Annotated in this window: 98 protein-coding genes, 2 tRNA genes and 3 pseudogenes; 51 read left to right on the top strand and 52 right to left on the bottom strand. The window is 61.2% G+C overall.

What is annotated here, in order from left to right:
- From DCO57_RS23330 to DCO57_RS16705, 6 genes are all read right to left on the bottom strand, one after another.
- The coding region (locus DCO57_RS23330; protein WP_133192694.1) for a hypothetical protein at positions 1–223 on the bottom strand (223 nt) is incomplete at its 3' end.
- A gap of 352 nt (positions 224–575) precedes the next feature.
- Positions 576–1,262 (bottom strand): aspartate/glutamate racemase family protein, encoded by a 687-nt coding sequence (locus DCO57_RS16725; protein ID WP_116700056.1) that lies wholly within the window; start codon positions 1,260–1,262, stop codon positions 576–578.
- 11 nt (positions 1,263–1,273) lie between these two features.
- Positions 1,274–2,113 carry an ABC transporter permease gene (locus tag DCO57_RS16720; protein WP_116700040.1) on the bottom strand — a complete coding sequence of 280 codons (840 nt, stop codon included), beginning with the start codon at positions 2,111–2,113 and terminating at the stop codon, positions 1,274–1,276.
- Between the two features lie 3 nt (positions 2,114–2,116).
- Complete coding sequence (locus tag DCO57_RS16715; protein ID WP_116700039.1) at positions 2,117–2,995, bottom strand: ABC transporter permease; 879 nt, start codon at positions 2,993–2,995, stop codon at positions 2,117–2,119.
- Between the two features lie 83 nt (positions 2,996–3,078).
- Entirely contained in the window at positions 3,079–4,371 is a 1,293-nt protein-coding gene (locus tag DCO57_RS16710) for an extracellular solute-binding protein (protein WP_116700038.1), read from the bottom strand.
- 66 nt (positions 4,372–4,437) lie between these two features.
- Positions 4,438–5,430: an ABC transporter ATP-binding protein gene (locus tag DCO57_RS16705; protein ID WP_116700037.1), complete on the bottom strand. Its 993-nt coding sequence runs from the start codon at positions 5,428–5,430 to the stop codon at positions 4,438–4,440.
- A 279-nt stretch (positions 5,431–5,709) separates the two neighbouring features.
- Here DCO57_RS16705 and DCO57_RS16700 point away from each other — a divergent pair, with 279 nt between their 5' ends.
- A complete protein-coding gene (locus tag DCO57_RS16700; protein WP_116700036.1) occupies positions 5,710–6,429 on the top strand; it encodes a GntR family transcriptional regulator in 720 nt (239 codons plus the stop codon).
- Positions 6,430–6,562: 133 nt separating this feature from the next.
- Here DCO57_RS16700 and DCO57_RS16695 read toward each other — a convergent pair.
- The 6 genes and pseudogenes from DCO57_RS16695 to DCO57_RS16675 form a co-directional block, all read right to left on the bottom strand.
- Positions 6,563–7,096, bottom strand: a pseudogene (locus DCO57_RS16695) (IS6 family transposase); the annotation flags it as partial.
- Positions 7,097–7,155: 59 nt separating this feature from the next.
- Positions 7,156–7,620: pseudogene (locus DCO57_RS16690) on the bottom strand (DDE-type integrase/transposase/recombinase); the annotation flags it as partial.
- Positions 7,621–7,943: 323 nt separating this feature from the next.
- The gene (locus DCO57_RS16685) at positions 7,944–8,666 is read right to left on the bottom strand and encodes a ThuA domain-containing protein (protein ID WP_116700034.1); all 723 of its coding nucleotides are present in this window, start codon (positions 8,664–8,666) and stop codon (positions 7,944–7,946) included.
- Positions 8,663–9,538 (bottom strand): NAD(P)-dependent oxidoreductase, encoded by an 876-nt coding sequence (locus tag DCO57_RS16680; RefSeq protein WP_116700033.1) that lies wholly within the window; start codon positions 9,536–9,538, stop codon positions 8,663–8,665. Before DCO57_RS16680 ends, DCO57_RS16685 begins: the two co-directional genes overlap by 4 nt.
- Positions 9,538–9,684: a hypothetical protein gene (locus tag DCO57_RS23570; protein ID WP_165814761.1), complete on the bottom strand. Its 147-nt coding sequence runs from the start codon at positions 9,682–9,684 to the stop codon at positions 9,538–9,540. The genes DCO57_RS16680 and DCO57_RS23570 overlap by 1 nt, the downstream gene beginning before the upstream one ends.
- Positions 9,669–10,009: pseudogene (locus DCO57_RS16675) on the bottom strand (transposase); the annotation flags it as partial. The gene DCO57_RS23570 and the pseudogene DCO57_RS16675, both read right to left, overlap by 16 nt.
- Before the next feature lie 228 nt (positions 10,010–10,237).
- Between DCO57_RS16675 and DCO57_RS16670 the strand changes: the two are divergent.
- The gene (locus DCO57_RS16670) at positions 10,238–11,155 is read left to right on the top strand and encodes an ROK family protein (protein ID WP_116700032.1); all 918 of its coding nucleotides are present in this window, start codon (positions 10,238–10,240) and stop codon (positions 11,153–11,155) included.
- A complete protein-coding gene (locus tag DCO57_RS16665; RefSeq protein ID WP_116700031.1) occupies positions 11,152–11,895 on the top strand; it encodes a copper homeostasis protein CutC in 744 nt (247 codons plus the stop codon). Before DCO57_RS16670 ends, DCO57_RS16665 begins: the two co-directional genes overlap by 4 nt.
- On the opposite strand, the gene nagA is transcribed toward DCO57_RS16665, so the two are convergent.
- The 4 genes from nagA to DCO57_RS16645 are packed head-to-tail and all read right to left on the bottom strand — an operon-like array spanning position 11,884 to position 15,775.
- Positions 11,884–13,056, bottom strand: coding sequence for an N-acetylglucosamine-6-phosphate deacetylase (gene nagA / locus DCO57_RS16660; protein ID WP_116700030.1), 1,173 nt, complete (start codon positions 13,054–13,056; stop codon positions 11,884–11,886). The two genes, DCO57_RS16665 and nagA, sit on opposite strands and share 12 nt — an antisense overlap.
- On the bottom strand, positions 13,053–14,081 hold the full coding sequence (locus DCO57_RS16655; protein WP_116700029.1) for an SIS domain-containing protein: 1,029 nt from the start codon (positions 14,079–14,081) through the stop codon (positions 13,053–13,055). Before DCO57_RS16655 ends, nagA begins: the two co-directional genes overlap by 4 nt.
- 48 nt (positions 14,082–14,129) lie before the next feature.
- A complete protein-coding gene (locus tag DCO57_RS16650; RefSeq protein ID WP_116700028.1) occupies positions 14,130–14,888 on the bottom strand; it encodes a GntR family transcriptional regulator in 759 nt (252 codons plus the stop codon).
- A complete protein-coding gene (locus DCO57_RS16645; RefSeq protein WP_116700027.1) occupies positions 14,885–15,775 on the bottom strand; it encodes a BadF/BadG/BcrA/BcrD ATPase family protein in 891 nt (296 codons plus the stop codon). The genes DCO57_RS16650 and DCO57_RS16645 overlap by 4 nt, the downstream gene beginning before the upstream one ends.
- Positions 15,776–15,930: 155 nt before the next feature.
- Here DCO57_RS16645 and DCO57_RS16640 point away from each other — a divergent pair, with 155 nt between their 5' ends.
- From DCO57_RS16640 to DCO57_RS16610, 7 genes are all read left to right on the top strand, one after another.
- On the top strand, positions 15,931–16,818 hold the full coding sequence (locus tag DCO57_RS16640) for an N-acetylmuramic acid 6-phosphate etherase (RefSeq protein ID WP_116700026.1): 888 nt from the start codon (positions 15,931–15,933) through the stop codon (positions 16,816–16,818).
- Between the two features lie 51 nt (positions 16,819–16,869).
- The gene (locus DCO57_RS16635; RefSeq protein ID WP_116700025.1) at positions 16,870–18,123 is read left to right on the top strand and encodes an ABC transporter substrate-binding protein; all 1,254 of its coding nucleotides are present in this window, start codon (positions 16,870–16,872) and stop codon (positions 18,121–18,123) included.
- An 83-nt stretch (positions 18,124–18,206) separates the two neighbouring features.
- The gene (locus DCO57_RS16630) at positions 18,207–19,121 is read left to right on the top strand and encodes a sugar ABC transporter permease (RefSeq protein ID WP_116700024.1); all 915 of its coding nucleotides are present in this window, start codon (positions 18,207–18,209) and stop codon (positions 19,119–19,121) included.
- Positions 19,122–19,130: 9 nt separating this feature from the next.
- Positions 19,131–19,970, top strand: coding sequence for a carbohydrate ABC transporter permease (locus DCO57_RS16625; RefSeq protein WP_116700023.1), 840 nt, complete (start codon positions 19,131–19,133; stop codon positions 19,968–19,970).
- A complete protein-coding gene (locus DCO57_RS16620; RefSeq protein WP_116700022.1) occupies positions 19,967–21,004 on the top strand; it encodes a Gfo/Idh/MocA family oxidoreductase in 1,038 nt (345 codons plus the stop codon). Before DCO57_RS16625 ends, DCO57_RS16620 begins: the two co-directional genes overlap by 4 nt.
- Entirely contained in the window at positions 21,001–21,999 is a 999-nt protein-coding gene (locus DCO57_RS16615; RefSeq protein ID WP_116700021.1) for an ABC transporter ATP-binding protein, read from the top strand. The genes DCO57_RS16620 and DCO57_RS16615 overlap by 4 nt, the downstream gene beginning before the upstream one ends.
- A gap of 352 nt (positions 22,000–22,351) precedes the next feature.
- Positions 22,352–22,978, top strand: a complete 627-nt coding sequence (locus DCO57_RS16610; protein WP_116700020.1) for a YdeI/OmpD-associated family protein — start codon at positions 22,352–22,354, stop codon at positions 22,976–22,978.
- A gap of 159 nt (positions 22,979–23,137) precedes the next feature.
- Here the strand turns inward: DCO57_RS16610 and DCO57_RS16605 are convergent, their stop codons facing one another.
- The 4 genes from DCO57_RS16605 to DCO57_RS16590 form a co-directional block, all read right to left on the bottom strand.
- Positions 23,138–24,349, bottom strand: coding sequence for an aminotransferase class III-fold pyridoxal phosphate-dependent enzyme (locus tag DCO57_RS16605; RefSeq protein ID WP_116700019.1), 1,212 nt, complete (start codon positions 24,347–24,349; stop codon positions 23,138–23,140).
- Positions 24,346–26,424: an iron ABC transporter permease gene (locus DCO57_RS16600; protein ID WP_116700018.1), complete on the bottom strand. Its 2,079-nt coding sequence runs from the start codon at positions 26,422–26,424 to the stop codon at positions 24,346–24,348. The genes DCO57_RS16605 and DCO57_RS16600 overlap by 4 nt, the downstream gene beginning before the upstream one ends.
- Positions 26,421–27,512, bottom strand: a complete 1,092-nt coding sequence (locus tag DCO57_RS16595; protein WP_116700017.1) for an ABC transporter ATP-binding protein — start codon at positions 27,510–27,512, stop codon at positions 26,421–26,423. The genes DCO57_RS16600 and DCO57_RS16595 overlap by 4 nt, the downstream gene beginning before the upstream one ends.
- A 64-nt stretch (positions 27,513–27,576) precedes the next feature.
- Entirely contained in the window at positions 27,577–28,551 is a 975-nt protein-coding gene (locus DCO57_RS16590; RefSeq protein ID WP_116700016.1) for an extracellular solute-binding protein, read from the bottom strand.
- Positions 28,552–28,684: 133 nt separating this feature from the next.
- Here DCO57_RS16590 and DCO57_RS16585 point away from each other — a divergent pair, with 133 nt between their 5' ends.
- Positions 28,685–29,572 carry a LysR substrate-binding domain-containing protein gene (locus DCO57_RS16585; RefSeq protein ID WP_165814765.1) on the top strand — a complete coding sequence of 296 codons (888 nt, stop codon included), beginning with the start codon at positions 28,685–28,687 and terminating at the stop codon, positions 29,570–29,572.
- A 9-nt stretch (positions 29,573–29,581) separates the two neighbouring features.
- Here DCO57_RS16585 and DCO57_RS16580 read toward each other — a convergent pair whose 3' ends face one another.
- Positions 29,582–30,340: an IS5 family transposase gene (locus DCO57_RS16580; RefSeq protein WP_116700014.1), complete on the bottom strand. Its 759-nt coding sequence runs from the start codon at positions 30,338–30,340 to the stop codon at positions 29,582–29,584.
- 254 nt (positions 30,341–30,594) lie between these two features.
- On the opposite strand from DCO57_RS16580, the gene DCO57_RS16575 reads away from it, so the two are divergent.
- Positions 30,595–34,089 carry an AAA domain-containing protein gene (locus tag DCO57_RS16575; protein ID WP_116700055.1) on the top strand — a complete coding sequence of 1,165 codons (3,495 nt, stop codon included), beginning with the start codon at positions 30,595–30,597 and terminating at the stop codon, positions 34,087–34,089.
- Between the two features lie 203 nt (positions 34,090–34,292).
- On the opposite strand, the gene DCO57_RS16570 is transcribed toward DCO57_RS16575, so the two are convergent.
- Positions 34,293–34,367 (bottom strand) — tRNA-Thr (locus DCO57_RS16570).
- 436 nt (positions 34,368–34,803) lie between these two features.
- On the opposite strand from DCO57_RS16570, the gene DCO57_RS16560 reads away from it, so the two are divergent.
- The 11 genes from DCO57_RS16560 (at position 34,804) to DCO57_RS16510 (ending at position 43,345) form a co-directional block, all read left to right on the top strand.
- Positions 34,804–34,983, top strand: a complete 180-nt coding sequence (locus DCO57_RS16560) for a hypothetical protein (protein WP_116700012.1) — start codon at positions 34,804–34,806, stop codon at positions 34,981–34,983.
- A gap of 257 nt (positions 34,984–35,240) precedes the next feature.
- Entirely contained in the window at positions 35,241–36,530 is a 1,290-nt protein-coding gene (gene murA, locus DCO57_RS16555) for a UDP-N-acetylglucosamine 1-carboxyvinyltransferase (RefSeq protein ID WP_116700054.1), read from the top strand.
- Positions 36,531–36,709: 179 nt separating this feature from the next.
- Positions 36,710–37,147: a DUF2948 family protein gene (locus DCO57_RS16550; protein WP_116700011.1), complete on the top strand. Its 438-nt coding sequence runs from the start codon at positions 36,710–36,712 to the stop codon at positions 37,145–37,147.
- A gap of 36 nt (positions 37,148–37,183) precedes the next feature.
- Positions 37,184–38,491: a histidinol dehydrogenase gene (hisD, locus tag DCO57_RS16545; RefSeq protein WP_208977994.1), complete on the top strand. Its 1,308-nt coding sequence runs from the start codon at positions 37,184–37,186 to the stop codon at positions 38,489–38,491.
- A 27-nt stretch (positions 38,492–38,518) separates the two neighbouring features.
- Positions 38,519–39,022, top strand: coding sequence for a UPF0262 family protein (locus DCO57_RS16540; RefSeq protein WP_116700009.1), 504 nt, complete (start codon positions 38,519–38,521; stop codon positions 39,020–39,022).
- Positions 39,023–39,027: 5 nt separating this feature from the next.
- Positions 39,028–39,480 (top strand): protein-tyrosine-phosphatase, encoded by a 453-nt coding sequence (locus DCO57_RS16535; protein WP_116700008.1) that lies wholly within the window; start codon positions 39,028–39,030, stop codon positions 39,478–39,480.
- Positions 39,481–39,736: 256 nt separating this feature from the next.
- Entirely contained in the window at positions 39,737–39,955 is a 219-nt protein-coding gene (gene infA / locus DCO57_RS16530) for a translation initiation factor IF-1 (RefSeq protein WP_068413114.1), read from the top strand.
- A gap of 41 nt (positions 39,956–39,996) precedes the next feature.
- Complete coding sequence (locus DCO57_RS16525) at positions 39,997–40,623, top strand: Maf-like protein (RefSeq protein WP_116700007.1); 627 nt, start codon at positions 39,997–39,999, stop codon at positions 40,621–40,623.
- A 40-nt stretch (positions 40,624–40,663) separates the two neighbouring features.
- Complete coding sequence (gene yacG, locus DCO57_RS16520; protein ID WP_116700006.1) at positions 40,664–40,864, top strand: DNA gyrase inhibitor YacG; 201 nt, start codon at positions 40,664–40,666, stop codon at positions 40,862–40,864.
- Between the two features lie 300 nt (positions 40,865–41,164).
- The gene (locus DCO57_RS16515) at positions 41,165–42,760 is read left to right on the top strand and encodes a bifunctional metallophosphatase/5'-nucleotidase (protein ID WP_116700053.1); all 1,596 of its coding nucleotides are present in this window, start codon (positions 41,165–41,167) and stop codon (positions 42,758–42,760) included.
- Positions 42,761–43,269: 509 nt separating this feature from the next.
- Positions 43,270–43,345 (top strand) — tRNA-Phe (locus DCO57_RS16510).
- Between the two features lie 184 nt (positions 43,346–43,529).
- Here the strand turns inward: DCO57_RS16510 and DCO57_RS16505 are convergent.
- Complete coding sequence (locus DCO57_RS16505; protein WP_116700005.1) at positions 43,530–45,290, bottom strand: thiamine pyrophosphate-requiring protein; 1,761 nt, start codon at positions 45,288–45,290, stop codon at positions 43,530–43,532.
- Positions 45,291–45,400: 110 nt separating this feature from the next.
- Here DCO57_RS16505 and DCO57_RS16500 point away from each other — a divergent pair, with 110 nt between their 5' ends.
- A complete protein-coding gene (locus DCO57_RS16500) occupies positions 45,401–46,162 on the top strand; it encodes an IclR family transcriptional regulator (RefSeq protein ID WP_116700004.1) in 762 nt (253 codons plus the stop codon).
- A gap of 46 nt (positions 46,163–46,208) precedes the next feature.
- On the opposite strand, the gene goxB is transcribed toward DCO57_RS16500, so the two are convergent.
- The 3 genes from goxB to DCO57_RS16485 all read right to left on the bottom strand — a co-directional run bounded on the left by goxB (position 46,209) and on the right by DCO57_RS16485 (position 50,953).
- On the bottom strand, positions 46,209–47,312 hold the full coding sequence (gene goxB, locus DCO57_RS16495; RefSeq protein WP_116700003.1) for a glycine oxidase maturase GoxB: 1,104 nt from the start codon (positions 47,310–47,312) through the stop codon (positions 46,209–46,211).
- 2 nt (positions 47,313–47,314) lie between these two features.
- Positions 47,315–49,342 carry a CTQ-dependent glycine oxidase GoxA gene (gene goxA / locus DCO57_RS16490; RefSeq protein WP_205756185.1) on the bottom strand — a complete coding sequence of 676 codons (2,028 nt, stop codon included), beginning with the start codon at positions 49,340–49,342 and terminating at the stop codon, positions 47,315–47,317.
- Positions 49,343–49,498: 156 nt separating this feature from the next.
- On the bottom strand, positions 49,499–50,953 hold the full coding sequence (locus DCO57_RS16485; RefSeq protein ID WP_205756184.1) for a DASS family sodium-coupled anion symporter: 1,455 nt from the start codon (positions 50,951–50,953) through the stop codon (positions 49,499–49,501).
- A 458-nt stretch (positions 50,954–51,411) separates the two neighbouring features.
- On the opposite strand from DCO57_RS16485, the gene DCO57_RS16475 reads away from it, so the two are divergent.
- Together DCO57_RS16475 and DCO57_RS16470 are read left to right on the top strand one after the other, a co-directional pair.
- Entirely contained in the window at positions 51,412–52,335 is a 924-nt protein-coding gene (locus tag DCO57_RS16475; RefSeq protein ID WP_116700050.1) for a Gfo/Idh/MocA family oxidoreductase, read from the top strand.
- Between the two features lie 26 nt (positions 52,336–52,361).
- The gene (locus tag DCO57_RS16470) at positions 52,362–53,870 is read left to right on the top strand and encodes an aldehyde dehydrogenase (NADP(+)) (RefSeq protein ID WP_116700001.1); all 1,509 of its coding nucleotides are present in this window, start codon (positions 52,362–52,364) and stop codon (positions 53,868–53,870) included.
- Between the two features lie 254 nt (positions 53,871–54,124).
- Here the strand turns inward: DCO57_RS16470 and DCO57_RS16465 are convergent, their stop codons facing one another.
- From DCO57_RS16465 to DCO57_RS16445, 5 genes are all read right to left on the bottom strand, one after another.
- Complete coding sequence (locus DCO57_RS16465; protein ID WP_116700000.1) at positions 54,125–55,285, bottom strand: Gfo/Idh/MocA family oxidoreductase; 1,161 nt, start codon at positions 55,283–55,285, stop codon at positions 54,125–54,127.
- 167 nt (positions 55,286–55,452) lie between these two features.
- A complete protein-coding gene (locus DCO57_RS16460) occupies positions 55,453–56,508 on the bottom strand; it encodes a sugar phosphate isomerase/epimerase (RefSeq protein WP_116699999.1) in 1,056 nt (351 codons plus the stop codon).
- A gap of 176 nt (positions 56,509–56,684) precedes the next feature.
- Positions 56,685–57,641 carry a substrate-binding domain-containing protein gene (locus tag DCO57_RS16455; protein WP_116699998.1) on the bottom strand — a complete coding sequence of 319 codons (957 nt, stop codon included), beginning with the start codon at positions 57,639–57,641 and terminating at the stop codon, positions 56,685–56,687.
- A 102-nt stretch (positions 57,642–57,743) separates the two neighbouring features.
- Positions 57,744–58,766, bottom strand: a complete 1,023-nt coding sequence (locus tag DCO57_RS16450; protein WP_116699997.1) for an ABC transporter permease — start codon at positions 58,764–58,766, stop codon at positions 57,744–57,746.
- 2 nt (positions 58,767–58,768) lie between these two features.
- A complete protein-coding gene (locus DCO57_RS16445) occupies positions 58,769–60,292 on the bottom strand; it encodes a sugar ABC transporter ATP-binding protein (RefSeq protein WP_116699996.1) in 1,524 nt (507 codons plus the stop codon).
- A gap of 260 nt (positions 60,293–60,552) precedes the next feature.
- Between DCO57_RS16445 and DCO57_RS16440 the strand changes: the two genes are divergently transcribed.
- A complete protein-coding gene (locus DCO57_RS16440) occupies positions 60,553–61,587 on the top strand; it encodes a LacI family DNA-binding transcriptional regulator (RefSeq protein ID WP_116699995.1) in 1,035 nt (344 codons plus the stop codon).
- A gap of 25 nt (positions 61,588–61,612) precedes the next feature.
- On the opposite strand, the gene DCO57_RS16435 is transcribed toward DCO57_RS16440, so the two are convergent.
- The 6 genes from DCO57_RS16435 to DCO57_RS16410 form a co-directional block, all read right to left on the bottom strand.
- Positions 61,613–62,728: an isocitrate/isopropylmalate family dehydrogenase gene (locus DCO57_RS16435; protein ID WP_116700049.1), complete on the bottom strand. Its 1,116-nt coding sequence runs from the start codon at positions 62,726–62,728 to the stop codon at positions 61,613–61,615.
- A 37-nt stretch (positions 62,729–62,765) separates the two neighbouring features.
- A complete protein-coding gene (locus DCO57_RS16430; protein WP_116699994.1) occupies positions 62,766–63,563 on the bottom strand; it encodes an N-acyl homoserine lactonase family protein in 798 nt (265 codons plus the stop codon).
- Positions 63,560–63,850 (bottom strand): putative quinol monooxygenase, encoded by a 291-nt coding sequence (locus DCO57_RS16425; RefSeq protein ID WP_116699993.1) that lies wholly within the window; start codon positions 63,848–63,850, stop codon positions 63,560–63,562. Before DCO57_RS16425 ends, DCO57_RS16430 begins: the two co-directional genes overlap by 4 nt.
- A gap of 113 nt (positions 63,851–63,963) precedes the next feature.
- Positions 63,964–65,247, bottom strand: a complete 1,284-nt coding sequence (locus DCO57_RS16420) for a TRAP transporter large permease (protein ID WP_116699992.1) — start codon at positions 65,245–65,247, stop codon at positions 63,964–63,966.
- Positions 65,244–65,774 (bottom strand): TRAP transporter small permease, encoded by a 531-nt coding sequence (locus DCO57_RS16415; protein WP_116699991.1) that lies wholly within the window; start codon positions 65,772–65,774, stop codon positions 65,244–65,246. The genes DCO57_RS16420 and DCO57_RS16415 overlap by 4 nt, the downstream gene beginning before the upstream one ends.
- 85 nt (positions 65,775–65,859) lie before the next feature.
- Positions 65,860–66,873: a TRAP transporter substrate-binding protein gene (locus DCO57_RS16410; RefSeq protein WP_116699990.1), complete on the bottom strand. Its 1,014-nt coding sequence runs from the start codon at positions 66,871–66,873 to the stop codon at positions 65,860–65,862.
- A 189-nt stretch (positions 66,874–67,062) separates the two neighbouring features.
- Between DCO57_RS16410 and DCO57_RS16405 the strand changes: the two genes are divergently transcribed.
- Entirely contained in the window at positions 67,063–68,100 is a 1,038-nt protein-coding gene (locus tag DCO57_RS16405) for a Gfo/Idh/MocA family oxidoreductase (protein WP_116700047.1), read from the top strand.
- Positions 68,093–68,767 carry a GntR family transcriptional regulator gene (locus tag DCO57_RS16400; protein WP_116700048.1) on the top strand — a complete coding sequence of 225 codons (675 nt, stop codon included), beginning with the start codon at positions 68,093–68,095 and terminating at the stop codon, positions 68,765–68,767. Before DCO57_RS16405 ends, DCO57_RS16400 begins: the two co-directional genes overlap by 8 nt.
- A gap of 27 nt (positions 68,768–68,794) precedes the next feature.
- Here the strand turns inward: DCO57_RS16400 and DCO57_RS16395 are convergent, their stop codons facing one another.
- Positions 68,795–69,349, bottom strand: coding sequence for a DUF2585 domain-containing protein (locus DCO57_RS16395; RefSeq protein WP_116699989.1), 555 nt, complete (start codon positions 69,347–69,349; stop codon positions 68,795–68,797).
- Positions 69,350–69,528: 179 nt separating this feature from the next.
- Here DCO57_RS16395 and DCO57_RS16390 point away from each other — a divergent pair, with 179 nt between their 5' ends.
- A complete protein-coding gene (locus DCO57_RS16390) occupies positions 69,529–71,130 on the top strand; it encodes a peptide chain release factor 3 (protein ID WP_116699988.1) in 1,602 nt (533 codons plus the stop codon).
- 96 nt (positions 71,131–71,226) lie between these two features.
- Positions 71,227–72,417: an MFS transporter gene (locus DCO57_RS16385; protein ID WP_205756183.1), complete on the top strand. Its 1,191-nt coding sequence runs from the start codon at positions 71,227–71,229 to the stop codon at positions 72,415–72,417.
- 214 nt (positions 72,418–72,631) lie between these two features.
- Here DCO57_RS16385 and minE read toward each other — a convergent pair whose 3' ends face one another.
- Genes minE through minC form a run of 3 tightly spaced genes read right to left on the bottom strand, consistent with a single transcriptional unit; the run spans position 72,632 to position 74,603 of the window.
- Complete coding sequence (gene minE / locus DCO57_RS16380; RefSeq protein WP_116699986.1) at positions 72,632–72,892, bottom strand: cell division topological specificity factor MinE; 261 nt, start codon at positions 72,890–72,892, stop codon at positions 72,632–72,634.
- Positions 72,889–73,710, bottom strand: coding sequence for a septum site-determining protein MinD (gene minD / locus DCO57_RS16375; RefSeq protein ID WP_116699985.1), 822 nt, complete (start codon positions 73,708–73,710; stop codon positions 72,889–72,891). The genes minE and minD overlap by 4 nt, the downstream gene beginning before the upstream one ends.
- Positions 73,711–73,766: 56 nt before the next feature.
- A complete protein-coding gene (gene minC / locus DCO57_RS16370) occupies positions 73,767–74,603 on the bottom strand; it encodes a septum site-determining protein MinC (RefSeq protein WP_116700046.1) in 837 nt (278 codons plus the stop codon).
- 406 nt (positions 74,604–75,009) lie between these two features.
- On the opposite strand from minC, the gene DCO57_RS16365 reads away from it, so the two are divergent.
- Complete coding sequence (locus tag DCO57_RS16365) at positions 75,010–75,285, top strand: hypothetical protein (protein ID WP_133192692.1); 276 nt, start codon at positions 75,010–75,012, stop codon at positions 75,283–75,285.
- A 37-nt stretch (positions 75,286–75,322) separates the two neighbouring features.
- On the opposite strand, the gene DCO57_RS16360 is transcribed toward DCO57_RS16365, so the two are convergent.
- A complete protein-coding gene (locus tag DCO57_RS16360) occupies positions 75,323–77,833 on the bottom strand; it encodes an ATP-binding protein (protein ID WP_116699983.1) in 2,511 nt (836 codons plus the stop codon).
- On the bottom strand, positions 77,830–78,561 hold the full coding sequence (locus DCO57_RS16355) for a response regulator transcription factor (RefSeq protein WP_116699982.1): 732 nt from the start codon (positions 78,559–78,561) through the stop codon (positions 77,830–77,832). Before DCO57_RS16355 ends, DCO57_RS16360 begins: the two co-directional genes overlap by 4 nt.
- 250 nt (positions 78,562–78,811) lie before the next feature.
- On the opposite strand from DCO57_RS16355, the gene phnD reads away from it, so the two are divergent.
- The 5 genes from phnD (at position 78,812) to DCO57_RS16330 (ending at position 83,458) form a co-directional block, all read left to right on the top strand.
- Positions 78,812–79,789, top strand: a complete 978-nt coding sequence (phnD, locus tag DCO57_RS16350) for a phosphate/phosphite/phosphonate ABC transporter substrate-binding protein (protein WP_116699981.1) — start codon at positions 78,812–78,814, stop codon at positions 79,787–79,789.
- Between the two features lie 62 nt (positions 79,790–79,851).
- Entirely contained in the window at positions 79,852–80,625 is a 774-nt protein-coding gene (phnC, locus tag DCO57_RS16345) for a phosphonate ABC transporter ATP-binding protein (RefSeq protein ID WP_116699980.1), read from the top strand.
- The gene (phnE, locus tag DCO57_RS16340) at positions 80,622–81,416 is read left to right on the top strand and encodes a phosphonate ABC transporter, permease protein PhnE (RefSeq protein WP_116699979.1); all 795 of its coding nucleotides are present in this window, start codon (positions 80,622–80,624) and stop codon (positions 81,414–81,416) included. The genes phnC and phnE (DCO57_RS16340) overlap by 4 nt, the downstream gene beginning before the upstream one ends.
- Positions 81,416–82,213: a phosphonate ABC transporter, permease protein PhnE gene (gene phnE, locus DCO57_RS16335; protein ID WP_116699978.1), complete on the top strand. Its 798-nt coding sequence runs from the start codon at positions 81,416–81,418 to the stop codon at positions 82,211–82,213. Before phnE (DCO57_RS16340) ends, phnE (DCO57_RS16335) begins: the two co-directional genes overlap by 1 nt.
- A gap of 324 nt (positions 82,214–82,537) precedes the next feature.
- Complete coding sequence (locus DCO57_RS16330) at positions 82,538–83,458, top strand: DMT family transporter (RefSeq protein WP_116699977.1); 921 nt, start codon at positions 82,538–82,540, stop codon at positions 83,456–83,458.
- A 21-nt stretch (positions 83,459–83,479) separates the two neighbouring features.
- Here DCO57_RS16330 and DCO57_RS16325 read toward each other — a convergent pair whose 3' ends face one another.
- The 4 genes from DCO57_RS16325 to DCO57_RS16310 form a co-directional block, all read right to left on the bottom strand.
- A complete protein-coding gene (locus DCO57_RS16325) occupies positions 83,480–84,625 on the bottom strand; it encodes an ABC transporter permease (protein WP_116699976.1) in 1,146 nt (381 codons plus the stop codon).
- The gene (locus DCO57_RS16320) at positions 84,622–85,560 is read right to left on the bottom strand and encodes an ABC transporter ATP-binding protein (protein ID WP_208977990.1); all 939 of its coding nucleotides are present in this window, start codon (positions 85,558–85,560) and stop codon (positions 84,622–84,624) included. Before DCO57_RS16320 ends, DCO57_RS16325 begins: the two co-directional genes overlap by 4 nt.
- On the bottom strand, positions 85,557–86,513 hold the full coding sequence (locus tag DCO57_RS16315) for an HlyD family efflux transporter periplasmic adaptor subunit (protein ID WP_116699975.1): 957 nt from the start codon (positions 86,511–86,513) through the stop codon (positions 85,557–85,559). The genes DCO57_RS16320 and DCO57_RS16315 overlap by 4 nt, the downstream gene beginning before the upstream one ends.
- Before the next feature lie 227 nt (positions 86,514–86,740).
- Positions 86,741–87,445, bottom strand: coding sequence for a ParA family protein (locus tag DCO57_RS16310; protein WP_116699974.1), 705 nt, complete (start codon positions 87,443–87,445; stop codon positions 86,741–86,743).
- A 378-nt stretch (positions 87,446–87,823) separates the two neighbouring features.
- On the opposite strand from DCO57_RS16310, the gene DCO57_RS16305 reads away from it, so the two are divergent.
- Complete coding sequence (locus DCO57_RS16305; RefSeq protein WP_116699973.1) at positions 87,824–88,732, top strand: alpha/beta hydrolase; 909 nt, start codon at positions 87,824–87,826, stop codon at positions 88,730–88,732.
- Here the strand turns inward: DCO57_RS16305 and DCO57_RS16300 are convergent.
- Positions 88,713–89,663 carry a LysR family transcriptional regulator gene (locus tag DCO57_RS16300; RefSeq protein WP_205756182.1) on the bottom strand — a complete coding sequence of 317 codons (951 nt, stop codon included), beginning with the start codon at positions 89,661–89,663 and terminating at the stop codon, positions 88,713–88,715. The two genes, DCO57_RS16305 and DCO57_RS16300, sit on opposite strands and share 20 nt — an antisense overlap.
- A gap of 102 nt (positions 89,664–89,765) precedes the next feature.
- On the opposite strand from DCO57_RS16300, the gene DCO57_RS16295 reads away from it, so the two are divergent.
- Positions 89,766–90,416: a class I SAM-dependent methyltransferase gene (locus tag DCO57_RS16295; RefSeq protein ID WP_208977989.1), complete on the top strand. Its 651-nt coding sequence runs from the start codon at positions 89,766–89,768 to the stop codon at positions 90,414–90,416.
- A 104-nt stretch (positions 90,417–90,520) separates the two neighbouring features.
- Positions 90,521–91,687, top strand: a complete 1,167-nt coding sequence (locus DCO57_RS16290; RefSeq protein ID WP_208977988.1) for an MFS transporter — start codon at positions 90,521–90,523, stop codon at positions 91,685–91,687.
- A gap of 6 nt (positions 91,688–91,693) precedes the next feature.
- Here the strand turns inward: DCO57_RS16290 and DCO57_RS16285 are convergent, their stop codons facing one another.
- On the bottom strand, positions 91,694–92,638 hold the full coding sequence (locus DCO57_RS16285; RefSeq protein WP_116699969.1) for a LysR substrate-binding domain-containing protein: 945 nt from the start codon (positions 92,636–92,638) through the stop codon (positions 91,694–91,696).
- Positions 92,639–92,913: 275 nt separating this feature from the next.
- Here DCO57_RS16285 and katG point away from each other — a divergent pair, with 275 nt between their 5' ends.
- From katG to DCO57_RS16250, 7 genes are all read left to right on the top strand, one after another.
- Complete coding sequence (gene katG / locus DCO57_RS16280; RefSeq protein WP_116699968.1) at positions 92,914–95,091, top strand: catalase/peroxidase HPI; 2,178 nt, start codon at positions 92,914–92,916, stop codon at positions 95,089–95,091.
- Between the two features lie 288 nt (positions 95,092–95,379).
- A complete protein-coding gene (fabI, locus tag DCO57_RS16275; protein WP_116699967.1) occupies positions 95,380–96,141 on the top strand; it encodes an enoyl-ACP reductase FabI in 762 nt (253 codons plus the stop codon).
- 12 nt (positions 96,142–96,153) lie between these two features.
- The gene (locus tag DCO57_RS16270) at positions 96,154–98,784 is read left to right on the top strand and encodes a DUF3141 domain-containing protein (RefSeq protein WP_116699966.1); all 2,631 of its coding nucleotides are present in this window, start codon (positions 96,154–96,156) and stop codon (positions 98,782–98,784) included.
- 292 nt (positions 98,785–99,076) lie between these two features.
- Entirely contained in the window at positions 99,077–100,438 is a 1,362-nt protein-coding gene (locus tag DCO57_RS16265; RefSeq protein WP_165814764.1) for a DUF2157 domain-containing protein, read from the top strand.
- On the top strand, positions 100,435–101,013 hold the full coding sequence (locus DCO57_RS16260; RefSeq protein ID WP_165814763.1) for a GDYXXLXY domain-containing protein: 579 nt from the start codon (positions 100,435–100,437) through the stop codon (positions 101,011–101,013). The genes DCO57_RS16265 and DCO57_RS16260 overlap by 4 nt, the downstream gene beginning before the upstream one ends.
- Before the next feature lie 58 nt (positions 101,014–101,071).
- Positions 101,072–102,115 (top strand): class I SAM-dependent methyltransferase, encoded by a 1,044-nt coding sequence (locus DCO57_RS16255; protein WP_116699965.1) that lies wholly within the window; start codon positions 101,072–101,074, stop codon positions 102,113–102,115.
- A 1-nt stretch (position 102,116) separates the two neighbouring features.
- Positions 102,117–102,821 carry a 16S rRNA pseudouridine(516) synthase gene (locus tag DCO57_RS16250; protein WP_116699964.1) on the top strand — a complete coding sequence of 235 codons (705 nt, stop codon included), beginning with the start codon at positions 102,117–102,119 and terminating at the stop codon, positions 102,819–102,821.
- A 134-nt stretch (positions 102,822–102,955) separates the two neighbouring features.
- On the opposite strand, the gene DCO57_RS16245 is transcribed toward DCO57_RS16250, so the two are convergent.
- Positions 102,956–104,077, bottom strand: coding sequence for a TauD/TfdA family dioxygenase (locus DCO57_RS16245; RefSeq protein ID WP_116699963.1), 1,122 nt, complete (start codon positions 104,075–104,077; stop codon positions 102,956–102,958).
- 333 nt (positions 104,078–104,410) lie between these two features.
- Positions 104,411–104,974, bottom strand: coding sequence for an HdeD family acid-resistance protein (locus DCO57_RS16240; protein WP_165814762.1), 564 nt, complete (start codon positions 104,972–104,974; stop codon positions 104,411–104,413).
- Positions 104,975–105,112: 138 nt separating this feature from the next.
- Between DCO57_RS16240 and DCO57_RS16235 the strand changes: the two genes are divergently transcribed.
- From DCO57_RS16235 to DCO57_RS16220, 4 genes are all read left to right on the top strand, one after another.
- Positions 105,113–105,532, top strand: a complete 420-nt coding sequence (locus DCO57_RS16235) for a MarR family winged helix-turn-helix transcriptional regulator (protein WP_116699962.1) — start codon at positions 105,113–105,115, stop codon at positions 105,530–105,532.
- A 100-nt stretch (positions 105,533–105,632) separates the two neighbouring features.
- A complete protein-coding gene (gene fabF / locus DCO57_RS16230) occupies positions 105,633–106,895 on the top strand; it encodes a beta-ketoacyl-ACP synthase II (RefSeq protein ID WP_116699961.1) in 1,263 nt (420 codons plus the stop codon).
- Positions 106,896–107,050: 155 nt separating this feature from the next.
- A complete protein-coding gene (locus tag DCO57_RS16225) occupies positions 107,051–107,608 on the top strand; it encodes an XRE family transcriptional regulator (protein WP_116700041.1) in 558 nt (185 codons plus the stop codon).
- Positions 107,605–108,174, top strand: a complete 570-nt coding sequence (locus DCO57_RS16220) for a GNAT family N-acetyltransferase (protein ID WP_116699960.1) — start codon at positions 107,605–107,607, stop codon at positions 108,172–108,174. The genes DCO57_RS16225 and DCO57_RS16220 overlap by 4 nt, the downstream gene beginning before the upstream one ends.
- Positions 108,175–108,262: 88 nt before the next feature.
- Here the strand turns inward: DCO57_RS16220 and DCO57_RS16215 are convergent, their stop codons facing one another.
- On the bottom strand, positions 108,263–108,925 hold the full coding sequence (locus tag DCO57_RS16215; protein ID WP_116699959.1) for an FAD-binding oxidoreductase: 663 nt from the start codon (positions 108,923–108,925) through the stop codon (positions 108,263–108,265).
- Positions 108,926–109,662: the final 737 nt, after the last annotated feature.

The raw sequence follows: 109,662 nt of genomic DNA, 5'->3' as shown, positions 1-109,662 counted from the left end.
GTTCTGCTTTTAGACCATCACCATCCACCGAGAGGGTTACTTGAGCCCAAACCGCAGATGCGGTGAGCACCGTCCCAAAAAACAGAAACGTAGCTGCCGCTGTTAATGGGGATGAGCGATCTTGCAACTGATAGATCTTTGGTGAGTAGTAGATAATGTAGATACCTGCAAAGATTGCTAAGGTTCTAAGAGTTGTGTCCCATACCTTGAAATCTATTTCCATGACGCGGCTCCTCAAATGCATCCATAGGTAGATTAAATTGCGCAAAATCCTATCGCAATAGTATTCGTAAATACGCAGGTTTTCTGCATGGGGTATCCGCGTAGAACGCGCAATCTATGTATTTGAGACAGGTATTTTACACGCGTCGTAAGCGTGTTCTCGCTGGGTAATCATCCCCAAATAATTAGCCTTGTCGCCGGAGCGTTGCATCATGTGTGACATTTGATGGATGGGATGGGATGGGAGCACGGTTCAAGAATGCCATTGGTTCCACAGGCTGGGAATTTCAGCGACTACTAAAACCCGGTATGCGGCAACACATGATGTTCAGCAGGTGATACAAGGGTACTAATCAAGGCGCAGGCGCAGTGTAGCGCATTGGAAGGGCTTCGATTAATTTAACTGCGGCGGCGACGCCGTCAATGATGGGGATCTTGAATTTATCACAGAGGTCCTCGGCCAGATCCGTCATTCCGGCGCAGCCAAGCGCAATGGCGCCTATGTTGTCTTCTGCCAGGGCCGCCGTGATTTCTGCCTCGATCCTTGATCGCCCTGCAATGCCATTTTCTTCCAGGGCGAGGACCGGGACTTCCGAGGCGCGAACCTTCGCGCATCGCGCCATCAAACCGATCTGACGCAAATTGCCCTCCAGAACGGGAATGGATACCGACAGCGTCGTCACCACCGAAAACCGCACAGCACTTAATGACGCCATGTGATAAGCCGCCTCTCCAATGCCCAGAACCGGGACAGGACATCGTTGCTTGAGCTCCCACAGCCCTGTGTCATCAAAACATGCAATGATGATAGCATCCACATTCCGGGGACCAGCAAGCCAGTCGTCGACGAGCCGATAGAGACCCGGGAGTGCAGCCCACCCGTCTTCCGGTCCTTGAATGGCTGCCGGGCCGGCCTCCGGATTGACCGCTGTAATCTGGATATCCGGACCGGCTGCGGCACGGGCGGCCTGCCTGATTTTTTCTGTCATCGAAGCGGTGGTGTTGGGGTTGATGACCAGTATGTGTCTATCTTTTCCCATCTCGGGCCTGCTCATACCAGGCCCGAACCGGCATCAGTGCCGCTCTTTGCCTGACGTTTGCGCATGAAAACAACAATGGTCAGGAACGTACCGATGATGAAGAATGAGAAGACCGTGGTCAGCGTACCCAAGGCATAGAGCACGGGTGAGGTCACATTGGTCGTCATGCCGAAGATTTCCAAGGGCAATGTGTTGTAGGAACCTGCCGTCAGAAGTGTTCGAGCGAATTCATCGTAAGACAGCGTGAAGCCGAACAGGGCCACACCGATCAACATCGGGGCAATGATCGGCAGAACCACATGGCGAACAGTTTGCCAGGGCGTGGCGCCCAGGTCACGGGCCGCTTCCTCATAGGATTTGTCGAAGCGGTTGAAGACCGCGAACATGATCAAAAGCCCAAACGGCAATGTCCAGGTCAACTGAGACCCAAAGCCTGATGTCGCCCAGTGCACTTCCAGATCCAGAATGTTGAAAATCAGGCCGACACCGAGCGAGACCAGGATTGATGGAACGATCAGGCTTGCAATGATCAGGTAGAACAGCATGGAGGACCCGCGAAATTTCCGCCGGAACGCCATGCCACCCATTACGGAAAGAACCACCGTCACGCTCATGACCATCAATCCAAGGGCGAAGGAACGCCGGAAAGACCCCCAGATGTCTCCGACCGCCTGCTGCTCGAACAAATCATAAAACCAGTGCAGCGAGACGCCGTTCATCGGAAAGGTCAATCCACCCTTGGGCCCCTGAAAGGACAGGATGCCGATTGTGATCACCGGGCCATACAGAAAGATCACAAAGAGCGCGAAGAAGGCGGAAAGAACATAGAAGGAGCGCGACCGGGGTTCCATGGATCAAAGCTCCTTGCGAATGTCGACAAAGCGCATCATGACGCCAATCATCAGAAGGACGGTGCACAGAAGCACCACGGATGAGGCGGCGGCTGCCGGATACTGCAAAAGCGCGATCTCGTTGGAAATGATCCGGCCAACGGACGCGCTTTGCCCGCCCGACATGTGGCGTACGGTAATGAAATCCCCCATCACCAAAGTCACGACGAAGATCGATCCGATCATGATGCCGGGTTTGGCCAGAGGGATAATGACATTGGTCAGGACCTGAAGGCCACTTGCACCCGCATCCCTCGCTGCTTCAATCAGGGATTTGTCTATCCGCATCATGGTGTTGAAGATCGGCACGACCATGAACAGCGCGTATAGGTGCACAAAGGCGAGCACCACGGCGAAATCGGAATAGAGCAACCATTCCAGGGGCTCGTCAATGACACCAAGACTGATCAGGCTGGAGTTGGCGATGCCGTTGCGCCCCAGAAATGGAATCCAGGAGATCATCCGGATGATGTTCGAGGTCCAGAACGGAATGGTGCATACCAGAAACAGCGCAACTTGAACCGGTAGGGAGCGAACGTGAAAGGCCAGAAAATAGGCCACGGTGAACCCGACACCTGCACAAAAAATCCAGGTCAGGACCATGAACTTCAGTGTTTTCAGGTAAGTCGCCCACGTCACAGCTGATGTCAGGTGGTAAACGTAATTGTCGAGGATGAAATCGGGAAAGAACGACCACTCGTTGAAGTCCCAGAAGCTGACCGTCACGATGGTCAGGATCGGCAACAACAGAAAGAACCCAAGAACGCAGCTCAGTGGTGTCACCAGCATCCAACTGATGCGCTCGGCGCGTTTCGACGGGTCAATCTTCTTTGTCTTCGTCATGTGGTCAGGCCTGCCCGGAAAGGAGTGGTGCCCCTGCCCGGCAGCCCGCCGGACAGGGATGGTCGGAGTTCTCTATGCTGCCGTCAGGCAGCGATGAACTCGTTCCACTTGCGAACCATGTAACGGTTTTCGTCCATAACTGCGTTCCAGCAGGCAACAGAACCCATACGGTCGTAGAAGGAGCCGCCATCGCGAACGGCGCCGGCTTTTTCCATGACATCGCCAAATGGGTTCTTGATGTCGTTCTTAGCTGCCTTGCCCTCGAACCAGTAGCCCCACTCGTCTTCAGACATGAAGTTCTTTGAGGTTTCCGGTACAGCGGAATAATAGCCCTGACGCATCAGGAAGCCGCCGACCCAGCCATCGAGATACCAGTTGATGTACTCATAAGCTGCGTCCAGTTCGAGACCGGAGAGGTTCTTGGAAAGACCAAGACCGCCGCCCCACGAACGGTAGCCTTCTTTCAGCGGCTGATAGACACAAGGAATGCCCTTCGAACGCACGGCCGTGATTGCCGGAGACCACATGGACTGAATGACCACTTCGCCGGATGCCATCAGGTTGACACTCTCGTCGAAGGATTTCCAGAAGGCGCGGAACTGGCCATTTTTCTTGGCTTCCGTGAAGATACCGAGCGTCATGTCGATCTCTTCTTTGGTCATGTTGCCTTTGTCCGGGTATTTGTATTCACCCATCGCTTCGACAACCATCGCCATGTCCATGATGCCGATAGAGGAGATGTCGAGAATAGAGGCCTTGCCCTTGAATTCCGGGTTCAGCAACTCGGCCCAGCTATCAATCGGACGACCGATGAGATCCGGGCGGATTCCAAGCGTATCGGCGTTGTAGATGGTCGGGATCAATGTCATCCAGCCGGATTCCTCGGCAACAAAGTCCTTGCCGTTCGGGCCTGATGTAAAGCCAACGGTATGCGGAGCAGTTCCCTGTGCGATAACGCTTTCAGGGGTCAGTTTGCCGCTTTTGAATATGCCGACGATCTTGTCGTAATTCTTGATCTTCGAGGTGTCCATTGCCTGCATGTTGCCGGCACCCCAGACCTTCTTGCAGATCCAGTATTCAATGTCGGCGATGTCGAAGGATTTCGGCTGGGTAGCGGCGCGCTGGGTCACGCTGTCACTGTCGAGCGCCGTCATCTCAAGCGTGAAACCCAGGTCTTCTTTCACCTTGGCGGCGACTTCGTTGATGTTGGAAACACCGGTACCAAACTGGCGCAGTGTCACATCCTTGATGTTTTGCGCCCAGATGGTCGGAAATCCGGTCACCGCGCCCGAACCGATAGCGGCACCAGCGGCGGCGGCGCCACCTTTCAAGATGCTGCGACGGCTTAGGCCTTTGGTGTCTAGCTGCTTGGTCATGATTATCTGCTCCTGTTCCCTGAGAAGGATTTTGTTCCGGCGTCCCCTGCCGGCATTCCAGACGGCTTAAGCCGCCAACGCATGGGCATCCTCCGGCTTCCAGGCAAGGAAGACGGTGGAGCCGATTTCAATTGGGTCTGTGAAGAAGGCGGTGTCGGACAAGGCCGCAGTCAGTTCACCTGCGCTGCCTGCATCAAGCGCCAAATTCACCGAAGAGCCCAGATATTCGACGTCCTTGACAGCAGCGGTCAGCATTGCGCCGCCTTCGCCAGGCTGACGGCGGACATCCAGTTTGTCCGCCCTGACAGCTACGGAGGCGTCGCCAACTTTCAGAACGTTATGACCACCGATGAACTTGGCAACAAACTCGGTCGTCGGCGCATTGAAGACCTCACGCGGCGAACCCGCCTGCTCGATTTTACCGCCATTCATGACAATGATGTCATCCGCCAGGGCCAGAGCTTCGTCTTGCGAATGGGTTACGTGAATGAACGAGATCGCGAGTTCACGCTGCAAGCGTTTCAGCTCCAGACGCATCTTTATGCGCAGGAAAGGATCGAGCGCAGAGAGCGGTTCATCGAGAAGAAGAACGGACGGCTCGGTGATCAGGGCGCGCGCCAGCGCGACACGTTGTTGCTGTCCCCCCGACAGTTGATCGGGAAGCCGGTCGGCAAATGGCACCATGTCGACAAGATCAAGCAGTTCCATTGCCCGCTTCCGGCGCGCAGGTTTGTCGACACCCTTCATTTTCAAGGAAAAGGCAACATTGTCGACAACGCTGATATGCGGGAACAAGGCATAGTTTTGAAACATCATAGCCGTGCCACGCCCGGCCGGCGGCAAATCCGTGATGTTTGCACTGCCCAGAAGGATGTCGCCGTCACTGACTTGTTCGTGCCCGGCAATCATCCGCAATGTCGAGGATTTTCCGCACCCCGATGGACCGAGCAGGCACGAATAGGTTCCTGACTTGAAAGTGTGATTGATGGCATCCACGGCTACGGTTTCATTGTACCGCTTGGTGGTCGCGACAAGTTCCAGGTCAAGTGGGTTGGTCATAGGCTCGGGTCTCGGATCGACTGACAATTTCGCCAGCTCTAACGCAATCACCGTGCCAAGTTGGTCTTTTCCCGGTTTTCAGCCGTTTTTGGAAGAGATCGGTCAATCCAACAGCATGACGGGCCTTTTAAGTGCACAATTAAGTGCACAATTTATAATCATATCGAATACATTATGTATAATTATTGTATACAATTAAGATTGTGTCTCCGGGCAACCGGGATATGATAACCCTGCACCAGGACCCGGCGCCAAATTGAGCCTGCAGAACGATAGACAATGCCCGACAAAAAAGACACCCATCGCCTCCACGATTTGTTCCAGCTCCCTCCAGGGCGCACACTCGACATTTGCCTGAAACTCCACACAGCCATCCTGGAACATCGGCTCGCGCCGGGAACAAAACTGTCTGAAGATGAAGTTGGTGAAATTTACGGCACCAGCCGAACGGTGGTGCGAGCTGCGCTGCAGGCCTTGGCACATTCCGGCTTGGTCAAGATCGCCAAAAACCGGGGAGCATTTGTTGCAAAGCCGAGCATTCGCGAAGCCCATGAGATCTTTGAAGCGCGGGCCCTCATTGAACCGCGTGTCGCACGCATGGCAGCAAAATCCATCTCGGAAACGGATCTGGAGCGCTTGCGGGCACATATAGATGCCGAGCATGAGGCTCTTCATGCCGGAGACATGGGAAAGGCCCTCTCCCTGTCGGGGGCGTTTCACACTGCAATTGCCGACATTGCCGATCAGCAGGTTTTGGCCAACATGGTCCGCTCGCTGATTTCCCGCTCCTCCCTGATCATCGCAATGTACTGGCAGCGGCCTGACACAGCCTGCGAAAGCCACTCGCACCATGCCCTGTTAAAGGCATTCGCCGACCATGACGGCGACGCAGCAGAGGAAATCCAGAAAAGCCATCTGATCGACCTTCATTCAGGATTAAACCTCGTTGAAGCTCAACAGCAGGACAAGTCATTAAAGGATATCCTTCGGGCCGGATGACGGTCATGTAATTGCATGACTTTTCAAAACAATTTCGCCGGCCCACATCCAAACGACCAGAACAAAGGGGCGTGTCGCCGCGAAGCTGAAATTGCCATCTTCGAATATATCAATGGCTTCTACAAACCGCGCCGAAGGCACTCGGCCTGTTCAGTTGTCCCTTTCGGATTATGTGCGCTGTTTCAATTCCGTCCAGGGTCGCACTTGCCGAATGGAACGCTTTAAAGCCCATCATCGGCCAGGTCAGCTTCCTGATGAACCGGTGGTCCTGTTCGACAATGTTGTTCAGGTATTTGACCTGAAGGATGTCGATGAAGGACCACCAGAAACCAAGGACAAGCAGGTGGATATTGATGTTTATCAGCCCTGCCAGATTGGCGTCGCTCTTGTCCAACACAACCTTCTCGGGAAAACCAATGTTTCCGATAGACTTGTCGAGGAAGGCCGTGGCTGCCGCTTCATCACGGGTTTCTGACAGCATGAAATCGACCGTATCTCCGTGCTTGTCGACGGCCCGGTAGAGATAAACCCATTTGTCCCGGACCTTGATGTAGGTCTCATCTATTATCCAGAAGGAACAAACCGGCCGCTTTCTGGCTTTGGCCTTTGCATCGATTGCCGGGCTGTACCGAACGACCCAGCAGTTCAGTGTTGCATGGTCCACAGAGGTGGTCCTGGAATTTCGACCAGTTTTCCGCCGGGCCAAGCTATAGCATGGGTTTCGTTTCAGGCGGCAATCTTCAGGTCTGGGCCTTGGCTATCATAGGCCTCGTCTGGAGTCAGCAGCCCGTGCGATGAGTGCGGGCGCCTCTCATTGTAACAAGTGATCCAGGCGCCTATTCCCTCACGGGCTTCAGAGCCGGTCTCGAAAGCGTTCAGGTAGTTTAGGGACCGCCAGAAGCGCTCGATCATCCGATTATCGATCCAGCACCCGCAACCGTCCTTCGGGATCTTCACCTTCGCGTCGTGCAGCACGTCAGTGAAGTCGATGCTGGTGAATTGCGAGCCCTGGTCGGAGTTGAATATCTCGGGCGGGCCGTATCTGGCCAGCGCCTCCTTCAGTGCCTCGACGCAGAACCCGGCATCCATGCTGTTCGACAGCCGCCAGCTCAGAACTTTCCGGCTATGCCAGTCCATGACCGCCACGAGGTACAGGAAGCCCCGGCGCATCGGGATATAGCTGATGTCGGCTGGGGCGAGGCGCCATCATCATCACCGTTCCGATGCCATCAACCCACACCACTTCGGACAAACGTTCGCTATGTGTTCGTCGTCAGCTAATTTGAGATACCCTGCTGACCGACCAACATACGTTGGCAATGTCGTGCGCAGACCTTCTGACTTTCCGCGTTACGGTCGGCGCCCCCAGTAGTTTCAAACAATCGTTCACCATATTGACTTGGACTGAGCGGTAGACGGCCGCCTCTTTTGTCAATCGTCTCGTGATGCCGTCGAGCAAGGCACGCTGCTGCAGATGGTTCGCTGACGTATTGCCGATCAGAGCGATGAAGAGTTTAACTCCCGACAGCAAGTGCCTTTCCCTCAGCAGCCCAAAGTGCCCCGCGGCGAATGATTTCCGTCACTTGTGGCACCTTGAGGTCGTCCAGCTCATGACCGATCGAACAGTAAAAGACGCGGCCGTTGTCCCAGCGTCGTTTCCAGACCACCGGAATGACCGTGCCCTCGATCCACCACAGGTGGTCGCCGGAAAAGGTCGTCGTTGCCAGGACTTCGTTGGAGGGATCGGTCAGCATGAAATACTGCTCGGTCTTCAGCCGGAAACTCTTTATGCCCCGGACGATCGGGTCGGCAGGTCGGCAGATGGTGACGTCGTAGTCGATGTAGTCCTCACGGGGCTGCAGATTGTCTGGCCAGCCGGGTGGATGCGCGACGAACTGGCCACCAATCAGGAAATGGTAGGTGGGGCGGTCACGGAAGGCATCGCCCATGTGACCGTGCCAGCCGGCAAGGCCGCAGCCATTGGCAACCAGTTTCAGAAGCCCGTCCTCCTGTGCCTTGGTCATGTTGCCGAATTCCTGTTGATGTCCGGAGCGCGCTGAGGACCAGATCGGCGTGATCAGGTCGACGTCCGCGAGGTCGTCCGGCCGCTCCAGCGGCTCCATCGTGTCGTAGACATCGACGTCAAAGCCGTTGTCCTTCAGGAGCGCTTCGTACCAGTCGCTGAAAGCTGTCGGTGTATGGCCTTCCCAGCCGCCGACAAAAAGCACTGCTTTCATTTCAGACCTCTTTTCACAAATGACAGGATGGACGCCATGTCGCGTGCGTCGTAGCCGGCGTCGCCGGCGGCCTTCAGGACCGCCTGGTTGAGCTCCGCCTGGGGCATCACCACGCCGCTGGCGCGGGCAAGGTCGAGCGCAAGACCAACATCCTTGCGGGCAAGCGCCACGGTGAAGCTGATATCGTGGGCAGCTTCATCGAGGTAGAGCCCCTTGCGGTAGGAAAGGACGGGGGCGGCGACGGCGGAGTTCTCCAGTACCTCGTAGGCGGCTTCCGGATCGATCCCCGCTGCAGTCGTGAGCGACAAAGCTTCAGCAAGGGTCTGATTGAGTCCGTGGATCAGCATGTTGACGCCGAGTTTCATGGCGGCGCCTGCGCCGGCTTTGCCCAGCCAGATCGTCCGTTTGCCCATATCTTCGAACAACGGTTCGAGGTCCGGCGTGCTGCCGGCCGCGGCGCCCGCCATGATCAGCAGCTGTGCGGCTTCAGCTGCCTGGGTTGCCCCGGAGACCGGCGCATCGACGAACTGGAGTCCGGAGGCCGTCATGACTTCATGGAGCTCCAGGGTTTTCCGGACAGAGATGGTGCCCATTTCGGCGAAGACCTTTGCGCCGCCGGCCGCCTTCAGGAACCCGTCCGGACCGGAGTAGACTGCATCGACGGCGTCGTCGTCCGCCAGCATCGATATGACCACGTCCGATTGTTCGGCGAGCGCGCGGGGCGTTGCCGCGCTGGAGGCACCGTGTGCACTGGCGAAGGACTCCGCCTTTTCCGCCGTCCGGTTCCAGGCGATGACCTCGTTTCCCGCTCGGGCCAGATTGGCGGCCATGCGCACGCCCATCCGGCCAAGTCCCCCAAATCCGACCCGCATCAGGCCACCTTGTCGGGAATGATGCCGGAAATCGCCTGGATGAGATTGTCTTCCGTCACCTCGTCGGAGGTGAAGGTCCGGATGATCTCAGCGGTGCATCTGGCGCAGCCCGTCGCTCGACAGATGGCATCCAGGTTCTTGCCCACCGACTGAGTGTCGTGTGATCGGGCACAGGCAGATCCAGTCCCATCAGCGCAAGCACCGAACTTAAAAGACCTTCGCTTTGGCGCAGTCGCAGGCCGAATGCCATACCCAGCATCAACGTCGTCTCAATGGCCAGATCAGAGTAAAGCGGCTGGCCTCCACGCGTCTTGCGATGCGGGGCAGTCCAGCCCGCCAAAGCTTCCGGCGTCATCCAAAGGGTCAACTACCGCGGCGGCGAAGGCCCACCTCATACTCCGCCCAGTTCGTTACCTTGAACTTCATCTTGCCGATGTGATGGCGGCGACTGGCGTTATGTTTATACGGCATGCTGGACCAATCAAGTTGGTTTCGATCGCAACCGAATAAGCAGAAATCATTGAATTCTTATTCATGCACCAAAGCCGCGATCAACCAAACCGAAACCAGATCAACAAGTTGGCAATCCCCGCGGGGCTATTCACTTTCAATCGTCTTCGAGGCAGATTAGATCTTTGCATCGGAACCGCCGTGGTCGATCTCAATCGCACCGGTCCATCGCTTTGAGTAAAGACCTTCATGATTTGCGCATTTGATATAGGTGGGTCGAAGATTGCTTGTGGTTCAGTGGAGGGCGCTGGTGATGTCGGCGCCTGCGTCAGGATAGAAACACCAACTCGGGATTATCAGGCTTTCCTGAGCGCTGTCGCGGATCAGGTTCCAAATGATGCTCGGGCGCTGGGGCTTTCCATTGCAGGGCTGGTAGACCCGAACCAGGGGTCTGTGAGAGCGGCTAATATTCCCTGTCTCTCAGGCAAACCCCTGAGAGATGATCTGACTGGTTTGATCGGCAAGCCAGTCTTTTTGACTAATGACGCGAAGGCGTTTGGGTTGGCGGAAGCGCATAATGGCGCAGGGGTCGGGCACTCTTCGGTACTTGCCCTGATTCCGAGAACAGGGATTGGTGGAGCGATCGTCCTGGATGGCAGGATCCTTGAAGGCAGAACCATGGTGGCGGGAGAATGGGGCCACGGTCCCGCCGGCGCCATGCGGACTGGCAAGGTTCTGCCTCGTTGGACCTGCGGCTGTGGCGAGATCGGATGCGTTGATCTTTTTGGCGGCGCACGGGGGCTGGAGCGCTTGCACGGATTTCTAGCAGGCGAGGACAAGAGCAGCTTTGACATTCTGGACGGCTGGTGCGCCGGCGAAAGTGCTGCGCTGGACACCGTGGACCTTTATCTGGATATAGTCTGTGGAGCACTGGCCAATCTGGTCAACACCGTCGATCCATCCATTATCGTGCTGGGAGGTGGACTGGTTTCGGATACCAGTCTAGTCAGCGCGCTTCATACTGAAATGTGGTTCAGAATTCTTGCGCCGAAGCACGCGCCACGCTTTGCCAAGGCGTCAGTCGGCGCCAACAGCGCGATCATTGGTGCTGCGATCTTCTCCCGGGAGCGGCTCAGCCTCCTTAAATCTGAAGTCAACACCGCATGACGCGACAGCATGCTGCCGGGAGCTGCCTGGAAATCTGCGTTGATACCCATGCCGGACTGAATGCCGCGGTAAAAGGCGGTGCAGACAGGATTGAGCTTTGTTCTGCGTTGCAGGTTGGTGGCTTGTCGCCTTCCCTTGCTCTGCTGGAGGCCGCGTGTGCCTCTCCCGTGCCCGTTTATGTCATGGTCAGACCGCGGGATGGCGGATTCAGGTATGACCCGGTTGAACTCGCGGGGATGGAAAAGGAAATCGCTCAGGTCCGGGAGATGGGATTGGCCGGTGTGGTTTTCGGAGCAGGAGATGATACCGGGCTCGATTTCGAAGCCATGCGACGACTATGCACAGCTGCGCAAGGACTTGGGAAAACACTCCACAGAGTCGTAGATCTGCTGCCCGAACGGCTGAGTATTCTCGATCCGGTCCGGCAACTTGGTTTCGAGCGGATACTCACCTCTGGCGGAGGGGCGAAGGCAATCGATGCGCTGAGCGACATCAGCTGTCTGGTGAAGGCTGGGTCTGCGTCGGGCGGGCTTACCATTATGCCGGGTTCCGGCGTGACGCCCGAGAATGTCTCGACGATCCTTTCGGCGACCGGCGCCAGGGAAGTTCACGCCTCTGCAGCTGTTCCGGTAAGTACACCATCCACGCGGCTAGTAGACCTTGGCTTCAGTGCCGTTTCGCCAAAGTCTGTGTCAGAGAAAAACGTGCGCCGTCTGAAGGCCGCTGTTTCAGGTCGTTGATACAGTGGTTAATTTCACGCCGGCCTGAAAGACCGAAACAAGCTTCAGATCTCCTGAAAGCATGACCATGTCGCATCTCGCCCCCGGGGCAAGCGTCCCTATGGTGCCGTCCTTGCCGATGATGTGGGCCGGAACGGAAGTTGCCATGGCAAGGGCGGTTTCCAGAGGTGTTCCGCACAGTTCAACGAGATTGCGGATCGCTGTCGTCAGGTCCAGATGCGCTCCGGCCAGTGTTCCGTCTGCCAGCGTCAATCGGTTCGCCTCGCGCCGGATTTCCCGGCCGTTAAGCGTGAACCGGGCAAGATCCGTCCCGGCGGTTGCCATCGCGTCGCTGACAAGAAAAACCCTTCCTGGGCCTTGCTTTGCACCGAGCGCAATCGCCATCGAGCCGGGATGAACATGAATTCCGTCCGCGATCAGTCCGGCGGAGAGTTCTCCGAGCCGAATTGCCGCGCCCACGACGCCAGGCTCCCGATTACCAAGCTGGCTTTGGGCGTTGAAAAGATGGGTGACGCATCTGGCTCCCGCATCCACGGCTTCCCGGCACGCCTCAAAACCACTGTCCGTATGTCCAAGCGACACGAGAATGCCTGCATCAGTCAACTGCCGAATCTGGGCGTTCGAAGCGCTTTCTGGTGCGAGTGTTATCTTCAGGACAGGCAGCCTCGCCGCGGCATTGATCAACTGATCAAGATCGAAGGTTTCCATTTGCCGGATGAGGTTTGCGTCATGCGCGCCTTTTCGCGTGACGGCGAGATGAGGTCCTTCCATATGAAGTCCCGCTATGCCCGGTACCCCCGCCTGGACGGCGTCCTGAACGGCCCTGATGGCCAGTTCCGTGTGGCCAGGCGTATCGGTGATGAGGGTTGGAAGAATGGAGGTGGCCCCGATGCTCGCGTGGGCCTGAGCCATCTTTTCCAGCGTCTCAAGCGATGGCGCATCGTTAAACATCCGGCCACCGCCGCCATTCACCTGCAGATCGACATATCCTGGTGCAAGAATACCGCCTTCCGACCGGATGACACGAGCCTCGGCTGGAACATCTGCGACAGGAACGATCCCAAGAACCCTGCCGTCCTCGCACAGCAGCGATCCATTTCGATGAAAAACGGTTCCGTCAAAGATGTCCGCACCCGTGAAGGCGGTCTTCTCACCGGTCATACTGTCTCCGTAACCTTGTTCAGGTGGCGCGGAGCGTCTGGATCGATGTTGCGGCTTGTCGCGAAGGCCTCGACCATGCAGTAGAAGGACACGATCAGTGACAGTGCGTCGGTCAGGGGATGCCCGGTCCGCACTGAAGTCAGTTTATTGGCTTTTGAGACCAACCGGCTGGTGGCAAAGACCTTGGCGCCCATTGCGGCGACCTTATCAGCGGTTGCCGCGAGCGCCTGTTCGGCAGCATCTTCGATCGCAAAACACAGGATCGGGAAGCCCTCTCCGACAATTGACACAGGTCCGTGCAAAACCTCTGCGGAGGAATAGCTTTCAGCATGAAGCTGGCACGTTTCCTTGAACTTGAGCGCGGCTTCATTGGAAATCGCAAGCACCTGACCGCGCCCTAGCGTGAACAGCGAGGAATGAACACCGATCGCTTCGCGAACCTCGGGCCAGTCAAGTCCGGCAGCCTCTTCCAGTCTGCCGGGCAGACCCCTCAGCGCTTCAAGCAAGGCCCGGTCGTCTGTCCAGTTGGCCAGCAAAAGCAAGACAGCGGTGGCGGAGGTCACGAACGTCTTGGTGGCGGCAACGCTGAGTTCCGGACCGGCATGGATATCAAGCGTGTGATGCGAGACCCTGGCAAGGTCGGAGTTTGTATTGTTGCTGATGCCAATCGTCATGGCGCCGCTCGCACCTGCTGACCTGGTCATTTCAACGATATCCGGGCTTTTGCCTGACTGTGAGACACCAATGCAGATACTGCCAGAGAGTTTAAGAGGTGCCTTGTAGAGCGAAGCGATCGATGGCCCAACCGACGCGACAGGCAGGCCTGCCATGATCTCTGCGGCATACTTGAAAAAGGTGCAGACATGGTCGGAAGATCCGCGCGCGACAGTGATGCCGAAGGCGGGACCAAGATCACGCACGGCTTTGGCAGCCTTGGCGATGTCTTCTCCACCTTCGCGAAGGAGTCGGTCCACGGCGGCAGGGACCTCGAGGATTTCCTGGCGCATTTTTGTTTGTGGTGACATGAAAACCCCTGATTGCCTTAAGTTCCTGCGACAGGGTCCTGGCGCCCGTCAGCTTTTTGAAAGTTGCAACTCGGCCACGAAATCGTAAGCGTCTCCCCGGTAGACGGAACGCGTGAATTCAACGACGCGGCGGTTGGAAAGATAGGATGTTCGTTCGATGCGAAGGCCCGCTGCACCCGCATCCACACCAAGAAGGTCCGCGTCTGCACTTCCCAGATTGATCGCAGAAATTTTCTGCAGCGCGCGTTCAGGTCGATTTCCGTCCCGATCGAGCACTTCATAGAGCGAGGTTTCGACCGCGCCCGGGTCTGGCAGGATATCGGACGGTATCGAAGCTCGTTCGATTGCCATCGGTTTGTCATTCGCCAGGCGCAATCGGGCGACCCGCGCCACCTGTTCGCCGGAAGAAAGCGCCAGGGCGACAACTTCGTCGAGAGACGGTTTGAAGAGACCGCGCTCCAGCCACTGGATTGTCGTTGTCAGGCCGCGTTGCACCATGTCCTCGGTAAAGGACGTGAGGCGAGAGAGAGATTGTTCAACCTTTGGCGTCCCGTCGGAAACAAAGCTCCCGGAGCCCTGCCGCTGAATAATGATGCCCTTGTCGACCAGCTCCTGCATGGCGCGTCTGACAGTGACGCGCGACAACCCGGTAATCGAAGCGATTTCCCGTTCGGCGGGCAAGGGTGCACTGGAGCCGAGAACCCCTTGGCTGATGCTGTCTTCGAGGCGCTTGCGCAGCTGAACATAGCGCGGGCCCTGTGCACCGTCCATCCAGCTTTCCGGTCTCAGATATTCCTCAATCGTCATAAAGCCGCCCGCTGTATCCGCTTTGAAGATGTCTCCGCAAGAAGCAGCGCACCGTCAAGCGCTGTGCCTTTCGGCTCGCTAAGACAGGCTGCAACCTGCCCGGAAAGATATCCCGCATAGTGTTTGCCAAGCCCCCCGATAAGACAAATGGATTCACCTTCAGGCCTGCCGAGGGCGGAGAGACACTTTTCGATATAGGCTGCGCCAAGTTTCATGAGTTCGAGACCGTTCGGGTCGCCGGACTGGGCAGCGTCGACCAAACGCGGTGCCAGCCCTGCAAATCCGGAAGGCGTAGCCTCTCTGGCGTACTTCAGGACCGCGCTGACACGGTTGTCGAATTCCGACCAGATTTCCGAGATGAGCGGGCTATCCGGTTTCAAGCCGTCACGACAATGAAGCAGCCTGACAAGCAGTTGCTTGCCGAGCCAGCAGCCGGAGGCCTCATCGCCAAGATCCGCGCCATATCCGCCAAGCAGCGTGACTTCCTCCGCGAACTGCCGGGCCAGAAAGGAACCCGTACCGACCCCAGCGACGGTTCCGTCGGCACGGTCAAGAGCACCGGCAACGGCGCTTGGCCTGTCATCCGCGACAATCAGGCAATCCATCTGGAGCGCATGGCGGATCTCGTCTGCCGCCGTCTCATCGGTAACACCCGCCAGGCCGGCATAGGAAGGCACTGCACCGAGACGTTCTCTCGGGAGACCTGCTGCATCCGCCAGTTCGTTGAGCCCTGCTTTCAAGACTTCCATGGTGCCTTTGAAATCCGTATGGACATTTGCGCTGCCCAACACGCACTCGTGACGGCCGCCGGGAGTGGTCAGGGCGAACCTGCAATGTGTCCCGCCGCCATCGATCCCGATGCGATATGTTGAGAGTGGGCTGCTCATAAAATACCTTTACAATACCAATTGCCAAAAGAAAAGTCAGAAATTCTGTCATTTTTGCGTGAAATTTGGTCATGAAGCAGCTCTAGGAAATAAATGGTAGACAAAAGGTATTTCAATGGCATTAAATGGGTTCGCTGACAGGAGTGCCTAGGTTAATGCCGGATCTGCCGCAGACAGAGACATTGCATGAGAATGCGAAGGAACTCGACATCCGTTCGGGTGCGGACGTCGCCGCTGCGATCCTGTCCGGGCAGCAGGCGGCCTTAAAGGCTGTCGAGAATATCCTCGATGATCTGGTCGCGGGGGGCGACCTGATGGCGCGTGCTGTCGGGGAAGGTGGGCGGCTGGTATACGCCGCCGCCGGGTCTTCCGGTCTGATGGCTCTCGCGGATGCGGCGGAGATCACCGGGACCTATGGCCTTTCGGCGGATCAGATCGTTTTTTTCATGGCTGGAGGCGTCCCGGTGGACGGCCGCATGCCCGGCCATACCGAGGATCTATCGCAAGCTGCTTTAGCGGATGCCTCTGCCGTAAGATCCGCGGACGTGGTGATAACCGTCACCGCGAGCGGCACCACGCCCTATCCGCTGGCCTTCGCGAAGAAGGCGCGTGCCGCCGGGGCGAAAACAATCTGTATCGCGAACCGGCCGGATGCGGAGATCTTCAAACACGCAGATGTCGCGGTACTTCTCGACACGCCGCCCGAGATCGTTGCCGGGTCGACCCGCCTTGGGGCTGGCACGGCTCAAAAGGCGGCACTCAACACCATGTCCACTCTCATGGGGGTGCGCCTTGGTCACGTTTATGACGGCATGATGGTCAATCTGGTCGCGGACAATACAAAACTTCGCGCGCGCGCAACGTCGATGGTGAGCCGCATTGCCGATGTGGATGAAGGTACCGCTCAACGGCAACTGGAAAAATCGAATTGGGCGGTCAAGCCGGCAATATTGCTGGCGAGAGGGGTACCATCCCTCGACCGAGCCGAAACGTTGCTGGCCGAAACACAAGGACAATTGAGACTGGCCCTGCAGCGGATTTAACGTCGGCGATTGCCCAGGGGAACGGGTCGCCGACTGGTACAGGAGGACATTATGTCAAGCAGATCCCTAACTATTGCACTTCTTGCAACAACGCTTCTCGCAGGTCCCGCCCTTGCCGAGGATGTCACGCTCACGATCGAGAGCTGGCGGAACGATGATCTCGTTCTGTGGCAGGACAAGATTATCCCGGCTTTCGAAGCCTCTCATCCGGGAATCAAGATTGTCTTTTCGCCGTCTGCACCGGCTGAATATAATGCAATCCTGAACTCCAAGCTGGATGCCGGAAGTGCTGGTGACCTTATCACCTGCCGTCCGTTTGATGCGTCCCTGGCGCTCTACGACACGGGGCACCTTGCCGACATTTCAGACCTGGAAAATATGGCAAACTTCTCCGACGTCGCGAAGTCCGCCTGGCAGACAGACGACGGCTCGGCGACTTTCTGTGTGCCGATGGCCTCAGTGATCCACGGCTTCATCTACAACAAGGAAGCCTTCGAGGAAGTTGGTGTCGAGGTTCCCGAAACCGAAGCCGAATTCTTTGCCGTTCTCGACAAGTTCAAGGAAGACGGTTCCTACATTCCGCTCGCCATGGGTACAAACGACCAGTGGGAAGCGGCGACGATGGGATACAACAACATCGGACCGAACTACTGGAAAGGCGAGAAAGGCCGGCTGGCGCTCATCAAGGGTGAGCAGAAACTGACCGACGAACAGTGGGTCGCTCCCTACGCAACGCTCGCCAGATGGGCGGATTACATGGGCGACGGCTTTGAAGCCCAGACCTATCCCGACAGCCAGAACATCTTCACGCTTGGCCGTGCAGCGATCTATCCGGCAGGCAGCTGGGAAATCACCGGATTCAACGCGCAGGCTGATTTCGAGATGGGCGCTTTCAAGCCGCCGGTCCTGAACGAAGGTGACGAGTGCTTCATCTCGGACCACACAGACATCGCCATCGGCATGAATGCGAATGGCCCGAACACGGAAGCTGCGAAAATCTTCCTGAATTGGGTCGGTTCAGAAGAGTTTGCCGCGATTTACGCCAACGCGTTGCCCGGCTTCTTCTCCCTGTCGAGCCACGACGTTGCGATGGACGATCCGCTGGCTCAGGAATTCGTCTCCTGGCGGGGTGAATGCAACCCGACAATCCGCTCAACCTACCAGATCCTTTCCCGCGGAACTCCGAATCTGGAGAATGAAACCTGGGGTGCATCGGCTGCTGCCATCAAGGGCACCAAAACCCCTGAGGAACTCGGCAAGGAGCTCCAGGAAGGCCTGGCTTCCTGGTACGAACCTCAGCAGTAAAACAAGACAAGCGGTGAGGCTTCGGGCCCTATGGCCCGAAGCCGTCCACCTGTTTCATCTCATGCGGGCAATCGGGGGAACGTATGCAAACGCCTCGCATCAAATGGCATATCGTTGTCTTTCTGGCTCCGGCGGTGCTCGTCTACACGGCGGTGATGATCTTTCCGCTGTTCAACACGCTGCGGCTGGCTCTTTACACCGAAATCGACCAGGTCCGCTCCTTTGTCGGTCTTGAGAACTTCCAGACGCTGTTCGGAGACCCCCGCTGGTCGGAGAGTTTCTGGAATGCCCTTGGGAACAATTTCTGGTTCTTCATCATTCACATGCTGGTCCAGAACCCGATCGGGATCATGCTTGCGGCGATCCTGTCGCATCCGCGCTTGCGCTTTGCCGGTTTCTACAGAACCGCAATTTTCGTGCCCACCATCCTGTCTTTCGTGATTGTCGGGTTTACCTGGAAGCTGATCCTGTCGCCGATCTGGGGAATCGCACCGGATCTCTTGAGTTCCATCGGGCTCAAGAGCCTTTACGCTCCCTGGCTCGGCAAGGAACAATATGCCCTGACGACGCTTGCGCTGATCTCGGTCTGGCAGTTCGTCGGAATTCCCATGATGCTCATCTACGCGGCGCTCCTTTCGATCCCGGAAGAAATTCTGGAGGCAGGCGAGGTTGATGGCATCACCGGACTGTCGGCATTCTGGAAGATCAAGCTGCCGCTGATCCTGCCGTCCATCGGCATTATCTCGATCCTGACGTTCGTCGGGAACTTCAATGCGTTCGATCTGATTTATGCTGCCCAGGGCGCTCTTGCCGGCCCGGATTTCTCGACCGATATCCTCGGCACCTTCCTCTACCGGACATTCTTCGGCTTCCAGCTTCAGCTTGGCGACCCGCATATGGGATCGGCAATCGCGAGTGCGATGTTCGCCATTATTCTGATCGGTGTCTGCATCTACCTGTTCGGCATCCAGACGCGCCTCAAGCGCTACCAGTTTTAGGAGGGCCGGATGAACAAGGCCCGCCAAAACCCGGTCAATGCCCTGGCTGCTCACACCGTTCTGATCCTTTACACGCTGATCGCGCTGTTCCCGGTTTTCGTGATCATTGTCAACAGCTTCAAGACCAGGAAATCGATCTTCCGGGAACCCCTGGCCCTTCCGGATGCGGATTCCTTTTCGCTGATCGGCTACCAGACGGTTCTGAAACAGGGTGACTTTTTCCTCTATTTCCAGAACTCCATGATCGTGACGGTGGCCTCGCTGTTTTTCATCCTGCTGTTCGGCGCGATGGCGGCCTTTGCCCTGTCGGAGTATCGCTTCAGGGGCAACACGCTGATGGGGCTCTATCTTGCGCTCGGCATCATGATCCCAATCCGTATCGGCACTGTCGCAATCCTGGAGCTGATGGTGCAGACGGGCCTGGTCAATACACTCCTGGCCCTGATCCTTGTCTACACCGCGCAGGGCCTTCCTCTTGCGGTGTTTATCCTGTCCGAATTCATGCGGCAGGTCTCCGACGATCTGAAGAATGCAGGGCGTATCGATGGCCTGAGCGAATACACGATCTTCTTCCGCCTCGTCCTGCCGCTCGTGCGTCCAGCCATGGCAACTGTTGCGGTCTTCAACATGATCCCGATCTGGAACGATCTCTGGTTCCCGCTGATCCTGGCTCCTGCCGAAGAGGTCAAGACGCTGACACTTGGCAGCCAGGTTTTTATCGGCCAGTTCGTCACTGACTGGAATGCGGTGCTCTCCGCGCTGTCCCTGGCTATTCTGCCGGTGATCGTGCTTTACGTTGTTTTCTCGCGCCAGCTCATTCGCGGCATCACGTCAGGAGCAGTCAAATGATCAGGGTTCTGGTGATCGGTCTGGGTAATATGGGCCTCAGCCACGCGCTCGCCCACACAAGAGGCACGTCGCAGCTTGTCGGACTGATGGCGCGGGGACCGCGCCCGGACCTGCCGGAAGAGCTGAAAGATATCCCCTGGTTCCGGGATGTTGACGAAGCGCTGGAAACTGCAAAGCCCGACCTCGTGGTCGTTGCAAGCTATACCGACACGCACAAAATTTACGCGCTCAAGGCCATGTCTGCCGGTGCTCATGTCTTCTGCGAGAAACCTTTGGCGCCGACTGTAGAGGAGGCCGAGGAAATCGTGGCCCTGGCGGAGAAAACCGGCCGCAAGCTCATGATCGGCTATATCCTCAGGCATCATCCCAGCTGGCAGCGTCTGGTTGAAGAGGCGCAAGGGCTCGGGGGCCCGTATGTTTTCCGAATGAACCTCAATCAGCAAAGCAGCGGCGCAACCTGGGAAACTCACAAATCCCTCATGAAATCCGTAAGTCCGATTGTTGATTGTGGTGTTCACTACGTCGACGTCATGTGCCAGGTCACCGATGCACACCCGGTGAAGGTCAACGGGATCGGTCTGAGGCTTTCGGACGAGATTGCACCGGATATGTACAATTACGGGCAGTTTCAGGTGGTCTTTTCCGACGGCTCGGTCGGCTGGTATGAGGCGGGCTGGGGGCCGATGATGTCCGAGACGGCCCACTTCGTGAAGGATATCGTCAGCCCAACCGGTTCGGTCTCGATCGCTGACGCACAGAAAGCAGGCTCGGACAATGTCGATACGCACACATCCGTCGGCCAGATCGTGGTTCACAGATCCTCCGGCGATACGCTGATCGACCTTCCCGATGAGCCCGGCCACCAGGAGCTTTGCGATGCCGAACAGGCCGCGATGCTGAAAGCCATCGAAACCAACCAGGATCTCTCCCGCCATATGCGCGATGCGGTTCAGTCGCTGCGCATCTGCCTTGCCGCTGATGAAAGCATTCGGACAGGCGCCCCCATTGACCTTTCCGGAGTGAAACCCGCATGACGGCCCTCACGCTCAAGAACCTGTACAAGTCCTTCGGCAAGGTGGATGTCCTGAAGGAAATCAATCTCGAGGTGGAAGAAGGCGAATTCGTCGTCTTTGTCGGCCCTTCCGGTTGTGGAAAATCCACCCTTTTGCGGGTCATCGCCGGTCTGGAGGAGGCAACGTCCGGAGAGATCGAAATCGCCGGCACACCGGTCAACCATATGCCCCCGTCCAAACGCGGTATTGCGATGGTGTTCCAGTCCTACGCGCTTTATCCGCACTTGAATGTGAAGGAAAACATGGCGCTTGCTCTCAGGCAGGAGGGCCAGTCGAAGGCGGAGATCGAGGACCGGGTGGCCGAGGCAAGTCGGATGCTGTCACTTGAACCCTATCTGGAACGCAGGCCGGCGGAGCTTTCGGGCGGCCAGCGCCAGCGGGTCGCCATTGGTCGGGCGGTTGTCCGTCAGCCGAAGCTGTTCCTGTTTGACGAACCGCTGTCAAACCTCGATGCCGCCTTGCGGATGAACACGAGGTTGGAAATCGCGAAACTACACCGCCAGCTCGACACGAGCATGGTCTACGTTACCCATGATCAGACCGAAGCCATGACACTGGCCGACAAGATCGTGGTTCTGCGTGACGGCAGGGTCGAACAGATCGGCAGCCCCATGGAGCTCTACAACAATCCGGCGAACCGGTTCGTGGCGGAATTCCTCGGTGCGCCGTCGATGAATTTCGTGCCAGCAGACTGGCTGGATGGCGAAAAGGATCAGGAGATCGGTATTCGCCCCGAGCACGTGTCCATTGGTGAACCGGGGCGCCTTTCAGGCACCGTCATCCATGTGGAGCATCTTGGCGGCGATACGAACGTTATCGCCGACATCGGCGGCGAAACGCCTTTCACGGTCCGGCTCTTTGGTCAGTATCAGATCGAACCTGGCGCTGATGTCCAACTCGGTTTCGCCGACGAGCAAACGTATCGTTTTGCGTCGGATGGCAGCAGGGTCCGTTAGTCCGGGTTTGTCGCAAACCGTTGAGAGGGTGAAAGCTGCCCAGTTGATCCGCAGCGTTTTCATGCTTTATTAGCTTTTTGAAGTCCGAAGAGGGGTAATCATCCCATTTTTCGCAGGTTTTAAACTGGACTTCAGGCCGCTGTTTTCAGTTTCATTGCGGGTGTGATGCCGCCGATGGCCATGTTGGACTGTGAAACGGCTCCACGGAGTAACCCCATCGGCATATGCAAATTCAATAACTTGCGATGCCGATTAGCCGTAGGACCCCAGGCTTGTTCACATTGCTGTTCAGCGGACTCTATCTTTTTTCGCAACCCTATCTGGGGCGCAAGGGTGCGGGGAGTAACTCATCATGGCGATGATCACCGACCCCAACGATTACTTTACCAAAGGCTGTGGTCGATGCGAGCGCTTCGCCAAACCTGACTGCTCGACCCGCCGATGGATTGATGGCCTCAGCAATCTGCGCCACATCTGTCGCGCCATGGGGCTGGAGGAAACCGTGAAATGGGCGCATCCGACCTATATGCATGCTGGTCGCAATATTGCGATCTTCGGAGCTTTCCGGGGCGACTTTCGGTTAAGCTTCATGAATCCGGGTTTGCTGCAAGACACTGAAGGCGTGCTTGAGCCACAAGGGCCGAACAGCAAGACGCCGGGAGTAATCCGCTTTACCGACGTCAATCACGTTGGTGAGATGGAGCCGGTAATTCGGGCCTATCTGCAACAATTGATCGATCATGCCGAAGCTGGAACAAAACCGCCAAAGGTGGAAACCGAGATCGATATGCCCGAAGAACTGGGCGAAGCGCTGGATGCGGACTCCGAACTGGCGGAAGCGTTTCACGCGCTGACACCGGGCCGGCAGAGGAGTTACATGTTCAACATCAGCCAAGCCAAACAGTCGTCAACGCGCGTGGCGCGTGTAGAAAAATTTCGCGACAAGATCATCGCCGGCAAAGGCGCGCTGGAGCGCTAAAGCTCGGATTTTGTCCCTTTCACCGACGGTGATACCAAAAACAATTGAAGCGCGAACGCGTAAAGCGGCCGTCTTGCGCAAAGCATCAGGCGGCACGCAGTTGTTCCTTACCCAGAATTTGGGCATCATGGGATACGCTCGAACGTGGGACGTCCTCCGTCAAGTCGAAATTCGTTCCAGTATCGATATCGCGCGATCGAGATCTTCCAAGGTAACCGTTAGTGATGGCGACAGCGTTAGATGGCGATCGGCCGACGATCCCAGGTGAAGTCCGGCCTCAAAAGCCATTCGCACCAGCTCGGAGCAGTCTTGAGGATCACGGACACCAATCCTCATCAACAGGCCAATGCCTGTTGCGTCTTCGAACACGTTAGAGCCTTCTGCAAGTCTGATTAACTTCGGCAGCGTCTCGCGACCGAGTTCCGCGGCCCGCGTGGCGAGATCTTCCTCGATGAGAATATCAAGGGTGATAAGTCCCGCCTTGGCCAGAAGCGGGTTCTTCTGATGGGTGTAGTGACCTATGGCGAGATGCCCGGCCTTGTCCAGATCCGCCCGGGCGATCACGGCGGACAGGGGCATGGCCCCGCCGCCAAGCGACTTGCCCAGAACCGTCATGTCGGGGACAGCGTCGAAATGCTCGCTCGCGAACATGAGCCCGGTCTTGCCCAGGCCAGTCGGAATTTCATCGAAGATCAGAAGCGTGCCCGCGTCGGAGCAGGCGGACCGGACCTCCGGCCAGAACCATTGCGGCGGAACGTGCGGCGTCGAGCGGATCGGCTCGGCGAGCAGGCACGCGAATTCTCCGGTCTTCAAATGTGTGCGAATGGCCTCCAGCGCGCGGGTTGCGGACGTGTCCGCATCCTGTGACCAGAACGGTGGGACATGGTGACAGCCCACAAGTTCGGGAAAGCCACTCCTTTCAGCGGTCCGGCCACCAGCCCAGAGCGCACCAAGCGCGGCGCCATGCCAGCTGTCCTCGAAGGCGAGTGTCCTGGTTCTGCCGGTGGCGACATAGGCGAGTTTCAGCGCCATCTCAACCGCGTCGGCGCCCGATATACCGAAGAGTACCTTTGCATCCCCATAGGGCCAAAGCGAGGTCAGCCGCTCGGCCAGAAGGACGGCCGGCTCGTTGGTGAAGCCCCGCGGAGTGAACGGCAAGGTGTCGAGCTGCTCCTTCAGGGCGGCGATCAGGCACGGATGCCCGTAGCCGATGTTGTGGCAGCTGTTGCCCTGAAAATCCATGAAACGATGGCCGTCTTCATCCTCGGCCCAGATGCCCTCGACATGGCGGAAGGTCTTGTCCACCGGGCTTGAGCCGGTCTGCGATAGAAACACGGCTGCATCGCGTCGGGTCAGATCGGTCGTCGTCATGCTACCTGCACCTTTTTCATACCGGCCGCCTCGCGCAGCGACAGGGGGCCGAAGCGGGAGATGGTCGCCAAACCGCCCATCACGGCAAAGACGATCGCCAGAATCGCCACACTCATCGCGCAGGCCACGCCGTAATAGGAAACCGAAGCAGTCTGGAAGATGGCCACGGAGGCGAGATCGAAGTCAGGTCCTTGCAGGAACACCACGGCGGAGAAGGTGCACATGCCGTCCACGAAGATGAAGAGTGCGCCAAAAAGCACCGCCCGGCGCATCATTGGCAAGGTTACGAAACTGAAACGCTGCCACAGGGACGCTCCGAGAATTTCAGCAGCGTCATCGACCGACCGGTCCAGCCGGCTCAGCATGGCCCGGCCGGCCAGCACTCCGACATAGAGATGGCCGAAGGCGATGTTGAGGATGATCAGCGTCCGGGTACCGTTGAGCGACCAGTCCGCGACGCCGAAAGGCGCGTTGAAGGCGACGATGTAGCCAACGCCGAACACCGCGCCCGGCAGGATCGCCGGCAGGAGAACGAGAAATCCGATCGCGGCGTTCAGGCGGTTCCGGACCCGCTCGGCCAGATAGGCGACGATCACCGCAAGCAGGCCGCCCAGCGGGGCAGCGGCAAGCACGATCCACAAGCTGGTCCACACCGGTTCGATCCCGTCGAATTGCGAGACGAACCCGGGCACATTCGCCGATGTGAAGTAGTCCAGAGTGAGGGAATAGTCCTGCCCCCAGCGCCGCACGATGGCACCCATGATGATTGTTGCGAAGATGACGGCCGTCAGGCTCGCTATCCCCCAGGCAAGGCAGGACAGGCCACGATTGAGGGCGGCCGGAAGAGCGATCGCCGAGGCCGCCGTCTCGGAAGTCTCGAACCGCTTGTGCCGGCCGATCCGCGCCAGCAGCGCATAGACCGCGAGCACCGGCACGATCAGCCAGACGGCAATTGCCGAGGCGAGAGGGGTATTGGAGAAGCCGATCATTTCGTCATAGAGCACTCCGGCGAGGACATTCATGTTCTGGCCGATGACCATCGGATTGCCGAAGTCGGTCATCGCGAGGATGAAGACGAGAGTAGCCGCACGGATCAGGCCGGGCTGCGCCATAGGCAGATGAAGCTGGAAAAACGTCTGCCGGAAGCCCGCGCCCTGAATGGCAGCGGCCTCTTCCAATCGGCCGTCCTGCTTGGACAGGACATTGTCGAGAATAATGAACGCCGGCGGCAGGAACGAAAGGAACTGGACAACGACCACGCCGTAGAAGCCGTAAAGGTTGGTTGATCCTGCGTCGATCAACCCCAGTGTGTCATCCAGCAGCGCCCTGGTGACGAGGCCGTTGCGGCCGAACAGCAATACAATGGCGGTTGCGATCACCACGGGAGGAGAAACCAGCGGCAGAAGGATGGCGTAGCGGGCCAGTCCCGCGCGCCAGATACCGCCCCGGTTGACCCCGAAAGCAAGAAGATAGGCTACAAGCGTGGTCAGAACGGTCGCGATTGACGCCAGCTTCAGGGAATTGAGCGCGGCGGTCGCCATGCGCGGTGTTTCGATGACCTCCCGGTAGTGGTCAAGGCCGTAGCGGCGAATCTTTCCGCTGCGCAGGACGCTATAGTCCTCCACCGCCAGCTTGTCTTTCACCTTGTAGGCGAGCGGGATGCGCTTGTGCAGCATTACTATCGCCAGAGATAAGTGCGCCTCGACTGATTCGCGCTTGTCCGCAGGCAGGCGCGCAAGAGCCTCGTCCGCAGCAACGATCTGTTTGGAATAGGCCGCCTTCCGGTCCCATTGGACCGGAAGGTCCGCCAAGGTCATCGCCGCGGCAATTGCTTCCATCCGCATGCTCGGATCGGCGCTCGATACGGCCCGAGTGACGAAAGTCTCCCGTTCGTTCGGAGGCAGAAGAAGGAGGGCCGTTTCCGTACGATCCCGCAACACGCTCATGGACACGGGACCGTCGACATGGAAACTGCGAACCAGCATCGCGCCCATGGGCAAGGCGATGAAGGCGAAAACGAGCCCCCCGACGATCAGGCTGACAATCAGGGTCGGAAGTCCGCGCCCAAGGTTCATGCCACTTGCTCCTCCACGTGGGAACCGGCAAAAACCCTTGCGAAAGCCCCTCTGGGCGCCCACCGCACCGCGCTTCCGGCCTCCACCGGCCGGCCGAGCCAATCGATCATCGGCATGTCAACGAGAAGCATGCGATCCCCTAGTGTCGACAGCAGGAGCCGCACCGTCGGCCCCAAAAAGGAAACATCACGCAGGATCGCGGGGATGGAGGTTTCGTCGTTTTCTTGTCTCCGGTCGGCAGTCGGCCGGCATATGATATGTTCCGGCCGGATCGACAAGGTTGCCGCCCCCACAGGACAGGAGCCGGAGGACGCCACGGCAATGGAGATGCCGCCCAGTTCCGCACGCGCCTCGCCGATATAGCTGCAAGGCAGCATGTTGGTCGTCCCGACGAAACGGGCAACGAAGGGATCGGCGGGATTGAGGTATAGATCCATCGGCGCACTGGCCTGGACGACGCACCCGCCCCTCATCACTGCGATCCGGTCCGAGATCGCCAGGGCTTCTTCCTGATCGTGGGTGACATAGATGGTCGTGATGCCGAGCGTATCCACGATGCGGCGGATTTCGACGCGCAGATGCGCCCGGATCTTGGCGTCAAGCGCGGAAAGTGGCTCGTCGAGCATCAGGATCGATGGCTTGGAAATCAGGGCGCGCGCAAGCGCCACACGCTGCTGTTGACCGCCGGAAAGCTCATGCGGGTAGCGGTCCTCGAGGCCCTCGAGTTGCATGATCGCGCACAAGTGTTCGATTTCCGCCCTGATCCGCTGCCTGGGCTGTCTTTGCAGGGACAAAGCAAAACCGATGTTCTGGGCAACCGTCTTGGTCGGAAACAAGGCATAGGACTGGAAGACGAAGCCCACGTCACGCTGATTGGGCCGCAGCTTCAGTGCTGATCTCCCTCCGATCGATACATCGCCCGCATCGGCGGCCACGAAACCGGCGGCAATGCGCAAGAGCGTGGTCTTGCCGCACCCGCTTGGTCCGAGCAGCGAACAGAATTGGCTCGGTGGTATGTCTAGACTGACATCGTCGACGACACGGGTCGCACCATAGGCCTTGACGACATTCGAGAAGGAGAGGTTCATTTCAGGTCCGTATCGGGAGAGAGGGGGGCTCCGAGACCTGCTCGAAGCCCGCGCCGTCCGCTTATTATTCGTATTTGCGCGACCAATCGGCCTTGAATTCGTCCTGATTCATAGGACGGCGCAGATGCCAGAACGCCACCTTGGAAAGATCGACCTTGCCGTAGCCCGCGGCCGCGCCGACACCCACATGGGGAGCGAAGGCCTCCATCCCACTCTTGCCCATCAGCCAGTCGAGGAAAATCTTGCCTTCCGCCTCGTGCGGCGCGCCTTCGATCAGGCCCGCGCCCTCAATGATATTCGGCGACATGCGACCGATCGCCATTTCGACGTCCGGATTGGCGTCAACCTGCTGCAGGATGGCGGTGTCGTAGGTCAGGCCGATGGCATTTTCACCGCCGCCAACCTGGCGCGCGGCTGCGCTACCGGAGTCGTTGTACTGAAAGACATTCTCATTCAGATTTTCTATGTAGTTGTCGCCAAACATGTCCCACATGGCGGACATGATCGTGTATCCGGTCCCGGACTTGATCGGCGAGGCCACGGTGATCTGTCCCTTGTAAACCGGGTTGATCAAATCGGACCAATCGGAAGGCATCGGCAATTCCTTTTCCGCCAACAGCTTCTTGTTGACGGCCATCGCCATGATGGTGCCGTTGTGACCCATCCAGAACCCGTCCGGATCAACAAAGGCGGACAGGATGATGTTGTCCTTCGGTGTATAGGGCTGAAGTGCGCCGGCCTCCTTAAGCTTGTCGAGCGCGAAATTGTTGACCATCCAGATCACATCCGCCTGAGGATTGGCCATTTCCGCCAGTGTCTTCTCGGTAATCGGCCCGGTCGACATGTTGATCGCCTTCACGTCGATCTCCGGATGGGCGCTCTTGAAGGCGTCCACGATGTCTTTTTCGATCTTGGGATTGGAGGCGGTGTAAAGAACCAGTTCGCCAGCGCTGGCAGACAGAGCGAAACTTGCACCAATGATGGCTATGGCCGCTCGTGTGGCGAGGCCACGGCCCGAAAGCAGGGAAATCTTGAACATAGTATGAACTTTCCTTTTATGGGGAGTTTGACGGCGAAGAGCGAAGCCCTATTTCGAAAACCATAACTTTCCGATATACTCTTCTTGTTAAGTTTTGATGACATCTGCGGTGCTGGCAAAAAGGAGAAACAGGTTGAATTTTATCCAGATGCGCGCGTTCACGGCCGTAGCCCGGCTGGGAAGCATTTCGGCCGCAGCGGTGGAATTGGGCGTCAGCAAACCCGCGATTGCCATGCAGATCAAAAGTCTGGAGGAAGCGCTGTGCGCACGCCTGTTTCACCGCAAGGGGCATTCCCTGGAGATTTCAGAAGTCGGACAGCGCTTTCTCGAACCTGCGATGCTGATGGCGGCAGTTCTTGACAGGATCGATGCCCTCACAGCGGAAACCACGGGCAAAAAGGGCGGTGTGTTGCGAGTTGGTGCCTGCGCGCCCTTCGTCCTGATGCCGTTAATGGCAGCCTTCTCGAAACGGTATCCGGAAATCGGGACACACATTGAAATCGCAAACTCTCAGGTTCTTGTCGGCCGCGTCCGGGACCATGAGCTCGATATCGGCATCGCAACCGCGAAAAAACCCTTCGACGACTTCTTTTGCGTCCATCTGGCGAGTCAGACTGTTCGCTTGGTGGTCGCGAGGACGGACCCCTTGTCGGAGCGGATGTCGATATCGATCGAAGAGCTCGCCGACATGCCGGTCATCCTGCGAGAAGTCGGCTCGATGACGCGCCAGATAGCGGAGGACGCTCTGGCCGAACAGGGCCTCGAGTTAAATTCCCGCTTCGTGTTCGGATCGCGCGAAGCGGTCAAGGAGGCCATTGCCAACGGCCTCGGCGCGGGGCTCGTCCTTGACAAGGAAATCGGGCGCGACCCGGCTCTCACCAGCCTCGAAATCACCGGTGCCGACCTATCAGCGAGGGAATATCTTTTCTGTCACAAAGACTTGGCAACCCTTGGAACGGCGGGTGCCTTCATTGACATTGCATCTGAAAATTCCGACCTACCAGTTGCTCCCCTTGACTAGGCTTCAGACTCATAACCAGTAGCATACGGTTGCCGCGAGGCAGAGGGACGACAGAAAGTTCCTGGCATTGCGGTCATAGCGTGTTGCGATCCTGCGAAACTCCTTGAGCCTGCCGAACATCCTCTCGATGACGTTTCCGCTCTTGTAAAGGTATGGCGAGAAACAGTTTTTCCATTTGCGTGTTTTGCGAGGCGGGATATTTGGCAGCGAACTGCGCGCCTCGACGGCTCGGCGGATCCGGTCACTGTCGTAGCCTTTATCGCCATGCAGAACGCCGTTTGCCGGAACGAGCGGCAAGCGTGCCTCAGCTCCTGTGAAATCCGAGACATTGGCTCCAGTCAGGTGGAATGCGATTGGGCGTCCCTTGTTGTCGCTCAGGGCGTGGATTTTTGTTCCCGGACCACCACGAGCTCGGCCCAGGGCATGGGCTTGAGCCCCCCCTTTGCCGCCATGGGCGACCCGGTGCGCCCGAACGGCTGTGCTGTCGATCATCACTTCCAGAACAGGACCGCCGGTTTGGGACAATGTGTCGAAGATCCCTGTCCAGACACCTTTCTCCGACCAGCGGACAAAGCGATTGTAGAGGGTTTTCCTCGGCCCGTAGACCTCCGGCGCATCGACCCACCGACCGCCCGACTTCAGAACATGAATGATGCCGCTGATCACCCGCCGGTCATCGACACGGACCTTGCCCCGCGTGTCGGTCGGCAACAGCGGCTGCAACTTCGAAAACTGCTCATCGCTGAGCCAGAACAAACCATCGGACATCGCCAAACTCCTGTTGAGGAGCTTGAATCAGGCTTCAACTGATTTGCACAGCCATTTTATGGGTCTGAAGCCTGGAGCCGTAAGCGAAATACAAAATTGTATCCATACCACTATCTTGCATTGTATAATTTAAGAATTACAAGCTTTGGATGATTTTCTTGCATTTGACAACTGTTTTGGGGAATAGTTATTAGAAAGCAAAGGGGTGCGGGGAAAAGTGGCGTTATTTTGCGCCAATGCTGGGCGGCAAATTTATGAAGAGTAGACCTTATTTCAATAAGTCGATTAAGGAACTGGAAGCGACCTTTAAAGACAACCAAAGCGACGGTGAAACGCTCAACCGTTTGATTCATGAACTAGGGTTTCGCAGCACGCAACGCGCACTTGCGCTGAAGAAACAGGTTCAGGCCGCAAACGCTGGTCAGCTCTCCAAATCAGTCCCGCAAAAAACTGTACGTCAACCTGAGGCCTTAGCGAAGCAGCATGAACCAGTGCTGCCTTTTGGTGAACCTCCAAAACCCTCAGAAGTTATTAGACCGCCTGAATCAATCAAGACTACTGCTAAACCCGTGGCGAAACCGCCGATCACAAATGATGCGTCGGATATTCTGCGCGCATGGACCGCCTTGGAGGTTTTGTCGCCGCAGGGGTACAGGCGAGAAACGGACCTTGTTGCCGGAGACCGCAAAAAGATTGCCCGTTTTGACGAAGCTCCATTGCCATGGGAGCTTGGTGAAAAGTCTCTTCCCAAAAAGCGCCTCTTCTACGAGCTGATCCTAGGGGCGATAGAACTAGCTCCCGCTGTTGAAAAGCTCCTGAAAGTATATGCCGATATGCGTCCGGATAAGCCCAGCATGCGGGGTCACAGTCCGATTGCCAGTATCCTCCTGGACAAAGAAGGGCAACCGCTGGAGGAAGAGACGAGCGCGGCGATTTCAAGTTTTGCGTGGGGAGTTCCAATCGCCCTTCAAGGGGACTTGAAAAAGCTCGCCGACTGGCCGGCGCAGGAAAAGTTTTTGAAAGGAGAGTTTCGTAAACGGCTCATCAAACGGGATCGGAATGGTGATATCCTTCCGTTGACGAAAAGCCATATCACAGAGTTGTTTGAGCATCTTGTCGCCGCGCTAAACCTTCACGGCCATGCGATAAAAGCTCCGTATTTCGCATTGCGGCGCTATGAGTTTTTTGCCAGCAAGACACCGCCTGAACCGGGGTTGCTGAATTCGTTCTTCTTGGAGGATTTGGCTGCGGCCCGTGTGTTGGCACATACGGGGAAACTGCCCGAAGCGCTCCAACACTATCTTGGAATCAAGAAACCGTCGCAACGTACCAACTTGTTGGAAGACGATGCAGGTCTGCAGGACTTGCTACAGCCCGCTTTGACGCCGCCCGGAAAATGGCCCGGCAAGGGACGTTTTCCCCTGGCTTTGTTACAGCAAGCGGCAGTCAACGCTACAAATGAGGCGCGCCTTAAAACCGGCATTCTCGCCGTTAACGGTCCGCCTGGTACTGGTAAGACAACCTTGCTTCGCGATGTTGTGGCAGCGCGGATCATCGAACGTGCGGTGGTGATGAGCGAGTATAACCGTCCATCGCAGGCGTTCACGCAAACCAATCAAAGCCTTCAGCGTCGCGGTGCGAAGATTACGCTTCATAAGCTGGACGAGCGACTTAAAGGCTTTGAGGTGGTGGTGACATCATCCAACAACAAAGCTGTCGAGAATGTCAGCGCAGAACTTCCCGCACTGGATGCGATCGCAACGGATGCGCCTGAGCTTCGATATTTCAAGAGCGTTTCGGACAACGTCCTTGAACGTGACACATGGGGAGTCATTGCCGCTGTCCTTGGCAATTCGTCAAACCGTTACCTATTCTCGCAAGGGTTCTGGCGCGATGAAGAGAATGGACTCTCCACCTATCTCAATCATGCCAGCGGCGTACCGCAGATCGTATCGGAACCTCAAGGTGGCGGCCGTCCACCTCTCAAACGAAATCGTCAAATTATTGACCGTGAGCACCCACCGTCAAACAACCGAGAAGCACAGGAGCGATGGGAGAAAGCCCGCTCAATTTTCAAGACTAAATTCGATACTTTCAAGCGAACGCAAAGCAGTCTGCAAAAGCTTCATGTGCAGCTCGTTCGCCTCGAGCATCTCGCTGTCGAAATTCATAATCTCGTGCAAAAACTGCCTCCTCTTGAGGTCGAGGCGCTGACCATAGAAAACAACCTTGCGACTGCCCGGCACGAGCAACAGGAAGCCGAAACTCAGCTCGAAGTTTCCCGACAAGAGCAGGTTTCACATTTAGCCTTGCGCCCAGGCTTATTCGCGCGGCTATTCCGAACGGCTCGTTTCCGGGTCTGGCTCGGCGAACAGAAAAGTCTTTCAAAAAAGGCCTGCCACGACCAGCAGCTATTTCAGAATTACAAGAAAATTGCCGATGACCTCGCTGCCGAGTTAGCTGCAAAAAAAGAACTGATCGCGCAGACACAAAAATCTCTGAACACGCTGCGTGCTGAAAAATCCGATCTTGAGGTAAGCCTAAGCCAAGCGTGCGCAGAGATTGATGTTCCTATACCTGATGCTAACTTCTTTGCCGGAGCACATGAAGACATTCAAACTGCTTGCCTATGGTTCGATAAGTCCGCATGCCGGCAGCGTGATGATGTATTTGAAGCCGCTATTCAGCTTCATCGCGCTTTCATTGACAGCGCAGCCGATCCGCTACGGCAAAACCTTTCAGTATTTGTAGAGACCTTCGGAACGCGCTCTCTCGGCACACCTCAAAAAGATGCGCTGATTGCTGATCTCTGGTCATCTTTCTTCCTCGTCGTACCGGTGGTCTCGACGACATTTGCATCGGTCAGTCGGATGTTTTCACGGCTGCCCAACGAAGCCTTGGGATGGCTTCTCGTAGATGAAGCGGGACAAGCAGTGCCACAGGCCACCGTAGGTGCGATGATGAGGACAAAGCGCTCGGTTGTAGTCGGCGATCCGCTTCAGATCGAGCCTGTCGTTACGCTCCCGAACAGCCTCACGGAAGAGATATGCGCTTTTTTCGGCATTGATCCGGTGAAATATAATGCGCCTGAAGCTTCCGTGCAAACGGTGGCGGACGCCGCCAGTATGTATTGTGCCAAGTTCCCGATAGGCAGTGGACACCGCGATGTTGGCGCGCCGCTTCTTGTGCATCGACGCTGCGATAGCCCGATGTTCGATATCTCAAACGAGATTGCCTATTCAAACCTTATGGTGCAGGCCAAAAAGCCTTCAAACGCAAATCCGGTCCTCGGCCCGTCATGCTGGGTTGATGTTGTCGGCACCCCCGGTCCTGACAAGTGGTGCGCCGATGAAGCTGTGGTGTTGATCGACATGCTGCAACGACTTCGAACCAGTGGCGCTGAAGCCGAACTCTATGTCGTGACGCCTTTTGTAATTGTGCAGGACAATCTCCGTCAGGAACTGCTGCGCAGTGGCGTTTTGAACGGATGGGCCGATAGGCCAGACGCTTGGGTTTGGGGGCATGTCGGTACGGTTCACACAGTTCAGGGCCGTGAAGCTGGCACTGTCTTCTTCGTCCTTGGTGCCCAAGCCACCTCACAAAACGGCGCACGCAATTGGGCGGGCAGCAGGCCTAACTTAGTCAATGTCGCAGTCACTCGCGCCAAGGCATCCTTATATGTGATCGGCAATCGAAATCTTTGGAAGTCAGCCGGTGTGTTTTCAGTGCTAGACCGATATCTGCCATAGAGTTCTTATTCGGGAGGCTGCGGATAAATTTTAGCCTTGTCGCGTAGATCGCTCGGAGTTCGGATTCTGAGGTAGTAGGTAGAGGTGGCTTTGTGCTTGATTGGACGGGGCATAGGAAGGGCCATGTGTACCAACCTTGTGTACAAGTCGGCTGTCGAATATCCAATCAATACAAGAGAGTTATTTGAAACCAATGGCTTGAATGGTGCTGCCGGAGAGATTCGAACTCTCGACCTCTCCCTTACCAAGGGAGTGCTCTACCCCTGAGCTACGGCAGCATCCGCTGCGTCTTTGAGGCCGGCCGCTTTGGGCTTTTCGGGGTGAAAAGCGCGGGTTTGGAGACGCAGATGCCTGACCCGATCAGCGAGGCTGACCGGATTGAGGGCGCTTTTGCCATATGCGCGCCGGGGACGCAAGCGGTGATTTGGATTTTTTCCGGTGCGCCGATGCCCCCGCTTGCCGCTGTCGCCGCGAAGGCCTGCTTCCCCGGCCTAACTTCCTGCAATCGCCCGCCTTTCGCCGCCTGTGGATATCGTGCGCGGCCCGCAGGAATGCGCCTTGGCAGGCGCGGCGGGCAGGGCAGTGGAGATGGGGCGCTGGCCCGGCCCGGCGCCGGGGTGGGCGGCGCATGGTTCGGGCCGCGGCACTGCGGGCTGTTCAGCGGCGAGCGGGCTTGGTAAAGAGTAGGAAAGCCAGTCAACCGAAACGACCGCAATGAGCGAAAAAGACCAACACGGCCAGCCCGTTGAAGACACCCCCGGCGAAACGGCGGACACCGGTGGCAAACCGGCAGGCAGGGACAGGGAGACCGCCCGGCAGGAGCGTCTTGCCGAGGCCCTGAGGGCCAACCTGCGCCGCCGCAAGAGCGCCGCCAGGACCCGCAAGCCGGAGTGAGGCGGGCGATCCCGGCGGCTGCCCGCCCGTGGAATGCCTTCTGGCGGCCCCGGGCCTGCCTTGCATGGGCCACAAGTTGCGTGTAGATCGCAGGGCTGATGTGAATTCGGCCGGATCGGCCTGTTTTCCGGTCTCCTGTCGGAGGGCCGGGACGCCGATCGGGCGGCAAGTTCAACTATGAGGGCCCGCGTTCATCCGGACGCGGGAGGGTCCAGAAAATGACCGCGCCGGTGCGCGGTCCGGGTTCGGGGAAGATTATGGACAGTATCAAGGTCGTCGGCGGCGCGGAACTCAACGGGGTCATCCCGATTTCCGGAGCCAAGAACGCGACGCTTCCGCTGATGATCGCCTCGCTCCTGACCGACGAGACCCTGACGCTGACCAATGTGCCGCGCCTGCGCGACGTTGCGCAGCTCACGCAGATCCTTTCCAATCACGGTGTCGACTATTCGGTGAACGGCAAGCGCAACGGCCAGGACGAACTGGCCGGGCAGACGCTGAATCTCACCGCCCGCGAGATCGTCGACACAACCGCGCCCTATGAGCTGGTCTCCAAGATGCGCGCCAGTTTCTGGGTCATCGGCCCGCTGGTGGCCCGCATGCATGAAGCCCGCGTGTCGCTGCCCGGCGGCTGCGCCATCGGCACGCGTCCGGTGGACTTCTTCATCGACGGACTGGCCGCGCTCGGTGCCGATATCGACATCGAGGCCGGCTATGTGGTCGTGCGCGCTCCCGGCGGCCTGAAGGGCGCGCGGGTTGAATTCCCCAAGGTGTCCGTTGGCGCGACCCACACCATCATGATGGCAGCGACCCTGGCGGAAGGCGAAACGGAAATCGTCAATGCCGCCCGCGAACCGGAAGTGGTCGATCTGGCCAAATGCCTCAAGGCGATGGGTGCCGAGATCGAGGGGGAGGGCACCTCCACCATCCGCATCCAGGGCAGGCAGCGCCTGCACGGCGCACGCCACGCGGTGGTGCCGGACCGGATCGAAACCGGCACCTATGCCATGGCTGTCGCCATGACCGGCGGCAACGTGCTGCTGCAGGGCGCGCAGTCGGACCTGCTGGAATCGGCGCTGGACACCCTGCGGCAGGCCGGTGTCGAGATCACCCAGTCGGCCGAAGGCATCAGGGTCTACCGCAATGGCAACGGCATTCAGCCCGTCGATGTGACCACCGAGCCTTTCCCGGGCTTTCCGACCGATCTTCAGGCCCAGTTCATGGCGCTGATGACCCGGGCGGGCGGCTCCAGCAGGATCACCGAGACCATTTTCGAAAACCGCTTCATGCATGTGCAGGAACTGGCCCGTCTGGGTGCCAGCATCCAGGTGGACGGCCGCACGGCGACCGTCGAGGGCGTCAGCACCCTGCGTGGCGCGCCGGTGATGGCGACCGACCTGAGGGCATCCGTGTCTCTGGTGATCGCCGGTCTCGCGGCCGAAGGGGAAACCACCGTCAACCGCGTCTATCACCTCGACCGGGGCTTCGAACGTCTGGAAGACAAGCTCACCCGCTGCGGTGCCCGGATCGAGCGGATTACCAACTGATCCGCTGACGGGGATCGGCGCTGCCGGGCCGGGCGGGGTTGCGAAGGTCGCACTCTTCCCCTTATTCCCGATTGCCAAAGCCCTCATTCCCCTTTAGGTCAACAGCCTGAGGAGCCGGGCAGGCCAGGCTTGCATGCGGTTCGCGGATAAACGAATGACGGGAGCAGAATTCGGTCGCTATGGATCAGTTGAAACTCGCCGCCCTTGACCAGGAGGACCTTCAGGTTCTCTCCGCCCACCTGCAGGATGCGGTCCTGACGGTCGCCGATATCCGCTATCTGCCGAAAGAGAAGAAGGCGGTCTTCGTGCTGAACCGCTTCGTCTGGGACAAGCAGGCGGACAAGCGCTCGAAGGAACACGAGCGCCGCCGCGCGGCGCTGGCCTTTGCCCAGGTCAACGCCATGAAGGTGCAGAACATCCGCCAGGAGGCCAGGGGCGCCGTGCTCGAGCTGCTCGCCGTGACCTTCAGGCCGGGGGACGAACCGTCCGGACAGATCGAGCTTGCCTTCGCGGGCGGGGCCAGCCTGAGCCTCGACGTGGAATGCATCGAGGCGCAGCTCTCCGACCTGGGAGCCGCCTGGTCGACCCCCAACCTGCCGAAACACGATCTGGACTGACCGCCGGAAGCCGTTCCGCGCCCGGCGCCAAGAAGAATGGAGAATTGCGTGGTTCTACGCCTTTCAGACAAGGACGCCGGTTTCGAGGCGAAATTCGCCGAGCTGCTGGCCGGGAAGCGGGAAGCATCGGAGGATGTCGATCACATTGTGCGCGACATTCTGGAAAACGTCCGCACCCATGGCGACCGGGCGGTTCTGGACTACACGCGCAAGTTCGACCGGCTGGACGCGGCTTCCATGGCGGAGCTGACCGTCACGCCCGCGGAAATCGAGGCCGCTCTCGGCCAGGTGCCGCGCGACACGCTGGACGCGCTGCAGCTCGCCCATGACAGGATCCGCTCCCACCATGCCCGGCAAATGCCGAAGGACGACCGCTACACCGATCCGATCGGCGTGGAACTCGGGTCCCTGTGGACCGCGGTCGAGGCGGTCGGCATCTATGTGCCGGGTGGAACGGCCAGTTATCCCAGTTCGGTGCTGATGAACGCGGTTCCCGCCAGGGTCGCCGGCGTGGAACGCATCGTCATGGTGGTGCCGAGCCCGGACGGTGTGCTCAATCCCCTGGTTCTGGCGGCGGCCAGCATCGCCGGGGTCACGGAGATCTACCGGATCGGCGGCGCCCAGGCGGTCGCGGCGCTTGCCTATGGCACCGATACGATCGCCCCGGTGGCGAAGATCGTCGGTCCCGGCAACGCTTTCGTCGCGGCGGCCAAGCGCCGGGTGTTCGGCACGGTCGGCATCGACATGATCGCCGGCCCCTCGGAAGTGCTGATCGTTGCCGACGGCGGCAACAACCCGGACTGGGTCGCGGCGGATCTTCTGGCCCAGGCCGAACATGACGCAGCCGCCCAGTCGATCCTGATCACCGACAGCGAGGACCTGGCCACCCAGGTGGAAATCGCCGTGGAGGCACAGCTCAGGACCCTGCCGCGCGAGGATGTGGCGCGGGCGAGCTGGCAGGAATTCGGGGCGATCATTCTGGTGGATTCCCTGGAGGCCGCCATGCCCTTGGCCAACCGGGTGGCGCCGGAGCATCTGGAACTGGCGGTGGCTGATCCCGAGGCCCTGCTGAAAAAGGTGCGCAACGCCGGGGCCGTGTTCCTCGGCCACCACACGCCCGAGGCCATCGGCGATTATGTCGGCGGCTCCAACCACGTTCTGCCAACGGCGCGCTCGGCGCGGTTTTCCTCCGGCCTCTCGGTGCTGGAATTCGTCAAGCGCACGTCGGTTCTCAAATGCAGCGCCGACAATCTGAGGGCGCTCGGCCCGGCGGCCATCGCCCTTGGTGAAGCGGAGGGGTTGTCTGCGCACGCGCGCTCTGTTTCCATCAGACTGAATCTGTAGCCGCTACCCGAGAGAGGTTTCTGCAGCATGAGCGAACCGCAAGCGGACACCGATCCGACACGCCCCGGCGGCAAGCTGGTGGATGTGGTCCTGGACGAGGCCTCCATTTCCCGTTCGACCCCGGAAGTGGAACATGACCGGGCCGTGGCCATCTACGACCTGATCGAGGAAAACCGGTTCCAGCCGGTGGGCTATCCCTGCGACCGGTTCATCCTCAATCTCTCGGTCATCGAGAAAAAGCTGGTTCTGGGGATCAGCACGGAAGAAGGACATGAGGTCATCACCCACGTCCTGTCCCTGTCGCCCCTGCGCAAGATCGTCAAGGACTACGATCTGATCTGCCAGAGCTACTACGAGGCAATCCGCCATGCGACGCCCAGCCAGATCGAGGCGATCGACATGGGCCGGCGCGGCGTTCACAACGAGGGCTCGACCATCCTGATGGAGCGCCTGGAGGGCAAGGTGGACGTGGACATGCAGACCGCCCGGCGGCTGTTCACGCTCGTCTACGCCCTGCACTGGAAGGGCTGACCGGCATGACCGGCCCGCGCCTGCGGCCGACTGCGGTCATGTACGCCTGCGGGATGAATTCCGTGCGCTCGCCCATGGCCGAGGCCCTGACGCACATGCTGTTTCCCAACCAGGTCTATGTCCGCTCCGCCGGGGTGCGGCAGGGCAAGAACGATCCCTTTGTCGATGCGGTGATGGCCGAGATCGGTGTCGACATGAGCAAGCATCACCCCAAGACCTTCGAGCAACTGGAGGAATCCGGTTTCGATCTGGTGGTGACCCTGGCCCCCGAGGCTCATCACAGGGCCCTGGACATGACCCGCACCGAGGCTGTCGACGTGGAATACTGGCCGACCCTCGACCCGACCCTGGCCACCGGCAGCCGCGAACAGATTCTCAATGAATACCGGGCCGTCCGGGATCAGCTGATGATGCGTATCAAGAAGCGCCTCGACTGGGCTCCGCCGCCGAGCGGCTGACTGGCCGGTGGGGCATCCGCCGGTCTCCAGCCGGGTACAGCACAGCGGTTTTCGCGCTGCGCGGTTGGTCCGCAAACGGCGCGGTTTCGCGGGTTTTGCCTCCCGGAAGCCCGTTGAAAACCTGCATCTGCCGCAGGAGAACTGTATAAGCCAAGGTTTCTTTTGGTGGCGGCCGAAAGAAAGGTTCACTTTCTGTCCCTAATCCGCTAGTTTCCCCCGCACCCGCGGGCAGGACCCGCTTTATTCAGGATATCAAATGGCCAAAGAAGAAGCTCTGGAGTTTCCGGGCGTCGTAACAGAACTGTTGCCGAACGCGACGTTCCGCGTAAAACTTGAAAATGAACACGAAATCATCGCCCACACAGCCGGGCGCATGCGCAAGAACCGGATCCGCGTCCTGGCGGGTGACAAGGTGCTTGTCGAGATGACCCCGTATGATCTCACCAAGGGGCGGATCACCTACCGCTTCAAGTAAGCGGATTGCAAGGTGACGCCGGCTGCTAGGCTCGCGTTTTCATGATGAATGCCCCTCAGTTGATCCTGGCCTCCGCATCGCCGCGCCGCCTCGCGCTGCTGCAGCAGATCGGGCTGGAACCGGATCATCTCCTGCCTGCCGATATCGACGAGACGCCGAAGAAGCACGAGACGCCGCGCAGTCTTGCGCTGCGGCTGGCGCGTTCGAAGGCCGAAGCCGTCCGTCAGAGGGTCGATGTCTCCGAAGAGATGCGGGACAGCATCGTGCTGGCCGCCGATACGGTCGTCGCCGTCGGCCGCCGGGCCCTGCCGAAGGCGGAGCTCACGGATCAGGCACTTATGTGCCTGTCGCTCCTGTCCGGCAGGGGACACCGGGTCTTCACCGCCATTGCCGTGGCTGAAGCCAACGGCAAGCTGCGCTCGAAGCTCGTGGAAACCCGTGTCCGCTTCAAGCGCCTGTCGCGCAAGGACATGGACGACTATATTGCCTCCGGCGAATGGCGCGGCAAGGCCGGCAGCTATGCCATCCAGGGCCTGGCCGGCAGCTTTGTCGTCAAGCTGGTGGGCTCCTATCCGGCGGTCGTCGGCTTGCCGCTGGTGGAGACCGCCAATCTGCTGGCCGCCGCCGGATATCCGGTTCACAAGGGCTGGGCCACGGCTGCCGCCTGACCGCGCCGTCATTTTACCAGAAAGCCGAGGGGAGGCCGTCATGACCGCGACCACAGCCCAGAAACCGCAGCGCCGCATGCGCCCCTGTCCGATCTGCTCGAAACTGTCGACGCCGGACGACTATCCGTTCTGCTCCGACCGCTGCGCAAAGATCGACATGAACCGCTGGTTCACCGGCAGTTACGCCATTCCCGCGGTGGAAACCGACGACATCGACGAAGGCGGTCTTCCCGAGGACTGACCGAGCGCGCAGGCACCTTCCGGCCCACGGTGGCGCAAACGGCGCCCCGATTGCACATTTTATTTATATGGCTAAATTTCATTCAGCGTGACTTAGCGTAAGTCACTTGCAGCCGTCATGAAACTGCACCAAGATCGCCCTGCACCGACAGGTCCGGCCCGTTCGATCCGGTTGCGGTACGCCTGGCTGCGCCAGCTGCAGGCGGGCGGCAAGGGATCCAGAGCGGTCCCGGGCAGGTGAGGGCCGGAGCAAATGACCTCCGGTCCCGGTACAAGAATCAATCCGAAGGGCGAGGGTCCGATGAACAAACATTTTCTGAGCGCCGCTGTGCTGTCCGTATCGACAGCGCTGTCGACGGCAGCTTACGCTGATTATTCGCTGACGATCTTGCACACCAACGACTTCCACAGCCGTATCGAGCCGATCAGCAAGTACGATTCGAGCTGCAGTGCGGAAGACAACGCGGAAGGCAAATGCTTCGGCGGTACCGCGCGTCTGGATACGGCGATCAAGGACCGCCGCGCTGCCAGCAACAACGCCATCCTCGTCGATGGTGGCGACCAGTTCCAGGGCTCCCTGTTCTACACCTATTACAAGGGCAAGGCCGCGGCCGAGTTCATGAACAAGCTTGGCTATGATGCCATGACCGTCGGCAACCACGAGTTCGACGACGGTCCGGAAGTCCTGCGCGGCTTCATGGATGCTGTCGAATTCCCGGTTCTCATGTCCAACGCGGATATATCGAACGAGCCGCAGCTTGCCGACGTTCTCAAGCCCTCCGTGGTGATCGAGCGCGGCGGCGAGAAGATCGGCCTCATCGGCCTGACGCCGCAGGACACCGACGAACTCGCCAGCCCCGGCGCGAACATCACCTTCTCCGATCCGGTCGCGGCCGTGACGAAGGAAGCCGAAAAGCTTGCTGCCGAAGGCGTCAACAAGATCATCGTCCTCAGCCATTCCGGTTACAAGGTCGACAAGGAGGTCGCGGCGAAGGCGCCGGGTATCGACGTTATCGTCGGCGGTCATTCCAACACCTATCTGTCCAACACTTCGGACAAGGCCGAAGGCCCCTATCCGACCATGATCGACGGACCGGACGGCACGCCGACCGCCATCGTCCAGGCCTATGCCTACGGCAAGTTCCTGGGCGAACTGAATGTGACCTTCGACGACAACGGTGTCCTCACCGAAGCTGTCGGCGAGCCGATCATTATCGACGGGCAAATCGTCGAGAATCCGGAACTGGTCGCGCGCATCAAGGCGCTGGCTGAACCGCTTGACGAAATCCGGCAGGAAGTTGTTGCCCAGGCCGCCGCGCCCATCGGCGCGGACCGGGATGTCTGCCGCGCCAGGGTCTGCGAAATGGGTGTGCTGGTCGCCGATGCCATGCTGGAGCGCGTGAAGGACCAGGGTGTCCAGATCGCCATCCAGAACGGCGGCGGTCTGCGCGCCTCCATCGATGGCGGGGAAGTCACCAAGGGCGAGGTTCTCACCGTTCTGCCGTTCCAGAACACCCTGTCCACCTTTGAACTCAAGGGCTCCGACGTGGTCGCTGCGCTGGAGAACGGCGTGAGCCAGGTGGAGGAAGGGGCGGGCCGTTTCCCGCAGGTGGCCGGCCTGAAATACAGCTTCGACGTCTCCCAGCCGGCCGGTGAGCGTGTTTCCGACGTGATGGTTCTCGAGGGCGACAGCTATGTGCCGATCGACCCGGAAAAGGTCTACGGCGTGGTCACCAACAACTACATGCGCGGTGGCGGAGACGGCTACGACATCTTCGAAACCAACGGCATGAACGCCTATGACTTCGGCCCGGACCTGGCCGACGTGGTGTCGGAGTATCTGGCCGCCAAGAACGGCTACACGCCCTACACCGACGACCGCATCACCGTGAAGTAATCGTCCGGCCGCATACGGCCAGATCATCCGGGCGCGCCGCCATCACCGTGGCGCGCCCGTCACCTTCAACTTCCACGGAACGGCACCCCTCGCTGCCGAGCCCTCCTGCTGCACCGGACAGTGCCCCCTTCTGCTGTGCTCTCTCCCGCCGTGCCGGACCTGATCCGGCACCTGTTTCCGGCGCTTGGCGAAGCTGAGTCCGATCCTTGTGCGATCAGACCCCGCAAAACGGGGCTGCGGGGAAACCGGACAGAGCGGTCTCGCGCCGCCCGGGACACGACCCCTCTGTCCGCCAGTGGAAAACCTGCGAAACCTCAGGACAACGCCCTGGGTCGTCCGCAGGAAAAACTTTGTATTTCAGTCGTTTACGGGGCAGAGATGTTTTCCCCCGTTCACTTGTCGCGAACGGGCAAAAAACTTTGCCGGGACGCTGGACAAGCCCATGGGGAGCCTCTATAAGGACCGGGCTTTCAGCGAACGGACACCGTTCCGAACGCTTCGCAAGGCACGCCCAGATAGCTCAGTTGGTAGAGCAGCGGATTGAAAATCCGCGTGTCCGTGGTTCGAATCCGCGTCTGGGCACCACTTTCCCTTATATAAATCTCGTAAGATCAAGCTTTTAGCCGTCCGGGCTTGACCAAACTCTTTACCGGCCAAGCTCAATTCTTTCGGTGGTCGAAATCCTGATCTGCCGCAGCGTCTCCAATTGTCAGCGCGTGCGGATTAATGCTTTTCTTCAGCCTCACGAGATCTATCCCCACCTCCGCCTTCACGGCGTCACCTGCACATCCAGCAACGCCATCGTTCCCTTCTCATCGATATGTTGCAGGGCCGCTTCAAGCGCGCCCGGCAGGTCCGCGCCGTGTTCGACCCGCTGGGCGTGGGCACGGCTGGCGCGGGCGATCAGGGTGAAGTCGGGAACCGGGGAGAGGCCGGTCAGGGGCACCTGGTTGCTGCGGGCGGCATGGCCGTCGGGGTAGAGGCCGAGCACCGACTGGCGCACCGCGCCCCATTCTGCGTTGTTGAGGATGACGAGCAGGATGGGAAGCCGGTGGGCCTCGGCGATCTGGTGGCAGGCGACCGGGTTGGAGAAGATGTAGGAGCCGTCGCCCATGGTGGCGACGATGGTGCGCTCCGGCGCGCCGATCTTCATGCCGAGCGCCGCCGGGAAGGACCAGCCCAGACCGCCGGAATGCGGCTCCTGATACCAGGCCTTCGCGTGGGTGAGGGACATGGCCTCCATCGGGCAGCCCAGTTCCGACAGGACCGAGGCATCGCGTCCGGCAAGCGCCTCGGACAGGCAGAGGCTGACCCAGCTTTTTGACATCAGGTTCCGCTCGCCCGCCCGGGCGGCGGCGAGGGCCTTCCGGCGGGAGGCGGCATTCGTTTCCGCCCAGAGCTTTCGCCGGGCTTCCGCACGCTGCGACGGGGGGAATGCCTCCAGCTTTTCCTTCAGGGCCAGCAGGCCCGGCTCGACATCCGCAGCAAGCGCCAGATCGCACTGGAAGTTGCGCACCGGCACGCGGCTGAAGAGCGGGTCCTGGGCCAGGTGAATGACCTTTGCGCCCGCGCGCGGGCCGTGGGCGTCCGGCGCCCAGGGGGCAAGACAGTCGATCGCCAGAATGACGTCCGCCTTTTCCAGAAGCGGCGCGGGCGGGGCCGCTGCCGCCATGGGGTGGTCGCTGTCGATGGCGCATTGCACCGCCCAGTACTGGCACACGGGAATGCCCCATTTTTCCGCCAGCTCGCCGAGCGCCGCAAAGCCCTCCGGGCCGCCTGCGCCGTGCTGGGCGAAGATGACCGGATTTTCCGCTTCCGCCAGCCATTGCGCCGCCGTCTCGACATCCGTCTCGTTCAGCCCCGGACGGGCAGGGCGCATGAGCGGCGGCAGATCGAGCTGCTGCGTGCCTGTCGGCTCGCACAGGACCTCGCGCGGCAGGCTGACGTAGACCGGGCCGCGCGGCACGGTTTCCGCGATGGCCTTGGCCCGGTCGACGGTTTCCACCACCTGTTCGGGGAACCGCAGCTCGTAGTCCCATTTCGACGCTTCGCGCACCAGGGCGGTCTGGTCGCGCATCTCCTGCCCCCAGCCGATAGGCACGGTCCGCGCGCCGAAGCGGCCCTTTTCGGTGGTCGGCGTGCGTCCGGAAAACAGCAGCACGGGAACATGTTCGGTGGCCGCGTTGATGGCGCCGATGGCGCAGTTGGCAAGGCCCACATTGGTGTGCGCCATCACCGCCGCCGTCTTGCCGGTGGCCAGATAATAGCCGTGCGCCATGCCCATGGCGGCCGATTCATGCGGAATGACCAGACTTTCCGGCAGATCGATGCCACCGGCGGCAGCCTCCGCGAGGCCTTCGATGATCGGCGGGAAGTCCGTGCCGGAATTGGCGAAGATGTAATCGATCCCCAGAGCCTTCAGCCGCGAAAGCAGCGCGCCCCCGCAGGTCATCTTCGCCGGTTCGTCCCTTCCTGACGCATGCGTGGGTTTCGTCTGCTGCTCCGGGGAATTCGAACCTGCCGCCGTCATCTTGACATTCTCCATTATTACTATAATAGTAATTTATATATCTTATATTGTAATAAGCTTGGGCGTCCGTCAACAACTCCGTTTGCGGATCGGGAAAGGTTCATTCGGAGATGGTGGCTCAGATCAACGGTTCCGTGGTGAAGGCCTTCGAAATCCTGAAGCTTTTTTCCGCCGGCCGAACGATCATCTCCGCCGCGGACGTGATGGCCGAGCTGGGCGTGAATGCGGTCACCGCGCACCGTTTCCTCAAGACGCTGGAGCATGTCGGCGCGCTGGTCGCCGTGGATCGCGGCCGGTACCGCCTGGGGTTCCTGTTCGCCGATCTGGCGGAGCGGCTGCTCGATGGCGGTTCGCTTGCCGGCATTCTGCAGCCGGTGCTCAATGCGCTGACCGGCCGCCTTGGCGAGGCCTCCATGGCGACGCTGTTCCGCGCGGACAAGGTCGTCTGCATCGCGCGTGCCGTTCCCGACCGCCCGGTGCTGGTCGATATCCGTGTGGGGTCGGAGCTGGAAGCCTGGTGCACCGCCCACGGCAAGCTCTGGCTGGCACATCTGCCGGAAAAGGAATTGGACGCCTATTTCAGTCGGGTCGACCCCAGGGCGTTCACCGGGGCGACGATCACCGGCGAGGCCGCCTTGCGGGCGGAGCTTGAACGGGTTCGCCGCGAAGGTTTTGCCGAAAACCGGGGCGAACGGGAAGACACGCTCCATGCGATCGCCGTTCCGCTGTTCAGCGGCAGCGGCAGGATGATCACCGGCCTGTCGGTGTTCGGGCCGGTGGCGCGTCTGTCCGGCGAAGCGGCCGCCACGGCTCTGGCGCATCTCAAGCACGCCGCGGAAGATCTGCACCGCAGCCTCGACGCGCCTCGATGACTTCATCCGGCGGGCAAGGCCACGCGCATGGCCGCTTGCCTTCCTGCTACGCGGGGACGGTCTCTTTGGGTTGCTGCCGTCTTTGCCAGAACGGGCTGTCCGCAAAGCGGGTTTCCTGGGCGTAGATGCGCCTTCGGCCGATCAGAAATTCCTGCACGCCCCGGGCGACCCGCTCCGCATAGATATCCGATGCGAGCGGATCTCCCGTGAGGCTGGCCGCGGCGGCCTCGGCGCCCTGGAGGCCTGACCACAACGCGGATGTCATGCCGTGGGAGGACAGGGGATCGAAGGCGGTGGCAGCATCGCCCACTGCCAGCCAGTTCGCCCCGGCGCAGGGCGCCAACCAGGTTGTGGCGGCGCTGGCGAGCAGCGGTTTGTCCGGCAGCAGGAACCCGGCCTCGTCGATCCAGCGTCGCACGGACACCGATGTGCTCAGCACCGCCTCCCAGGCAGGCTCCCTGCCTCCGGAGGCCTCGCGCATCAGGTCCGCGTCCGTATAGAAATTCAGGGCAAGGCGCCCGTCGGCGAGACAGGTTGCATAGAACCAGCCATCGGGCACCGCCTCCACCAGCGTGGCGGGTGTCGGTGTCACGTCGGAAGCGGGATCCTGGTCCAGAAATCCGTAGAGCGCCGCAAGCCTGTCGGCGCGGAAGCGGGTGGCCCGGTCGCGCGCCAGAACCGCCTTGCGGCCACTGGCGTCGATAGCCAGTTCGCAGGTCATCTTCCGCCCGGCAACATCGAGCAGCCAGCCGTTCTCCGCCGGGGCGCAGCCTGTCAGCTGTTCCGCAAGACGCACCGGGCCGGAGGCTTCGGCAAGCCCGTTCAGACCGCGCTCGAACCCCATGCGGTCCAGCACCGTTTGCGGCCCCTCCAGATGCACGATGCTGCTGCGCTCGGTCAGTCTGTCGCTGCCCCAGGCGGAAAACATGCCGTGTGCGGGCCGGTGCGTGCCTTTTGCCAGCAGCCCTTCCGCACCCAGGGCCGCTAGCAGCGGCCGGGCGGCGGCGGACAGCAGCTCGCCGGGCTTGTCCCGCAGCGTTTCTTCCGGCGCGACCCACAGGGGCCGGAACCCGAGCTGTGTCAGCCTGAGGCAGCAGGCGGCCCCCGCGATGCCCGCGCCGATCACGGCAATCCGATGATGATCCGCCATGCCTATTCGGGCAACATGCCGTCGGCGGGCGACCAGTTGAACCGGAACTCCATCTCGGCCCGGCCGGTCTCCACGTAAAGCTCGTCCGGCACGCCTTCCGGCCGTCCCGGATCCTGCGGTGCCGGTTTGCGTACCACGAAGCCCATGCGCTCCCAGAGCGTGATCATGTTGGTGATGCCGTCCCAGTAGCTGGCGTTGGCGTGATAGCCGATGCCGGCCACGCCGCGCGACCAGGCAACCCGGCTGTTCAGGAACTTGAGCCGCTCCTGCTCGGGCAGGTCCGGACGCATGACTTGCGCATAATAGTCTTCCGGCAGCACGTCGATCGGCAGCAGGGCCGGCCACCAGACCGCGGTGGGGAAATTTTCCTGCAGGAGAACCTGCTGGCAGCTGAAGGCGTCACATTGCCAGGGCAGCCCCATCCAGCGGGTCAGGTCCCCGGCAGACTGCGGCCCCACCGGTGGCGGCGCGCCGTTTCCGCCTTCCAGCGCCTTTTCCAGGGTCAGCAGCCTGCCGATGGTCTGCACCAGCTCCGGACGGTTGCCATGGGCAAGCCGGAACGGCTCTGCGGTCGCGTCGCTGTGGCGAGCATACATCGGCGCGAGGCGCAGGTAGTAGCTCAGTTCGACACCGGGATGAAAGCCGCCTCCCGAACATGGTTCGAGGGCCGCTTCCGTCAGCGCGGCCGGTTGCTGCTCGAGCGGGACATCGTCCAGCGTTTCGATGGAGTCATAATCAGGATCGTCCAGATCGTTGCGGAAGTCCCCGGCGGCCCAGGCCTTCAGATTGTTGTATTGCAGGGCCGGGAACTGGAACCACTGCAGCGGGCTGCCGTCATAATTGACGCCGTCGCCAAGCATATAGGGGATCTTGAGACGTTCTTCCTTGTAGGCCTCCGGCCCGGTGTTTTCCGGATTGCGGAACAGGCTGAAGATCTTCCTGCGAAAGGCTTCGTTCTCCGGCGACGGATCGGCCAGCTTCTCGGCGAAGCCCGGCGCCGAGAAATCCACGTCAAGCCATCCGGACCGGTGCCGGGCGGCATTGGCAAGCCAGTCCATCAGCGCGGCCCGGCGGAAAGTCGGATAGATGTCGCGCCGGAACGACAGGGGAGAGGCGGGGGGAGGTGTCCAGCCTTCGGAGACATTCAGATTCTGGATGACGTCGTAAAGGGTCGTGATCGGGGGAATTTCGGGAGCGAAATTCGGCCCGACACTGGCAACCCAGCTCGGGTCTGCCGCGAGCTTGCGCCCGTCCGGGAAGGTCACGGTCGCGGTGACGGGGCCATCGCACCAGTCGTCGTACCAGCCGTCATTGTCGGCAAAACTCTTGATCGGCGCATTGGTGGGCGAGCCGGACTTGCCGTCGGGCGGGAAGACCAGCAGACGCCCGTCCGAATCTGTGCGCAATTCGCCGAGCCCGACCGGATAGCGCCCCCAGAAGGTGCCCTCGAAACGATAGGCCGGATTGCCGCCGCCTTCATTGGTGTCCTTGCCGGAAATTTCCTTCAGCCCGCCATCGATGATGAGATTGGCCTCGCGGGACTCATCGTCGACGAAATACTGGTTGCGCATCTGTCCCGGCAATCCGGGCGCATCTTCGCCGTTGTCCAGGGGATTGTGGAAGCCGTACCAGGCAGCCTTGGTATTCGCCAGATGCACCTGCCAGTCGATCTTCGCCTCGTCGGCCTTGATCTCGCCGATTACCCGGTCCTGATCGTCAAAGGCGTAAACCCGGAATCTTTGCACCTGTTTCTTGATGAGGCGGTCGCCATCCTTGAAACCGCCTTCCGGTTTCGGCGGCAGGCCCGGGACCTCGGGAGCAAGGTACCAGCGCAGACTTCCGCCGACCCGGCTTATGCCGATGGCGGGATAGATGCGCACCCGCGCCGGTGTGGCGCCCTCGGGCGCAGGCTCCACTGAGCTGCGTTGTGCTACTGCCGGTCTGGGCAGAAACGCCAGCCCGGTCAGAGCCAGGGCGGCTGTCGATTGAGCGAGAAAATCCCGCCGTTTGATTCCATTTGAACCTGTCATGTTCCCCCGCTTCCTGGCTGTGTAACCCGGATCTGAATCGCGCTGCTGTCGGGTGTTGGCCTATGCAACGTAAAATCAATCGGTCTGTTTTTGCAAACTAGGATTGTAAAAGTTAAAAACTCGCGAACGACGGCTTTCTGCCGGTCTTCCGGGGAGCTAATCGATGCCGGCGGTCACGGTGGACAGGATGGCTATCACCGCCACAGCCGCAAGATTCACCAGAATTCCCGCCCGCATCATTTCGGGTATCGAGACCTGCCCGGTTCCGAACACGATGGCGTTCGGCGGTGTCGCAACCGGCAACATGAAGGCACAGGAGGCGGCCATGGCGGCGGGGGCGGCCAGGAACAGCGGATCCAGGCCGGCCTGTACCGCCACCGCTCCGACAACCGGCAGGAAGGCCGCGGTCGTCGCCGTGTTGCTCGTCAGCTCGGTCAGGAAGATGACGAGCAGCGCGACGGCCAACACAAGCGCGAAGAGCGGCCAGCTTTCGAAAAAGGACAGGCCATTGCCGATCCAGGAGGCCAGGCCGGTCCTGTCCACCGCCTGGGCCAGGCTCAGGCCACCGCCGAAGAGGATGAGAATGTCCCAGGGCGCCCGTTTCGCCCAGTTCCAGTCAAGGAGGAAGACACGGGCTTTCGTACCCGCCGGGACCAGGAACAGCAGCAGCGCACCGGAGATCGCGATGCCCGCGTCATGAAGACCGGACGGCCCGATCATGTCGGTGGTCAGGGGATTGAAGATCCACAGTATCGCCACGAGCGCGAAGATGGCCGCGACGCGTTTTTCCGCAGCGCTTACCGGACCGAGTTTGTCCAGTTCCTGCCGGATGACCTGCGGACCTGCACAGGCTGATGTGTGATCGAGGTGAAAATCGATCCGGGTGAGCAGGAACCAGGTGATCGGCAACATCGCCAGAACGACCGGCAGTCCGATGGCCATCCAGTCCACGAAGCCGACATGAATCCCGTGGCGCTGCTCCATATAGGCGGCAAGCAGGGCATTCGGCGGGGACCCGACCAGAGTTGCCAGCCCGCCGATCGATGCCGAATAGGCAACCGCAAGCAGCAGGGCCGACGAGATGCCGGTCTTCTCCCGCTGGCCGGCATCGGTCAGGACCGAGGTCAGGGAAATGGCCAGCGGCATCATCATCATGGCGGTGGCCGTATTGCTGATCCACATGCTCAGGCAGGCCGTGGCCACCATCACGCCGCCGATGAGCGCGGAGGGGCTGCTTCCGACGACCGACAGGATATGCAGTGCGATGCGGCGGTGGAGGTTCCATCGCTGCAGCGCCAGGGAGATCAGGAAACCGCCGAGAAACAGAAATATCAGCGGATTGGCAAAGGGCGCCGCGGTCTGGGCGAAATCGGAGATGCCGAACAGCGGAAAGAACACGAGCGGCAACAGGGCGGTCGCGGCAACCGGAACCGCTTCGCTTGCCCACCAGATCCCCATCCAAACGGCAATCGCGGCACTGGCCCAGCCCTGGAAGGTCAATCCGGCTGGAACGGGCAGCGCCAGCATCGCCAGAGCGGCAAGCGGTCCGATGACCATGCCGGCCAGACTGTATCCCTTCACCATCGTTTGTTCGGGGATTTCTTCACGCATGTTTTTCCCGGAACTCTGCTTCGGGCTGCCTTCCGTTCCCGGCTGTCTTCAAATTCATGCGCGGACAGTTCAGCGCGGCCTCCCCCGTTTCAAGCGTCTGCCTACCGTGGCACGGACGCTGCCGAAACGGAATATGTTTCAGACACCTGTCGCCTGGTGGAAGCTATTAGGAAGCCCCCTTTCTCGCCCGCAGCGCGCAGCAGCTGGCACGCCACCGCAGGAGGGCGGGGCCACACGGAAGGCATGATCGGGCTGGATGGTCCCGGCAGGGAGCGCCGTCTGGAGTTTTGCGAGGAGGAGCTTGCCCGCAGGCTTGAAGAGTGGATATCTTCCCACCAAGTAGCGGACAGCGGCTACGCACGCCTGTTCCGTGATCGTGTCCAGGGCGCCGATACCGGCGCCGGTTTCGACTTCCTGAAAGGATGCCGCAGGTTCGCGGTACCAAAGGATTCTCATTGATGGCTGAAAAACTTGCGCTGGTCGGTATCGGAAAGATTGCCCGCGACCAGCATATTCCCGCGATTGCGGCAAATCCGGACTGGTCTCTCGAAGCGGCGGTCAGCCGCCATGCCGGCGTCGAGGGCATCGACCACTTCGAGAGCCTCGAGACTCTCCTGGAGACCCGGCCGGACATCACCACGATCTCGCTCGCGATTCCGCCGCAACCGCGCTTTGCCTATGCGGCGGCGGCGCTCAGGGCCGGCAGGAACGTCATGCTGGAAAAACCGCCGGGCCAGAGCCTTGCCGAATGCTATGCGCTCGAGGCGCTGGCGAAGGACAACGGTGTGACGATCTTCGCAACCTGGCATTCGCGTTATGCCGATTGCGTTCCGGACCTGAAGGCCTGGCTGGCCGAACGCACCCTGAAGACGCTGGAGATAACCTGGAAGGAAGATGTCCGCCACTGGCACCCGGGACAGGAATGGATCTGGGAGCCGGGCGGAATGGGCGTCTTCGATCCGGGCATCAATGCGCTGTCCATCCTGACGGAAATTCTGCCCCATCCGGTGCATCTGTCCGCGGCGACCCTGGAATTTCCTGAAAACCGCGACACGCCCATTGCCGCGCGTCTGGATTTCGCGGACCCGACCGGTGCCCGCATGACCGCCGATTTCGACTGGCGGCAGGAGGGGCCGCAGTCCTGGAACATCGATATCGGGACGGATCGGGGAAGCGCCAGACTGTCGCTCGGCGGCCAACGGCTCGAAATAGATGGTGATCTTGTCAGGCAGGGCGCAAATCATGAATATGCCAATCTCTACGCCCGCATGGCGGCCTTGGTAAAAGCCGGCGAAAGCGATATGGATCTCTCACCGATGATTCACGTCTGTGATGCCTTTTCCCTTGGAAAGCGGGTTGTCACGGCACCGTTCCACTATTGATGCCTATAGAAACCGGAAGGTTTGACATGACTTTTATGCCGCACGGAAAGCAGCTCATCGCAGGCGAATGGTCCGCGAGCGAAGAGACTTTCAGCTCCCAGCCCGCTCACGGCCAGTCCTTCGACTTTTCTTCCGGATCCGTGAAGGACGTCGATGCGGCCTGCAAGGCCGCGGAAGAGGCTTTCTGGACCTATGGCTATTCCTCCAGCGAGGACCGGGCGAAGTTCCTCAATGCCATCGCCGATGAGATCGAGGCCCGTGCCGAGGCAATCACGGCCATCGGCACATCCGAAACCGGTCTTCCCGAAGGTCGCCTCCAGGGAGAGCGCGGGCGCACCACCGGGCAGTTGCGCCTGTTCGCCAGCCATATCCTGAAAGGCGACTATCTGGACCTGCGTCACGACGAGGCGCTGCCGGACCGTCAGCCCATGCCGCGTCCGGACCTGAAGCTGGTCCAGCGGCCGATCGGGCCTGTCGCCGTCTTCGGCGCCTCGAATTTCCCGCTTGCCTTTTCCACGGCCGGCGGCGACACCGCGTCGGCCCTGGCTGCGGGCTGTCCGGTTGTCGTGAGAGGCCATCCGGCCCATCCGGGAACCGGTGAAATCGTTGCCGACGCCATTGCCGCCGCCGTGAAGTCCTGCGGGCTGCATCCGGGCGTGTTCTCCTTCATCCAGGGCAACGGCTACGAGGTCGGCCAGGCTCTGGTTCAGCATCCGCTGATCACCGCCGTCGGCTTCACCGGATCGCTGCGCGGCGGGCGTGCCTTGTTCGATCTGTGTGCGCAGCGTCCTGTGCCGATCCCCTTCTTCGGCGAACTCGGCTCGGTCAATCCGATGTTCGTTCTGCCCGTGGCGCTGGGCGCACGCGGCGAGGCAATCGCCAAGGGCTGGGCTGGGTCGCTGACCATGGGGGCAGGGCAGTTCTGCACCAATCCGGGCATCGTGCTTGTCCTGGACGGGCCGGAGGCGGATGCTTTCGTCGACACGTCGAAGGCCGCGCTGTCCGACATCGGTGCACAGACAATGCTCACCGACGGCATCGCCGAAGCCTTCCGCTCCGGGAGCCGCAAGGTGTCCGGGGCGACCGGTGTGCGCGAACTGATCGGCACGTCCTGCGAAACCCGGGAAGCGGCGCCCTATCTCTTCGAGACCACTGGCGAGGCGTGGCTGGCCGACGAGGAGCTCGGCGAAGAGGTCTTCGGTCCCCTCGGCATTGTCGTGCGCGTCAAGGACAAGGCGCAACTGCTGGAAATCGCCAGGGGGCTGGTCGGACAGCTCACCTGCACCCTGCAGATGGATGACGGTGACACGGATCTTGCCCGGGGTCTGCTGCCGATCCTGGAACGCAAGGCCGGCCGCGTGCTCGCCAACGGTTTCCCGACCGGTGTCGAAGTGGCCGACGCGATGGTGCATGGCGGGCCCTATCCGGCGTCGACCAATTTCGGTGCGACTTCGGTCGGAACGCTGGCCATCCGCCGCTTCCTGCGGCCGGTCTGCTACCAGAACATTCCGGACGCTCTCCTGCCGGCGCGCTGATCGCCAGGGAACCGGCCTGATGCTCCCTGGCGTCAGGGTCTGAAAACGAAAACCTCCCCCCGAAGGTCTTCTGCGGGGGGAGGTTTTTTGTTGTCCTGATCCGGGGGCGGAATTGCAGGTTCAGCTCGAGCCGCCTGCCGGCCACAATGACCGCTTCCAGCCTCTCATCCACGGCTGCCGGACAGGTGCAGGATCAGCTTGTGGAATGCCGGATCCGCGACGGCTACCCGGACTTTTGCTGCAAAATCGGTCCTCTATCCGTCCAGTTTCACCCAGGCGGAATTTCTGGCCGAGGAACGCACGCAGGCGTCGATGAACCGCTCGCCCGCCAGGCCGTCGTCAATGCCGGGCACGAGCGTGTCGACGGGCCTGCCGTCCTGATGCGCTCGGATGGCGTCGGCCGCTTCCGTGTAAAGGTTGGCGAAGCCTTCCAGATAACCTTCCGGATGGCCCGGCGGCACACGGGTGGTCGACGCGAGCCCGGGTGACATGCCGGCACCGCCGCGGGTGAGCAGTCTCTGCGGCTTGCCGAAGGGCGTGTAATGGAGATAGTTCGGGTCTTCCTGGTGCCATTCCAGCCCGCCCTTTTCGCCATAGATCCGGATCTTGAGGCTGTTCTCGTTGCCGGGCGCCACTTGCGAACACCACAGCATGCCCCGCGCGCCGCCGTCGAAGCGCAGCATGACATGAGCATTGTCGTCCACCTTCCGGCCGGGCACGAAGGACTGCAGATCGGCGGCCAGGCTTTCGGGGGTGAGCCCCGTGATGAAACAGGCCAGATTGAAGGCATGGGTGCCGATATCGCCCGTCGATCCGCCGATTCCGGTGCGGGCCGGATCGGTGCGCCAGTCCGCCTGCTTGTTGTGCACATCGACCGAGAGCCAGTCCTGGGCGTATTCGACCTGCACGACGCGGATCGGTCCGAGTTCGCCGCTTCCAACCAGCTCCCGGGCCTGACGGACCATCGGATAGCCGGTGTAATTGTGGGTCAGGAAGAACAGGGCCTTGGAGCTTTTCGCCGCCTTGGCGAGTTTCTTGGCATCGCCCAGTGTGGAGGTGAGCGGCTTGTCGCAGATCACGTGGATCCCGCGCTTCAGGAATTCCTTCGCAGCCGGGTAGTGCACGTGATTGGGGGTCACGATGGCCACGGCCTCAATGCCGTCCTTCAGCCGTGCCTCGCGCTTGGCCATGTCCACGAAGCAAGCATAGTTCCGGTCGTCCCGGAGTCCGAGCTCGCGCCCGGAGGCCAGCGCCTTTTCCGGTGTGGAAGACAGGGCGCCCGCAACCAGCTCGTACCGCCCGTCGATCCGGGAGGCGATCCGGTGAACGGCGCCGATAAAGGCGTCCTTGCCGCCGCCGACCATGCCCAGCCGGATCGGTCGCATGTGCGGTGTGTCTTTTCCTTCAATCGCCATTTTGCTCCTCCTGTTTCGTCTTCCCGGCATTGGCTGCCGGGTTCTGTTCGTGTGTCATATGTCCGGAATGGCACCTCCCGCGAAGCCGCGCATGCGGCCGCGGGAGGTGCCGGGAGACTGGCTGTCGACAGGCCGGTGCCTCAAGGCTCCGGGGTCCTGGCGGGATCCTAGCCTATACCCAGCATCTTCCGGTTGGCTGCCTCATCAGTACCGCCACCGGCAAAATCATCAAAGGCCTTTTCGGTGACGCGGATGATGTGATCGCGAACGAATTGCGCCCCTTCGCGCGCGCCGTCCTCGGGATGCTTCAGGCAGCATTCCCATTCCACGACCGCCCAGCCGTCGAAGTCATTGGCGGCCATCTTCGAAAATACGGCGCCGAAATCGACCTGTCCGTCACCGAGAGACCGGAAGCGGCCGGCCCGGTCGACCCAGGGCTGATAGCCTCCATAGACACCCTGGCGTCCGGTCGGATTGAACTCCGCGTCCTTGACGTGGAACATGCCGATCCGGTCCTTGTAGATGTCGATATTGTCCAGATAATCGAGGCATTGCAGAACATAGTGGGAGGGATCGTAGAGCATCTTGCAGCGCTGGTGATCGTTGACGCGCTCCAGGAACATCTCGAAGGTGATGCCGTCGTGCAGGTCTTCGCCGGGATGAATTTCGTAGCAGACATCGACGCCCATTTCGTCCGCATAGTCGAGGATCGGCCGCCAGCGCCGGGCCAGCTCGTCGAAGGCCGTCTCTATCAGGCCGGCGGGGCGTTGCGGCCAGGGATAGATGTAGGGCCAGGCAAGCGCGCCGGAAAAGGTCGCATGGGCGGATATGTCGAGGTTGCGGCTCGCTGCCAGGGCAAGCTTCACCTGGTCCACCGCCCAGGCCTGCCGTGCAGCCGGATTGCCGCGCACCTCAGGTACGGCAAAGCCGTCGAAAGCCGTGTCATAAGCCGGATGCACCGCAACCAGCTGCCCCTGCAAATGGGTGGAGAGCTCCGTGATCTCGATGCCGTTGTCCCGGGCGGTTCCGACCAGTTCGTCGCAATAGGTCTTGGAACTGGCCGCTTTCTCCAGATCGATCAGCCGGCCGTCCCAGCTTGGAATCTGGACGCCGATATAGCCGCAGTCGGCCGCCCATTTCGTGATCGAGTTCCAGGAGTTGAAAGGTGCTTCGTCTCCCGCGAACTGGGCGAGAAACAATGCGGGACCCTTGATGGTTTTCATGGCTTTCTCCGGAATTTGAACGTGAGGGGATGAAAATGGAACGTTCCTGAGGTGCCGGCCTTCGAGGCGGACCGCGAAGCGTGCGACCTCGTGAACGTTCCATTTTGATTGCCTCAGATGCCGTGAGGAAAAGAGGCCGGGACCCCATCGCGCAAGGTCCCGGCCCGAGGCTTCCCTTAGAACGGAGATTCGGGGAAGTAGTAGCTTTCTGCATTTTCCTGCGTGATCAGCGTCGCGCCGAGAATGTAGCGGCCGGCAACCGGCCCGTTGGACTTGAAGGCCGCAACCGTCGCGTCCATGGCGGTGGCGATCATCGAGGGCGGATAGAGCACGTCGACCGGGACCAGCGTGTTCCCGTCCATGATGCCCTTGATGGTTTCCTTCATGCCGGCGCCGCCGACGACAAACATGCCGTCTCCGTCACGCCCGGCCTGCTTGAGGGCCGCGACCACACCGATGGCGATATCGTCATCCTGTGCCCAGACCGCATCGATATCCGGAAAGCGGGACAGGAAATCCTGCATCACTTCGAAGCCGTCATCACGGTTCCAGTTGGCATGCTTGTGATCGAGCACATTGATGCCGGAGCCTTCGATCTCTTCCATGAAGGCGTCGAAGCGCTCATTGTCGATCACGGTCGGAATGCCGCGCAGGACAACGATGTTGTCGCCGTCCTTCAGACGGGTCTTCATGTACTGGGCGGAGACCCGTCCCAGTTCCGGGTTGTTCCCGGCAACATAAAGATCCTCGATGCCCGGCTGGCTGAGGCCCCGGTCCACCACGGTGATCCAGGCGCCCGACTTCTTGACGTTCATCACCGGATCGGTGAGCGGCTCGGATTCGAACGGCAGCACGACCAGCGCGTCGATCTGATGGACCGAAACAAGGTCTTCCAGTGCGCTTGCCTGGGCGCCCGGATCGGGAGAATTGACCAGGATCAGGTCCACATCCGGATAGAGTTCTTCCAGACGCTTTTCAGCCTGTTCCGCATGCCAGTTCATGCCCGCGGCCCAGGCGTGGGTCGGGGTCGGATAGCTGACGCCGATCTTGATCTTGTCCTGTGCAACCGCGGACCCGGCAAAGGCCAGGGCCCCGGTCACGGCCAGTGCTCCCAGAATATTCCTCATGTGCATTGTTTCCTCCTCCACTGCAGATGATTGGCCGCACCTCTCCCGTCCGGTGCGAGCCGGTTCTTTTGACGTTGGGGACGGGTCCCGATCTCTAAGGGTTGCGCATCACGACGCTTTGGTCTTGCCGAGCTTCCAGTCGCTGCGCTGTAAAAAAACCGCCACGATAATGATCAGGCCCTGCATGGTGCCATTCAGGTAATTGGAGATCATATCGGTGAAGTTCAGAATGTTGCCGATGGTCGTCAGGATCAGGGCGCCAAGTATGGTGCCGCCGATACGCCCGTAGCCACCCTTGAGCACGGTGCCGCCGATGATGACCGCCGCGATGGCTTCCAGTTCCCACAGCACGCCGGTGGAGGCCGATGCCGAACCGAGACGGGGAACATAGATGATCGTGGCGAAGGCGACGCACAGGCCCTGAATGATGTAGGTGAGCGTTTTGACCCGGTCGACATTGATGGCCGAGTATTGCGCCACCGCCTCGTTCGAGCCGATCGCGGTGCAATAGCGTCCGAATGCGGTCCTGTTGAGCAGCAGCCAGCCGCAGATGGCGACCGCGATGAACACCCACACGGGGAAGGGCAGGCCCAGAAAGCTGTCGTAATAGACCGGCCGATAGGTGCCCCGGACCTCGAAGTTCAGCGACAGCGTGCCGCCGTCCGCGAAATAGGTCACCAGGGAGCGGTAGATGCCCATGGTGCCGAGGGTCACGATAAAGGCCTCGATCTTGCCTTTCGTCGTCAGGGTGCCGTTGATCCAGCCGGCGCCGATGCCGAGGATGATGGCGACGCCGCAGCCGAGCAGAACGGTGGGAACACCGGACCCGAGCGTTTCGACGGCGTTGTCCATGACGATGATCATGATGCCGGCGATGGCGGCTGCCATCGATCCGACCGACAGGTCGATACCGCCTGCGGTAATCACGAATGTGGCTCCCACGGCGATGATGCCGATGAAGGCCGAACGGGTCAGCAGGTTGGTCAGATTGCCTTCACTGACAAAGGCCGGGTTGAGCAGAAAGCCGATGATGCACAGCAGCAGCAATGCGATCGCCGGGCCGAGCGTCTTGAGATCGATGGAAGCCCGTCGGGCACCTTTGCTGGCGGTGCTGTCGGATGCACTCGTCATGGTCAATGGAGTTCCTCTCGCTTGAGCCCTGCGGCATAGCGCATTATTTCGTTTTCGTTGATGTGGTCGCCCGTCAGAACGCCGGTGATATGTCCTTCGCGCATCACGATGATCCGGTGGCAGATGCCGATGATTTCCGGCATCTCGGATGAGATGACCACGACGGACACGCCTTCTGCGGCAAGCGCGGCGATGAAATGATAGATCTGCTGCTTGGTACCCACGTCGATCCCGCGCGTCGGTTCGTCGATGACGACGATCTTCGGATCGCTCTCCATGATCTTGGCAAGCAGCAGCTTCTGCTGGTTGCCGCCGGAGAGCTTGCCGACCGTGATGTCCGGATCGCGGGTGCGCACATCGAAACGGCGGATGGCGCGCTTCAGCGCTTCTTCTTCCGCCTTCCGGTCGATGGCGAAATTCTTGACGAATTTCGGCAGCGCGAACAGGGTCAGGTTCGGCTGCATCTTCTTGTTGAGCAGCAGTCCTTTTTCTTTCCTGTCCTTGGTGAGATACGCAAGACCGGCGTCCCGCGCCTCCGCGACGGTCATGGGGCCAACGTCGCGTCCAAAAAGATTGATTGTGCCGCTTTCGATGGGAAGCAGACCGCAAATGGCCTCGAACACGGCGGTCCTGCCGGCGCCGATCAGGCCGGAAAACCCGAGGATCTCGCCCTTGCGCAGGCGGAAGCTGACATTATTGACCTCGGCGGTGCACAGACCGTCGACCGCAAGCACGACTTCCGCGTCGACGTCGGCCTCCTCCATCGGGGGGTAGAGATCGGAGAGTTCCCGGCCGACCATCATCTGCGCCATCATGTCCGGCGTCAGATCCTGCGAGGGGCGGGTGTCGATCCACTGGCCGTCGCGCAGGACGGTCACCCGGTCGGCAATCGTCTTCACCTCGTTCAGCTTGTGAGAGACGAAGACGATGCCGACGCCGCTCGTTTTCAGCTTTTCCACCTGGCGGAAGAACACCTGCGTCTCCTCCTCGGTCAGGACGGCGGTCGGCTCGTCCATGATGAGGATGCGCGCGTTGCGGCTCACTGCCTTGACGATTTCGACCATCTGCTTCTGGGCAATCGTCAGGCTGGAAATGCGATCGGTCGGCAGAATGTCCAGGCCGATTTCATCGAGGTGTTTCTGCACGGCGGCCCGCATGGCGGCGCGGTCCAGAAACCCGTTTTTCTTCAGCTCCCGGCCCAGAAAGACATTTTCCTCGACTGTCAGCTGTTCGGCCAGGTTGAGCTCCTGGTGGATCAGCACGACGCCGAGTTTCTCGGCAGCGCCATTGGGGGGGAGGGACGTCGATTCGCCGTCCAGCCGGATCTGTCCGGACGTCGGCTCGTGGAAGCCGGAGAGAATTTTCATGAAGGTCGATTTGCCCGCGCCGTTTTCCCCGATCAGCGCATGGACCTCGCCCGGGCGCACATCCATGCTGACGCTGAACAGCACAGGCACAGGCCCGAAGGACTTGCTGATGTTCACAGCTTCTATGATCGCCGCCGGAGCGGACGTTTCAGCGTGCATTCCTGTTTCCTCCCGAACGCCATTGCCCTCTTCCACAATGGCGTCACTATCAAAATGTAAACGTTTTCATATGGCGTGTAAACCTTTACATTGGTCAATGTAAACCTTTTCATAAATCACGACAGGCGGTATACAGCTTAGACAGTGTTGAAAATCATGCACTTATACCAGAGTGCGTCGATCATGACCCATCTGATAGCCCATGACCGCTCGTCGCCGGCGATGCGCGTTGGGCATTGCGGCAGGGGCGAGGACAAACAATGAGCGAACCGGTGGACCGGCCGGCGACAATTGAAGATGTTGCCAAACTTGCGGGCGTTTCCATCGCCACCGTCAGCCGGGCCTTGCGTTCGCCGGAGAAGGTTGCCGAAAGCACCCGGAAGAAGGTCACCGCCGCGATTGCCCGCACGGGCTATACCGCCAATGCCATGGCGCAGAACCTGCGCATGCAGCGCTCGCAGATGGTTCTGGTCCTGGCCTCATCGATTGCCGACCCGAATTTCGCAGGCATTCTCACGGGGCTTGAAAAGGCCGCCAACGACAGGGGCTATGGCGTTCTGATCGGCAACACTGAAGGAACCACGGGGCTGGAGCAGAACTACCTGCGCTTCCTGTCGACCGGCATGGCTGACGGGCTGGTGCTTCTGACCGGGCATATTCCCGTGGCCGGCGAGCCCCAGGCCTCCCTGTCGACCCTGCCGCCCATCGTGGCGACGGAACGGCCGGTCGACAATGCGGAAATCAGTTATGTGGGGGTCGATGACGTGGCCGCCTCCAAGGTGGCGACCGAATATCTGATCTCCCTCGGTCACAGGCAGATCACCTATATTTCCGGCGGACCGGCGGACATCCGCAGCGACCTGCGTCATTCCGGCTACCGGCAGGGCTTGGGGGAATCGCCGGAACGCTTGCGCGACTGGCGGGTCGAGGGCGACGGCTCCAGCGAGAGCGGCCGCGCGGCGGTCGAAAGGCTCTTCATCAAGGACGACCTGCCGACGGCCTTCTTCTGTTTCAACGACAATACCGCGATCGGGGTGATTTCCGCCCTGCAGCTGCGCGGCTATCGGGTGCCGGAGGACTTCTCGGTCCTGGGGTTCGATGACATTCCCTTCGCCAACAATTTCACCCCCGGCCTGACCACCATCCGCCAGCCCCGCCATCGCATTGGCGAAAAGGCGATGAATATCCTTCTCGACCGCCTGGCAAACCGGTCTCTTGCCACACAGACCCAGCTGCTTCACGGCGATCTGATCGTGCGCGAGAGCTGTGCGGGGATTTCGCGCAGATCGAGATAGCCCGCCGACCACGATCGGTCATTCTTCAGGCGCTGGCGGATCTGCGGGTGGATGTCTGATCCGCAATGAGGGACAGCAGCTGGTTGGTGACTGCCATGGTTCCCATGTCGCCACCGAACTCCATCGGCCGCAGCAGATTTGCCGCAAACCCCTTCTCCACGGCGGCATTGACCATGTCCGCGGCATCGGCCAGTCCCGGGCGATCGAACTTCTCGGCCAGATAATCCAGCATGAGGGCGCCGCTCAGGACCGCCGCCAGCGGATTCGCCATGTCGCGCCCCATGATGTCCGGGGCGCTGCCGTGAGCAGGCTGGAAAAGGCCGGTCGTGTCGCCGATTTCCGCACAGGCCGCCATTCCCATGCCGCCGACGAGCCCGCCCGCCAGATCGGAGAGAATGTCGCCGAACATGTTTTCCGTGACGAGCACGTCGAAGTCCCAGGGCTTGCGCACCAGATCGAGCGCCTGGGCATCGACATAGTTGTAGCCGACAGGCACGTCCGGATAGGACTGCTTCACTTCATCGAAAATCTTGCGGAAGAAGGCCATAGAATTGAAGACATTGGCCTTGTCGACACAGGTCAGAAGCCCGGACTTGCCCCGCTCCCGGCGTTTTCTGGCAAGGTTGAAGGCGAAGTCGTGCAGCTTCGTCGTCGTCTTGCGGGTGATCCGCAGCACGTCCTGCACCTCGTCGTCCGTGATCACCGGGCTGCGGTTGTGGACGGCGGCGGAATAGAACAGGCCTTCGGTTGACTCCCGCAGGATGATCAGGTCGATGCCTTCCGCCCTGGGATCGGCGAGCCGTTGCGGTGCGTTCGGGTAGGCCTTGACGGGACGCACGCCCGCGTAAAGCCCGAAGCGGTCGCGCAGGCGCAGATGCGGTGAAATCTCGGTGCCGTTCTCGTGCCGGATCGACGGCAGTCCGATGGCGCCGAGAAAGATTGCATCGGCGGCTTCCGCCCGCTCTTCCCCGTCCGGTTCGATATCCGACCCGGTTTCCTTGAAATATCCCGCGCCGGCATGGATTTCATCGTAAACGGGCAAGGCTTCGCCAGCGCACTGAAGAGCTGCCTCGACAACGGACATTGCCGCTTCCGCCACATCGACGCCGATGCCGTCGCCTTTGATCAGGGCAATTTTCATGAGTGCCATTCCTTAAGTTCAATCAACGTCAAAGTGCTCAACGATCCGGGGCCTTCAGCGGTCCGCGATCGAGACGGATGATATGATCCGGTCCTGCGGACGGGAAAAGCGTGCGTACAAGCGGGTCGTGTCCGGGAATGACCAGCTTGTCGGAACTCGCCAGGCGGCGGATCGTGCCGAAGCCATCCAGCATCTCCTGGAGGTCGACGACGATCGGAAAGGCTTTGGATTCCAGGAAGTTCTCGTAGTAGTGCGCTGCGTCGGAGGCCAGGCACATCCAGCCGGCCTCGGTCAGAACGCGCACCGCCTGAAGTCCCCGGCTATGGCCGCCGATGCGATGCACCGTCACCCCTTCGCGGACCTCGCCTTCGCCCTCGTGAAACACCAGCTTGCCGGAATAGAGCCGCTGGACCGCCTCGCAGACGTGATCGGCCGTGAAGGGCGCCTGCAGGGTGCCGTGGCACATGCAGGGGCCGGTGGCATAGGCCATCTCTGCCGCCTGCAGATGGATGGTGGCATTCGGGAAATGCCTGAGGCCGCCCGCGTGGTCGTAATGCAGATGAGTGACGATGACGGTCGATACGTCTTCCGGCGAGATCCCCAGAGGCGCGAGCGCTTCACCCGGCTCCATCCGCACGGGTCTGCCGCGCCTGTCGCCTTCCTCCTTGTCGTAGCCCGTGTCGACCAGCAGGATCTCGTCATTCCGGCGCAACACCCAGATGAAATAGTCCATCGCATGCGGCTGGTCGTGATTGTCGGCGAGCAGGAAACTGTCCCTGCGCGTGCGGGCATTTCTGTCGGCGTATTTGACCGCGAAGACTTCCCAGGCAGTCATGACGCCACCTGTGCGTAGGTACGCAGGGTCTTGTTGGCGATCATGGGGCTGCCGATCCTGTCGAATTCCGCGAAATGCGGTGTCTCGAGATGGGCCTTGAAGGCGGCCTCATCGTCATAAAGCTCGTAGAGAAAGACCTCTCCGGGCCTGTCTGGATCGGTGCACACGTCAAACCGGCTGCATCCGGGCTCCTGCTTCACAGATGCCTGTGCATTGGCAACCATGAGAGGCATGAAGGTCTCGAACTGGCCGTCGTGGATCTCGAAGACTACGGTGACTGCGAACATTCTTTCCACTCCCTGAGCCTCTCCTGCGGGCGTTGTTCGCCGGGGGCTCTGATATTTTGAAAACGATCGACCTCCGTCCCTCCGTCCGGGATGGGCCGGAGGGGCTCCGAGATCTAGCGGAACAGATGCACCATACCCATCGAAACCGCGGGGATGTAGGTCACCGCAAGCAGGGCGGCGATGGCGGCGATATAGAGGGGCGCCATGCTGCGGGCGATGGACAGCACGCCGACACCGGAAATCCGCGAGGCGACATAGAGCGTGGCGCCGACCGGCGGCGTGAACAGGCCGACGGCAACATTGCAGGTCATGATCACGCCGAGATGGACGGGATCGACACCGAAGGCCATGGCTGTCGGCAGGAACAGGGGGGCCGTCAGAAGGATGGCCGGCACGGGGTCGAGCACGAGTCCGAGGATCAGAAGCACGACGTTGACCATCAGCAGGAACATCCAGGGGCCGGAGGAATACTCCTGCACGAAGCTGACCAGGATCTGCGGCATCTGTTCCAGCGTGATCAGCCAGCCGAGCACGGTCGTCGCACCGATCACCACCATCACCACCGCGCTGGTGATGAAGGAATCGACCAGCAGGCGTGGCAGGTCCCTCAGCTGGAAATCCCGATAGATGACAGTGGTGACAAAAAGGCCGTAGACCACCGCCAGCGCGGCGGATTCCGTCGGGGTGACCCAGCCGGTGAAGATGCCGCCGAGGATCAGGACCGGCATGAAAAGGGCAGGCGCCGTGCTGATGAAGGAGGCTCTCAGTTCCCTCATGCTCGTCTTCCGGCCGCCCGGATCGCATTTGGTCGTCTTGCCGACGTAGTAGCACACCGCCATGAACAGCGCGCCGAAGAGCAGGCCGGGGATCATGCCGCCGAGAAACAGGTCCGCAACGGAAACATTGCCGACAAACCCGTAGATCAGCATGGGAATGGACGGCGGGATGATGATGCCGATCGTGCCGGCGGCGGCGACGAGCCCGGCGGCAAAGGCTGTGTTGTAGCCCTCCCGGGACATGTTCTTGATCATCACCGAGCCGATGGCCGCCGAATCCGCGATCGCCGAGCCCGAAATGCCGCCGAAAATCATCGAGGCGCCGACGACGACCATGCCGAGACCACCCGCCATGAAACCGAAGGCGGCGCGGGCAAAGCCGATGATGCGCAGGCCGACGCCGCCGCGGCTCATCATTTCGCCGGCGACGATGAACAGCGGGATCGCCAGGAAGTGGTTGGGCTCCACCCCGCCGATGAAATTCAGGTAAAGCGCCTGCAGCGGATAGCCGAGGTCGAAAACCAGGATCGGCAGAACGGCCGTGATCAGGATGGCCCAGACCAGGGGAACGCCGAGAAAGATGGTGGTCAGGAAGACCGCAACAACGAAGAGCAGGATCATGTCAGGGTCTCGCCGCCGTCGGTGTGAATTGCATGCGGAACCACCGGGTTCCGCATGTCGAACACCATGTTGAAGAGATGGAAGATCAGGGTCAGCGTCATGCCCACGGGCATGGAGGCATACAGGAGACCTACCGGCCAGTAGAGCACGGTCGTCTTCTGCGCCCAGGTATGCACCGAGATGTGGTAGCCGGTGTAGATCAGGCTGATCAGCAGCACGGCGATGATCACGTCGATCGTCACGGACAGCAGACGTTGCGCCGTGCGCGGAAAGAGACTTTCGACAATCTCCGTCACCCGCATGTGCGCGCCGCGCGCAACGGCACCGGCACAGCCGATGAATGTGCTCCACAGCAGCAGGAAGCTGGTGACTTCAAGTGACCAGGCCAGGTCGAACCCGGCGAAGCCCCGCAGCGATGCGTTGCAGAACACCAGGGCGACGATCGAAAAGCCACCGAGCACCAGGCTGAGGTCGACCAGATGACTGAGCCAGCGCAAAACGGCCGGATAATGATCACGGTAATCCAAGGCACATCTCTTTAATTTGAGGAAAGGGCCGGAACCGCGCAGGAAACTCCCGGGTTCCGGCCGGATTTTAACTCAAGTCGCCAGATCAGTTCTTGGCAGGCAGCTGCTCGCGGATGGCCGCGGCATCGCCCAGGATGTCGTTGACGGCCTGTTCGCCGTAGACTTCCTTGGCCTTGGCATAGACCGGCTGCACCGCGTCGCGGAACGGGCCGATGTCCGGCACGGTCACCGTAGCGCCGTCTTCCTGCATTTCCGCGAGCTGGCTCTCGACCGAGCTCTTGACCAGGTTGCGGCTGAACGCTGCGGATTCGACGGCCGCCTTCAGGACCGCTTCCCGGTCTTCGTCGGAAAAGGACTGCCAGGTCTTCTCCGCGATCGTCAGCGGGAGGGGGCTGTAAACGTGACGGGTCAGGGTGATGTAGGGAGCGACTTCATAAAACCGCAGCGACTTGATCGTGTCGACCGGGTTTTCCTGACCGTTCACGATGCCCTGCTGGATGGAAAGATAGACTTCGGTAATCGGCATGACGACGGTCTGGAAACCGATTGCTTCCATGGACCAGCGGATCATGTCGTTCGGGAAGACACGCATCTTCATGGATTCGGCGTCTTCGGGAGTGTTCAGGGGCTCATTGGTCGTGAAGCTGCGGAACCCGGCTTCCCAGGTCGACAGGACCCGGAAACCCTTTTCCGGAAGCTTGGCGAATTCGCCCTGCAGCCATTCCGAATTGTCGTAAAGTTCCCAGCCCTGCTCGTAGGTGTCGACCAGGAAGGGCATGGCGGTCAGGTTCAGGCTGGGCAGATGGGTCGCGTAGCTGCCCGTTGCAGATACGGTGAAGTCGATGCCGCCAAGCTGCAGAAGTTCGATGGCTTTCGGATCGTTGGCGATCTGGCCCGACGGGAAGATCTGCACTTCATAACGCCCGTCCGTATATTCGGCGACCTTTTCCGCGAACAGCTCCGCCGCTGCCTGGCGCGAACCGCCCGGATTGTCGGTGTGGCTGAACCGAAGGGTCTCCACGGCCCATGCATTGCCCATGCCGGCCACCAGGATGGCGGTGCTCAGGGCCAGGCGGCTCAGGGTTTTCTTGTCAAGCATCTCAATCTCCTCCCACGGCCGCTCCAAAGGCCGTATTGATTTAAACATTGGATTGCGTATACGCAAATCAATCCCTTGTCAACGACAGCAATGTCGACTATCAAAAAAACAAGCGATGCGGACACCGGTCCGCACAGGCCGCCGGCATGAGCGGCCGGGCCGGTGGAACGCGGGAGGAGGATGAAAACCATGAAGGACGGCACAAAAGCCATGCGGGTGGCCTGTCTCGGCGCCGGATATTTCGCGCAGTTCCATTATGAGGCATGGAGCCGGGTTCCGCGCGCCCGTCTCGTGGGGGCCTGTGACCGGGACCGGAGCAAGGCGGAAGCCACCGGCCTTCCGGCCTATGACGATCTGGACGCCATGCTGGAAACGTCCGGGCCGGACCTGCTGGACATCATCACGCCGCCGCCGACGCATTTCGACGCGATCAAGCGGGCGATCGCGGCCGGCGTCAGGGCCATCATCTGCCAGAAGCCTTTCTGCATGTCGCTGGAAGAGGCCAGGAAGGCCACGGACCTTGCGGAAGCAGCCGGCGTCACGCTTGTCATTCACGAGAACTTCCGCTTTCAGCCATGGTACCGCGCCATCCGTCAGGTGCTGGACAGCAGACTTCTCGGCGATCCGATGCAGATAACCTTCCGGCTCAGGACGGGGGACGGGCAGGGGCCCCGGGCCTATCTCGACCGCCAGCCCTATTTTCAGCAGATGCCGAGGCTGTTGATCCACGAGACCGGCGTTCACTGGGTCGATACCTTCCGCTACCTGCTCGGCGAACCTGAAGCGGTCTATGCGGATCTGCGCCGGCTGAATCCCGTGATCAAGGGAGAGGACGCCGGTTACTTCATCTTCGATTACGCGGACGGTGTGCGGGCCCTGTTCGATGGCAACCGTCTGCTGGACCATGCAGCGGAAAACTGCCGTACCACTCTTGGAGAAGCCCTGGTCGAATGCACCGGGGGAACCCTCACGCTTTCGGGCGACGGCTCCGTGCGCCAGCGGGCTTTCGGCGAGCAGCAGGACACGGTCCTGCTCGCCGCCAGGCAATGGCAGGGCTTTGGCGGTGATTGCGTCGGGAATCTGATAAACCACGTGATCGACGGTCTTCTGGACAGAAAACCGTTGGAGAATACGGCGCGCGACTATCTCAGGGTCATCGCGATCGAACAGGCGATTTATGAGTCCGACCGGCTGGGGCGAAAAATCCGGGGGTTTGCCGGTGCTTGAGGCACAGAAACCAAAAACGATCACCACGCAGGCGATGGAGCAGATCCGTCAGTTGATCTTCGACGGCGAACTGGCCGCGGGCTCCGATCACCTGGAAAGCGAACTGGCCGACCGGCTCGGCATGTCACGCACCCCGGTGCGTGAGGCGACCTTGATGCTGGCGCAGCAGGGTCTTCTGGAAGTGCGTCCGCGCAAGGGCGTGCGGATCGCAACCCTGTCGCTCAAGGACATGGAAGAGATCTACGCCGTCCTGACTGAACTTGAGGCCCTGGCGGCCGAGGAAGCGGCGAAAGCGGGCTATTCCGACGAGGATCTTGGTGCGCTCAAGCAGGCGATCGAGGCCATGGAGGACGCGCTGGCCCGCGAGGACCGGGAAGCCTGGGCGCTCGCCGACAACGCCTTCCACGACGAGCTCGTGCGCCTTGGCGGAAATTCGCGCGTCCAGTCGATCGTCTCCATGATGTCCAACCAGGTCCGCCGGGCCCGGGCGATGACCCTCTATATCCGGCCCCTTCCGGTGAAATCCAACGAGGACCACCGGGCGGTCTTCGACGCGATCCGCAAGGGCGAGGCGGCGCTTGCCCGCGAGCGCCACAGGAGCCACCGGCAGGACGCGCGCGAAGTTCTCATCGAGCTGCTGAAGAAACACAAGCTGTTCCACCTGTGAACGGCCGGGACTTTGTCGCGCCTCGGGTCACCCGCCCTGCCAGACCCTGATCGCCTCGATCGGATAGACCAGCATCACGACGTTCAGGGTCAGATTGTCCCGGATGACCCAGAGCGCCAGAAGCTCGAAGAAAATGCCGGTCAGGACCGTCACCCAGACAGGCAGACGCCAGGCGAAGAAGAAGCCGGCCAGCATCCACACAATGTCGAAGACCGAGTTCAGAACGCTGTCGCCGGTATAGCCGACCGCAATGGTCGCTTCCCGATAGCGGTCGATGATCCACGGGCTGTTTTCCAGCAGTTCCCAGGTGGCTTCGATGAAGATTGCGCCGAGGGCCCGCTGGCACACGCTGGTGCGCCGGAACAGGAGCCACAGGAACCAATAGAACAGGAACCCGTGGATGATGTGCGAAAACGTGTACCAGTCGGCTATATGCTGGGACGAGCCGGCAAGATCGTCCGCCGGGGTCCAGAAAAGCACATAACCGCACTCGCAGATCGGGATTCGCCCCATGGCCAGCAGGAGGGCGGCGGTGGCGGCGATCATGGCAAGGCCGATGATCAGGCATTTGCGGTGGCTCAAGGCGATCTCCTTGCGGCGGAAAGGGACGTCAGAGATTCAATGCTGGAAATCCAGCGGGATTCTCTCTATGACCTTGCGCCAACGAAACATCAATCCGTCCGGTCTTGATTGACAGGTTGCGCCCCCGGTTTTACCGGCGCGGTCGCGCGCCTCCGCCGGACGGCGATCAGGAGACCTTCATGACCAGCCTCAACGGCACGGCGCCCTATCAAGCCCGGCGCACCTTCGCGATCATTTCCCATCCGGATGCCGGCAAGACCACGCTGACGGAGAAGCTGCTGCTGTCGGGCGGCGCGATCCGGGCCGCCGGTCAGGTGCGCGCCCGCGGCGAACGCCGCCGGGCGCGGTCCGACTGGATGAAGATCGAACAGGAACGCGGCATCTCCGTGTCGTCCTCCGTCATGACCTTCGAGCGCCGGGGCATCATCTACAATCTGCTCGACACGCCGGGCCACGAGGACTTTTCCGAAGACACCTACCGCACCCTGACCGCCGTCGATGCCGCCGTCATGGTGATCGATGCCGCCAAGGGTATCGAGACCCAGACCCGCAAGCTGTTCGAGGTCTGCCGCCTGCGCGACATTCCGATCATCACCTTCGTCAACAAGATCGACCGCGAAGGCCGTCACGCGCTGGAAATCCTCGACGAGGTGCAGGAAGCGCTGGCGCTGGATGTCAGCCCGCAGACCTGGCCGGTCGGCATGGGGTCCGACTTCTTCGGCGTCTACGACTGGCAGAAGAAGAAATTCCATACCTCCGCCGGCGAGCGGGGAGGGGCCTACACCCAGACCAAGGACGTTTCGGGCCTGGGCGACGAGATCCTGACCGGCACGGTCTTCGACCGGGTTCTCAATGAACTTGAAGAAAATGTTGAACTCGGTGCGGAAGGTTATGCCGAATTCGATCGCGAGAGCTTCCTGGAGGGGCATCTGACGCCGGTGTTCTTCGGCTCGGCCCTGCGCGATTACGGCATCGAAGAACTGCTCGACTTCATCGCCGAATTCGCGCCGCCGCCGCACTCCCAGCCGGCCACGGGCGGCCGCACGATCATGCCGGGCGAGGACAAGGTCACCGGCTTCGTCTTCAAGGTCCAGGCCAACATGGACCCCAAGCACCGTGACCGGATCGCCTTCCTGCGCCTGTGCTCGGGCACCTTCAAGCGGGGCATGAAGCTGAAACACGTGCGTGCCGGCAAGCAGATCGCGGTCTCCGCGCCGATCTTCTTCTTCGCCGAGGAACGCGAGATCGCCGACCTCGCCTATCCGGGCGATGTCATCGGCGTGCCCAACCATGGCCAGCTGCGCGTCGGCGACACCTTGACCGAAGGTGAGAACATCCACGTCACCGGCCTGCCGGCCTTCGCGCCGGAAATCCTGCGCCGGGTCCGTCTGGCCGACACCATGCGCGTCAAGCAGATGCGTCAGGGTCTGCAGGATCTGGCCGAGGAAGGCCTTGTCCAGATCTTCAAGCCGGATCTCGGCTCCAACTGGATCGTCGGTGTCGTCGGCGCGCTGCAGCTCGACGTGGTGGTCGACCGGCTGAAGGCCGAATACGGCACCGAGATCGGCTTTGAGACCGTGCCCTATACCACCGCCCGCTGGATCGAGACCGACAGCCAGACCCTTCAGAAAATGATCGAGGGCCACCGCATGTCGATCGCCAACGACCGCGACGACAAGCCTGTGTTCCTGTTCAAGAACGCCTGGGAGATCGGTCATATTACCGAGAAATTCCCGGACGTGAAATTCCGCGAGACCCGCGAGATCGTCTACGAGGCGTGACCGCCGCACCGTAGGATGCATGCGGCAGGGTGAAGGCGGCATCTTTCTCTGTCCCGGAAGTGGTCCCTTCCGATGCCTTGTGGAGCCTGTACCTGCATGATCCGGAACGAACGGCTTCGCATCATTTCCGTACTCGGTGTGGTCGAGATTCTCGCCTGGGGCAGCTCCTACTATCTGCTGGCGGTTCTCGCCGCGCCGATCGCCCGGGATACCGGCTGGAGTTCCGCGTCAATCATGGGCGGGGTGTCTCTCGGCTTGCTTGTTTCGGGTGTCTCCGCAAGGAAAGTGGGCCGTCTGATCCAGGCCGAAGGGGGACGGCGGGTCATGGCCGTCGGCATGCTTTTGCTTGCCTGCGGGCTTGCCTTGCTCGGCTTTGCCACGACCTTGCCGCTTTACTTCGCGGCCTGGTGCCTTGTGGGCATGGGCATGTCTGCGGGACTTTACGATGCGGCTTTCTCCAGCCTGGGCCATCTCTACCGGACCGAGGCCCGCTCCGCAATTACGGCCCTGACGCTCTGGGGCGGCTTCGCCAGCACGGTCTGCTGGCCGATTTCCGCCCTGCTTGTCGAGAGCTACGGCTGGAGAGCAACCTGCCTGATCTATGCGGGTGTCCATGTGCTGGTCACGGCGCCCATGTGCTGGTTTGCGGTGCCCGGCGCGCAACCTGTTCCCGTAAAGGCGGTCCCGTCCGCACCTCGCCAGGACGGGGCGCGGAACACCTTCCGGTTACGGTTCTGGTGCATAGCGGTCGCCGGAACGCTGCTGGCCATGATCGCCACGGTCTGGTCCGTCCATCTCATCACGATCCTGACCGCCAAGGGTTATGCGCTCGCGGCCGCCGTCGGGCTGGGAACACTGATCGGCCCGGCGCAGGTCGGCGCCCGTGTTCTGGAGATGCTCGGCAAGGGACGGCACCATCCGGTCTGGACGATGATCGCATCCACCGCCTTTGTCCTGTTCGGCTTTGCTGGCCTGCTGACAGGGATACCGGCAGCGGTGGCCCTTCTGGCCTATGGTGCAGGCAACGGGCTCTGGTCGATTGCCCGCGGGGCGCTGCCGCTGGCAGCCTTCGGTGCCGAGGATTACCCGTACATGATGGGGCGTCTGGCTATGCCGATGCTGATCGCTGCCGCCGTCGCGCCGCTGATCGGATCCGTTCTCATGGACAGGTTCGGAACACAGGGGACCCTGCTTGCGCTGACGCTTGCCTCGATCATTCCCTGCCTCGCAGCGGCCATTCTGTGGCTGGATCTTGCGAAAGACTGGCAGCGGGCGTCCTTCGAATGAATAGGCGCGCCGCGGGTTTCATGCGCAATTCGCAGCCATGACCCGATCCCGGAGTGCATGCGTCTTCTGTTCCGGCTTTTGCGCGTCCGGTGGCACCGTCCGGCCGTCACGCTGAAAGAGCACGACCAACAGGCCACCGCCCGAAAGCGACCGGATGCCTGTTGGCCGATGACGTTCCTTGCATTCAACTGCGGCTGGAGCCGGCAGAAACCTGTCAGGACGCTCGCGCGGCGGGCAGTTCGATATCGATTTCCAGGGTGGTGACATCGCCCGTGCGGTCCATTTCCAGCCGCACGGAATCCGGATCGATGTCGACGCGCTTTGCGACAACGGCGAGGATGTCTTCCCTGAGGCTCGAAATCAGCAGCGCGTCGGAACCGTCATTCGCCCGTTCGTGAGCCAGAAGTATCTGCAGCCGGTTCTTGGCAACGGAAGCGGTTTCGTTCCGTTTGCCAAAGAAGCTCAGGATGTTCATGCAGCCCTCCCCTTGAAGATCTTGCCGAGCAGGCTTTTCTTCTCTTCGGGAATGGTCACCGGGATGTTTTCGCCCAGTAGCCGGCGCGTCGCCTCCGTATAGGCCTTCGCGGCCGGGGAGTTTTCGTCCGACACGGTGACGGGAACCCCGACGTTGGAGGCCTTGAGCACGTCCTTGCTTTCCGGCACGACCCCGATCAGTGGCACGGAAAGAATGTCCACCACATCGTCGGTCGCCAGCATGTCGCCGGCCTTCGCCCGCTCCACGTCATAGCGGGTGATCAGCAGATGCTTGGGCATGCGGTTGCCGTCTTCCGCGACCTTCGTCTTGGCGTCCAGCAGACCGATGATCCGGTCGCAGTCGCGCACGGAGGAAACCTCCGGATTGGAAACGATGATCGCCTCGTCCGCGTAGCGCATGGCAAGCGTCGCGCCGCGCTCGATGCCGGCGGGGCTGTCACAGATCACCCAGTCGAAATACATGCGCAATTCGCTGATGACGCTGGCCACGCCTTCCTCGGTCAGGGCGTCCTTGTCCCGGGTCTGGGACGCGGGCAGCAGAAAGAGGTTGTTGAGCTTCTTGTCGCGCACCAAGGCCTGCTTGATCGAGGCTTCGCCGCGCACGACGTTGACCAGATCGAAGACGACCCGCCGTTCCGCGCCCATGATCAGGTCGAGATTGCGCAGGCCGACGTCGAAGTCGACAGCGCAGACCTGATAGCCTTCCTTGGCGAGCGCCGAGGCAATGGCGGCGGTTGAGGTGGTCTTGCCCACGCCGCCCTTGCCTGACGTGACCACGACGACTGTGGCGTTGCTCATGTGTATGTCCCGTTTCGTTGTCGGCTCCGGCCCCTCTCGGATAGCCGGCGCGGTGTTTAAGTCAGTTCCTCGAAGACCAGTGTCTCGTTTTCGAAGCGGATCTGCGCCGGTACGTTGCGAAGGGTTCCGTCAAAATCTTCCGCGACCTTGTAAAGTCCGTTGATGGAAACCAGTTCCGCATCCAGCTTCGAGCAGAAGATGCGGGCACTGTCCTTCCCCGAAACCCCGGCCAGGGCCCGGCCGCGCAGGGCGCCGTAGACGTGGATGGAGCCTCCGGCAATGATCTCCGCGCCTGAACTGACGGAACCGATCACCGTCACGTCCCCCTCGGGGTGAAGAATGCTCTGCCCCGAGCGAACCGGCTCGGTGATGACGATGGACGATCCGTCCGTGACACTGGCCGGTGCGGACAGTGTGTCTGTTTCCGTGTCCGCTTTGCCCGCATCGTCCCCGGACTTGCCGTCGGCTGTCGCAGGGGAGGCGGCTTTCGCCGGTCCCGGACCGGTTCCGGCTTTCTTGCCGCCGTCCTTCGGCGCAGGGCCGATATCCGGCGCGGTGTTTTCTGTCTTGTCTCCACCGCCCACGGGCTCCGGAACATCCACGTCCGAGGTGAGGCGGCCTCCGGAAAAACTCGGCGGCATGCCGGGCTTCAGCCGGGTTCCCGCCACCCCGTCGATGCCCATCACCCGAATCGATCTCTCCGACAGGCCGTCGAGAAGCTCTTCGAGCGCATCGATCGGGATCTTGCTGCCGCGCACGTCCAGAATGATGGGGCGGTCGATGAAGAACCCCGGCGAGCGCGCGATAATGCGGTCGATCTCCTTGAACCACTCCGGAAACGGAGGTTCAGGTGTCAGAACGATCGCAATGAAGGATTTTCCCTTGAACTTCATTTGAATGAGGAGGTCCGGCGGCGCACGAAAACTGAGGTTGATTTGCTCGCATAAACCTATCATTAACCGACCCGGACAATCGGGCCGCCATTCGTTTTCCACCGATATCGATTTTCCTCAGGTATTTCAGGGGATTGGTGGAACCGACAGTCCGCTCCGGGTGTTGCCCCCGCAATGCCCTGACAGAATTGGCGAGATCATGCGCGAGAATCGCCGCTTCCCGCCGTTCGGCACTCGTTTGCCGGTGCAGGAGTTAACTAAATTCTTGTAAAGGGCTGGAATTTTGCCATATTGCGATGCAATATAAACCTTCGAATATTAGCAGCGCAAATCGCGCTTGGGGAAATTAATGAGTAATTTCAGCGATATGATGAGCTACGTTGGCCTCAGTACCAAAGAGGCGGCAGTGGCTTTGAACGTGTCGGAAGATGAAATTGTTCGCTGGTGCAGCACAAACGAGGCGCCGCCCCTTCATATCTGGCAGGGACTCGTGCGGATGCTCGACGAGATCCGCTTTTCCGCTGAGGAAGCCGCGAAATCCGCTGATCTGGATCATCTGGATGCGTCCGATCTCAATCGGGTGATCCTGATGGTGCCGGGACAGACAGCCTCCGAGTTCGCGGGCCCCAAACGCGCCGCCACCGCCCTGGCCGTTGCGGCTCTTGCACGGGTGTTCGTCTAGAAGCGGTCCGCTTTTGCACACATGTGCCGCGCTTGCCTCACGCGGGAGACCCGGTGCCATGCCCCAGAGGTCCGCGAAGGGCTTCTGCGGTAACCGGCTTCGGGAGCTTGGCGAACCGGTCACGGAAACCGGCTGCAACCGGATCTTTTTCCGGCAGATGCCCGGAAATGGCGACAACCCTGCATCTCCTGTGCGTTTCCAGGGCTTCCTGCACGACTGACCAGCCGGAATTTCCATCATCAAGTTGCAGGTCGGTTATCACCACCGACAGGGACCGGTCGGACCGGAGCTGCGCAAGGGCCTCGCGGAACGAATGCACGGTGACGGCCGAATAACCGAAATCCTCCACGAGCCGGGTGATCGCCTCGGCTGACCTGACATCGTCATCGACGACAAGCGCCGGCTTCCGGCCGTCCGCCCGCGGCTGTACGTCACAAGTGCCGGTCTGCTCCGGAAACAGCAGCGTCACGCAGGTGCCCTGTCCGGGGTCGGAAACGATCCGGATCGATCCGCCGGACTGGTGCACGAAACCATGGACCATGGACAGGCCAAGACCCGTTCCCTCGCCATCGGCGCGGGCGGTGAAGAATGGTTCCGCCGCCTGCCGCAACGTGTCCGCGTCCATCCCGCAGCCGTCGTCCCTGACGGAGAGCGCGACCCATCCGTCCGCCTGTCTGGCAACGCCGATCTCGATCTCGCCGCGATCGTGGATCGCCTGCCCGGCATTGACGCAAAGATTCAGGATGGCGCTTTCGAGCTGCCCGGGGTCGATGCGGGCAAACATCGGCCCGTCGTCGCAGGTGATGGACAGGGTCACAGTTTCCGGCAGCGCCATGGACAGGAGATCTTCCATCCCTTCCGCGATGGCGGCGATATCGGTCTGTTGCGGCGCCAGATGCTGCTTGCGGGCGAAGGCCAGCAGGCGCTCGATCAGCGATACGCCGAGTTCGACCGCATCGTTGATGCGCGCGCGCAGGACCGACGCCTTTGGCGACAGCTCGCCTTCCAGCATGTGCAGGTTGCCGGAAATGGTGGAGAGGATATTGCCGAAATCATGGGCGACTTCGCCGGTGACCTTGCCCAGGCTCTCCACGCGCCGGATTTCCTCAAGACGTTCGTCGATGCGCTTGCGTTCGGTGGTCTCGGAAAACAGCCACACGGAACCGCCGTCCGGCAGCGGCGACTGACGCACCTCCAGCACGTGCCCGGCGGCATCGGCATATTCGCCGAAACCCGCACGGTCGTTTTCATTCGCGCGCCGCTTGAAGGCGGATCGCCCGATCAGGTCCTGCAGGGTGAGGCGGTGTTCGTCCCGGACGGGCTCCAGGCGCAGAAGTTCGCGCACCCGGCCGTTCTCCGCCAGGATCTGTCCCGCAGGAGACAGAACGGCGACACCGTCGCTGATGTTCTGAAAGACTGTTATGAACAGCTCGTTGCGCCGCCAGACCTCCCTGGTCTTCCGCTCCAGCCGCAGGGCGTTGGAGCGGAACTTGCGGAACGCCTCGGACAATTGGCCGATTTCATCCGAAGAGCTGCTTTTCTTCGGCAGCCGGGCCTTCAGGTCGCCGGCGGCAAGCCGGCGCATGACATCGGTGATCCGGTGCAGATTGGCAGCAACATATCGCGAGACGAACAGGGCCGAGACCACGGCGACGATCATGCTGATCGCCGTGAGCACCACGATGACGGCCTTGGCGAAGGTGATGCTCGTGGTTGTCCGCTCGCGCGACGCTTGCAGTCTCAGCTTGGCGTCGGTGACCTTCTGCAGCGCATAGGCGTTCACCTGGGCGACTTCCGTGCGGATGCGGAAGAGCGCGTTCTCCGCATCCAGTTTCGCGGCCAGTCCGGAATAGCGGAGCGAAAACAGATCGCCCCTGTCGCCCACCGCATTCTCAACGTCGGCTAGCGCGGCGCTCAGATAGGGGGAAGGATCCGAAGCGATTTCCTGCCGGATGCGGAGATAATTGCTTTGATGTTCGCCGACCTTGATCAGCTCGCGGCTGCGCAGGGCGCCGATGGCGGTCATGACCAGCTGTTGCAGCGATGACCAGGCCTGGCGCTGCCGGGGGGATTGCCTTGTGTCCTGGGCAAGGTTGCGGAAGCGCCTTTGCAGGCGCTCGAGATCCTGGTCGATCAACGCAAGGGTAGCGGCATGTCGTGCCTGTGGAGCCATGACCCTGACGAGATCGTCGATCGCTGCGCGGATCCGGGCGAGCGGCCGGGCCAGTTCAGGATCGCCGCCGCCCAGTTGCTGGATGTGTTCCAGCGTCTGAAGGATTTCCTCGGCCTCGCTTTCCAGCTGGAAGCTCGGGCTCAAGGTCATCAGAAAGGGAGCCGAGGTCGCCAGTTTGGATGCGTTGCCGGAGAGTTCGAGCGCATCGGAGACTTCGTTCAGGGTCTGGTCGTGAAACGTCGCAAGCCGCTCTTCGGCGCTGTTGAGGGTCATCAGGGCGATCGTCCCGATCACCATGATGACGACCAGCAGGAGTCCGATGGCCGACAGCAGCAGCAGCCGGATGCTCGGTTGCCGGATGCGCGGCGTCTTCATGATCTCTCGGCCTGAAGCACGAAGATATAGCCCTGGCCTCTGCGGGTCTGCAGATGGACGGGTTTGGACGGCACGTTTTCGATCTTGCGGCGCAGCCGCAGGATCAGGACGTCGATGGTCCTGTCCACATAGCGCTGCATGTCGCTGCCGATTTCCCGCATCAGCTCGGTGCGGGGAATGATGCGCTCGGGGTTCTTGACGAAATACTCCAGCAGCACATATTCCGCATTCGTGAGCGGTATCTCGTCGCCGTGCCGGTCGAGGAGTTCCCGGCGCTTGAGGTCGACCCGCTTGTCGCCGAAAATGATCTCCTGATCCCTGCCGGCCTTTGGGCTTGCCGACAGCCCGTGGCCGTAGCGGCGCAGAACCGCACGGATCCGCGCCACAAGTTCGCGCGGATTGAACGGTTTCATCAGATAGTCGTCCGCGCCCGTTTCCAGCCCGATGATCTTGTCGATCTCATCGCCCACACCGGTCAGCATGACGATGGGAAGTTCGTGGAACTCGCGGATGTGGATGGCCAGGGACAGGCCGGATTCGCCCCTGAGGCGCAGGTCGATCAGCGCGAGGTCGAAATTCTCCGGATTGCCGGCGGCCTTGAAACCGGCGCTGTCGGCAAAGGCGACCGGTGCAAAGCCGCTCGACTCCATCAATGCGGACAGGGTCTCGCGCACATCTGCATCGTCATCGACGATGGCGATTACCGGTCGTGTCGCGTTTGCATCCATAGCATTGCTCTTTTGCAATTCCTTGAGGTGTCTAGCATGAAGATCTCTCGGGGAAGGCCGGAATCTCGTTACAATTGTTTCAGCGGCAAATCCGGCGCTGTAACATTGTTAACAAAAAAGGCCGGGCACCTGCGTTCTGTTAACATAACTCCGCTCGCCTTTTTCCGCTTCCTGTCGCTAGCCTGAGCGCGATCTTTCAAGGTGCCTTGCAGCCTCTGCAGGGCAGGATTGATCCATATGGGAGGAAAATATGAGAAATTTGTTGGCCCGGCTCGGATCCGTGGCTTTCGTGACCGGTTTTGCCCTGTCTTCGGCCTATGCCGCCGATTGCTCCAATCGGGGCGCGCTCGACAGCATCTATTGCGATGCGAACGGAGACCTCGTCGCCGATGCGCCAACGGATCCGGCCAAACTGAGCAACCCTGACACGCTGGTCTTCGCCTATACGCCCGTGGAAGATCCCGCGGTCTATGCGGACATCTGGGCGCCCTTCATCGACCATCTGGAAAACGTTACCGGCAAGGATGTCCAGTTCTTCGCCGTGCAGTCGAATTCCGCCGAAGTTGAAGCCATGCGCTCCGGCCGTCTGCACATCGCCGGCTTCTCCACGGGGCCGACCCCCTTCGCGGTGAATCTGGCCGGTGCGGTGCCCTTCGCCATCATGGGCGGCGACGACGGTCAGTTCGGCTATCGCCTGCAGGTCTTCACCCAGGCCGATTCGGACATCAAGACGCCTGCCGACATGGCCGGCAAACGCGTTGCCCACACGTCGCCGACGTCCAATTCCGGCAACCAGGCGCCGCGCGCCCTGTTTCCCGCACTCGGCGTCGTGCCGGACGAGGACTATGAAGTCGTCTATTCCGGCTCGCACGACCAGTCGATGCTGGGTGTTGTTGCCGGTGACTACGATGCCGCCCCGGTGGCCTCGGAAGTGGTGGAACGCATGGCCGAGCGTGGCCTCTACGATCCGGCGGACGTGCGCCTTGTGTGGGAAAGCGATCCTTTCCCGACCACATCCTTCAACTACGCCCACGATCTCGATCCGGAGCTGGTTGAAAAGATCAAGGAAGCTTTCTTCACCTTCGACTTCAAGGGCAACAAGCTCGGTGAGGAGTTCGAGGGTGTGAGCAAGTTCATCCCCATCACCTACAAGGATCAGTGGGCCGTCATCCGGCAGATCCAGGCCAGCAACGGCGTAGAATACACCCCTCAGGGCCTTGCCAAATAAGGGTTCCTGCTTTCACGGCCCGCTGTCCCACCGGTAGCGGGCCGCTCCACACGGGGAAAAACATGCTTAAAATCAAAAGCCTTGTAAAACGCTACGGGGCAGGGGATCCGGTGCTCAAGGATCTCAACCTCGAGATCGAGGGCGACCAGGTCGTCTCGGTCATCGGCTCTTCCGGTGCCGGAAAAAGCACGCTGCTGCGTTGCATCAACCGCCTGGTCGAACCCACGTCCGGAACCATCACGCTCAACGGCACCGATTTTACCGCTCTGGGCAAGCGCGATCTTCGCATCGCCAGACGCCGGGTCGGGATGGTTTTCCAGAGCTTCAATCTGGTCGACCGTCTCACGGTCATGGAAAACGTGCAGAGCGGGCGGCTCGGCTATATCTCGACCTGGGCTGCCTTGACCCGCCGCTACCCGAAGGAGGATATCCGGCGCGCGTTTGAACTGATGGAACGCGTGGGCATCGCCCACTACGCCGACAAGCGCGCCGATGAACTGTCCGGCGGCGAACGGCAGCGGGTAGGTGTCATCCGGGCCCTGATGCAGCAGCCGGAAATCCTGCTGGCCGATGAACCGACCGCATCGCTCGACCCCAAGACCTCAGAGCAGATCATGGTGCTGCTGCGCGATCTGGCGAGCGAACTGAAGCTGCCGGTCATCATCAACATTCACAACGTGCACGAGGCCAAGGAATTCAGCGACCGGATCGTCGGCATGCGCTACGGACGCATCATTTTTGACGACCTGCCCGGGGCGCTTACCGACGAGGCCATGCATGATATCTATGCCGGCATCCCGCACGCGGACCGGCAGGTTGAAGGGAAAGCGGCATGACGGGGGCCAGGGACCACTGGCGCAAGCAGCCCTTCATCTCCAGTCCGGTGGTGCGCTACGGCCTCTATGCGGCGGTGGTGGCCTATATCGCCGTGACGGTGATGACGCTGCCGATCGACTGGCAGCGCGCCGCCCAGGGCCTGGAGCGCGCCGGGCGGATCTTCGGGGGCGCGTTTCCGCCGAGCTTTCAGCGTAGCGGGCTGCTCATCGACGGCTTTCTTGAAAGTCTCAAGATCGCGCTTCTGGCAACCGTCGGCGGGGTCTTCCTGTCGATACCCATTGCCTTCATGGCCGCCAGGAACATTGCGCCGCTGCCCATCTACTATCTGGGCCGGGCCATCATCGTCGTTGCACGCAGCTTTCATCCGGTGATCGTCGCCATCATCTTCGTGAAGGCCGTCGGTTTCGGCCCCTTCGCCGGGATTCTGACCCTGATCGTCTATTCCATCGGATTCGTGGCGAAACTGCTGGCAGAACGCATCGAGGAGATCGATCCCGGCCCCGTGGAAGCGATGAAGGCGGCAGGTGCTTCCTTCCTCACCACGCTGATCTATGCCGTCTTTCCGCAGATCATGCAGCGTCAGATCGGCCTTGGCATCTATCAGCTCGACAGCAATCTCAGGGCATCTGCAGTTGTCGGCATCGTGGGCGCCGGCGGCATCGGTGCCACGCTGGCCAACGCCTTCGGCCGCTACGACTACGATTTCGCCCTCGCCATCACGATGGTTATCGTCGGAGTCATCCTGATATCCGAAGCCGTCAGCGGCGCAATCAGGAAGCGGATCGCGTAATGGAACAGCTAGCTTTGCAAGAATGGTCGCGCTACACGCCGCAACAGAGGTTTCAGCGCTACGCCTGGTTCGCCCTGGCGACGCTGGTCGTCGCCTGGGCACTGGCCAGCGTCAACATTGTCTGGGCCTGGGTGTGGGACGCCCCGAACCAGATGGGCGATCTTTTCGGCCGCATGGTGCCACCGGATCCGGCCAATCTGGACCAGATCCTCAGCGCCCTTCTGGAAACGGTCAACCTTGCGACGATCGCAACGGCTCTGGCGGTGGTGCTCGCACTTCCCGTCGCCTATATCGCCGCCCAGAACACCACGCCGAATGCGGTGACGCTGTGGATCGGCCGGTTCATTCTGGTCTCCTCACGCTCCGTCAACACGATCATCTGGGCGCTGCTTTTCGTGGCGATCTTCGGTCCCGGAGTCGTCGCCGGCATTGTCGCCATCATGTTCCGGTCGATCGGCTTTCTCGGCAAGCTGCTGGGGGAGGCCATCGAGGAGATAGATCCCCGGCCGGTGGAAGCCCTGCAGGCCTGTGGCGCGTCCCATTTCAAGGTGGTGCTCTATGCGATCGTGCCCCAGGTGATGCCGACCTTCTTCGCCGTGAGCATCCTTCGCTGGGATATCAACCTGCGCGAATCGACGGTTCTGGGACTGGTCGGGGCCGGTGGCATCGGTGTCATCCTGCAAGGCGCCATCGACACGTTCAATTGGCAGGAAGTCTCCACGGTGCTCATCGCCATCATCGTTCTGGTGGTGACCGGCGAGGTGGTTTCCTCCTATCTTCGGCGCAGGATCCTGTAGGCGGAGGCCTCTCGTGTCGACCGGCCTGTGGTTCTCGTCCCGGGGCACATGACCGGACGGACAATACGGCAGCGGGGAGGGAAACTTCCCCGCTGTTCGTGTTTTCGCAAGCCGTCAACCTGTCCGCACACAGGAAAAGACCTGAAATCGGTCCCGGCTTTCTTGAACTTTTTTCCTTTTCAGCGATGATCTCGGCAACGGGCTGTGCCACCCGCCGAGTTCGCGCGCGGCATGGATGGCCTGTTCTTACCTTGCCGCGCCGGCTCTGCCCCCAGACGCCTCGAAGGCGCGGCCGGTCCGCAACGAACCCGAAAAGGCTCTGCCATGACTGAAACGCTAAGGGGATTGATTGCGGCGCTCGTGGCCTTCGGCATTTTTTCCAGCCATGATGCGGTCATCAAGTCTCTCGGCGGGTCCTATCCGGTCTTCCAGATCATCTTCTTTTCGATGCTGTTCGCCTTTGTGCCGATGTCGATACTCATGCTGGCGGACAAGGTTGTCGACAATTTCCGGCCCCGCCATCCCTGGCTCGTTCTCTTGCGGTCCTGCCTGACGATCGTCTCCATGTCCTGCGGGTTCTACGCCTTCACCTCCCTGCCGCTGGCCGAGGTCTATGCGCTGCTCTTCACGATGCCGCTGCTCATCACCGCCTTCTCCGTGCCCCTGCTCGGGGAGACCGTGCGGGCGCAGCGCTGGGCTGCGGTTGTTGTCGGTCTGATCGGTGTGCTGATCGTTCTCCGTCCGGGCATGACCGAGATGACGCTCGGGCATCTCGCGGCACTGACGGCCGCCTGCGCCAACTCGCTGGCGACCATCCTCATCCGCAAGCTCGGCGGCCAGGAACGCTCCGCCGTGCTCATTCTCTACCCGATGATCCTGTCGATGGTCGCCATGTCGCTGACGCTGCCGGTGGTCTATGTGCCCGTCGACCTGCCCGACCTCGGCCTGATGGCCACCATCGGCTTTCTGTCGGTGACGGCCCAGATCTTCATGATCGGCGCCTATCGCGCCGCGCCTGCCGCCGTCGTCGCGCCGCTGCAATACAGCCAGATTCTCTGGGCGACCCTGTTCGGAGCGCTGTTCTTTGCCGAAATGCCCGACATCTATGTCGCCATCGGCTCGTCGATAATCATCGCCTCGGGCATCTTCGTCGTCTGGCGGGAAAGCCGGGAGAATGTCTCCATGCAGACGCCGGTTCTCAGAACGGCCAACCCGCGCTTCGACACCGGGCCGCAGCCCAAGTGAACCGTGTCCCGCCGGGCCAACTCAGTCCAGCCGCTTCTTGAACCTGAAGGCGGCAATCGCCAGTCCGAGCAGGAAGAAACCGCACATCCACAGGACGTCCTGTTGCATGTCGAGAAGTCCGGCGTCGCGCAGCACGAAACCGCGGATCATGCGCATGAAGTGGGTCGCCGGAAGCACCTCGGCGATATATTGCGCGATCAACGGCATGCCTTCGTAGGGAAACATGAAGCCCGACAGGAGGATCGACGGCACCAGCAGGAACACGGTCATCTGCGTGGCCTGCAACTGGGTCTGGGCGATGGTCGACAGCACAAGTCCCAGCGACAGGCTGGCGGCGATGAACAGCAGCGTTCCGACCAGAAGGTCGACGGGTCTTTCGCCCAGCGGGACATTGAAAAGCAGATACCCCAGCCCCAGAATGATCGCGGTCTGCAGGAGGCCGATGAAGATATAGGGGATGATTTTCCCGATCATCAGCTCCATCGGCTTCACCGGGGTGTTGATCAGCATCTCCATGTTGCCGCGCTCGCGTTCGCGCACGATGGCGGCGGAGGTGAACATGATCATAGTCATGGTGAGAATGATCCCCACCAGCCCCGGCACGATATTGACGGCGGTGCGCTGCTCCGGATTGAAGAACAGGGCGACCTCGAAGGTCGGTGTGGAGCGGTTCGGGGCTTTTCGGAACATTTCGGTAAGCGGCATGTTGCGCAGGCTCTTGATCGCCCCGGCGATCATCGTGTCGGAGCCGTCGACGATCCATTGCGCGACCGGACGGCTTGTCTGCTCGTCGGTCGAAGGCGGCGTCTCGAAACCCGTGGCGGGGGAGCGCACGATGCGCTGGGCAAGGTCGTCGGGCAATATGAAGGCGGCCCGCACGCGCGCCGACTTGATGGCCGCTTCTGCTTCTTCGACCGTGGAAAAGCGCTCGGTGACCTCGACCACCCGGGTGGCCTCGACCATCTGGATCAGGATCCGGCTGATGGCGGTCCGGTCCTGGTCGACGACAGCGACGGGAATGTCGCGGATATTGGTGTTGATGGCATAGCCGAACAGGATGAGCTGGATCAGCGGAATCATGATGACCATCCCGAAGGTCATCCGGTCGCGGCGCAGCTGGGCCAGTTCCTTGAAAAAGATCGCGGCAATGCGGGAGAGCATCCTCATTGGCGGCCTTCTCCTGTCGAAGTGACGAAGACGTCTTCCAGATTGGGGCGCACGCGTTCGATCAGGCTTGCGCCGGCGGTCTCCGGCTTGGCCTTCAGATAGCTTTCGGGGTCGGGAATGTCGTCGGTGACCAGCACCCGCAGGCGGGCCCCCAGCTGGGCGGCAGCCACGATGCCTTCGGCGCCCAGAAGCTTCCGGCGGATGTCGCGCAGGTTGGGCCCCTCGATTTCCACCACATTGGCGCCCATGGCGGCCATCAGTTCCTTGGGCGAGCCGTCGGCGCGCTTTTGTCCCGATTCCATGATCGCGATCCTGTGGCAGCGCTCGGCTTCGTCCATGAAGTGGGTGGTGACGACAATCGAGGTTCCTCCCTCGACGAGGTCGAAAAGCTGCTCCCAGAAGTGACGGCGCGATTCCGGGTCCACAGCGGAGGTCGGCTCGTCCAGGAACAGCAGGGGCGGCTCGTGCAGGACGGCGGTCGCAAGCGCAAGGCGCTGGCGCTGGCCGCCGCTCATCTTGCCGGCGAAACGGTCCTGGAGGTCCGTCAGTTCATAGCGTTCCAGAACCTCACCGATGCGCTGCTTTCGCCGCTTGCCGGTCAGTCCGTAGATCGTTGCCATGAAGCGGAGGTTTTCCCGGACCGTCAGGTCGCCGTAAAGCGAGAAGGTCTGGGTCATGTAGCCGATCTTGTACTTCAGGGTCTCCGCGTCCCTGGGTACGGAAAGGCCGAGAACCTCGACGGTGCCCTCTGTCGGGGTCAGGAGACCGGTGAGCATGCGCATCGCCGTGGTCTTGCCACTGCCGTTCGGCCCGAGGAAGCCGTAGATCATGCCGCGTTCGATGGTCAGGTCCAGACCATCGACTGCGCGGAAATCCTTGAATTTCTTGACGAGACCTTCCGCCCGGACAACAAATTCCGGCAGGGCCGTACTCACGGCAGAACGACCTGCGCCGGAACGCCGTTCGGCAGGTCCGCGGCGCTGTCCGGCAGCTGGACTTCCGCGACATACATCAGCCGGGCGCGCTCCGTCTGGTTGAGGGCGTAATATGGCGTGAAGGAGGGCTCCGAGCTGATCCAGCGCACGGACCCCTCGATGGGCTCCTCAAGGCCATCCACACGCACCTGCAGCTTGTCGCCTTCCCGGACCTTCACACGATGAGGCTCGGGTACATAGACCCGCGCATAGGGGGCTGCCCCGGCCAGCATGACCGCCACCGGACTGCCGATGGTCACCCGTTCGCCGAGATTCCAGGGCAGATTGTCGAGCAATCCGTCGCGCGATGCGGTAATCGTCAGTTCGGCGAGGATCGTTTCCCGGGTCTGGAGGTTGGCTTCCGCAGCGGCGAGTTCCGCCCGGGCGATGGCGAGATCTTCCGCCCGCGTCCCGGCGATCAGTTCCTTGAGTTGTTCCTTGGCGCTCTGCAGTGTGGCCTCCGCCGCGTCGCGGGTGGCGCGGGCGCTGTCGAGCTGGGCCTGACTGGTCGTGCCGCGGCCGGTCAGGTCCTTGACGCGCTCGAAGGTGCTTTGCGCGTCGAGCAGCGCCGCCCTAGCTCCTGCAACCTCCGCCCGGGCCTTGGCGATCACCTCGTCGCGGGCGCCGTTCTCGAGCTTTTCAAGATTGGCCCTGGCCTTCTGCACTTCCGCGCGGGCCTGATTGACGATGGCCTGCTGTTCCGCCGGGTCGAGTTGGGCCAGAACGGTGCCCTTCTTGACGAACGTTCCCTGGGCAACGGGCAGGTCGATCAGGACCTGATTGACGGTTGCCGTCAGCGCCACCCGGTCCCGTTCCAGCGTGCCGAGCGCGACATTGCCGTCTTCGCCGTTGCAGGCGAACAGCAGCAGGCAGGCGGAAACGGCGAGGGCCGGACGCAGAAGGGGCGACAGCATGAAGACCTCCCTGAGGATTGATGCACGCGCGAAAGCAAAGCACTCGCCCTGACTTTAGCGTGCTTCCGCAGACTGTACCAACACTGAAAAGACAACGGGATGAAGGGGTGGGAAAACAGGTCCGCGCAGCCCTTATGGCCTGACGATGACCGGTGCACGGTCTCGCCAATCTGCAATGCCCTGGGTGTCAGGCCGGCGGTGGAAAAGGAGACCGGTCGCGGCCGGTCTCAGCTCGCACGCTTGAAGACATTGTACCAGCGCTTTTGCGGGACCTCGATTGCCCGCTCCAGTAGCTCTGCGGCGTAAAGCGAGGCATTTTGCTTCGCCTTTGCGACACCGGAGACCTGTGAGGCATCGAGATCCGACAGGCCGCCGCCGAATTCGAACAGGTCGCGGAAGGCCGCGCGTTCGACGATCGGCGTCATCAGGACGTCGATGTTCTGGGCGCACAGGAAATCCTGCACGGCTTTCATCGCCCGCGTTGTCACGGCGGCATTGGTACGGGTGAGGACCACGCAATGCTTGATGTCGTGACGGACGATCTTTTCCAGCTTCTTGATCAGGGTCAGGATCTTGGCGCCACCGCGGGCATCCATGGACGATCCCTGGATCGGAACGACCACCAGATCGGAGACGGAAAGCGCATTGGCGACGACAAGGTTTTCGGTGCCTTCGAGATCGACGATGACGTAATCGGAATGCGCGGCCGCATAGGTGATCTGTTCGGTAACCGACGCCGGTGAGATTTCGCTCACCACCGAGATCCCCGGACATTTTTGCGGCAGCTCATGCCATCTGGAGATCCATTTTTGCGGGTCCGCATCAAAGATGGTCACACGTTTTCCCCGGGAGGCAACTTCTGTCGCCAGCAACAATGCGGCCGTGGTTTTTCCGGCGCCGCCCTTTGCGTTTGCGAAGGAAATGACTGGCATTTTGGTTCTCCTGAACTGCCGAGCATCGTCTTGCGATCCGGTCTGTATCGGACCTGTCTGTCTGGCAGTCTTGGAAGTTTATGGTTACCAATTCCTTAAATTCGCAAAATGAGGATGGCTTATTCAGAAAGTCTTAGGAATTGGGGACAACCGGCCGGAAAACCCTGGCGAAAAATCGCAGGGCCGGACCCTTGGCGGTTGATCCTGTTCATGTTTGCAGAAGGAGGGAGCAGGAGAAAGGGTCAAGGGAACGAAGCGGAACTGAATCGCGGAACACGTGGATTTCACCCCGTCGTCCGATTGCATGAGCCAGAGGCGCCGCGTAGGCTACGGCCGAACAGGACCGATCCCGTGATCCGCTTCGAAAAAGGATGTTTCATGTCGCACCGGTTTCCGGCCGCCCGCCTCGCCAGTATCGTCCGGACTGTTGTTCTGGCCGCAGCGGTAACGCTCGCCGGACTCCTGGGGGGGGCCGAGGCCGAAACCCTGAAGCCCTACAAGGACCGGCTGTTCCGCTACAAGAAGATCACGGAAACCCTCTACGACGGCGCCTTCATCGTCGTGGAATATTCCAAGCAGCGCGACCTGCGGGACCGGGACGAGGTCGACGAGCGCAAGGTCTTCGGCAATTATGTCTCCTATCGTCCCAAGCGCGGGCGCGGCAGCGCCGAACTGAACGCCAACGGGCGAACGGTCAGTTACATGGGCGCCGGCAAGTGGAAGGGCGGGGCGAATACCATCGTCATCTATGTGCACGGCCAGGGCGGCAACCGCTTCCAGGGCATGAACGATGTCTCCTTCGGCGGCAATTTCAACCGCATCCAGAACCTGATGTCCCGCAACGGCGGCGCCTATCTGACGGTGGACGTCAAGGACTTCGACGCCCGTGGCACGGGCGATGTGGCGGCCCTGATCCGGTACCAGAAACAACTCTCGCCCCAGGCGAAGGTCGTGGTCGCCTGCGGCTCAATGGGCGGCATCATCTGCTGGAACCTTCTCAAGAACGGCAATACCGCCAGCCTGCTGAGCGGCGTGCTGCTGTTCGGCTCCCCCAGGGATCCGGGTTTCCTCAGCTCCGGCGCGCTTTCGCGCAAGGTACCGATCTACATGGGCTACGGTACGCTGGACAGCGTCTACAACTGGGAAACCCAGGCGAACTTCTTCAAGCAGATCAGGGCCGCCGCGCCGAACTACCCGATCTGGTTCACCCTCTTTGACACCGGCACCCACGGCACACCCATCCGCATGACCGACTGGCGGCTGGTGCTCAACTGGATGCTTGGCTAGGTTTTCCGCGTCGACCGGCACGCTCACCGGGCGGCCCGGAATTTACCCGCGACAGCCCTTCTGCGAGATGATCGAACACCGTACGGATCCGTCTGCTCGTGTGCAGCTCCCGGTGGGTGACCAGCCAGATGGGGAAGGCGATCGGTTCGAGATCCTCGAAGACCGGGACGACCTCCGGACAGCGGGCGGCGATTTCATCGGCCATGATGCTGAGGCCAAGGCCCTGGCGGACGAATTCCCAGGCGACCACGCCGTTCGGAGAGCTGAGCCTGATATTGGCTTGGCTGACCGGAAGCCCGAAGGCGCGCAGATAGCCGACCAGTTCCTCATTGTTGTCGTAGCCGATGAAATCCAGATGTTCGGCGTCCTTGGGGGTCAGTTTCCGGCCGATCCTGTCCAGCAGCGAGCGGGCCGCGAAGACCCGCCCGCTCGCATCGCGTATCTTGCGCGCATAAAGGTCCGGATGGTCCGGTTGCACGTGGCGAACCGCAATGTCCGCCTCGCGCCGCCGCAAATCGCTGATACTGTTGGAACAGTGAAGCCTGATCTCCACGCCGGGGGCCATATGGCGCAGATCCGCGAGGATGTCGGGAAGCAGGTGGGCGGCCATGAGGTCGGTTGCGGAGATCGTCACCAGCCCCTCGATCTGCCGGGACTGGCCGGAGGCGGCAAGCGATACCCGGCTGGCCGCGTCGCCCATGGTGCGCACGTGCTCGACAAGTTCGATGCCGGCATCGGTCAGGACGAGGGATCTGGCGACCCGTTCGAACAGGGTCACGCCGAGGGATTCCTCCAGAGCGGCGACCTGCCGGCTCAGGGTCGGCTGGGTCAGCCCGAGCGCGCGGGCTGCCGCCGACAGCGTCCCTTCCTCGGCGGTGACGAGAAAGGCGCGGGCCTGGTTCCAGTCAAAGGTGATGCTCTGCCAGTTCATGCATATATGTATATCACTCAGGCAAATTTCCGCAATTTACCTTCGAAAAGCGTATCGATATGACTGCATACAGATGATATTCCGATGGATCCGCAGGACAAGATGACCACAAAGAACGCAGAATTCTGGACGCGGCTATCCCGCAAATATGCCGCCCACCCGATCAAGGATCAGGCGGCCTATGAAAAGACGCTTGAGCGGACTGTGGAGCACCTCGGCCCCGACGATGCGGTTCTGGAACTGGGATGCGGTACGGGAACCACCGCCATGCGTCTGGCCGGCAAGGTGAAGTCCTATCTGGCAACCGACTTTTCCGGCGGCATGATCGCAATTGCCGAGGAAAGGCTGGCGGCCGAGCGCCTGCGGGGAACGGCCCATGAAGGACTGGACCTTCTCGATGCGGATGCCTTCGATCCGCGCCTGGTGCCGGCGGGGGAAACGGCGGGTTATGATGCAGTGCTGGCCTACAACTTCTTCCATCTCGTCGAGGAACCGGACGAGCTTCTGGCCCGGGTCCGGTCGCTGCTCAAACCGGGCGGGCTGTATATTTCCAAGACGGTCTGCCTGAAGGACAAGGCGTGGCTCTTCGCACCGCTCATCGGTGTCATGCAGCTTGTCGGGAAGGCGCCCTACGTCAACATGCTGTCGATCGGATCGCTCGAAGAGACGATCCGGCGCGCGGGCTTCGAGATTGTCGAGACCGGCAACCATCCGGCGCCGCGCAGCCGGTTCGTGGTGGCCCGGAAAGTGTGACGCCGTCGGCCGACTGAAGCGGCCAGACCGGAGCGCTTGTTGCATTTCGGGGCGGATGCTACGAATGCGTCCCACTCCGCTGTCATGTCTCCGAAAGCCTGTGCATGCTGGTTCGCGACCGGGCGTTTTTCGCGTCCATGTTCCTGACGGTCCTGGCGGACCAGATCCTGCTTTTCCTGGTGCCGCTGGTGATCTTCCAGATTACCGGGAACGTCGCTTGGTCCGGTCTGGCGTTCTTTTTCGAAACGCTGCCGCGTTATCTCACCTTTCCCGTCGCCGGCATCCTGTGCGACCGGTTTCCGCCGGTCGTACTGCTGCGCGTCAGCCGCCTGCTGCGGGCGGCCACCTGTGTCATCGGCATTACGGGGCAGGAGGTGTTCGGCGGGGTCTGGTGGCTGATCGGCCTGTCGGCGGTGGTCGGTGTCCTGACGACGCAGGGCATGCTGGCGCTGGAAATGCTGCTGGTGCGGGCCTTTGCCGACCAGCGCTTCGAAAAGGTGGCCAGCTATGGCCAGCTGGCCTCGCAGATGGGCGTGATGCTCGGGCCGCTGGTTGCCGCCTATCTGATGGTCTTCTGGCCCTGGGAAGCGGTTGTGGTGGTGGCAACGGTGCTGTTTGTCCTGGCCGATGTCGCCTTTGCCTTCTGGCCCGGGCAGGAGCGCATGGAAACCCTCCCGCCCGCGCGTGACCGGCGCCATCCCGCCGCGGACCTGAAACACGCGCTGCTCCTCGTCTGGCGTCTGCCGGACCTGATGAGGGCCATCCTGCAGGCTTCGGGCGTCAACCTGATCATCGGCGCCACGCTGGCGACGGCGGCGGCGATGATGACCGGGCTCTTTGCCCAGAGCGAACAGACCTATGCGTGGCTGCAGGTGGGGGGCGCGCTGGCGACCCTCGCGGTCCTCAGCCTGACCGCCCATGTGCACCTGGGTCTCGCAACGCTCGGCCGCACCGCCTATGCCCTGATCTGCGCCGGGGCGGTCCTGACGGGCCTGGGCGCGCATCCGCTCGTCTATGCGGCCGGTTTTCTGCTGATTGCCGGCTTCGACAAGATGTTCAACATCTATGTGCGCACCCTGCGCAAGGAAATCATCCCGCCGGAGGATTTCGGCAAGACCACCGGCGTCATCATCTGCCTCAACAATCTGTCCCAGCCGCTGGCGGGACTGGTCGTGGCGCTCTTCGCCGCCGGTGACGACGCCAGGGTCGTGCTTCTCGCGCTGGCGGCCGTCATGGCGTTGTTCGGAGGCTTGAGCTTCCGGCGGCCATAGGGAACGTCAGGTCGGCAGGGTGTCGCTGGTCCGCGTGGTCAGGGAAGCCGGCTCCTTCGCGGTATTTTGCCCCGCCTGGCGGACGATTTCCGCGATTTCCGAAAGCTGACCCGCAAGCGGACTGGATTTTCGCCAGACCATGCCGACGGTCCGCCGCGGCTCGGGAGCCTCGAAGCGGGCAATGGCGACGGAGGCGGACCGTGTTTCGACCGGAACGGCCATTTCCGGGATCAGGGTGACACCGATCCCGGCGCCGACCATCTGCACCAGCGTGGACAGGGAGCTGGCATCGAGAGCTTCCCGCGGCGGTCCGGACGGCAGGTTGCAGAACGACAGGGCCTGATCCCGGAAACAATGACCTTCCTCGAGCAGCAGCAGCCGCATTTCGCGCAAGGAGTCGGCATTGGGCAGCGGTGCATTTGCTTCCCGGGCGGAGCGGACGAGGACGAAAGGTTCCTCGAACAGTGGCGTTTCCTCCAGGGAGGGTTCCGAAACGGGCAGGGCGACAATGGCTGTGTCCAGACGGCCGTCTCCGAGTTCCTGGATAAGCTTCGGCGTCACCGTTTCGCGCACGTGGATGTCCAGACCGGGAAACCGGTCGGTCAGCTCGCGGATCACCTTCGGCAGCAGATAGGGAGCCACCGTCGGAATGACGCCAATGCGCAGGCGTCCGACAAGCCGCTCGCGCGAGGCGCGGGCCAGGTCGCCCAGCTCGTCGGTTGCCCGCAGGATGTCGCGGGCCCGCTCCGCGGTGACTTCCCCGAACTGGGTCAACCGCACCTGCCGGGCGCCGCGTTCGAACAGGGTTGCACCAAGGGCTTCCTCCATTTCCTTGATCTGCATGGACAGGGCAGGCTGGGAGATCGCACAGGATTCCGCAGCCCGGCCGAAGTGCCTGTGGCGGGCGAGGGCTTCGAAATAGCGGAGTTGTTTGAGAGTGATATTGATCATAAGATTATCTTATCAAAGATATCAGTAAATACAACTTCCTCTGATCGTTCAGCTTTGTTACCTTGAAAATGGAAAAAGTCGGGGACACGGCTGCCGTCATATCGGCACGGGGGCTCCTGCTTCTTCCGCATGAATTTCGACACTTTTCGGCTTGCCGCCAGGACCGCTGCCGTCGGGCGCCTCATCAAGGGGCTCCGCCATGCAGTCAACCGGTGGACACAAACCGGAATTGTGCAGGTCGGTGCTTGGCACCAAAAAGTGAACTGGAGAGGGAAATGGACGCTAAGGTGGAAAAGACGGGCGGTTGTCCGGTCATGCACGGCGGAAACACGGAGATGAGCAAGTCGGTCACCAAGTGGTGGCCCAACGCACTGAATCTCGACATCCTGCACCAGCGCGGCGCGCGCACCAATCCGATGGACCCGGATTTCGATTACAAGGAAGCTGTCAAGAAGCTGGACCATGAAGCGGTCAAGGCCGACCTCCGTGCCCTGATGACCGAAAGTCAGGACTGGTGGCCTGCCGACTGGGGCCATTACGGCGGTCTCTTGATCCGTCTGGCATGGCACTCCGCCGGTTCCTACCGCATGCAGGACGGCCGCGGCGGTGGGGGCTCCGGCAACATCCGTTTCGCGCCGCTGAATTCCTGGCCGGACAATGCCAGCCTCGACAAGGCCCGCCGTCTGCTCTGGCCGATCAAGAAGAAATACGGCAACGCGCTGTCCTGGGCGGATCTCATCATTCTCGCCGGCAACACGGCTTATGAGTCCATGGGCCTCAAGACCTTCGGCTTCGGTTTCGGACGGGAAGATATCTGGGGTCCGGAGACCGATGTCTATTGGGGTTCCGAAAAGGAATGGCTGGCGCCGGCTGAAAACCGCTACAGCGATCCGGAAGATGCGGCGAGCCTCGAAAACCCGCTGGCTTCCGTGCACATGGGGCTGATCTACGTCAACCCGGAAGGGGTCGACGGAATCCCCGATCCGGCCCGCACCGCCAAGCATGTACGCGAAACCTTCCACCGGATGGCGATGAACGACGAGGAAACCGCGGCGCTGACATGCGGCGGCCATACGGTCGGCAAATGTCACGGCGGCGGGCAGAGCGCCTTCGAAAATATCGGTGTGGAACCGGAAGCCACCGGTGTCGAAGCACAGGGTCTGGGCTGGGCCAATCCGGGTCAGGAAGGAAAGGCCGCGAATGCCTTCACTTCTGGCATTGAGGGCGCCTGGACTCAGTTCCCGATCCAGTTCGACATGGGCTATTTCGATTACCTCTTCAACTATGAATGGGAATTGAAGAAGTCTCCGGCCGATGCATGGCAGTGGGAACCGGTCGACATGCCGGAAGACAAGAAGCCGGTCGATCCGACCGACCCGACGGTCCGCCGCAATCCGATCATGACCGATGCCGACATGGGCATGAAAGTGGATCCGGTCTACAACGAGATCTGCCGCAGGTTCATGGCCGACGAGGCCTACTTCCGCGACACTTTCGCCCGTGCCTGGTTCAAGCTCACCCACCGCGACATGGGGCCGAAGGTGAACTACATCGGCCCGGATGTTCCGGCGGAAGATCTGATCTGGCAGGATCCGATTCCGGCCGGCTCCACGTCCTATGATGTCGATGCAGTCAAGGCGAAGATCGCGGCAAGCGGCCTCTCCGCTTCGGAAATGATCGCAACCGCATGGGACAGTGCCCGTACTTTCCGCGGCTCCGACAAGCGGGGCGGTGCGAATGGTGCACGGATCCGTCTGGCGCCGCAAAAGGATTGGGAAGGCAATGAGCCCGAGCGTCTGGCCAGGGTGCTGGACAAGCTGGTGCCGATCGCCGCCGAAACCGGTGCTTCCGTTGCCGACGTGATTGTTCTGGCAGGCAATGTCGGTATCGAACAGGCCATCAGGGCCGCCGGCTTCGACGTTCCCGTTCCCTTCGCTCCGGGCCGCGGTGACGCCACCGACGAACAGACCGATGCGGAGTCCTTCGACGTCATGGAGCCGCTCGCTGACGGTTTCCGCAACTGGCAGAAGGAAAAATACATCGTCAGTGCGGAAGAGATGATGCTCGACCGTGCCCAGCTTCTGGGTCTCACCGCTCGGGAAATGACGGTGCTGGTGGGAGGTCTGCGCGTGCTGGGCACCAATCACGGTGGCAGCAAGCACGGCGTCTTCACGGATCGCGAAGGGGCGTTGACCACGGACTTCTTCGTCAATCTGACCGACATGAAGTACAGCTGGCACCCGGTCGCTGACGGCCTGTATGAAATCCGTGACCGCAAGCTGAACACCCTGGAGTGGACCGCGACCAGCGCCGACCTGGTTTTCGGCTCCAACTCGATCCTGCGGGCCTATGCGGAAGTCTATGCCCAGGACGACAACCGGGAGAAATTCGTCAGGGACTTCGTTGAGGCCTGGACGAAGGTCATGAACGCGGACCGTTTCGACCTGAATTAACACAGGCCGGATCGGGAAAAGACACACGGCGCTCCGGATCTCGGGAGCGCCGTTTTTTTTGAAAATCCGTTCATTCGGAGCGCCGCGAAGCCGGCACTGTCCTGCCGGCCCGGAGGCGGCCACTGCGAGGCCCGGGCGGAAAGCTTGCTTGCAGTGCAGAACGGGCCGGCATCCGGACTATTCCTTATTTCCCAAAAAGGTCATTGTTCCGTCACAAGGTTCATGTTGCACTGCGGGATGGTGTCAGGCTGCACTTGCGGCTGTCAGGCTGTTTGGGAGCAAAGGCGAATGTTCGATCTGACGGGCCAAAAAGCCCTGGTTGTCGGGGTCGCGAACGACCAATCCATTGCCTATGGCTGCGCGAGGGCCTTCAGGACTCTGGGCGCCGATCTTGCCATGACCTTTCTGAACGAAAAGGCCGAACCGCATGTTCGCCCGCTTGCCGAGGCGCTGGGAGCGGAGATCATCGCACCGCTGGATGTGCGCGACGCAAGCCAGCTCGACGCGCTCTTCGCGCAGATCACCGAAAAATGGGGCAGGCTCGATACGCTGCTTCATTCCATAGCCTTCTCCAGAAAGGACGATCTCCACGGGCGGGTGATCGATTGTTCCGCCGACGGCTTTGCCGAGGCGATGGATATTTCCGTGCATTCCTTCCTGCGCCTGATCCGCAAGGCCGAACCCCTCATGCCCGGGGGCGGGACCTGCATGACGGTCTCCTTCATGGGCGCGCAGAAGGTGGTCGGCAACTACGGCGTGATGGGACCGGTGAAGGCCGCGCTGGAATCCGTGACCCGCTATGCCGCCGCGGAACTGGGAGCAAAGGGCATTTCCGTGCATGCGCTGTCTCCCGGTCCGTTGAAGACCCGGGCGGCGTCGGGAATTGCAGCCTTCGACGCTCTGCTCAACGACGCGGCCGAGCGCGCGCCGACCCATCAACTCGCAACGATCGACGATGTCGGGGCCTATGCGGCGTTTCTCGCCAGCCGGGAGGCTTCCAACGTGACCGGCGCCGTCCATCCCATCGATGGTGGCTACAGCATTCTTTGATAGGAGCTTCTGATGAAGGACATGTTTGATGCGTTCGAAAAAGGCCACAACGAATTCCTGAACTCGCTCAACGACAGCACCGCCTGGACGCCCTCCGAGCGCTTCACCGCCCTGCAGGCCCAGACCACGGAACTGTCCAATCTCGCCGAGCTCATGAGCCGCGGGCTCACCAAACATCTGACCCGGATCACCGAAACCCACAAGGAACGATGGCAGAAGAGCCTGTCGGCCTTTGGCGAGGCGGTCGAGCAAATGAGTCAGGCCCAGAAGTCCGGCGGATTGGTCTCGGCCTGGGAAGACTATTGGAAGGACGCCTCCCAGCGCATGGTTCTGACCATGGACACCCTGCGCCAGCGTGGCGACATTTTCCTGGAGCACGAGGAGGCGGGCTGTCCGCCGGTTCTCAAATACGACTATGAAGTGGTCATGGACGGGGCCGACTTGCCGCGTCCCTGCTGCTACACGCTGCTGAAGATCCTGTCGCCCAGGGACGAGGATTTCCGGGAGCCAAAGCCATGGAAACGGCCCTACATCATCATCGATCCCCGCGCCGGGCACGGGTCCGGCATCGGCGGATTTAAGCCGGACAGCCAGGTCGGGGTTGCCCTGCGCGACGGCCATCCTGTGTATTTTGTCGCCTTCAGCCGGATGCCGGAAAAAGACCAGACCCTGGCGGATGTCACCCGGGCCGAAGCGGCTTTCGTACGCAAGGTAATGGAACTGCATCCGAAAGCTCCGCACCCGATCATAACGGGGAACTGCCAGGGCGGCTGGGCGACGCTGATCCTGGCGGCGATGAACCCGGATCTGAAGGGGCCGGTTCTGCTCAACGGTGCCCCGGTGTCCACATGGTCTGGCAGGGTGGGGGAATATCCCATGCGCTACAATGCGGGTGTCCTGGGCGGTACCTGGAACGCCATGTATGTTTCTGACCTCGGCCACGGCATTTTCGACGGGGCGGACATAGTGCAGAATTTCGAGCAGCTCAATCCGTCACGGAACTATTTCGGAAAGTACTACGACCTCTACGCAAAGGTCGACACGGAACCGCAGCGCTTCCTGGAATTCGAACGCTGGTGGGGCGGCTATTTCCTCTTCAACGAGGCGGAAATGAGATGGATCGTCGAGCAGCTCTTCGTCGGCAACCGCCTGTCCAAGAACGACGCCCAGCTTGAACCGGGCGTCAATGTCGACATCAAGCGGGTCCGTGCGCCGATCATCGTCTTTGCCAGCTGGGGCGATAATATCACCCCGCCGCAGCAGGCCATCAACTGGATCATCGACACCTATACGGACGAGCGGGAGATTGCCATTCGGGGGCAGCGGATCATCTACATGATCCACGATCAGGTGGGACATCTGGGGATCTTCGTGTCGTCGAAAATCGCCAGAAAGGAACATACGGAGGTCACATCGACCCTGAAAACCATCGAGGCCCTGGCTCCCGGCCTTTATGAAATGACCATCGACGACTATGAAGGCGACCTTCTGGAGCGGGAGTTCACGGTGAGCTTCCATGAGCGAACACTGGACGACCTGAAGGTGATCGACGATGGCCGGGACGATGAAATTCCCTTTGCAGCCGTCGCCCGGGCCTCCGAGCAGCAGGCCGAATTCTACGATGTCTGTGTGCGCCCCTTCGTGCAGGCCGGTGTCACGGAGCAAAGCGCGGAGCTGCGCCGCAGGACGCATCCGCTGCGGGTGCAGCGGGCATCCTTTTCAAGCCTCAATCCCCTGCTGAGCGCGCTGCCCGACTGGGCCGAGCGTGCGCGGGCGCAAAGAGCCCCGGCCGCTCCGGACAACCCGTTCCTCCAGCTGCAGAACGTCAATGCGGCCCTGGTCGAACAGTCGATGGATCTCTATCGGGATCTGCGCGACGCGGCTTACGAGACCCTCTTCTACACGATCTGGGGCTCTCCCTACATGCGCTGGTACGGCCGTCCAAGGCAGCCCGGACGGACCTTGAGACGCAAGGACGAAATGCGCAGCCTGCCGCCGGTTCAGGCCGCCCTCATGCATATCGAGGAAGGCGGATTTTGCGAAGCGGTGATCCGCATGCTGATCCTTCTGGCCGAAAGCCGCGGTACGGTTCGCCGCGACCGGCTGGAACGCTCCGCGCGCGTGCTGAACCAGGACGAACCGTTCAAGTCCCTGAAGCCGGACGAACGCAGCTTCATGCTCGAGGAACAGACCCTGATCGTGGAATTCGCCCGGGAGCAGGCAATCGAAACCCTGCCAAAGCTCCTCAAGACCAGGGAAGACCGGGAGCTTGCATCCAGAGTGGTGCGTTACGTGCCGGGAATCGTCGACGAGATGGCCCCCCATACTCTGGAGCTGCTGCAGACGTTCAACCGTGTTCTCGACCTTCCGCCTGTCTCGGGCGACATCACCGAGGACCCGCTTTTGTCGACCAGCCCGCGTGGCGACATTCAGACGGCGCGCCTGCCGGATCGACCACAGGATAATTCCGGCGAATTGGCGGAAATGCAGCAGGTGAAGGCGGCTTCCGCATCTCCGGCACCCAAAAAGGTGTCGCCCCGCAAACCCGCGGCCCGCAAGACCACCAGGTCCGAGTCCGCGAAATCGTCAACTGCGCGCAAGGCGCGCGGCACTGTGAAGACGCCGGAAGAGCCGGCTGAATGAATAGGTAGAACGGGGCGTCCGGGCCTCTCGGACGCCCCCAGAGCCCCTCTGGTGTTTTTAGGAGTTAGGCTCTGAACCGCAAATCGGCCACCTTTGTCCGGTTCATACGGCAACGCGTTGCCGGCATGGCCTGTCGGTATGCTGTAAAATTAACTATGTCAGAATAGCAAGAACAGCGGGTACGGCAAGTCCATTCGAGCCGGAAATCCGCCAAATCGGTATTGCGCCGCTCGCAACATCCGGCAAAAGGTGGACGCCGACCGGAGTGCCAACACAAGGCGAACTCATCTGCATGTTTGACTGGACCTACAGGAAACGTCTGAAAGACGATCTCGAAACCTGGGCTGCGAAAGGCTGGGTGAGCTCCGAGGGCGTAGCCGCCATTCTCTCGGACATGGACAGTGACGACGGCCGCTCGCGCCTGCCCATGGTTCTTGCCGGCATCGGCATGGTGTGTGTCGCCCTGGCGGTCTTCGCCTTTATCGCGGCCAACTGGGCGGCAATCCCGAAGTCGGTGAAACTGGTGGGAATCGCCGTCCTGGTGGCGGGCAGCCACGGTCTGGCCGCCGCGCTGGCCGCGAAGGGTCGCAAGGCGATCGCAGACCTGGCGACCGGTTTCGCGACGCTTGTATTCGTCGGCGGAATTGCTCTTGTCGGCCAGATCTTCCATCTGCCGTCCGATTGGGCCGGCGGTGCTCTTCTGGTCGTCGTCGGCGGCCTTGCCGCGGCCTGGCTGACCGGTTCGAAAACATCGCTTGTGGTGGCCTCTGCCGCGGCCATCACCTGGCAGGTGACCCGGTCTGATATCGGCGCGTCCGATCTGCTTCAGGATCTCATCGGCCTCGGGGGGCTGGTGGCGGTCATGGCCCATGCCGTTCTTTTCCCGGCTCGCCTGTCGCGCTGGGCGGCGATCAGCCTGCTCTGGGTGACCTATGGCCGCTGGTTTGCCGATACGGCGGATCTGCTGGGGGACGGGGATGATGCGGTCACCGCCATGGCGCTGGCGGGCGGCGGCGGCCTTGCCGCCATCCTGCTGCTGGTCGACCCGGTCGCGGACCTGATCGTCAAATGGTCAAGCGGCAGGCCCGCGCGGCGTCACGGACACTGGCTGATGACGCGCTCGCTGCAGGACGCCGGTCTCCTGGTCCTGTGCGCTCTGGTCGTGCTCGCCCTGGTTCTCGAGCCGGAATTCCACGGCAGCAGCTATGCGCGCGGCCTGCTGGCCCTTCCGGCGCTGCTGCCCCTGGGGCTGACCGTTCTTCTGTGTGCCACGGGCCTGTTGCTGTCGTTCAAGTCCGCGAAATCCATGGCACTCTTCGCTGCGGCCGGGCTCGTTCTCCTGGCGCTTCTGGCGCCGCTCGCAACGGAGAATATCCCGGTTCGGGCCGCAATGTGCCTGGCGGCGCTGACCGCCTTGTGCGCGCTGGGAACATGGTACAACAACCGTTACTGGATGCTGTGCGCCTATCTGGGGCTGACGGCGGTGGCGCTCTGGCTGCTGCAGGTGACGGTCGGATCGTTGCTGGGCCAGTCTCTGTTCTTCCTGGTCGCCGGCCTTGTTCTGCTCGCCATGGCGCTCTGGCTCGCACGGGTGTTCCGCAAGACACAGCCCCGTCCGGACAGTCCGGCGGGCGCGCAGGAGATCCGTTCATGACGCCGACCCCGAAGACAGTGTCGTCAGGCGGTGCACCCGCCGTCCGTGTTCCCTATCTGGTCTGGGGGTTGCTTGCCCTGATCCAGCTCGCCCTGATCGCCGTTCCGCTCGCCGACCGGCTGCAGGTTCAGATGACGGGTGACGTGGTCCGGCTGGAACTCGTCCCCGTCGATCCGCGCGACCTCCTGCGCGGCGACTATGTGGTGATCAATCTCGCCATCGCGCGCGTTTCCAGGGACATACCGGGAAGCGACGGCGTGCAATCCGGGGACCGGGTGTTCGTGGGGCTCACGAGCGAAGGCGGCGGCGCGGCCCAGCCTGTCCGTCTGGCAAAGACCCGGGAGGATGCGGGGCCTGTGGCGATTTCCGGCACGGTTCTGTCGGTCTCCGGGGACAACTTTATTCTCGATTATGGCATCAATGCCTTCTTCCTGCCGGAAGGCCAGGGACGTGTCATCGAACGGCTGGACAGGACGCGCATGCGTCTGGAAGTCTCCGTCGCCGCTGACGGGCGCTCCCTGCCGCTGGCTCTGCTGTTCAACGGAAAAGCCATCCGCTCCGACAGCATATTTTGACGGATGCCCGATCTGGCGTTATGAGCGCTGCACCGCTTTCCTCCGTCCAGGGTATGAAATGTCCGATCCCGCGCTCGATACGCTTTTGCTGCCACTAGAAACCGGAGCCGTTGAGCTTGCTCCGGGGGCAGGGGTCCTGTTCCTGCGCGCGCGCGCCGGCCGGGCGCTTGACGGGCTGCGGGACATGGAGACCCTGTGCGTACAGAGTTTCGCACCGGACCGGGACGCGCTGGTGAAGGCGGGGTTCCGCACAGAGCCGGAAACCGACCGGGACGGCTTCGACGCGGTGCTGTTGTTGCCGGGCCGCCAGCGCCAGGAGGCGCGGGCGCAGCTGGCCACCGCCGTGAGCAAGACGCGCGAAGGCGGGCTTGTCATTGCCTGCGCACCCAATACCGAAGGCGCCAAAACCCTCGAAAGCGATCTGGCCGACCTCACGGGCGGATCGGACAAGCTCGCCAAGAACAAGTGCCGCGTCGTCTGGCAGCGGATCGCCGCGGACAGCCTGAACAGGGATCTTCTGGAAAGCTGGCTGACGCTGGATGCGCCGCGGCCGGTTCTGGATGGCAGCTATATCAGCCGTCCCGGCATTTTTGCCTGGGACCGGCTCGATCCGGCCTCGCAACTGCTGGCCGGCCTGCTTCCGGAAACCCTGAAGGGTCGGGGGGCTGATCTGGGGACCGGCCTCGGCTATCTGGCCCGCGCCGTTCTCGAAAAGGCGCCGAAAGTCACCGCCATGGACCTTTACGAGGCCGAAAAGCGCGCGCTTGATCTGGCCGAACGGAATCTGGCCGGCTTCAGGGGGCAAAAGCCCATGACCGGCATCTGGTCCGACGTGACCAGGGGGCTGGAGGGGCCGTATGATTTCATCGTCTCCAACCCGCCCTTCCATCAGGCCGGCCGGGCCGAGCGGACCGATGTCGGTCAGGGATTCATCCGGTCGGCGGCGGCCGGGCTTCGGCCCGGAGGCGAGTTCTTCATGGTCGCCAACCGGCACCTGCCTTACGAACATACGCTCGGCGAGGTCTTCGCCAATGTCACCCAGCTCGCCGACGAAGGCGGCTACAAGGTGATCCGTGCGGTCAAGGCGAAGGGAGGGCGCTGAGATGCGGCTGGTGAAACTTCTTGCCAATCTCGGCTATGGCAGCCGCAAGGAAATGCAGACCGCGATCCGCAACGGCTGGGTGACCGACCGTGCCGGCAACCGGCTGAAGGCGGACAGTCCCGCCGTCCATGAGGACATTCTCTTCGACGACGAGCCGCTCGATCCGGCGCAAGGCGTGGTTCTGCTGATGAACAAGCCGCTCGGCTATACCTGTTCTCTCAAGGACAACGGACGTCTTGTCTACGACCTCCTGCCGGACCGGTTCCGGATGCGCAAGCCGGTGCTGTCGACCATCGGCCGGCTCGACAAGGAAACCGCCGGTGCGCTGCTGTTCACCGACGACGGCACTTTCCTGCACAAGGTGATTTCTCCCAAGGCCCAGGTTCCGAAGGTCTATGAGGTTACTCTGGACCGCCCCATGAAGGGGGACGAGGCGGCCCTGTTCGCTTCAGGTGACATGATGCTGGAAAGCGAGGTGAAGCCGTTGAAGCCGGCAGTGCTCGAGGTTCTGGATGAAACCCGTGCCCGCCTGACCCTGCACGAGGGCCGCTATCACCAGGTCCGCCGCATGTTCGCCGCCACCGGCAATCATGTCACTACCCTGACCCGCAGCCGCATCGGCGCCCTCGGTCTCGACGGGCTGGAAGAGGGCGGTTGGAAGGCCCTTTCGGAAGACGAGAAGGCACTGATCTTCGCCGCCGGCTGAGCTTTTCCGGGAGCCGGAATGCAAGAGAGCGCCGCCCCGGCCGTGAGCCGGGGCCTTGACGCGGGTCACGGCACAAGACCGGAACGGCCCGGGGGCGTATCGAGCGGCCTCCCGGGCGAACGCCCGCTGCGTTTCTATTCCGCCCGTTTCCGGCTGAGCACGCGGATACGGCTGTCGAATTCACCGCGATCCACATAGCAGCCCCGCAGGTGGCGGAAGCCGGTGTTCGGATCGAAGGCGGCCCGTCCGTGCAGGACCCTCCGGTTGTCGAAGATGACCATTTCTCCGCCCGCAAGGCGGGTGGTCATCACGTAGGTCTCGGAGCGGGTCATCTCCATGATCTTCCTGTAGGCCCGGTAATAGGTTTCCATCCGCTCCGCCGGCAGATCGAAGATCCCTGCCAGATGGGCGTTGAAATGCAGCTCCTGCAGATTTCCGAACGGATCCAGGTCGATCACCGTGTGATGGCGGCGGATGTCGTAGTCCTCATCCTGAAAGCGGAAGGGTACCGGTGTTCGCGCCAGAAGCTCGAAGGCCTCCGGATCGCTTTCCCGCAGGTCGCTGGCAATGGCGAAGCCGTCGCAGAAGGTCGATCCGCCGCCCTCGGCCTCGTTTGCCAGGAAATGCAGGAACTGGAATCCGGGGGGAAGCTCCTGGTTGGCAAGATCCGTATGCAGGGGCAGAGCGTGCGACGTATAGGCGAGATTGTTGGGGTTGGGTTTCGACATGACCTCGAAGGTGGCGCCGAAGTTGGTCTCGCGCAGGAACCCGACGCGCCGCGCCATGGCCATGCCCGCATCCTTGTTGTCGGCCATGCCGTCAACAACGGCAAGTCCGGTCCTTTTGGTGTCGATCAGGAAGTCCAGCAGCGCGGCGTCATCGGACAGCAGCGTCTCCGCCGAGGCGCGCGGCAGGTTGTCAGCTGGGAAATCGCCGCGCCACAGAACCGGGTCTATCCGGGCGGGGTCCGCCAGGCCGATCCCCGGCCGGTGGTCACGCAGCCATTCAGGGTCATAGCGGCTGACATGACCGTCGCCCGTCCAGGTCAGGACGATCTTGCCGTCCTCCAGGGTGGCTTCGGCAATGGCGATGTCCATTGGAATGCCGGTGAGATCGAATTCCCGCTCCTGCGTCTGGGGATGGAAGCCGCTCGGACAATTGTCCCTGAGCCAGAGAAAGGGAAAATCGGCGCCGGTCCCGTCCGGCCAGGCAACATGAAGCACGCGGTCACTGCCGCGCAGGCTGAGCTGTGTCATATGAAATCATCCGTTGATGTTGTTGAAAGGAAGGAACGCGCCCAAATGCGCGCGCATCAACGGTCGGCGGGGGGCGGCCACCACCAGTAGGCTTTGTTATGCGGATTTCCGGGATTGCGCCCGAGAATTGCGAACATCCGGCTTCCAGCCTGCATGCAGGCCCCGCCTGCGATTGAACATCACCGGAAAATTACCTGAAAAAAGATACCCGGCAAAAGGAAATTTGCCGGGCGGCTCAGGAAGGGATTTCTGCCTATCAGACAGGATCCGTTTGTCCGGAGAAAACTCGAGCCGTCCCGGCTCAGGCCGGGACAGCGGGGGAATTGTCGTCGTCTAGCCCTTCGAAGCCCGCGCAGCGAGCGCGATGGCGATGTAGCTCCAGCCGTTGACCAGCACGGAGATCCCGGCGATCAGGCCGAGCGCCCAGGCGGCGGAGGACGGCAGGTCCATCCAGATCATGATGCCGGCAGCCAGGGAGACGAAACCGGCGATCAGCACCCAGACCCAGCCTTCGTGGGGACGCAGCTTGAAGGCCATGAGAATCTGGCTGATGCCCTGGGCGATGAAGATCGCCGCGATCACCAGGGTCAGCGCGAAGGTGCCGGCCAGCGGGTTCACATAGATGACGATGCCGCCGATCACCGCGATGATGCCGGTGATCAGATTCCAGAAGAAACTGGAGGTGCCCTTGGTCTTGAAGGCGTTGTAGATCTGTACTAGGCCACCGACGAACAGGACGATGGCGATCAGGATCGTCACGGCGACAGATGTCGCAAGCGGCGCCGCGATCAGGATCAGGCCGCCAATGACAAGGGCAATCCCCAGCGCCAGAAACCAGCCCCAGTTCTCCTGGATCTTCGCCTTCATATCTTCAATTGCCTGTACCGCATCTGACATTTCGATCTCCTCGTTTCGGTTGTTTTGCGCAAATGTGACCGAATCTTTGACCGACGCTAGATGGACTTGCCAATTCCCGCAAGGTTCTCTTTCGAAACAGCGGCTTGACATGTAGTGTGTATATGCACAGAAAGGGGCATGGAAAAGGACGACCTGTCGCTTTGTGTTCTGGACAATGCCCGCAAGGCTGCACGCGCGGTCAGCCGGCATTATGACCGGCTGGCACGCAGGACCGGCATCACTGCCGCGCAATTTTCCGTCCTTGCGGCGATCGCACGGACGGACCGCGGCAATACCGGTGAGCTGGCGGAGCGGCTCTCCATGGAGCGAACCACCCTGGTGCGCAATGCGGCGCTTCTGGAGAGGAAGGGCCTGGTGAGGGCGTCGGTCGCCGAGGAAGCCAGGGGCAAGTGCTACCGGTTGACGGAGCGCGGAGCGGCCTTGCTGGAAGAGGCCATGCCGCTCTGGCGACAGGCGCAGAACGATGTGAAGGAGCATCTGGGCGGAGAGGAATTTCTCAGAACGATCAGTGCCTTGAAAAGACTTTCGCAAATCTGATCGAGGTGTTTCATGCAGTGTCTGAAAGGCTTGAAAATTTGCCTGAAGAGACATGCGGCCGGACGTGTGAGATCCGGCTGCTAACTTTGTGAGGTTGAACATGCGGCGTGTAGTAGTGACGGGAATGGGTGTCGTTTCACCGGTCGGAACCGGCGTGGAGGCTTTCTGGCAGCGGGTCACCGACGGGGCGAACGGCATTCGCGGGATCACCCGTTTTGACGCCGGCGACCTTGCCTGTCAGATCGCGGGCGAAGTCCCGACCAGGGAAGAAGACGCACACGGCTTCGATGTCGACACGGTGATGGACCCGCGCGAACAGCGCCGCTCCGACCGATTCATTCACCTGGCCATGGGCGCGGCGCAGGAAGCGCTGGAAAACGCCGGCTGGGCCCCGAAGACCGATCGGGAAAAGGAACGCACGGGCACCATCATCGGCACGGGTGTCGGCGGGTTTCCGGCCATGACCGCCGGAACGCGGCTCGTGGACGAAAAGGGCCCGCGCCGGGCCTCTCCCTTCCTGGTGCCGTCCTTCCTGGCCAATCTGGCCGCCGGCCAGGTCTCCATCCGCCACGGTCTCAAGGGACCGCTCGGCGCGCCGGTGACCGCCTGCGCCGCCAGCCTGCAGGCCCTTGGCGACGCGGCACGGATCATCCGCGCGGGCGAAGCCGAAGTCATGGTGGCCGGCGGGGCGGAAGCCTGTATCGACAAGGTCTCCTATGCCGGCTTCTGCGCCGCCAAGGCGATGTCCTCCAAGCGCAATGACGATCCGGCCCACGCCTCGCGGCCTTTCGATCAGGACCGGGACGGGTTCATCATGGGCGAGGGCGCCGGAATTCTCATTCTTGAAGAATATGAGCATGCCAGGGCGCGCGGTGCCACCATCCTGGCGGAAGTCTCCGGCTATGGCACCAGCGCCGATGCCTACCACGTCACCGCTTCGCCGGCTGATGGTGAGGGCGGTCTGCGGGCCATCCGCCAGGCGCTGGCAACGGCCGGTCTCACCCCGGCCGACATCGGCTATGTCAACGCCCATTCCACCTCGACCCCGGTCGGGGACGCCGCGGAGATCGCCGCCCTGACGACGGTCTTTGCCGGCCGCGGCAAGGATCTGGCCGTCTCCTCGACCAAATCCATGTTCGGGCACCTGCTCGGTGCAGCCGGTGCGGTCGAGGCGATCGCCTGCGTCAAGGCGCTGACCAGCGGCCAGCTGCCGCCCTCGCGCAATCTGGAGAACCCGGACGCGGCAATGGCGGGCTTCGAGATGATCCCCGGCAAGGCCATCGCCCGCGAAGTCTCCCACGTTCTCACCAACGGCTTCGGCTTCGGCGGTGTCAACGCCAGCGCGGTGTTCTCGAAGGTCTGAGCTTAGCTGCCTTTCGGCTTGCAGCGGTCTCCCCCTGAAAGGGAGGCCGCCTGTCCTCCACGATCGACTGCGCGATGTGAGAGACATCGAGAACAAAACACTTGGCGGTCGCGTAATTCCCATATATGAGAAAAATCTCAAATATGGGATACTGCATGACCGACCTTGAACAGGATCTCGCACTGCGTCTGACGGAACTGCGCAGGGCGCGGGGATGGCCGCTGGAGGAACTGGCGGAAAACACCGGTATCAGCCGGGCAACCCTGTCGCGCATCGAGCGCGGCGATACCAGCCCGACCGCGAACGTGCTCGGCAGGCTCGCCGCCGCTTTCGGCCTGTCCATGGCCGAGCTCTTCGGCGCGGTGTCCGGATCGGCCGAACGTCATAGTCCCAGGGCAGGGCAACCGGTCTGGGAAGACCCGGAGAGCGGATTCCAGCGCCGGACGCTCACGCCCGCCGGTGGCGGCTACAGGGGCGCGGTCATAGAGGGCCGTCTGGCGGCGGGGGCAACCGTGTCCTATTCGGCGCCGCCCGTTCCCGATCTCGAACACCATCTCGTCCTTCTTGAAGGCAGCCTGCGCGTCATCCTGGGGCCGGATACCTTCGACCTCGAGGCCGGCGACGCGCTGCGCTTCCATCTCGATGCCCCCAACAGCTATCACGCCTCCGGCGAGGCTGCGGCGCGCTATATCCTGACGGTGATCACCCCATGAACCCTTCCGCACCCACGGCCCGACCCGAATTCGTTCCCGAACCGCCGGTCTGGCTGCTGTCTCCCGAAGCGGCCCGTGCCGCGCTGCCGCGCCTCGCGTCGCTTCTGAAAACCTGCGTTGAGGATGGCGCGGGCATCGGCTTCATCCTGCCCCTGTCGCAGGAAAAGGCGCAGGATTTCTGGCAGAGCCGTCTGCCGCTTCTGGAAAGGGGTGAGGCCTTTCTCATGGTTGCAGGAGAGGGCGAGGAGATCGCCGGTGTGGTCATGCTGATGCTGGCGGACCAGGACAACGGCCGCCACCGGGCGGAGGTCGCCAAGCTGATGGTCCATCCCCGGCACCGCCGCAAGGGCCTCGCCCGCAAGCTCATGACTGCCATCGACAGTCTCGCCCGGGCGCAGGACCGCTGGCTGCTGGTGCTCGATACGGTCACCGGCGACCGGGCGGAAAAGCTCTACCCCGCCTGCGGCTACCGCAAGGTCGGCATCATTCCCGACTATGCTTTCAACAGCCACGGTCACCTCGACGCGACAACCGTGTTCTACAAGGACCTGCGCTTACAGAACTGAGCCTGCCACGCTGTCCCGGACCTGATCCGGGACAGCGTGGCGTGCAGCCGATCCGGGATCCGGAGCTCCCCGGCGCGCAGTATTCGACTCAATCGCTGAAATCAACCGAGTCCGGCTCCACGTCGAGGCTCTTCAGAATCTCTTCCAGAGCCTCCATCATCGGCGGCGGACCGCACAGATAGAAGCGCCTGTCGAAACCGGCCACCAGATCCTTCAGCAGATCGGCATCGATCTCGCCATGATGGGTTCCCGCACTGTCCTCGCCGGACAGCACATGATCGACCCTCAGTCCATCCATCGCGTCCAGCTCGTCGCGATAGATGATGTCCGCCGAGGTCTTGTTGGCGAAGATCAGGTGGTTTCCAGCCAGCTTGCCGCTCCGGTCGAGGTGGCGGAAGATCGCCATGAATGGCGTGATCCCCGCTCCGCCGGCGATGAAGACGCCCGGTTCCTCGTAACGGAAGGTCTTGAAGGGATCCGCGATCAGCACCGTGTCGCCTTCCTTCATCCTGTGCAGGCGTTCGGTGACGCCGTCATGCTCCGGATAGCCCTTGATGGTGAATTCCAGCGACTTTTCCTGCGGCAGGGAGGTCATGGTGAACGGCCGCGTCTCTTCCCGCCAGCCATCCTCATCCAGCGCAATTTCCGTCGCATCGCCGACGCTGAACGCGAACCCCTCCGGCTCCGCGATCCGGAACCGCTTCACGTCATGGGTGACCTGATCGATCTTCAGGATGCGTGTCGTGTGCATGGCGTTGTCTCCTTCGTGTCTCGGAAGGTGAACGCAGGGACGGGGAGGGTGGTTCCGTAAGGGGACCGTCTCAAGGTCAACTGCCCCCTCCGAGGTCTTCCCGGGCTTGACCCGGGATCCATTCCCTTCCATCGCGATGGAAGGGAAGTGCTGACGGGTGAACCGGGAAGACCTGTCCGGACGCGGTTCGCGGAGGACAGGCCAATGGATCCCGGCTCGGGGGCCGGGATGACCGGATGGAGGGGCTGTGCCCGAGCGGCGGGTATGAGCTGGCAGTTGACTCAGATCTGGAGACGTGGAGGGAGCCTGCCGGAAGGTTCCATTCACTCATCCCCTTGGGATTGGGCCAGGCGTCGCAAGATCAGGCGACGCGGGTTTGCTTCTGAACCGCCCCACCCTCTGAGGTCATCCCGGGCCTGACCCGGGATCCATTCGTTTCCAGAGTGATGGAAGGGCAGTGCTGACGGGCGGATCGGGAAGACCTTTCCGGAAGCGGTTCGCGGAGGACAGGCCAATGGATCCCGGCTCGGGGGCCGGGATGACCGGATGGAGGGGCTGTGCCCGAGCGGTGGGTATAATCAGGCCGTTGACTCAGATCTGGAGACGTGGAGGGAGCCTGCCGGACGGTTCCATTCACTCATCCCCTTGGGATTGGGCCACGCGTCGCAAGATCAGAAGAAGCGGTTCTGCCCCTGACCTGAACCCACTCTCTGAGGTCATCCCGGGCCTGACCCGGG

Origin of the sequence: Labrenzia sp. 011 (assembly GCF_003075075.1) — a bacterium.
GTDB lineage: Bacteria > Pseudomonadota > Alphaproteobacteria > Rhizobiales > Stappiaceae > Roseibium.
The sequence above is the reverse complement of the archived record's forward strand: the minus strand, read 5'-3'. Positions and strand labels throughout refer to the sequence as shown.

Coding starts and splice junctions, on each gene's coding strand:
- DCO57_RS16325 (WP_116699976.1), bottom strand. CDS start 84,625: ATGAGGATGCTCTCCCGCATTGCCGCGATCTTTTTCAAGGAACTGGCC.
- DCO57_RS16640 (WP_116700026.1), top strand. CDS start 15,931: ATGCCGGATCTGCCGCAGACAGAGACATTGCATGAGAATGCGAAGGAA.
- katG (WP_116699968.1), top strand. CDS start 92,914: ATGGACGCTAAGGTGGAAAAGACGGGCGGTTGTCCGGTCATGCACGGC.
- DCO57_RS16615 (WP_116700021.1), top strand. CDS start 21,001: ATGACGGCCCTCACGCTCAAGAACCTGTACAAGTCCTTCGGCAAGGTG.
- DCO57_RS16625 (WP_116700023.1), top strand. CDS start 19,131: ATGAACAAGGCCCGCCAAAACCCGGTCAATGCCCTGGCTGCTCACACC.
- DCO57_RS16460 (WP_116699999.1), bottom strand. CDS start 56,508: ATGAAAACCATCAAGGGTCCCGCATTGTTTCTCGCCCAGTTCGCGGGA.
- phnE (WP_116699979.1), top strand. CDS start 80,622: ATGACGGGGGCCAGGGACCACTGGCGCAAGCAGCCCTTCATCTCCAGT.
- DCO57_RS16535 (WP_116700008.1), top strand. CDS start 39,028: ATGACCGGCCCGCGCCTGCGGCCGACTGCGGTCATGTACGCCTGCGGG.
- infA (WP_068413114.1), top strand. CDS start 39,737: ATGGCCAAAGAAGAAGCTCTGGAGTTTCCGGGCGTCGTAACAGAACTG.
- DCO57_RS16620 (WP_116700022.1), top strand. CDS start 19,967: ATGATCAGGGTTCTGGTGATCGGTCTGGGTAATATGGGCCTCAGCCAC.
- DCO57_RS16420 (WP_116699992.1), bottom strand. CDS start 65,247: ATGATCCTGCTCTTCGTTGTTGCGGTCTTCCTGACCACCATCTTTCTC.
- DCO57_RS16515 (WP_116700053.1), top strand. CDS start 41,165: ATGAACAAACATTTTCTGAGCGCCGCTGTGCTGTCCGTATCGACAGCG.
- phnE (WP_116699978.1), top strand. CDS start 81,416: ATGGAACAGCTAGCTTTGCAAGAATGGTCGCGCTACACGCCGCAACAG.
- DCO57_RS16485 (WP_205756184.1), bottom strand. CDS start 50,953: ATGCGTGAAGAAATCCCCGAACAAACGATGGTGAAGGGATACAGTCTG.
- DCO57_RS16575 (WP_116700055.1), top strand. CDS start 30,595: ATGAAGAGTAGACCTTATTTCAATAAGTCGATTAAGGAACTGGAAGCG.
- DCO57_RS16685 (WP_116700034.1), bottom strand. CDS start 8,666: ATGAAAGCAGTGCTTTTTGTCGGCGGCTGGGAAGGCCATACACCGACA.
- phnC (WP_116699980.1), top strand. CDS start 79,852: ATGCTTAAAATCAAAAGCCTTGTAAAACGCTACGGGGCAGGGGATCCG.
- DCO57_RS16605 (WP_116700019.1), bottom strand. CDS start 24,349: ATGACGACGACCGATCTGACCCGACGCGATGCAGCCGTGTTTCTATCG.
- DCO57_RS16580 (WP_116700014.1), bottom strand. CDS start 30,340: ATGTCCGATGGTTTGTTCTGGCTCAGCGATGAGCAGTTTTCGAAGTTG.
- goxB (WP_116700003.1), bottom strand. CDS start 47,312: ATGGCGGATCATCATCGGATTGCCGTGATCGGCGCGGGCATCGCGGGG.
- DCO57_RS16305 (WP_116699973.1), top strand. CDS start 87,824: ATGTCGCACCGGTTTCCGGCCGCCCGCCTCGCCAGTATCGTCCGGACT.
- minE (WP_116699986.1), bottom strand. CDS start 72,892: ATGAACATCCTGAGCTTCTTTGGCAAACGGAACGAAACCGCTTCCGTT.
- DCO57_RS16720 (WP_116700040.1), bottom strand. CDS start 2,113: ATGGAACCCCGGTCGCGCTCCTTCTATGTTCTTTCCGCCTTCTTCGCG.
- nagA (WP_116700030.1), bottom strand. CDS start 13,056: ATGACCGGTGAGAAGACCGCCTTCACGGGTGCGGACATCTTTGACGGA.
- DCO57_RS16410 (WP_116699990.1), bottom strand. CDS start 66,873: ATGCTTGACAAGAAAACCCTGAGCCGCCTGGCCCTGAGCACCGCCATC.
- goxA (WP_205756185.1), bottom strand. CDS start 49,342: ATGACAGGTTCAAATGGAATCAAACGGCGGGATTTTCTCGCTCAATCG.
- DCO57_RS16600 (WP_116700018.1), bottom strand. CDS start 26,424: ATGAACCTTGGGCGCGGACTTCCGACCCTGATTGTCAGCCTGATCGTC.
- DCO57_RS16385 (WP_205756183.1), top strand. CDS start 71,227: ATGATCCGGAACGAACGGCTTCGCATCATTTCCGTACTCGGTGTGGTC.
- DCO57_RS16655 (WP_116700029.1), bottom strand. CDS start 14,081: ATGTCACCACAAACAAAAATGCGCCAGGAAATCCTCGAGGTCCCTGCC.
- DCO57_RS16540 (WP_116700009.1), top strand. CDS start 38,519: ATGAGCGAACCGCAAGCGGACACCGATCCGACACGCCCCGGCGGCAAG.
- DCO57_RS16235 (WP_116699962.1), top strand. CDS start 105,113: ATGGAAAAGGACGACCTGTCGCTTTGTGTTCTGGACAATGCCCGCAAG.
- yacG (WP_116700006.1), top strand. CDS start 40,664: ATGACCGCGACCACAGCCCAGAAACCGCAGCGCCGCATGCGCCCCTGT.
- DCO57_RS16250 (WP_116699964.1), top strand. CDS start 102,117: ATGCGGCTGGTGAAACTTCTTGCCAATCTCGGCTATGGCAGCCGCAAG.
- minD (WP_116699985.1), bottom strand. CDS start 73,710: ATGAGCAACGCCACAGTCGTCGTGGTCACGTCAGGCAAGGGCGGCGTG.
- fabF (WP_116699961.1), top strand. CDS start 105,633: ATGCGGCGTGTAGTAGTGACGGGAATGGGTGTCGTTTCACCGGTCGGA.
- DCO57_RS16360 (WP_116699983.1), bottom strand. CDS start 77,833: ATGAAGACGCCGCGCATCCGGCAACCGAGCATCCGGCTGCTGCTGCTG.
- DCO57_RS16255 (WP_116699965.1), top strand. CDS start 101,072: ATGTCCGATCCCGCGCTCGATACGCTTTTGCTGCCACTAGAAACCGGA.
- DCO57_RS16450 (WP_116699997.1), bottom strand. CDS start 58,766: ATGACGAGTGCATCCGACAGCACCGCCAGCAAAGGTGCCCGACGGGCT.
- DCO57_RS16475 (WP_116700050.1), top strand. CDS start 51,412: ATGGCTGAAAAACTTGCGCTGGTCGGTATCGGAAAGATTGCCCGCGAC.
- DCO57_RS16550 (WP_116700011.1), top strand. CDS start 36,710: ATGGATCAGTTGAAACTCGCCGCCCTTGACCAGGAGGACCTTCAGGTT.
- DCO57_RS16440 (WP_116699995.1), top strand. CDS start 60,553: ATGAGCGAACCGGTGGACCGGCCGGCGACAATTGAAGATGTTGCCAAA.
- DCO57_RS16715 (WP_116700039.1), bottom strand. CDS start 2,995: ATGACGAAGACAAAGAAGATTGACCCGTCGAAACGCGCCGAGCGCATC.
- DCO57_RS16390 (WP_116699988.1), top strand. CDS start 69,529: ATGACCAGCCTCAACGGCACGGCGCCCTATCAAGCCCGGCGCACCTTC.
- DCO57_RS16260 (WP_165814763.1), top strand. CDS start 100,435: ATGACGCCGACCCCGAAGACAGTGTCGTCAGGCGGTGCACCCGCCGTC.
- DCO57_RS16270 (WP_116699966.1), top strand. CDS start 96,154: ATGAAGGACATGTTTGATGCGTTCGAAAAAGGCCACAACGAATTCCTG.
- DCO57_RS16245 (WP_116699963.1), bottom strand. CDS start 104,077: ATGACACAGCTCAGCCTGCGCGGCAGTGACCGCGTGCTTCATGTTGCC.
- DCO57_RS16310 (WP_116699974.1), bottom strand. CDS start 87,445: ATGCCAGTCATTTCCTTCGCAAACGCAAAGGGCGGCGCCGGAAAAACC.
- hisD (WP_208977994.1), top strand. CDS start 37,184: ATGGAGAATTGCGTGGTTCTACGCCTTTCAGACAAGGACGCCGGTTTC.
- DCO57_RS16315 (WP_116699975.1), bottom strand. CDS start 86,513: ATGCTGTCGCCCCTTCTGCGTCCGGCCCTCGCCGTTTCCGCCTGCCTG.
- DCO57_RS16465 (WP_116700000.1), bottom strand. CDS start 55,285: ATGGCGATTGAAGGAAAAGACACACCGCACATGCGACCGATCCGGCTG.
- phnD (WP_116699981.1), top strand. CDS start 78,812: ATGAGAAATTTGTTGGCCCGGCTCGGATCCGTGGCTTTCGTGACCGGT.
- DCO57_RS16435 (WP_116700049.1), bottom strand. CDS start 62,728: ATGAAAATTGCCCTGATCAAAGGCGACGGCATCGGCGTCGATGTGGCG.
- DCO57_RS16220 (WP_116699960.1), top strand. CDS start 107,605: ATGAACCCTTCCGCACCCACGGCCCGACCCGAATTCGTTCCCGAACCG.
- DCO57_RS16610 (WP_116700020.1), top strand. CDS start 22,352: ATGGCGATGATCACCGACCCCAACGATTACTTTACCAAAGGCTGTGGT.
- DCO57_RS16635 (WP_116700025.1), top strand. CDS start 16,870: ATGTCAAGCAGATCCCTAACTATTGCACTTCTTGCAACAACGCTTCTC.
- DCO57_RS16290 (WP_208977988.1), top strand. CDS start 90,521: ATGCTGGTTCGCGACCGGGCGTTTTTCGCGTCCATGTTCCTGACGGTC.
- DCO57_RS16645 (WP_116700027.1), bottom strand. CDS start 15,775: ATGAGCAGCCCACTCTCAACATATCGCATCGGGATCGATGGCGGCGGG.
- DCO57_RS16430 (WP_116699994.1), bottom strand. CDS start 63,563: ATGACTGCCTGGGAAGTCTTCGCGGTCAAATACGCCGACAGAAATGCC.
- DCO57_RS16265 (WP_165814764.1), top strand. CDS start 99,077: ATGTTTGACTGGACCTACAGGAAACGTCTGAAAGACGATCTCGAAACC.
- DCO57_RS16355 (WP_116699982.1), bottom strand. CDS start 78,561: ATGGATGCAAACGCGACACGACCGGTAATCGCCATCGTCGATGACGAT.
- DCO57_RS16405 (WP_116700047.1), top strand. CDS start 67,063: ATGAAGGACGGCACAAAAGCCATGCGGGTGGCCTGTCTCGGCGCCGGA.
- DCO57_RS16700 (WP_116700036.1), top strand. CDS start 5,710: ATGCCCGACAAAAAAGACACCCATCGCCTCCACGATTTGTTCCAGCTC.
- DCO57_RS16295 (WP_208977989.1), top strand. CDS start 89,766: ATGACCACAAAGAACGCAGAATTCTGGACGCGGCTATCCCGCAAATAT.
- DCO57_RS16665 (WP_116700031.1), top strand. CDS start 11,152: ATGACGCGACAGCATGCTGCCGGGAGCTGCCTGGAAATCTGCGTTGAT.
- DCO57_RS16300 (WP_205756182.1), bottom strand. CDS start 89,663: ATGAACTGGCAGAGCATCACCTTTGACTGGAACCAGGCCCGCGCCTTT.
- DCO57_RS16500 (WP_116700004.1), top strand. CDS start 45,401: ATGGTGGCTCAGATCAACGGTTCCGTGGTGAAGGCCTTCGAAATCCTG.
- DCO57_RS16630 (WP_116700024.1), top strand. CDS start 18,207: ATGCAAACGCCTCGCATCAAATGGCATATCGTTGTCTTTCTGGCTCCG.
- DCO57_RS16680 (WP_116700033.1), bottom strand. CDS start 9,538: ATGCGGGTCGGATTTGGGGGACTTGGCCGGATGGGCGTGCGCATGGCC.
- DCO57_RS16710 (WP_116700038.1), bottom strand. CDS start 4,371: ATGACCAAGCAGCTAGACACCAAAGGCCTAAGCCGTCGCAGCATCTTG.
- DCO57_RS16445 (WP_116699996.1), bottom strand. CDS start 60,292: ATGCACGCTGAAACGTCCGCTCCGGCGGCGATCATAGAAGCTGTGAAC.
- murA (WP_116700054.1), top strand. CDS start 35,241: ATGGACAGTATCAAGGTCGTCGGCGGCGCGGAACTCAACGGGGTCATC.
- DCO57_RS16505 (WP_116700005.1), bottom strand. CDS start 45,290: ATGACGGCGGCAGGTTCGAATTCCCCGGAGCAGCAGACGAAACCCACG.
- DCO57_RS16225 (WP_116700041.1), top strand. CDS start 107,051: ATGACCGACCTTGAACAGGATCTCGCACTGCGTCTGACGGAACTGCGC.
- DCO57_RS16215 (WP_116699959.1), bottom strand. CDS start 108,925: ATGCACACGACACGCATCCTGAAGATCGATCAGGTCACCCATGACGTG.
- DCO57_RS16595 (WP_116700017.1), bottom strand. CDS start 27,512: ATGAACCTCTCCTTCTCGAATGTCGTCAAGGCCTATGGTGCGACCCGT.
- DCO57_RS16455 (WP_116699998.1), bottom strand. CDS start 57,641: ATGCACATGAGGAATATTCTGGGAGCACTGGCCGTGACCGGGGCCCTG.
- DCO57_RS16560 (WP_116700012.1), top strand. CDS start 34,804: ATGAGCGAAAAAGACCAACACGGCCAGCCCGTTGAAGACACCCCCGGC.
- DCO57_RS16525 (WP_116700007.1), top strand. CDS start 39,997: ATGATGAATGCCCCTCAGTTGATCCTGGCCTCCGCATCGCCGCGCCGC.
- DCO57_RS16470 (WP_116700001.1), top strand. CDS start 52,362: ATGACTTTTATGCCGCACGGAAAGCAGCTCATCGCAGGCGAATGGTCC.
- DCO57_RS16330 (WP_116699977.1), top strand. CDS start 82,538: ATGACTGAAACGCTAAGGGGATTGATTGCGGCGCTCGTGGCCTTCGGC.
- DCO57_RS16650 (WP_116700028.1), bottom strand. CDS start 14,888: ATGACGATTGAGGAATATCTGAGACCGGAAAGCTGGATGGACGGTGCA.
- DCO57_RS16240 (WP_165814762.1), bottom strand. CDS start 104,974: ATGTCAGATGCGGTACAGGCAATTGAAGATATGAAGGCGAAGATCCAG.
- DCO57_RS16590 (WP_116700016.1), bottom strand. CDS start 28,551: ATGTTCAAGATTTCCCTGCTTTCGGGCCGTGGCCTCGCCACACGAGCG.
- DCO57_RS16705 (WP_116700037.1), bottom strand. CDS start 5,430: ATGACCAACCCACTTGACCTGGAACTTGTCGCGACCACCAAGCGGTAC.
- DCO57_RS16725 (WP_116700056.1), bottom strand. CDS start 1,262: ATGGGAAAAGATAGACACATACTGGTCATCAACCCCAACACCACCGCT.
- minC (WP_116700046.1), bottom strand. CDS start 74,603: ATGAAGTTCAAGGGAAAATCCTTCATTGCGATCGTTCTGACACCTGAA.
- fabI (WP_116699967.1), top strand. CDS start 95,380: ATGTTCGATCTGACGGGCCAAAAAGCCCTGGTTGTCGGGGTCGCGAAC.
- DCO57_RS16285 (WP_116699969.1), bottom strand. CDS start 92,638: ATGATCAATATCACTCTCAAACAACTCCGCTATTTCGAAGCCCTCGCC.
- DCO57_RS16670 (WP_116700032.1), top strand. CDS start 10,238: ATGATTTGCGCATTTGATATAGGTGGGTCGAAGATTGCTTGTGGTTCA.
- DCO57_RS16425 (WP_116699993.1), bottom strand. CDS start 63,850: ATGTTCGCAGTCACCGTAGTCTTCGAGATCCACGACGGCCAGTTCGAG.